Annotated in this window: 111 protein-coding genes, 1 tRNA gene and 1 pseudogene (2 of these 113 running past the window's edge); 53 read left to right on the forward strand and 60 right to left on the reverse strand. The window is 74.5% G+C overall.

The window, feature by feature from the left end:
- Positions 1-898 carry the 5' portion of a PucR family transcriptional regulator gene (locus ABEA04_RS01085; protein ID WP_345453504.1) on the reverse strand. It extends 287 nt beyond the left edge of the window, so only the first 898 of its 1,185 coding nucleotides appear in the window; it begins with the start codon at positions 896-898; its stop codon lies beyond the left edge, outside the window.
- A 95-nt stretch (positions 899-993) separates the two neighbouring features.
- Between ABEA04_RS01085 and ABEA04_RS01090 the strand changes: the two genes are divergently transcribed.
- From ABEA04_RS01090 to ABEA04_RS01110, 5 genes are all read left to right on the forward strand, one after another.
- On the forward strand, positions 994-2,154 hold the full coding sequence (locus tag ABEA04_RS01090; RefSeq protein WP_345453507.1) for a ferredoxin reductase: 1,161 nt from the start codon (positions 994-996) through the stop codon (positions 2,152-2,154).
- Entirely contained in the window at positions 2,151-3,407 is a 1,257-nt protein-coding gene (locus ABEA04_RS01095) for a fatty acid desaturase family protein (protein ID WP_345453510.1), read from the forward strand. The genes ABEA04_RS01090 and ABEA04_RS01095 overlap by 4 nt, the downstream gene beginning before the upstream one ends.
- 86 nt (positions 3,408-3,493) lie before the next feature.
- Positions 3,494-3,847, forward strand: coding sequence for a hypothetical protein (locus tag ABEA04_RS01100; protein WP_345453512.1), 354 nt, complete (start codon positions 3,494-3,496; stop codon positions 3,845-3,847).
- 13 nt (positions 3,848-3,860) lie between these two features.
- Positions 3,861-4,751, forward strand: a complete 891-nt coding sequence (locus tag ABEA04_RS01105; RefSeq protein WP_345453515.1) for a hypothetical protein — start codon at positions 3,861-3,863, stop codon at positions 4,749-4,751.
- On the forward strand, positions 4,751-5,275 hold the full coding sequence (locus ABEA04_RS01110; RefSeq protein ID WP_345453517.1) for a hypothetical protein: 525 nt from the start codon (positions 4,751-4,753) through the stop codon (positions 5,273-5,275). The genes ABEA04_RS01105 and ABEA04_RS01110 overlap by 1 nt, the downstream gene beginning before the upstream one ends.
- A gap of 5 nt (positions 5,276-5,280) precedes the next feature.
- On the opposite strand, the gene ABEA04_RS01115 is transcribed toward ABEA04_RS01110, so the two are convergent.
- Positions 5,281-6,270, reverse strand: coding sequence for an aldo/keto reductase (locus ABEA04_RS01115; protein ID WP_345453520.1), 990 nt, complete (start codon positions 6,268-6,270; stop codon positions 5,281-5,283).
- Positions 6,271-6,324: 54 nt separating this feature from the next.
- Between ABEA04_RS01115 and ABEA04_RS01120 the strand changes: the two genes are divergently transcribed.
- Positions 6,325-6,657 (forward strand): hypothetical protein, encoded by a 333-nt coding sequence (locus ABEA04_RS01120; RefSeq protein WP_345453523.1) that lies wholly within the window; start codon positions 6,325-6,327, stop codon positions 6,655-6,657.
- A gap of 39 nt (positions 6,658-6,696) precedes the next feature.
- Here ABEA04_RS01120 and ABEA04_RS01125 read toward each other — a convergent pair whose 3' ends face one another.
- Positions 6,697-7,590 (reverse strand): helix-turn-helix domain-containing protein, encoded by an 894-nt coding sequence (locus ABEA04_RS01125; protein ID WP_345453525.1) that lies wholly within the window; start codon positions 7,588-7,590, stop codon positions 6,697-6,699.
- Positions 7,591-7,704: 114 nt separating this feature from the next.
- Between ABEA04_RS01125 and ABEA04_RS01130 the strand changes: the two genes are divergently transcribed.
- From ABEA04_RS01130 to ABEA04_RS01145, 4 genes are all read left to right on the forward strand, one after another.
- Positions 7,705-8,721 carry an alcohol dehydrogenase gene (locus tag ABEA04_RS01130; RefSeq protein ID WP_345453527.1) on the forward strand — a complete coding sequence of 339 codons (1,017 nt, stop codon included), beginning with the start codon at positions 7,705-7,707 and terminating at the stop codon, positions 8,719-8,721.
- 67 nt (positions 8,722-8,788) lie between these two features.
- On the forward strand, positions 8,789-9,418 hold the full coding sequence (locus ABEA04_RS01135) for a maleylpyruvate isomerase family mycothiol-dependent enzyme (protein ID WP_345453530.1): 630 nt from the start codon (positions 8,789-8,791) through the stop codon (positions 9,416-9,418).
- Between the two features lie 129 nt (positions 9,419-9,547).
- Positions 9,548-10,765, forward strand: a complete 1,218-nt coding sequence (locus ABEA04_RS01140) for an HNH endonuclease signature motif containing protein (protein ID WP_345453533.1) — start codon at positions 9,548-9,550, stop codon at positions 10,763-10,765.
- A 71-nt stretch (positions 10,766-10,836) separates the two neighbouring features.
- The gene (locus ABEA04_RS01145; RefSeq protein ID WP_345453536.1) at positions 10,837-11,664 is read left to right on the forward strand and encodes a phosphotransferase; all 828 of its coding nucleotides are present in this window, start codon (positions 10,837-10,839) and stop codon (positions 11,662-11,664) included.
- Between the two features lie 105 nt (positions 11,665-11,769).
- Here ABEA04_RS01145 and ABEA04_RS01150 read toward each other — a convergent pair whose 3' ends face one another.
- From ABEA04_RS01150 to ABEA04_RS01160, 3 genes are all read right to left on the reverse strand, one after another.
- On the reverse strand, positions 11,770-12,183 hold the full coding sequence (locus ABEA04_RS01150) for a hypothetical protein (RefSeq protein WP_345453539.1): 414 nt from the start codon (positions 12,181-12,183) through the stop codon (positions 11,770-11,772).
- A gap of 211 nt (positions 12,184-12,394) precedes the next feature.
- Positions 12,395-12,526 carry a hypothetical protein gene (locus ABEA04_RS01155; protein WP_345453542.1) on the reverse strand — a complete coding sequence of 44 codons (132 nt, stop codon included), beginning with the start codon at positions 12,524-12,526 and terminating at the stop codon, positions 12,395-12,397.
- A 380-nt stretch (positions 12,527-12,906) separates the two neighbouring features.
- Positions 12,907-13,212 (reverse strand): hypothetical protein, encoded by a 306-nt coding sequence (locus ABEA04_RS01160; protein WP_345453545.1) that lies wholly within the window; start codon positions 13,210-13,212, stop codon positions 12,907-12,909.
- Between the two features lie 132 nt (positions 13,213-13,344).
- Here ABEA04_RS01160 and ABEA04_RS01165 point away from each other — a divergent pair, with 132 nt between their 5' ends.
- From ABEA04_RS01165 to ABEA04_RS01185, 5 genes are all read left to right on the forward strand, one after another.
- Positions 13,345-13,689, forward strand: coding sequence for a hypothetical protein (locus tag ABEA04_RS01165; RefSeq protein ID WP_345453548.1), 345 nt, complete (start codon positions 13,345-13,347; stop codon positions 13,687-13,689).
- 29 nt (positions 13,690-13,718) lie between these two features.
- Positions 13,719-16,049 (forward strand): DUF6351 family protein, encoded by a 2,331-nt coding sequence (locus ABEA04_RS01170; protein ID WP_345453551.1) that lies wholly within the window; start codon positions 13,719-13,721, stop codon positions 16,047-16,049.
- Positions 16,050-16,082: 33 nt separating this feature from the next.
- On the forward strand, positions 16,083-17,114 hold the full coding sequence (locus tag ABEA04_RS01175) for an alpha/beta hydrolase (RefSeq protein WP_345453554.1): 1,032 nt from the start codon (positions 16,083-16,085) through the stop codon (positions 17,112-17,114).
- A 27-nt stretch (positions 17,115-17,141) separates the two neighbouring features.
- On the forward strand, positions 17,142-17,888 hold the full coding sequence (locus ABEA04_RS01180; protein WP_345453557.1) for an esterase family protein: 747 nt from the start codon (positions 17,142-17,144) through the stop codon (positions 17,886-17,888).
- A gap of 143 nt (positions 17,889-18,031) precedes the next feature.
- Positions 18,032-19,267 carry an ATP-grasp domain-containing protein gene (locus tag ABEA04_RS01185; RefSeq protein ID WP_345453560.1) on the forward strand — a complete coding sequence of 412 codons (1,236 nt, stop codon included), beginning with the start codon at positions 18,032-18,034 and terminating at the stop codon, positions 19,265-19,267.
- A gap of 427 nt (positions 19,268-19,694) precedes the next feature.
- Here the strand turns inward: ABEA04_RS01185 and ABEA04_RS01190 are convergent, their stop codons facing one another.
- Genes ABEA04_RS01190 through ABEA04_RS01210 form a run of 5 tightly spaced genes read right to left on the reverse strand, consistent with a single transcriptional unit; the run spans position 19,695 to position 23,322 of the window.
- Positions 19,695-20,015, reverse strand: a complete 321-nt coding sequence (locus ABEA04_RS01190) for a winged helix-turn-helix domain-containing protein (RefSeq protein ID WP_345453563.1) — start codon at positions 20,013-20,015, stop codon at positions 19,695-19,697.
- Positions 20,012-20,491, reverse strand: a complete 480-nt coding sequence (locus tag ABEA04_RS01195; RefSeq protein ID WP_345453566.1) for a hypothetical protein — start codon at positions 20,489-20,491, stop codon at positions 20,012-20,014. The genes ABEA04_RS01190 and ABEA04_RS01195 overlap by 4 nt, the downstream gene beginning before the upstream one ends.
- 49 nt (positions 20,492-20,540) lie before the next feature.
- The gene (locus ABEA04_RS01200; RefSeq protein WP_345453569.1) at positions 20,541-21,068 is read right to left on the reverse strand and encodes a hypothetical protein; all 528 of its coding nucleotides are present in this window, start codon (positions 21,066-21,068) and stop codon (positions 20,541-20,543) included.
- Positions 21,065-22,045 carry a hypothetical protein gene (locus ABEA04_RS01205; protein ID WP_345453573.1) on the reverse strand — a complete coding sequence of 327 codons (981 nt, stop codon included), beginning with the start codon at positions 22,043-22,045 and terminating at the stop codon, positions 21,065-21,067. The genes ABEA04_RS01200 and ABEA04_RS01205 overlap by 4 nt, the downstream gene beginning before the upstream one ends.
- The gene (locus ABEA04_RS01210) at positions 22,045-23,322 is read right to left on the reverse strand and encodes a hypothetical protein (RefSeq protein WP_345453576.1); all 1,278 of its coding nucleotides are present in this window, start codon (positions 23,320-23,322) and stop codon (positions 22,045-22,047) included. Before ABEA04_RS01210 ends, ABEA04_RS01205 begins: the two co-directional genes overlap by 1 nt.
- A 67-nt stretch (positions 23,323-23,389) precedes the next feature.
- On the opposite strand from ABEA04_RS01210, the gene ABEA04_RS01215 reads away from it, so the two are divergent.
- Entirely contained in the window at positions 23,390-24,691 is a 1,302-nt protein-coding gene (locus ABEA04_RS01215; protein WP_345453579.1) for an aspartate aminotransferase family protein, read from the forward strand.
- A gap of 79 nt (positions 24,692-24,770) precedes the next feature.
- Here ABEA04_RS01215 and pgm read toward each other — a convergent pair whose 3' ends face one another.
- Entirely contained in the window at positions 24,771-26,411 is a 1,641-nt protein-coding gene (gene pgm, locus ABEA04_RS01220) for a phosphoglucomutase (alpha-D-glucose-1,6-bisphosphate-dependent) (RefSeq protein WP_345453582.1), read from the reverse strand.
- Between the two features lie 148 nt (positions 26,412-26,559).
- Between pgm and ABEA04_RS01225 the strand changes: the two genes are divergently transcribed.
- Complete coding sequence (locus tag ABEA04_RS01225) at positions 26,560-26,982, forward strand: hypothetical protein (RefSeq protein WP_345453585.1); 423 nt, start codon at positions 26,560-26,562, stop codon at positions 26,980-26,982.
- A gap of 250 nt (positions 26,983-27,232) precedes the next feature.
- Here ABEA04_RS01225 and ABEA04_RS01230 read toward each other — a convergent pair whose 3' ends face one another.
- The 4 genes from ABEA04_RS01230 to ABEA04_RS01245 form a co-directional block, all read right to left on the reverse strand.
- A complete protein-coding gene (locus tag ABEA04_RS01230) occupies positions 27,233-28,561 on the reverse strand; it encodes an RCC1 domain-containing protein (RefSeq protein WP_345453588.1) in 1,329 nt (442 codons plus the stop codon).
- A gap of 119 nt (positions 28,562-28,680) precedes the next feature.
- Complete coding sequence (locus tag ABEA04_RS01235) at positions 28,681-29,601, reverse strand: GNAT family N-acetyltransferase (protein ID WP_345453591.1); 921 nt, start codon at positions 29,599-29,601, stop codon at positions 28,681-28,683.
- Positions 29,598-30,341: a hemerythrin domain-containing protein gene (locus ABEA04_RS01240; protein WP_345453593.1), complete on the reverse strand. Its 744-nt coding sequence runs from the start codon at positions 30,339-30,341 to the stop codon at positions 29,598-29,600. Before ABEA04_RS01240 ends, ABEA04_RS01235 begins: the two co-directional genes overlap by 4 nt.
- 129 nt (positions 30,342-30,470) lie before the next feature.
- Positions 30,471-31,490, reverse strand: coding sequence for an LLM class flavin-dependent oxidoreductase (locus ABEA04_RS01245; protein ID WP_345453595.1), 1,020 nt, complete (start codon positions 31,488-31,490; stop codon positions 30,471-30,473).
- Positions 31,491-31,642: 152 nt separating this feature from the next.
- On the opposite strand from ABEA04_RS01245, the gene ABEA04_RS01250 reads away from it, so the two are divergent.
- The gene (locus tag ABEA04_RS01250; RefSeq protein ID WP_345453597.1) at positions 31,643-32,812 is read left to right on the forward strand and encodes an MFS transporter; all 1,170 of its coding nucleotides are present in this window, start codon (positions 31,643-31,645) and stop codon (positions 32,810-32,812) included.
- On the opposite strand, the gene ABEA04_RS01255 is transcribed toward ABEA04_RS01250, so the two are convergent.
- Genes ABEA04_RS01255 through ABEA04_RS01270 form a run of 4 tightly spaced genes read right to left on the reverse strand, consistent with a single transcriptional unit; the run spans position 32,799 to position 35,824 of the window.
- The gene (locus ABEA04_RS01255) at positions 32,799-33,740 is read right to left on the reverse strand and encodes an oxidoreductase (RefSeq protein WP_345453599.1); all 942 of its coding nucleotides are present in this window, start codon (positions 33,738-33,740) and stop codon (positions 32,799-32,801) included. The genes ABEA04_RS01250 and ABEA04_RS01255 overlap by 14 nt on opposite strands.
- The gene (locus ABEA04_RS01260) at positions 33,737-34,552 is read right to left on the reverse strand and encodes a maleylpyruvate isomerase family mycothiol-dependent enzyme (protein WP_345453601.1); all 816 of its coding nucleotides are present in this window, start codon (positions 34,550-34,552) and stop codon (positions 33,737-33,739) included. Before ABEA04_RS01260 ends, ABEA04_RS01255 begins: the two co-directional genes overlap by 4 nt.
- Positions 34,553-34,584: 32 nt before the next feature.
- Positions 34,585-35,163, reverse strand: coding sequence for a hypothetical protein (locus tag ABEA04_RS01265; RefSeq protein ID WP_345453603.1), 579 nt, complete (start codon positions 35,161-35,163; stop codon positions 34,585-34,587).
- A gap of 58 nt (positions 35,164-35,221) precedes the next feature.
- Positions 35,222-35,824 carry a LysE/ArgO family amino acid transporter gene (locus ABEA04_RS01270; RefSeq protein WP_345453606.1) on the reverse strand — a complete coding sequence of 201 codons (603 nt, stop codon included), beginning with the start codon at positions 35,822-35,824 and terminating at the stop codon, positions 35,222-35,224.
- 70 nt (positions 35,825-35,894) lie between these two features.
- Here ABEA04_RS01270 and ABEA04_RS01275 point away from each other — a divergent pair, with 70 nt between their 5' ends.
- Positions 35,895-36,746 carry an ArgP/LysG family DNA-binding transcriptional regulator gene (locus tag ABEA04_RS01275; RefSeq protein WP_345453609.1) on the forward strand — a complete coding sequence of 284 codons (852 nt, stop codon included), beginning with the start codon at positions 35,895-35,897 and terminating at the stop codon, positions 36,744-36,746.
- Here ABEA04_RS01275 and ABEA04_RS01280 read toward each other — a convergent pair.
- Positions 36,743-37,285 (reverse strand): hypothetical protein, encoded by a 543-nt coding sequence (locus ABEA04_RS01280; RefSeq protein ID WP_345453611.1) that lies wholly within the window; start codon positions 37,283-37,285, stop codon positions 36,743-36,745. The two genes, ABEA04_RS01275 and ABEA04_RS01280, sit on opposite strands and share 4 nt — an antisense overlap.
- A gap of 155 nt (positions 37,286-37,440) precedes the next feature.
- Entirely contained in the window at positions 37,441-39,315 is a 1,875-nt protein-coding gene (locus tag ABEA04_RS01285; protein WP_345453614.1) for an acyl-CoA dehydrogenase, read from the reverse strand.
- 179 nt (positions 39,316-39,494) lie between these two features.
- Here ABEA04_RS01285 and ABEA04_RS01290 point away from each other — a divergent pair, with 179 nt between their 5' ends.
- Positions 39,495-39,953: an RrF2 family transcriptional regulator gene (locus ABEA04_RS01290; protein WP_345453617.1), complete on the forward strand. Its 459-nt coding sequence runs from the start codon at positions 39,495-39,497 to the stop codon at positions 39,951-39,953.
- Positions 39,954-40,257: 304 nt separating this feature from the next.
- Here ABEA04_RS01290 and ABEA04_RS01295 read toward each other — a convergent pair whose 3' ends face one another.
- The 3 genes from ABEA04_RS01295 to ABEA04_RS01305 are packed head-to-tail and all read right to left on the reverse strand — an operon-like array spanning position 40,258 to position 43,705.
- Positions 40,258-40,467 carry a hypothetical protein gene (locus ABEA04_RS01295; RefSeq protein ID WP_345453619.1) on the reverse strand — a complete coding sequence of 70 codons (210 nt, stop codon included), beginning with the start codon at positions 40,465-40,467 and terminating at the stop codon, positions 40,258-40,260.
- A gap of 57 nt (positions 40,468-40,524) precedes the next feature.
- A complete protein-coding gene (locus tag ABEA04_RS01300) occupies positions 40,525-43,503 on the reverse strand; it encodes a helix-turn-helix transcriptional regulator (protein ID WP_345453622.1) in 2,979 nt (992 codons plus the stop codon).
- A 55-nt stretch (positions 43,504-43,558) separates the two neighbouring features.
- Positions 43,559-43,705 carry a hypothetical protein gene (locus tag ABEA04_RS01305; RefSeq protein ID WP_345453625.1) on the reverse strand — a complete coding sequence of 49 codons (147 nt, stop codon included), beginning with the start codon at positions 43,703-43,705 and terminating at the stop codon, positions 43,559-43,561.
- A gap of 183 nt (positions 43,706-43,888) precedes the next feature.
- On the opposite strand from ABEA04_RS01305, the gene ABEA04_RS01310 reads away from it, so the two are divergent.
- A complete protein-coding gene (locus ABEA04_RS01310; protein ID WP_345453628.1) occupies positions 43,889-44,485 on the forward strand; it encodes a nitroreductase family protein in 597 nt (198 codons plus the stop codon).
- Between the two features lie 466 nt (positions 44,486-44,951).
- Here the strand turns inward: ABEA04_RS01310 and ABEA04_RS01315 are convergent, their stop codons facing one another.
- The 4 genes from ABEA04_RS01315 to ABEA04_RS01330 form a co-directional block, all read right to left on the reverse strand.
- Complete coding sequence (locus ABEA04_RS01315; protein ID WP_345453631.1) at positions 44,952-46,214, reverse strand: serine hydrolase domain-containing protein; 1,263 nt, start codon at positions 46,212-46,214, stop codon at positions 44,952-44,954.
- A gap of 75 nt (positions 46,215-46,289) precedes the next feature.
- Positions 46,290-47,138, reverse strand: a complete 849-nt coding sequence (locus ABEA04_RS01320; protein ID WP_345453634.1) for an alpha/beta fold hydrolase — start codon at positions 47,136-47,138, stop codon at positions 46,290-46,292.
- 67 nt (positions 47,139-47,205) lie between these two features.
- Positions 47,206-47,856, reverse strand: coding sequence for a response regulator (locus tag ABEA04_RS01325; protein ID WP_345453637.1), 651 nt, complete (start codon positions 47,854-47,856; stop codon positions 47,206-47,208).
- On the reverse strand, positions 47,853-48,866 hold the full coding sequence (locus ABEA04_RS01330; RefSeq protein WP_345453640.1) for a sensor histidine kinase: 1,014 nt from the start codon (positions 48,864-48,866) through the stop codon (positions 47,853-47,855). Before ABEA04_RS01330 ends, ABEA04_RS01325 begins: the two co-directional genes overlap by 4 nt.
- A 148-nt stretch (positions 48,867-49,014) precedes the next feature.
- On the opposite strand from ABEA04_RS01330, the gene ABEA04_RS01335 reads away from it, so the two are divergent.
- The 5 genes from ABEA04_RS01335 to ABEA04_RS01355 all read left to right on the forward strand — a co-directional run bounded on the left by ABEA04_RS01335 (position 49,015) and on the right by ABEA04_RS01355 (position 52,617).
- Positions 49,015-49,575 carry an SPFH domain-containing protein gene (locus ABEA04_RS01335; RefSeq protein WP_345453643.1) on the forward strand — a complete coding sequence of 187 codons (561 nt, stop codon included), beginning with the start codon at positions 49,015-49,017 and terminating at the stop codon, positions 49,573-49,575.
- 37 nt (positions 49,576-49,612) lie between these two features.
- A complete protein-coding gene (locus ABEA04_RS01340; protein ID WP_345453646.1) occupies positions 49,613-50,158 on the forward strand; it encodes a DnaJ family domain-containing protein in 546 nt (181 codons plus the stop codon).
- Positions 50,159-50,291: 133 nt separating this feature from the next.
- A complete protein-coding gene (locus ABEA04_RS01345; protein ID WP_345453649.1) occupies positions 50,292-51,389 on the forward strand; it encodes an HpcH/HpaI aldolase/citrate lyase family protein in 1,098 nt (365 codons plus the stop codon).
- Positions 51,382-52,257, forward strand: coding sequence for an HpcH/HpaI aldolase/citrate lyase family protein (locus ABEA04_RS01350; RefSeq protein WP_345453652.1), 876 nt, complete (start codon positions 51,382-51,384; stop codon positions 52,255-52,257). Before ABEA04_RS01345 ends, ABEA04_RS01350 begins: the two co-directional genes overlap by 8 nt.
- 48 nt (positions 52,258-52,305) lie before the next feature.
- Positions 52,306-52,617, forward strand: coding sequence for a thioredoxin family protein (locus tag ABEA04_RS01355; protein ID WP_345453655.1), 312 nt, complete (start codon positions 52,306-52,308; stop codon positions 52,615-52,617).
- Positions 52,618-52,774: 157 nt separating this feature from the next.
- Here ABEA04_RS01355 and ABEA04_RS01360 read toward each other — a convergent pair whose 3' ends face one another.
- The gene (locus ABEA04_RS01360) at positions 52,775-56,149 is read right to left on the reverse strand and encodes an ATP-binding protein (RefSeq protein ID WP_345453658.1); all 3,375 of its coding nucleotides are present in this window, start codon (positions 56,147-56,149) and stop codon (positions 52,775-52,777) included.
- Positions 56,150-56,159: 10 nt separating this feature from the next.
- Positions 56,160-56,615, reverse strand: coding sequence for an SRPBCC family protein (locus ABEA04_RS01365; protein WP_345453661.1), 456 nt, complete (start codon positions 56,613-56,615; stop codon positions 56,160-56,162).
- A 139-nt stretch (positions 56,616-56,754) separates the two neighbouring features.
- Between ABEA04_RS01365 and ABEA04_RS01370 the strand changes: the two genes are divergently transcribed.
- Both ABEA04_RS01370 and ABEA04_RS01375 read left to right on the forward strand, forming a co-directional pair.
- Positions 56,755-58,392, forward strand: a complete 1,638-nt coding sequence (locus tag ABEA04_RS01370) for an Ig-like domain-containing protein (RefSeq protein ID WP_345453664.1) — start codon at positions 56,755-56,757, stop codon at positions 58,390-58,392.
- Between the two features lie 116 nt (positions 58,393-58,508).
- Positions 58,509-61,181 carry a glycosyl hydrolase gene (locus ABEA04_RS01375; RefSeq protein WP_345453667.1) on the forward strand — a complete coding sequence of 891 codons (2,673 nt, stop codon included), beginning with the start codon at positions 58,509-58,511 and terminating at the stop codon, positions 61,179-61,181.
- A gap of 192 nt (positions 61,182-61,373) precedes the next feature.
- On the opposite strand, the gene ABEA04_RS01380 is transcribed toward ABEA04_RS01375, so the two are convergent.
- Positions 61,374-62,267, reverse strand: coding sequence for a patatin-like phospholipase family protein (locus ABEA04_RS01380; protein WP_345453670.1), 894 nt, complete (start codon positions 62,265-62,267; stop codon positions 61,374-61,376).
- A gap of 158 nt (positions 62,268-62,425) precedes the next feature.
- Here ABEA04_RS01380 and ABEA04_RS01385 point away from each other — a divergent pair.
- A pseudogene (locus ABEA04_RS01385) lies at positions 62,426-62,874 on the forward strand (Uma2 family endonuclease).
- Positions 62,875-63,062: 188 nt separating this feature from the next.
- On the opposite strand, the gene ABEA04_RS01390 reads toward ABEA04_RS01385, so the two are convergent.
- Both ABEA04_RS01390 and ABEA04_RS01395 read right to left on the reverse strand, forming a co-directional pair.
- A complete protein-coding gene (locus ABEA04_RS01390; protein WP_345453673.1) occupies positions 63,063-63,647 on the reverse strand; it encodes a cysteine dioxygenase in 585 nt (194 codons plus the stop codon).
- Positions 63,644-64,543 carry an amidohydrolase family protein gene (locus ABEA04_RS01395; RefSeq protein WP_345453676.1) on the reverse strand — a complete coding sequence of 300 codons (900 nt, stop codon included), beginning with the start codon at positions 64,541-64,543 and terminating at the stop codon, positions 63,644-63,646. Before ABEA04_RS01395 ends, ABEA04_RS01390 begins: the two co-directional genes overlap by 4 nt.
- A gap of 70 nt (positions 64,544-64,613) precedes the next feature.
- Between ABEA04_RS01395 and ABEA04_RS01400 the strand changes: the two genes are divergently transcribed.
- Positions 64,614-65,378 carry a hypothetical protein gene (locus ABEA04_RS01400; protein ID WP_345453679.1) on the forward strand — a complete coding sequence of 255 codons (765 nt, stop codon included), beginning with the start codon at positions 64,614-64,616 and terminating at the stop codon, positions 65,376-65,378.
- Positions 65,379-65,437: 59 nt separating this feature from the next.
- Here the strand turns inward: ABEA04_RS01400 and ABEA04_RS01405 are convergent, their stop codons facing one another.
- The 5 genes from ABEA04_RS01405 to ABEA04_RS01425 are packed head-to-tail and all read right to left on the reverse strand — an operon-like array spanning position 65,438 to position 69,569.
- On the reverse strand, positions 65,438-66,451 hold the full coding sequence (locus ABEA04_RS01405; protein WP_345453682.1) for a M48 family metallopeptidase: 1,014 nt from the start codon (positions 66,449-66,451) through the stop codon (positions 65,438-65,440).
- Positions 66,452-66,497: 46 nt separating this feature from the next.
- Positions 66,498-67,571: a sulfate/molybdate ABC transporter ATP-binding protein gene (locus ABEA04_RS01410; RefSeq protein ID WP_345453685.1), complete on the reverse strand. Its 1,074-nt coding sequence runs from the start codon at positions 67,569-67,571 to the stop codon at positions 66,498-66,500.
- On the reverse strand, positions 67,568-68,356 hold the full coding sequence (locus ABEA04_RS01415) for an ABC transporter permease (RefSeq protein ID WP_345453688.1): 789 nt from the start codon (positions 68,354-68,356) through the stop codon (positions 67,568-67,570). The genes ABEA04_RS01410 and ABEA04_RS01415 overlap by 4 nt, the downstream gene beginning before the upstream one ends.
- 9 nt (positions 68,357-68,365) lie before the next feature.
- The gene (gene modA, locus ABEA04_RS01420; RefSeq protein WP_345453691.1) at positions 68,366-69,133 is read right to left on the reverse strand and encodes a molybdate ABC transporter substrate-binding protein; all 768 of its coding nucleotides are present in this window, start codon (positions 69,131-69,133) and stop codon (positions 68,366-68,368) included.
- A 34-nt stretch (positions 69,134-69,167) separates the two neighbouring features.
- Positions 69,168-69,569: a TOBE domain-containing protein gene (locus ABEA04_RS01425; RefSeq protein WP_425576976.1), complete on the reverse strand. Its 402-nt coding sequence runs from the start codon at positions 69,567-69,569 to the stop codon at positions 69,168-69,170.
- Between the two features lie 200 nt (positions 69,570-69,769).
- Here ABEA04_RS01425 and ABEA04_RS01430 point away from each other — a divergent pair, with 200 nt between their 5' ends.
- Positions 69,770-71,086: a choice-of-anchor P family protein gene (locus ABEA04_RS01430; protein WP_345453694.1), complete on the forward strand. Its 1,317-nt coding sequence runs from the start codon at positions 69,770-69,772 to the stop codon at positions 71,084-71,086.
- Here the strand turns inward: ABEA04_RS01430 and ABEA04_RS01435 are convergent.
- Positions 71,083-71,865 (reverse strand): nucleotidyltransferase domain-containing protein, encoded by a 783-nt coding sequence (locus ABEA04_RS01435; RefSeq protein ID WP_345453697.1) that lies wholly within the window; start codon positions 71,863-71,865, stop codon positions 71,083-71,085. The two genes, ABEA04_RS01430 and ABEA04_RS01435, sit on opposite strands and share 4 nt — an antisense overlap.
- 108 nt (positions 71,866-71,973) lie before the next feature.
- Here ABEA04_RS01435 and ABEA04_RS01440 point away from each other — a divergent pair, with 108 nt between their 5' ends.
- Both ABEA04_RS01440 and ABEA04_RS01445 read left to right on the forward strand, forming a co-directional pair.
- Entirely contained in the window at positions 71,974-74,535 is a 2,562-nt protein-coding gene (locus tag ABEA04_RS01440; RefSeq protein WP_345453700.1) for a hypothetical protein, read from the forward strand.
- A gap of 100 nt (positions 74,536-74,635) precedes the next feature.
- Complete coding sequence (locus tag ABEA04_RS01445; protein ID WP_345453703.1) at positions 74,636-77,998, forward strand: heterodisulfide reductase-related iron-sulfur binding cluster; 3,363 nt, start codon at positions 74,636-74,638, stop codon at positions 77,996-77,998.
- Positions 77,999-78,567: 569 nt separating this feature from the next.
- Here the strand turns inward: ABEA04_RS01445 and ABEA04_RS01450 are convergent.
- Both ABEA04_RS01450 and ABEA04_RS01455 read right to left on the reverse strand, forming a co-directional pair.
- Positions 78,568-78,810, reverse strand: coding sequence for a hypothetical protein (locus ABEA04_RS01450; RefSeq protein WP_345455603.1), 243 nt, complete (start codon positions 78,808-78,810; stop codon positions 78,568-78,570).
- 45 nt (positions 78,811-78,855) lie between these two features.
- Positions 78,856-80,610 carry a sodium:solute symporter family protein gene (locus ABEA04_RS01455; RefSeq protein ID WP_345453706.1) on the reverse strand — a complete coding sequence of 585 codons (1,755 nt, stop codon included), beginning with the start codon at positions 80,608-80,610 and terminating at the stop codon, positions 78,856-78,858.
- Positions 80,611-80,819: 209 nt separating this feature from the next.
- Between ABEA04_RS01455 and ABEA04_RS01460 the strand changes: the two genes are divergently transcribed.
- The 3 genes from ABEA04_RS01460 (at position 80,820) to ABEA04_RS01470 (ending at position 82,578) form a co-directional block, all read left to right on the forward strand.
- Positions 80,820-81,395, forward strand: coding sequence for a pilus assembly protein HicB (locus tag ABEA04_RS01460; protein ID WP_345453709.1), 576 nt, complete (start codon positions 80,820-80,822; stop codon positions 81,393-81,395).
- A gap of 120 nt (positions 81,396-81,515) precedes the next feature.
- Positions 81,516-82,346, forward strand: a complete 831-nt coding sequence (locus tag ABEA04_RS01465) for a DUF4097 family beta strand repeat-containing protein (RefSeq protein ID WP_345453712.1) — start codon at positions 81,516-81,518, stop codon at positions 82,344-82,346.
- A gap of 70 nt (positions 82,347-82,416) precedes the next feature.
- On the forward strand, positions 82,417-82,578 hold the full coding sequence (locus ABEA04_RS01470; RefSeq protein ID WP_345453715.1) for a hypothetical protein: 162 nt from the start codon (positions 82,417-82,419) through the stop codon (positions 82,576-82,578).
- A 24-nt stretch (positions 82,579-82,602) separates the two neighbouring features.
- Here the strand turns inward: ABEA04_RS01470 and ABEA04_RS01475 are convergent, their stop codons facing one another.
- Entirely contained in the window at positions 82,603-83,247 is a 645-nt protein-coding gene (locus tag ABEA04_RS01475; protein ID WP_345453717.1) for an SHOCT domain-containing protein, read from the reverse strand.
- 36 nt (positions 83,248-83,283) lie between these two features.
- Entirely contained in the window at positions 83,284-83,859 is a 576-nt protein-coding gene (dcd, locus tag ABEA04_RS01480; RefSeq protein ID WP_345453720.1) for a dCTP deaminase, read from the reverse strand.
- A 251-nt stretch (positions 83,860-84,110) separates the two neighbouring features.
- On the opposite strand from dcd, the gene ABEA04_RS01485 reads away from it, so the two are divergent.
- A tRNA-Gly gene (locus tag ABEA04_RS01485) sits at positions 84,111-84,186 on the forward strand.
- A gap of 40 nt (positions 84,187-84,226) precedes the next feature.
- On the opposite strand, the gene ABEA04_RS01490 is transcribed toward ABEA04_RS01485, so the two are convergent.
- On the reverse strand, positions 84,227-85,033 hold the full coding sequence (locus ABEA04_RS01490; RefSeq protein ID WP_345453723.1) for a hypothetical protein: 807 nt from the start codon (positions 85,031-85,033) through the stop codon (positions 84,227-84,229).
- Positions 85,034-85,126: 93 nt separating this feature from the next.
- On the opposite strand from ABEA04_RS01490, the gene ABEA04_RS01495 reads away from it, so the two are divergent.
- On the forward strand, positions 85,127-85,783 hold the full coding sequence (locus ABEA04_RS01495; protein ID WP_345453726.1) for a DUF2461 domain-containing protein: 657 nt from the start codon (positions 85,127-85,129) through the stop codon (positions 85,781-85,783).
- 46 nt (positions 85,784-85,829) lie between these two features.
- Here ABEA04_RS01495 and ABEA04_RS01500 read toward each other — a convergent pair whose 3' ends face one another.
- Entirely contained in the window at positions 85,830-86,645 is an 816-nt protein-coding gene (locus ABEA04_RS01500) for a hypothetical protein (RefSeq protein ID WP_345453729.1), read from the reverse strand.
- The gene (locus ABEA04_RS01505; protein ID WP_345453732.1) at positions 86,642-87,172 is read right to left on the reverse strand and encodes a SigE family RNA polymerase sigma factor; all 531 of its coding nucleotides are present in this window, start codon (positions 87,170-87,172) and stop codon (positions 86,642-86,644) included. Before ABEA04_RS01505 ends, ABEA04_RS01500 begins: the two co-directional genes overlap by 4 nt.
- A gap of 77 nt (positions 87,173-87,249) precedes the next feature.
- Here ABEA04_RS01505 and ABEA04_RS01510 point away from each other — a divergent pair, with 77 nt between their 5' ends.
- The 3 genes from ABEA04_RS01510 to ABEA04_RS01520 all read left to right on the forward strand — a co-directional run bounded on the left by ABEA04_RS01510 (position 87,250) and on the right by ABEA04_RS01520 (position 90,465).
- A complete protein-coding gene (locus tag ABEA04_RS01510) occupies positions 87,250-87,876 on the forward strand; it encodes an HAD family hydrolase (RefSeq protein WP_345453735.1) in 627 nt (208 codons plus the stop codon).
- 64 nt (positions 87,877-87,940) lie between these two features.
- Positions 87,941-88,813, forward strand: a complete 873-nt coding sequence (locus tag ABEA04_RS01515; RefSeq protein ID WP_345453738.1) for a hypothetical protein — start codon at positions 87,941-87,943, stop codon at positions 88,811-88,813.
- A gap of 269 nt (positions 88,814-89,082) precedes the next feature.
- Entirely contained in the window at positions 89,083-90,465 is a 1,383-nt protein-coding gene (locus ABEA04_RS01520; RefSeq protein ID WP_345453741.1) for a cytochrome P450, read from the forward strand.
- A 63-nt stretch (positions 90,466-90,528) separates the two neighbouring features.
- On the opposite strand, the gene ABEA04_RS01525 is transcribed toward ABEA04_RS01520, so the two are convergent.
- Complete coding sequence (locus ABEA04_RS01525; protein WP_345453744.1) at positions 90,529-91,095, reverse strand: TIGR03086 family metal-binding protein; 567 nt, start codon at positions 91,093-91,095, stop codon at positions 90,529-90,531.
- 80 nt (positions 91,096-91,175) lie between these two features.
- Between ABEA04_RS01525 and ABEA04_RS01530 the strand changes: the two genes are divergently transcribed.
- Positions 91,176-92,102: a helix-turn-helix domain-containing protein gene (locus ABEA04_RS01530; RefSeq protein ID WP_345455605.1), complete on the forward strand. Its 927-nt coding sequence runs from the start codon at positions 91,176-91,178 to the stop codon at positions 92,100-92,102.
- Positions 92,103-92,568: 466 nt separating this feature from the next.
- On the opposite strand, the gene ABEA04_RS01535 is transcribed toward ABEA04_RS01530, so the two are convergent.
- On the reverse strand, positions 92,569-93,051 hold the full coding sequence (locus ABEA04_RS01535) for an anthrone oxygenase family protein (protein WP_345453747.1): 483 nt from the start codon (positions 93,049-93,051) through the stop codon (positions 92,569-92,571).
- An 80-nt stretch (positions 93,052-93,131) separates the two neighbouring features.
- Here ABEA04_RS01535 and ABEA04_RS01540 point away from each other — a divergent pair, with 80 nt between their 5' ends.
- Positions 93,132-94,133, forward strand: a complete 1,002-nt coding sequence (locus ABEA04_RS01540; RefSeq protein ID WP_345453750.1) for an AraC family transcriptional regulator — start codon at positions 93,132-93,134, stop codon at positions 94,131-94,133.
- On the opposite strand, the gene ABEA04_RS01545 is transcribed toward ABEA04_RS01540, so the two are convergent.
- The 4 genes from ABEA04_RS01545 to ABEA04_RS01560 all read right to left on the reverse strand — a co-directional run bounded on the left by ABEA04_RS01545 (position 94,082) and on the right by ABEA04_RS01560 (position 96,306).
- Complete coding sequence (locus ABEA04_RS01545; protein WP_345453753.1) at positions 94,082-94,888, reverse strand: hypothetical protein; 807 nt, start codon at positions 94,886-94,888, stop codon at positions 94,082-94,084. The two genes, ABEA04_RS01540 and ABEA04_RS01545, sit on opposite strands and share 52 nt — an antisense overlap.
- On the reverse strand, positions 94,885-95,175 hold the full coding sequence (locus ABEA04_RS01550) for a hypothetical protein (protein WP_345453756.1): 291 nt from the start codon (positions 95,173-95,175) through the stop codon (positions 94,885-94,887). Before ABEA04_RS01550 ends, ABEA04_RS01545 begins: the two co-directional genes overlap by 4 nt.
- 1 nt (position 95,176) lies before the next feature.
- The gene (locus tag ABEA04_RS01555; protein WP_345453759.1) at positions 95,177-95,656 is read right to left on the reverse strand and encodes a hypothetical protein; all 480 of its coding nucleotides are present in this window, start codon (positions 95,654-95,656) and stop codon (positions 95,177-95,179) included.
- Positions 95,657-95,742: 86 nt separating this feature from the next.
- A complete protein-coding gene (locus ABEA04_RS01560; protein ID WP_345453762.1) occupies positions 95,743-96,306 on the reverse strand; it encodes a 23S rRNA (adenine(2058)-N(6))-methyltransferase Erm(C) in 564 nt (187 codons plus the stop codon).
- A gap of 124 nt (positions 96,307-96,430) precedes the next feature.
- Between ABEA04_RS01560 and ABEA04_RS01565 the strand changes: the two genes are divergently transcribed.
- Both ABEA04_RS01565 and ABEA04_RS01570 read left to right on the forward strand, forming a co-directional pair.
- Positions 96,431-97,030 (forward strand): GNAT family N-acetyltransferase, encoded by a 600-nt coding sequence (locus ABEA04_RS01565; RefSeq protein ID WP_345453764.1) that lies wholly within the window; start codon positions 96,431-96,433, stop codon positions 97,028-97,030.
- 61 nt (positions 97,031-97,091) lie between these two features.
- Positions 97,092-97,718, forward strand: a complete 627-nt coding sequence (locus tag ABEA04_RS01570) for a hypothetical protein (RefSeq protein ID WP_345453766.1) — start codon at positions 97,092-97,094, stop codon at positions 97,716-97,718.
- Between the two features lie 12 nt (positions 97,719-97,730).
- On the opposite strand, the gene ABEA04_RS01575 is transcribed toward ABEA04_RS01570, so the two are convergent.
- Positions 97,731-98,168 carry a TIGR03618 family F420-dependent PPOX class oxidoreductase gene (locus tag ABEA04_RS01575; protein ID WP_345453768.1) on the reverse strand — a complete coding sequence of 146 codons (438 nt, stop codon included), beginning with the start codon at positions 98,166-98,168 and terminating at the stop codon, positions 97,731-97,733.
- Positions 98,169-98,239: 71 nt separating this feature from the next.
- Here ABEA04_RS01575 and ABEA04_RS01580 point away from each other — a divergent pair, with 71 nt between their 5' ends.
- From ABEA04_RS01580 to ABEA04_RS01590, 3 genes are all read left to right on the forward strand, one after another.
- Positions 98,240-98,869 (forward strand): hypothetical protein, encoded by a 630-nt coding sequence (locus ABEA04_RS01580; RefSeq protein ID WP_345453771.1) that lies wholly within the window; start codon positions 98,240-98,242, stop codon positions 98,867-98,869.
- Between the two features lie 82 nt (positions 98,870-98,951).
- Positions 98,952-99,566, forward strand: a complete 615-nt coding sequence (locus ABEA04_RS01585; protein WP_345453774.1) for a hypothetical protein — start codon at positions 98,952-98,954, stop codon at positions 99,564-99,566.
- A complete protein-coding gene (locus ABEA04_RS01590; protein WP_345453777.1) occupies positions 99,563-100,204 on the forward strand; it encodes a SecDF P1 head subdomain-containing protein in 642 nt (213 codons plus the stop codon). Before ABEA04_RS01585 ends, ABEA04_RS01590 begins: the two co-directional genes overlap by 4 nt.
- Before the next feature lie 6 nt (positions 100,205-100,210).
- Here ABEA04_RS01590 and ABEA04_RS01595 read toward each other — a convergent pair whose 3' ends face one another.
- Both ABEA04_RS01595 and ABEA04_RS01600 read right to left on the reverse strand, forming a co-directional pair.
- Positions 100,211-100,546, reverse strand: a complete 336-nt coding sequence (locus ABEA04_RS01595; RefSeq protein ID WP_345453780.1) for a sulfurtransferase TusA family protein — start codon at positions 100,544-100,546, stop codon at positions 100,211-100,213.
- Between the two features lie 24 nt (positions 100,547-100,570).
- A complete protein-coding gene (locus ABEA04_RS01600) occupies positions 100,571-101,497 on the reverse strand; it encodes an EamA family transporter (RefSeq protein ID WP_345453782.1) in 927 nt (308 codons plus the stop codon).
- A gap of 39 nt (positions 101,498-101,536) precedes the next feature.
- On the opposite strand from ABEA04_RS01600, the gene ABEA04_RS01605 reads away from it, so the two are divergent.
- Positions 101,537-102,055: a MarR family winged helix-turn-helix transcriptional regulator gene (locus ABEA04_RS01605; RefSeq protein WP_345453785.1), complete on the forward strand. Its 519-nt coding sequence runs from the start codon at positions 101,537-101,539 to the stop codon at positions 102,053-102,055.
- A 3-nt stretch (positions 102,056-102,058) separates the two neighbouring features.
- On the opposite strand, the gene ABEA04_RS01610 is transcribed toward ABEA04_RS01605, so the two are convergent.
- The 4 genes from ABEA04_RS01610 to ABEA04_RS01625 form a co-directional block, all read right to left on the reverse strand.
- Positions 102,059-102,901: an aldo/keto reductase gene (locus tag ABEA04_RS01610; protein WP_345453788.1), complete on the reverse strand. Its 843-nt coding sequence runs from the start codon at positions 102,899-102,901 to the stop codon at positions 102,059-102,061.
- Positions 102,902-103,076: 175 nt separating this feature from the next.
- Complete coding sequence (locus ABEA04_RS01615) at positions 103,077-103,796, reverse strand: polysaccharide deacetylase family protein (RefSeq protein ID WP_345453791.1); 720 nt, start codon at positions 103,794-103,796, stop codon at positions 103,077-103,079.
- A gap of 33 nt (positions 103,797-103,829) precedes the next feature.
- Complete coding sequence (locus tag ABEA04_RS01620) at positions 103,830-104,828, reverse strand: M28 family metallopeptidase (protein ID WP_345453794.1); 999 nt, start codon at positions 104,826-104,828, stop codon at positions 103,830-103,832.
- Between the two features lie 519 nt (positions 104,829-105,347).
- Positions 105,348-106,055, reverse strand: coding sequence for an aspartate/glutamate racemase family protein (locus ABEA04_RS01625; protein WP_345453797.1), 708 nt, complete (start codon positions 106,053-106,055; stop codon positions 105,348-105,350).
- A gap of 71 nt (positions 106,056-106,126) precedes the next feature.
- On the opposite strand from ABEA04_RS01625, the gene ABEA04_RS01630 reads away from it, so the two are divergent.
- The 4 genes from ABEA04_RS01630 to dnaJ all read left to right on the forward strand — a co-directional run.
- Positions 106,127-107,014, forward strand: coding sequence for a LysR family transcriptional regulator (locus ABEA04_RS01630; RefSeq protein WP_345453799.1), 888 nt, complete (start codon positions 106,127-106,129; stop codon positions 107,012-107,014).
- Between the two features lie 288 nt (positions 107,015-107,302).
- Positions 107,303-109,174 (forward strand): molecular chaperone DnaK, encoded by a 1,872-nt coding sequence (gene dnaK, locus ABEA04_RS01635; protein WP_345453801.1) that lies wholly within the window; start codon positions 107,303-107,305, stop codon positions 109,172-109,174.
- Positions 109,171-109,785: a nucleotide exchange factor GrpE gene (grpE, locus tag ABEA04_RS01640; RefSeq protein WP_345453804.1), complete on the forward strand. Its 615-nt coding sequence runs from the start codon at positions 109,171-109,173 to the stop codon at positions 109,783-109,785. The genes dnaK and grpE overlap by 4 nt, the downstream gene beginning before the upstream one ends.
- A 36-nt stretch (positions 109,786-109,821) precedes the next feature.
- Positions 109,822-110,267, forward strand: the 5' end (the start) of a protein-coding gene (dnaJ, locus tag ABEA04_RS01645; RefSeq protein WP_345453805.1) for a molecular chaperone DnaJ. Its footprint extends 745 nt past the window's final position; the window shows 446 of its 1,191 coding nt (coding positions 1-446); it begins with the start codon at positions 109,822-109,824; its stop codon lies beyond the right edge, outside the window.

Consider the following 110,267-nt stretch of genomic DNA (forward strand, 5'->3'; position numbering starts at 1 on the left):
CCAGCGCCGGCAGGTGCACCTCGGTGTCGCCGAGCAGCCCGAGCGCGCGGGCGCGCATCGCCCGGTCGTAGGAGGCCCGCACCTGCGTCCACGGCTTGGCCGGCCCCACGACGGCGTCGCGCCCCTCGAGGGTGCGCAGCAGCGCCGACCGGCCGCGACCGTGCGCGTCGGGCACGAGCAGCAGGACGGCGCCGTCCAGCCCGGGCGGCTCGAGGGCGTGCAGCGTGGCCGGGTTGAGCGCGGCCGCGGTGCCGCGCAGCCGCGCCTCGGGCAGGACGACGGCGGTCAGCGTGGTCGGTGGCGTCCAGTCGGCCCGCTCGGCGGTCTCGAGCAGGCCGGCCTCGGCCTCGCCGTCGAGCAGCTGCTGGGCCAGCCGCTCCAGCTGGCGCTGCCGCACGCGTCCGGTGGTGGCCAGCTCGTCGGTGTGGCCGGCCACGCTGGCGGCCGAGAGCGTGTCGATGTAGGCGAAGACCAGACCCGCGAACGAGGCGAGCGTGCGGGCGTCGAGCCCGGCGCCGACGGCGTCGCCCGCCATCTGCGCCCACGCCTCGCGGGCCCCGATGCGGTAGGCGGAGAGGATGGCGTCGGTGGTGCGGCCGCTGCGCGCCTCGCCGCGGCCGAGCTGGTAGGCGCCCTCGGCGGCCGGTGCGGTCGACGACGTGGCCGCGCGCAGGTCGGTGCCGCGGCGGCCGCCCGCGAGCGTCAGAAACCCGCCGAGCGCCAGCTGGACGGCGTTGCGGATGGTCTCGCCCATCGGGCCGGTGAAGGCGTCGGTGTAGCCGGGCACCTCGTCGATGATCGCGGTGACGACGTGCTCGGCCACCGTGGGCAGGCTCTGGCGGATGGCGTCGGCCACGTGCGGCGGCAGGGCCAGGATCGGTTCGGTGCTGCGGGCCACGGGCCCTCCGGATTTGTGCGTGGCGAACAAGAGTCGGCCGCTGGTTCACGTGCGGAGTACGAGATTCTATCGGCAAAGGTCGGGACACTCGAAGCATGACGTCCGCTGCCCTGCCCCGCGACGGGGCCACCGGCCGCGGCCCGGCCCGCACCCTGCGCCAGCGCCTGCGCGGCGTCGCCGAGGCCGCCGTGACGCCGCTGGACCTCGACGACGTGCTCGACGTGTTCCACCCGCTGCGCCGCGGCGCCGACCTGCGCGCCCGCATCGTCGAGGTGCGCCCCGAGACCGCCGAGGCCGCCACGCTCGTGCTCAAGCCCGGCCGCGACTGGTCGGGGCACGTGCCCGGCCAGTACGTGCGCGTCGGGGTCGACGTCGACGGCGTCCGCCTGTGGCGCACCTACTCGCTGACCCACGGCACGCGACCCGACCGGCACATCTCGATCACCGTCAAGGCGATCCCGGACGGCGTGGTTAGCAACCACCTCGTGCACCGGGCCAAGCCGGGCCAGATGATCCAGCTGGCGCAGCCCGAGGGCGACTTCGTGCTGCCCGACCCGCTGCCGTCGCGGCTGCTGCTCGTCACCGGCGGCTCGGGCATCACGCCGGTGATCGGCATGCTGCGCAACCTGTTCTCGCGCCGCAACCCCGCCGACGTCGACATCGTGCTGCTGCACGTCAACGCCAGCGCCTCGTCCGCGATCTTCCGCGACGAGCTGCGCCGTCACGCCGCGGCCGGCCGGCTGCGGCTGGTCGAGCGCTTCGACGACCGCGACGGCCTGCTCGACGTCGAGCACCCCGAGCACGGCCTCGCCGCGCTGGTGCCCGACCTCGACGAGCGGCTCGCCTACGGCTGCGGCCCGGCCGGCCTCCTCGACGCCCTCGAGGCGCACCACGAGTCCCGCGGCCTGACGCTGCACACCGAGCGCTTCCGCCCCGTCGTCCTCGGCGAGACCGGGGAGGGCGGCACCGTCACCTTCGGCTCGGCCGACGGCGAGGGCGTCACCGTCGAGGCCGACGGCGCCACCCCGCTGCTCGACGCCGGCGAGAGCGCCGGCGTCCTCATGCCCAGCGGTTGCCGCATGGGCGTGTGCTTCGGCTGCGTCGTCCCGCTGCGCTCCGGAGCCGTGCGCGACCTGCGCAACGGCGCCGTCACCGTCGCCGTCCCCGGCGAGACCGGACCCGAGGGCGTCCCCGTCCAGACCTGCATCAACGCCGCCGCCGGCCCATGTTCCCTCGAGATCGGAGCCACCCGATGACCGTCATCACCAAGCAGCCCGTCAACCCCACCGCGCACCTCACGCCCGAGGACATCGAGCAGATCGGCATCGAGCTCGACGCCATCCGCCAAGACGTCCTCGACGACCGAGGCGAGCGCGACGCCGCCTACATCCGCCGCGTGGTCGACGTGCAGCGCAAGCTCGAGCTGGGCTCGCGCGCCGTCCTGCTCGGCAGCGCCTTCCCGCCGGCGTGGGTCGTCGGCACGGTGGGCCTGTCGGTGGCCAAGATCCTCGAGAACATGGAGATCGGCCACAACGTCATGCACGGCCAGTGGGACTGGATGCGCGACCCGAAGATCCACTCCACGACCTGGGAGTGGGACAACGCCTCGACCGCCGAGGGCTGGAAGCACTCCCACAACGAGATCCACCACACGTACACGAACATCGTCGGCAAGGACAACGACCTCGGCTACGGCATCATGCGCGTCGACGAGGACCAGCGCTGGCACCCGTTCATGCTGGTGCAGCCGCTGTGGAACTTCGTCAACGCCTGCGTCTTCGAGTACGGCATCGCCGCCTACGACCTCGACCTCGGCCGCAACCTGAAGCTGCCGAAGGACAAGCGCAGCCCCGACTTCTCCCGGCGCCTGAAGGCCACCCTGCACAAGATCCGTCGACAGGCCACCAAGGACTACGCCGTGCACCCGCTGCTCGCGGCGCCGTTCGGCGGCGCGTTGCCCACGCTCACCGCGAACGTGGTGGCCAACGTGGTGCGCAACCTGTGGTCGCACTCGGTCATCATGTGCGGCCACTTCCCCGAGGGCGTCGAGACCTTCGAGAAGAAGTCGATCCCCGACAACGAGACCCGCGGCGAGTGGTACCTGCGCCAGATGCTCGGCTCGGCCAACATCTCCGGCTCCAAGGCCATGCACCTGATGACCGGCAACCTCAGCCACCAGATCGAGCACCACCTCTTCCCCGACCTGCCGAGCAGCCGCTACGCCGAGGTCGCGCCGAAGGTGCGGGCGCTGTTCGACAAGTACGAGTTGAACTACCACACCGCCCCGCTGCCGCAGCAGGTCGCGAGCGCCTGGCACCGCGTGTGCCGCCTCTCGCTGCCCAACGGCTGGCTCGAGACGACCACGTGGAAGAACGCGCCGCAGCAGGTCTCGCTGCTCTACAAGATGAGCACCGGCGGCCGCAAGGTGCGCCGCGCCGCCCAGGCCCGTCTCGAGCAGCAGGCGCGCCGGCTGCGCGCCGCCAAGGCCGAGGCGGCCCAGGCCGCCTGACGGTCCGGGGCGCGGCGGGGTGGCTTAGCGGGCCACCGGGCCGGGTAGGTGGGCGAGGTCAGTCACGACCGACCCTCGGAGCATCGATGACCCTCGCCGCCAACCTGGCCGACCTCTACCGCATGGGGTACGAGGACCTGCCCTACCTCGCCGACCACTTCGAGGCGGCCCGGGTCGACACCTGGGACATGCGGGCCAGTCCCTTCCCCTTCCAGCGTCCCGACGGCATCGGCGCCGGCGGCGGGCTCGGCCCGTGGAGCGCCTACGCCTCGCTGACCCACGAGCTGCACGACGTCCTCTCGGAGGAGAGCCGCAACCTGCGGGCCATGGGTCGCGCGGTCGTCGACTGCGCCCGGGCCTACGCGCACATGGACGAGAACGCCCGGGCGGAGTTCGACCGGACGGTCGCCAAGCTCGACGGCACGCCCGACGGGTCCTGAGGGGAGCGACGAGATGACCTTCGCCAGCCTGGGCGCCGAGCTCGCCGAGCTCGCCGCCTACTGCGACTCCGACGACGCCAACAGCGCCGACGCCTCCGAGGGCGGCAACTCCGCCAGCCCGTCCGACTTCGCCGGTCGCTACGCCGACCTCGAGTCGCTGTTCGGCGACTTCGACGACTGTCCCGACTTCGGCTACTTCGACGGACTGCTCGACGGTGCCGACGCGCTCGTCAAGAAGCTCTCCCGGGGCGAGGCGCCCAACGGCGACGTGGGCGAGGAGGTGCCCGACTACGCCAACCCGGCGCTCGACCACTTCGGCATCGTCGACGGCTACGTCGACGACTGGCAGGGCGACGCCGCGGTGGCCTTTCACGAGCAGTTCCTGGCCCACTCGACCACCTACACCCAGAACCAGTTCCTGGTGGCCGTGACGCTGCGCGGAGCCCTGCGCTGCGAGCAGGAGATCTGGTACAACGCGCGCAAGAGCGTGCAGGACGTCGGCGACAAGACCAAGGCCGCCCTCGAGGACTACCTCGACGGCAAGCCCGGCAACGTCGAGTGGGCCGCGGTAATCGCGATCGTCGGCACGGTCGTCAGCTCGATCGGCGGCGGCGGCCTCGCGCTGCTCGGCGCCACCACGGGCGTCTTCTCCGCCGCCCTCGGCCAGGACATGTCGGGCAACACGCCCGAGAAGATCGTCCAGGAGGCCCGCGACGGCATCACGAAGATCAAGACCGACATCGCCGCCGAGGAGGAGAAGGTGATCAAGGCGCTGAACGAGAGCCGCACCTACCTCACCGCCAACCGCGAGCCCGAGTTCGTCGGCAAGCCGGGGGCGTGGGACCTCGTCGACGCCGACCCGGGCACCGCGCGCAGTCCCGAGGTCATCGGCGGGCAACGCTGATGCCGTCGCTGCGCGAGCGGGTGGCCGCGATGCGCGTCAGCGCCACCACGCCCGACGGCGCCGCCACGATCGAGGTGGTCGGGGGCTACACCGCGCGCATCTCGGTCTCGTCGCGCCATTACGACGTGATGTCGGAGGGCGAGCTCGCGCACGCCCTGCAGCAGGTGATGCGTCTCGGCTTCGCGGCGCGCAAGCGGGGCTACGACGAGATCCGGGCCGAGGCGCTCGGGGAGCGCCGCACGCCGATCACCGGGTCGCGCGAGGAGCGCGAGCTCGCCGAGCTGCAGGCCCTCGTCGACGCGTCGTCGGCCGAGGGCGTCTCGAGCGACGGCGCGGTCACCGCCTTCGCGAGCAACATGACCAACTGGGTCTTCACGGTGCAGCCGGGCACGCGCGGCCTGCTCGACGCCGCCGCGTTCGGCGAGCGCGCGTCCGAGGCGGTCAACCGCCTGGTCGAGGAGCACCTGCGCACGGTCAAGGGCATCCGCGCCCGCTACCGGCGCGAGCACCCCGCGCCGGTCTAGCCGGTCTAGCTGCGCGGGCGGCTGCGGTTGGAGGCGATCTGCTCGGGCGAGTAGCGCTCGCCGGCCGGGGGCCCGATGGCCGAGAGCCGCTCGAGCTGGTCGTGGGAGAGCACGAGGTCGGCCGAGGCCGCGTTCTCCTCGACCCGCTGCAGCCGCTTCGTGCCGGGGATCGGCGCCACGTCGTCCCCCTGCGCCAGCAGCCAGGCCAGCGCGACCTGCGCCGGGGTGGCGCCGACCTCGCCGGCGACGTCGCGCACCTGCGCCACGATGCGGAGGTTGGCCTCGAGGTTCTCGCCGCTGAAGCGCGGGGTGCCGTGGCGGAAGTCGTCCTCGCGGATGTCGGCGGCGCTGGTGATGGTGCCGGTGAGGAACCCGCGGCCGAGCGGCGAGAACGGCACGAACCCGATGCCGAGCTCACGCACGGTGGGCAGCACCTCGGGCTCGGGGTCGCGCGTCCACAGCGACCACTCGCTCTGCAGCGCGGTCACCGGGTGGACGGCGTGCGCGGCGCGGATCTGCGCCGGTGAGGCCTCCGAGAGACCCACGTAGCGGACCGTGCCGGCCTGCACGAACTCGGCCAGCGCCCCCATCGTCTCCTCGATCGGCACCGACTCGTCGGGCCGGTGCTGGTAGTAGAGGTCGATGTGGTCGACCCCGAGCCGGCGCAGCGAGCCCTCGAGGGCGCGCCGCATGTTGCGCGGCGAGCTGTCGGGCCCGCGCTCGTTCTCGTCGTGGCGCCACAGGCCGAACTTGGTGGCCAGCACGACCTCGTCGCGGCGGCTGGCGATGGCCCGGCCGACGAGCTCCTCGTTGGTGAAGGGCCCGTAGATCTCGGCGGTGTCGAGGAAGGTGACGCCGAGGTCGAGCGCGTGGTTGATCGCCCGGACCGCCTCGCCCTCGTCGCGCTCGCCCGGGTCGCCGTACGCGAACGACATGGGCATGCAGCCCAGCCCCAGCGCCGAGACCTCGAGCTCGCCCAGCCGTGCTGTCCTCATCGTGACCTCCCGCCGCCGGCACCTCCGGCCCCACCCGAGCCTAGGCTCGCGAGCATGGGCAGGGCATTAGCACGCATCGCCGAGGCAGCGGCGCCGCACCTCGAGCCGGGCGAGCAGGTGCACGGCGCCTTCGCCGGCCAGACCCGCGTGCCGTTCAGGATGGGCGACCGCTACCGCACCGTCGTCGCCACCGACCGACGCATCCTGGTCTTCGACTCCGGCGGCCTCTCCCAGACCAAGGCCCGCGAGCTGCTCGCCGTGCTGCCGCGCGACCTGCGCCTCGGCCCGGCCAGCGGCCTGTGGCACCGCGTCCAGCTCGGCGAGCACCTCCTGCACGTGAACCGCCGCTACTTCGCCGACCTCGCCGCCATCGACGACGTCCGCTGAGCCCAGGGCAGCGCCCGCACCCCGCGTGACCCGGCGTCCTCACCGCCCCTGCGGTGGCGCGTCGGCCCGGCCCGCTCGGTCCGAGGTCGCCCCGTCCCCGGTGAGCGACCAGCTCGCCAGCAGCCGCAGGGCCTCCTCGGAGGGGCTGCCCGGCTCGACGGTGTAGACGAAGAGCACCTGGTCGGCGGCGTCGGGCACGGCCAGCGCCTCGTAGGCGACGGTCAGGTCGCCGACGACGGGGTGGTGGTAGCGCTTGGTGCCGTGGCTCTGGCGCAGCACCTCGTGGTCGGCCCACCAGCCGGCGAACTCGGGGCTCTTCATGCTGAGCTCGCCGATCAACGAGGCGAGGTCGGGGTCGTCGGGCCAGCGGCCGGCCTGCATGCGCAGGGAGGCGACGTTCTCGCGCGCGACGAGGTCCCAGTCGAGGTAGCGCTCGCGCGCGATCGGGTCGAGGAAGACCCACCGCGCGTGGTTGCGGTCCCGCGGGGGCAGCGCGTCGAAGTCGCAGATCAGGGCCCGGGCCATCGCGTTGGTGGCCAGGACGTCGAGACGCCGGCCGACGACGAAGGCGGGGGTCGCCAGGCTGTCGACCAGCACCCGCACGCCCGGCCGCACCCGCTGCGGTGCCGGCGTCGGCGCCCGGCGGCGCTTGTGTTTCGGCTGGGCGAGGTCGAAGAGGTGCGCCCGCTCGTCGGCCCGCAGCCCGAGCACGTCGGCGACGGCGCCGAGCACCTCCTCGGAGACGTTGAGGTCGCGGCCCTGCTCGAGGCGGGTGTAGTAGTCGACGCTGACGCCTGCGAGCCGGGCGAGCTCCTCCCGGCGCAGGCCGGGCACGCGCCGCCGTCCGAGGTCGACGTCGAGACCGACGTCCTCGGGAGCCACCCGGGCGCGACGTGAGCGCAGGAACTCGCGCAGCTCCTCCTTCGCGGCCATGGGTCCCATGATGGAGCAGGTCGGGACGACGGTCCCGGCGCGTGCGTGGGTCTGCTGGACCCAGGGTTCGACCGTCCCCTCCCGTGTGCCGGCCCGGGCTGCTGTGCTGTGAGCATGACGACGACACGAGTGATGCAGGTGACGGGTGCCGGCGACCGCCTCGAGCTGGCCGAGCGCGAGCTGCGCTCGCCGGGCCGCGGCGAGGTGCTGGTCCGCGTGGAGGCGTGCGGGGTGTGCCACTCCGACGCCTTCACCGTCGAGGGATGGATGCCGGGCATCGAGTACCCCCGGGTCCCGGGCCACGAGATCGCCGGGCGGATCGAGGCCGTCGGCGAGGACGTCGTGCCGTGGCAGCCGGGGCAGCGCGTGGGGGTCGGCTGGTTCGGCGGGCACTGCGGTCACTGCGACCCGTGCCGCCGCGGCGACCTGATCAGCTGCGCCAACGGCCAGGTCCCCGGCATCGCCTTCGACGGCGGGTACGCCGACCACGTCGTCGTCCCGCAGTCCGCGCTGGCCTCGATCCCCGACGACCTCGGCGCGGTCGACGCCGCCCCGCTGCTGTGCGCGGGCATCACCACGTTCAACGCGCTGCGCGACAGCGGGGCCCGACCGGGCGACCTGGTCGCCGTGCTGGGCATCGGTGGGCTCGGTCACCTCGGCGTGCAGTTCGCCCGCCGCATGGGCTTCGAGGTCGTCGCGATCGCGCGCGGCACCGGCAAGGAGGAGCAGGCGCGGGCGCTCGGCGCGCACCACTACGTCGACTCCACCGCCACCGACCCCGCGGAGGCGCTGCAGGGCCTGGGCGGAGCCGCCACGATCCTCGCGACCGTCACCGCGCCCGACGCGATGAGCGCGGTGGTCGGAGGCCTGCGCCCCCGGGGCCGGATGGTGGTCGTGGGGGCCTCGGCCGACCCGATGCAGATCCCGCCCTTCGCGCTCATCCCCGGCAGCACGGGCGTCGTCGGGCACGCGTCCGGGACGTCGAAGGACTCCGAGGACACCATGCGCTTCAGCGTCCTGCACGACGTGAGGCCGACGGTGGAGACCTACCCGCTCGAGAGGGCCGCCGAGGGCTACGCGCGGATGATGAGCGGCGACGCCCGCTTCCGCGTCGTGCTCACGATGGAGTGAGACCCGCCGACGTCGTGAGGCGTGCCTAGACTTCGCCGGACCCGCGGCGGCTGGACGGAGACCTGACGTGGCCGAGCCCGACCTGATGCAGCTCGCCGAGCGCGAGCGTTCGTCGCTCGCCGCGCTCCTGGAGGGCCTCACGCAGGAGCAGTGGCGAGCCCCCTCGCTGTGTCGCGACTGGTCGGTGCGTGACGTCGCGGTGCACGTGGTCGGGTACGACGAGCTCGGCGCGGCCGGCACCGCGAAGGCGTTCGTGAGGGGCGGGGTGCGGGTCGACTCGGTCAACCGGTACGTGCTCGAGCGGTACGCCGACCTGGACACCGCGGGCGTCGTCGCGATGGTCGTCCGCTGTCGTCGACCACGCGGGCTCACCGCCGGCTTCGGCGGCGGCATCGCGCTGACGGACGGCACCATCCACCAGCAGGACATCCGCCGAGCGCTCTCGATCCCCCGGGAGATCCCCGAGGCCCAGCTCGTCTCGGTGCTCGACTTCGCGCTCAAGGCGCCGACGCTGCCGGGCCGGCGGAACGCCCGCCGGCTCCACCTGGCGGCCACGGACGTCGACTGGTCGCACGGGAGCGGACCCCGCGTGGACGGGCCGGCGGAGGCCCTGCTGATGGCGGTCGCGGGGCGCCCCGATGCGCTGGGTGACCTCTCCGGCGACGGCCTGCCGACGCTGCGGGCCCGCCTGAGGTGAGAAGGGCGGGCGACCCGCCCGAGGTAGGCCCAACCCCACGGACCCTGAGCTTGTCGAAGGCCTTCTGGAGTTCTCCACAGGTCATCGAACACACCAGCGGTTGTCAGTGGTCGACGATAGAATCGGCGCATGCCGATCACCACCCAGACCCCGCGCGTGAGCAGCGACCCGCTGCTCGACGCGGTCGAGTCCGTGGTGGCCGAGCAAGCCCGGATCGATGTCGCCAAGCTCCGCGCCGTGCTCGCGTGGGCGGCCGCGCACACCACCACCGACGCCGACTACATCTCCGACGCCCTGGCTGAGCCCGGGCTCGAGGTCGCCGGCCCCGGTGCCCCGGTCGTCCACGAGTGGGCGGCCCTCGACCTTGCGGCGGTCATGGGCGTCTCGACCGACTCCGGGCTGCGCTACCTCGGCCACGCCCTCGAGCTGCGCCACCGCCTCCCCCGGTTGTTCACCCGCGTGGACGCCGGCGAGGTGCCGGTGTGGCGGGCGTTCCGGGTCGCCGAGCACACCGTGATCCTCAGCAAGGTCGGCGCCGCGTTCGTCGACCAGGCCCTCGCCCCGTTCGCCCACGACCTCTCGCTGGCCCAGATCGAACGGACCACCACCGCCGCCATCGCCCGGTTCGACCCCGCCGAAGCCGAACGACGCCGGGTCGAGGCCGCCGAACGACGCGGCGTCGACATCCGACTCAACGGGCCCGACGTCCCGATCAACGGCACCGTCGAGATCGCCGCCACCCTCGACGCCGCCGACGCGATCGACCTCGAAGCCGCCCTTAAGGCCGGCGCCCAGCAGCTCGCCGACCTCGGCTCGACCGAGACCCTCGACGTCCGCCGCTCCCAGGCGCTGGGAGAGATGGCCCGTGCCCAGCTCGCGCTCGACCTGGACACAGATTCCGGTCGCGGCGTGACGCTCTACGCGCATCTCGACGGCGGCGACGTCGCCGTCCTCGACAACACCCAGACCCCGGTCCTGGTCGAGCAGATCAAGCAGTGGTGCGCCGACGCAGGGACGAGGGTCACCGTGCGACCCGTCGTCGACCTGAACATCGAGAAGTCCAGCGACGACTACCGCCCCAGCCCCGCCGTCGCCGGGCACGTGATGCTCCGCGACCGGCACTGCGTCTTCCCCCGCTGCACCCGACGACGGGTCGACCTCGACCACATCCACCCGCACGAGGCCGGCGGACCGACCTCGACGTCCAACCTCGCACCGCTCTGCCGCCGGCACCACCGCGCGAAGACCCACAGCCGCTGGCGCTACCGGATGCTCGAGCCCGGCCTCTACGAGTGGACCAGCCCGACCGGCCGCATCCACCACGTCGACCGCCGCCGACGACCCTGACCGCCCCCGACCCCGCCGCCGGCGGGGCCGTTGGCGCGCCCGGACTCGGGCAGTCGTGCCACGCTCTCAGCGTGGACGGCGACGAGCAGCGCCTGACGACGTGGGGCACCGGTGCCCACGCGTCCTCGGCTGCCCGTCAGGACGACGTGGTCCTCAAGGACGCCGGCCCCTGGGCTCCGACCGTGCTCGCACTGCTGCGTCACCTGGAGCGCGCCGGGTTCGACGGCGCTCCTCGCGTCGTCGGGGACGGCATCGCGCCGGACGGGCGTCTGACCCTCACCTACGTGCCCGGCGGAAGCGTCCATCCGAGAGCGTGGCCGCCCGACGAGTGTCGAGCCGTGGGCGCACTGCTCCGCCGAGCCCACGAAGCCGCCGAGTCGTTCGAGGCGCCCGCTGACGCGGCGTGGGGGAGGTCGTGGCTGCACGAGATCGGCGACGAGGACGACCTCGTCATCGGCCACGGGGACGCCGCTCCGTGGAACATCGTCGGGCTCGACCGCCGTCCACAGGCCCTCATCGACTGGGACACGGCCGGGCCGATCGAGCGCCTCACCGAGGTCGCGTACGCCGTCTGGCTCAACGCGCAGCTGCACGACGACGACATCGCGGCGGCTCAGGCGCTGCCGCCGGCCTACGTTCGCGCCCGGCAGGCGCGCAACATCGTCGACGGCTACGGCTTGAACAGACCGCAACGCCTCGTGCTCGTGGACCGGATGGTCGAGGTCGCCCTGGCCGGCGTTCGCGCCGACGCCGAGGAGAACGACGTGGGCCCGGAGAGCGACGCCGCGGTCACGGCGTCCGGATACCCGGTGCTGTGGTCGGTGACCTGGCGTGCGCGTAGCGCGGGATGGATGTTCCGAAACCGGCGCATGCTCACGGACGCGTTGGTCGTCAGGTGAGTCCTGACGCCCGAGCGACTGGTCCGTAGCGAGACGGTCGAGGCGTTTGACGGGGAGGGGCTTCCCGGCCGAGACCGGTGACCGCCCCGACACGCCCGGGAGCTGCTAGGCGCTCGGCCTCGCACGGGGGTAGCTCGTGGTCGCCACGTCCCCGGAGCAGGTGTTGCAGAGGGTGACCCGGTTCAGCCTGCCGTCGCGGAGCGATCCGGGCCTCCCACACCACTCGCAGACCGTCGCCGACGCACGCGCGTACCGGTCGCAGACCTCGCGCACGCGCGCCAGCTCCGCTGCGGTCGCGCCCGCGGCTCGCGGCTTCGCCTCCAGCACGAGCACGCCTCGCGCCGACCGGATCGATCGCCAGCGGTAGTCGGGGAAGGCCTCGACGACGTTGGCGTGCCATGCGCTGACGAGGGCTCGCCAGCCCTCACCGCACCAGATGACGTCGAAGTCCGGGTGCGCGGAGTGGGGACGCAGGCGGTCGAGCAGCTCGCGACTGTTCGCGGGATCGAGCACCCACATGGCGTCAGCATGACCGACCGGCAATCGGTTCGCCTCCGGCGTGACCGGTCGTCAGACTCGGGGTGCATGCCGGGTCCAAGGCGGGTTCCCGGCGCTGGAACGTCCGAGCGGACACCGTTCACGGTGGCGTCAGGCATGGCGCCGCGTCCAGGACCACGTACAGGCCCGGCATGCGCCGGCCCGGTGTACGTGTCTCGCGACCCTTGACTGGTCACGTGGCGGCCGGCGTCACGTCCTCGTGCGCCTCGGCGACAGCCTCGGCGAAGCGGCTGTCGGCCCAGCTGAGCACTAGCTCGCCGTGACGGTTCGCGCTGACGCCGAGACCGGTCCGCACGCCGTTCACGGAGCCACCGACCACGGCGCCGACGACCCAGCACGATGCCGGCGACGGCGAGCCAGGGATCGGTCTGAGCGACCACGGCCACCACGACGCCCGGGCTCGACACGCACATGGTGGAGGAGGCCTTGACGGCCCGGTTCCAGGGTCACGCCTGACGCTCACGGCTGACCGTGCCCCTGGCTCGAGGTCCCGCCCGCCTTGGACCCGGCACGCGCCGGCGAAGGAATCTCGCCGGCTCACGCGAAGCGACGTGGAGCGACGTCCGCCGTCGACGGCCCAGGGCCGCCCCGCCACCGGTGGTGCCCGACGACCGAGCTCCGGGTCCGGGTGGGCGCGCGGCCGTGGACGGTGCGCGGTCTCGACGACGACCTCGCGCAGGTGTGTCAGGCGACGCCCACGTGACCGACGAGGAAGCCGACGGCGAGGCCGAGGACGCCGGCGCCGAGGCCGACCGCGACCTGCGTGACGCGGGCCGGGTGAGGGCTGCGCCAGCCGCCGACGGACGAACCCACCAGCAGGACGGCGAAGGTGACGATGAACAAGCCGTTGGCGAGCTCGGGCGACCCAGAGGTGGCCATCACCATCACCAGGTAGCCGGCCAGGTAGGGGAGCGTGGTCGACCCGGGCAGGACGCCCCACTGCCGACCGGCGGCGTCGAGTCGTTCGCGTTCGGGGCTCCGCTGGGTCATCCGCATCCCTCTCAGCGTTGGTGGCTCTCGATGGCGGCGATGCCGACGTTCTCACGGGCCAGGCAGGGGCGGCCCGGCACACGCCCTCCGAAACGCCGTGCCCCGCGGCCGACCCCCCGCGAGAATGCGGTCATGGGTGCCAAGCGCAAGAAGTGGGACCGCGGCGAGGAGTGGATCTCGCCTGCGGTGCGGCCCTACCCGCAGGTGCCGGGACGGCTCCCCGACCTGCGGGGCCTGGCGATCGACGAGGCGATCGTGATCGCCACCTCCGCGGGGTGGGCCGTGCGGGCCCGGGGGCCGGGCGCGACCGTCTTCATGGACCTGATCGCCAACTGCGTCGACCTCGACTTCGACGGTCGTCGCCGCGTGGTCGACGTGTCGCTCGGCCGGGTGGTGCCCTACGACTCGTGGTTCTTCGACCCCGACGCCCGCGAGCGACTGCGGGCCCAGGCCGGCGGCGTGGGGCCGGTGACGTGACGCCGGCCACGGGACGTCGTTGACCTGACGTGCCGAGAACCCGCCTGCGTCCGCTGCTGGGAGCGTTGCTCGTCGTCTGCGGTGTCACCGCCGTGCTGAGCCCGGTGGGTCCGGGGGTGGCGACGCCGTCCGCGGTGGCGGGCACGCCGGGGGAGGTGCGGATCTTCGCGATGTCGAACCGGCCCGACCTCGTCTCCGGCGGCGACGTGCGCGTCGGGATCGCTCCGGCGCCGGGGCTGCGGCGCCCGGCGCTGCGGGTCGAGCTGAACGGCCGCGACGTCTCGCGGCGCTTCGCGGTGCGGCCCGGCGGCCGGTTCGAGGCCTACCTGACCGGGCTGCGCGTCGGCCGCAACGTCGTCACGGCCACCGCGCCCGGCTACGCGGGCCGGCTCGTCGTCACCAACCACCCGCAGGGCGGCCCGGTCTTCAGCGGGCCGCAGACGCGGCACTACCGCTGCCAGGACGGCGCCCGCGACGCCCGGTGCAACCAGCCGGCGACCTACCGCTTCCTCTACCGCTCGACCGACCCGACCAAGCCCGGGCTGCAGCCCTACGACCCGCAGCGGCCGCCGTCCGACGTCGCGACGACCACCACCGACCAGGGCGTGCGGGTGCCGTTCGTCGTCCGCCGCGAGGACGGCGTCGCCGACCGCGACCGCTACACGATCATCACGCTGTGGCGGCCGGGCCGGCCGTGGCGCTGGTTCGCCCCGCAGTCGCAGTTCAACCACAAGGTGCTGGTGACCCACGGCGGTGGCTGCGGGGCGTCGTACACGCCCGCCGACCCGCCGCTCGAGGACTACTCCGGCACCATCCCCGAGGGCTTCCCGGGCGTGACGCCGTCCTACGTCACCGCCCTCTCGCGCGGCTTCACCGTCGTCTCGACGGCGCTCGCCAACACCGGCCACAACTGCAACGTCGCCCTGAACGCCGAGTCGGTGATGATGGCCAAGGAGCGGGTCGTCGAGCGCTACGGCACCATCCGCTACACCATCGGCACCGGCTGCTCGGGCGGCTCGATCGCCCAGCACACCGTGGCCAACGCCTACCCCGGCATCTACCAGGGCCTGATCACCACCTGCTCCTACCCCGACACCCTCAGCGCCGGCGCGCAGTTCGCCGACTACCACCTGCTGCGGCTCTACTTCGAGGACCCGTCGCGGTGGGCGCCCGGCGTGGTGTGGACGCCGACGCAGCTCGCCGCCGTCGAGGGCCACCTGTCCCACCTCAACGCCGTCGTGGCCGACGAGGGCCTGTTCAAGTCCGCCCTCGACCCCGAGCACGACTGCAGCGGCACGGTCGCGCCGAAGGCCGGTGACCCGTCGACGCGCTACGACTCCAAGACCAACCCGCGCGGCGTCCGCTGCTCGGTGCTCGACCTCGTCGTCAACCAGCTCGGACGCCGTCCGCGCGCGGTGTGGACGCCGCAGGAGCAGGCGGCCGGCCGCGGCTTCGGCGGCATCCCGTTCGCCAACGAGGGCGTCGTCTACGGCCTCGACGCCCTGCGCCGGGGCCTGATCACCCCGGCCCAGCTCGTCGACCTCAACGTCAAGGTCGGCGGGCTCGACGTCGACTCGCAGCCCACGCCCGAGCGCATCGACGGCGACCCCGCCTCGGTCGCCGCGGCCTACCGCACGGGCCTGGTCAACGAGGCCAACCACCTCGACGAGGTCGCGATCATCAACCACGGCGGCCCCGACCCCGGACTCGCCCACGACTACGCGCACGCGTTCTGGACCGAGGACCGCCTGATGCGCGCCCAGGGCCACACCGACAACCGCGTCACGTGGTTCGGCGTGACGCCGCTGATCGGCGACCCGCGCTGGGCCAACGAGGCGCTCGTGGCGATGGACCGCTGGCTCGCCGCGGTCGAGCGCGACCGGTCCTCGCGTCCGCTGGCCCGCAAGGTGGTGCTCGACCGCCCGGCCGACGTGCGTGACCGCTGCTCGAACGTGCCCGGCGTGCTCGAGGTGCCCGACGGCGACGACGCCGGCCCCGACGCCGACTGCGTGCTGCCCGACACGCTGCAGACCCGGCTCAGCACCCCGCGCGAGGTCGCCGGCGGCACCCGGCTCAACGACGTCCTGTCGTGCCGGCTGGTGCCGCTGACGCGCGAGGCCGTGGACGTCGGCCCGCTGCCGTTGACCGACGCCCAGGTCGCGACGCTGCGCGAGGTCTTCGCCGACGGCGTGTGCGACTGGTCGCGCCGCGGCGTCGGCCAGCAGCCCGCCCAGACCTGGCTCGGCTACTCCGACACCGCCGGCCGCGTCGTGTACGGCGGCCGCAACCTGCCCGGCGTCGAGCCGCTCCAGGGCGACGGCCTCCTCGGCCCCTCGTTCCGCTCGATGCTGCGCCGCTGAGGCACCACCCGGCGTCCCGCTAGGGTCGGCCGGGTGCCTGCGGACCTGCCCCCCACGGCGGTCGAGCCCGACGCGCTGACCTTCCGGCTGGCCGACGCCGACCACGCCCACACCTCGGTGCGGCTGTGGTGCGACGTCGACCTCGGGCTGGGTGCCGACCCCGACCTCGACCTCGCCGAGGTTCCCGGCGGGTGGCAGCTGCGGCTGCCGCTGCCGCGCCTCGACTGCCTCGAGTACCTGCTCGAGGTCGACGGCGAGCTGCGGCTCGACCCCGGCTGCGCCGACCGCGTCGACGGCGCGTTCGGTGAGCACTCCTGGCTGGCGCTGCCGGGCTACGAGGCGCCGTCCTGGCTCGACCTCGAGCCGGTGCCCGGACGCCGCACGCCGCTGCGCGTGACCCGCACCCCGGTCGGCACGATCGAGGCCACCGTGTGGGCGCCCGAGGACGACGAGGGCGCCACGCTGCCGCTGCTCGTCGCCCACGACGGCCCCGAGATGGACCGCTTCGGCGAGCTCACCCGCTACGTCGGCGCGATGGTCGGGGCCGGCCGGCTGCCGTCGATGCGGGTGGCGCTGCTCAGCCCCGGCGCCCGCAACGAGCGCTACGCCGCCAACCCCGCCTACGCTCGCAGCCTGGTGCGCCACGTCGTCCCGCGGCTGACGCGCAGCCACCCCACCAGGGGGCGTCCGGTGCTCAGCGGGCAGAGCCTCGGGGCCGTCGCGGCGCTGCACGCGGCGACGACCTCGCCCAGCACCTTCGCCGGGCTGCTGCTGCAGTCGGGCTCGTTCTTCACCGCCGAGCTCGACCCGCAGGAGTCCGGCTTCGAGCACTGGGACGCCGTCACCGGCTTCGTCTCCGAGCTCGACCGCGCCCCCGACTGCCCGGTCGCGATGACCTGCGGCACCGCGGAGGAGAACCACGCCAACAACCACCGGCTGGCCGGGGTCATGTCGGCGGCGGGCGGCGTCGTCAGCTGGGGCGAGGCCCGCCAGGGCCACACCTGGACCTGCTGGCGCGACCTGCTCGACCCGCACCTGACCACGCTGCTCGCCGACGTGTGGTGACGGTGCGGAGGGTGGTGGGGTAGGGCGATGGAGCGGTTGCAGGTCGAGCTGGAGGCGCCGGGCTTCGGCCGGCACGGCACAGTGGTCCGCTACGGCCACTGGGGCCGGCCGGTGCTGGTCTTCCCGAGCGAGCAGGGCCGGGCGTGGGACTACGAGAACAACGGGATGGTCGACGCCGTCCGCGACCTCGTCGACGGCGGGCGGGTCAAGCTGTACTGCGTCGACTCCTTCGACGAGGTGACCTGGTCGGACCGGTCGCTGCCGCTCGAGGAGCGGGCCCGCCGTCACCGTGCCTACGAGGCGTGGGTGACCGGCGCGGTCGCCGCGTTCGTCGGCCACGACTCGCCCGGCGCGACGGACGCCGTGGTCACCGGCTGCAGCATGGGCGCCTACCACGCGCTGCAGCTGGCGCTGACCCGCGCCGACCTGTTCCCGCAGGCGATCTGCCTCAGCGGCAGCTACGACCCGAGCGCCTGGCACGCGTGGGGCGAGCGCGGCGAGCACGCCTACTTCACCAACCCCACCGACTACGTGCCCCGGCTGCACGGCGACCACCTGGCCTGGCTGCAGCGCCGCCTGCACGTCGTCCTCGTGGTGGGGGAGGGGGCATGGGAGACCCACCCGACGAGGTCGCTGCCCTCGACCCGCCACCTCGCCGCCGCGCTCGCCGAGCGCGGCATCAGCCACGACCTCGACGTGTGGGGCCACGACTCCGCCCACGACTGGGACTGGTGGCAGCGACAGCTCGCCCACCACCTGCCCCGCTTCTGCTGAGCGTCCTCACCGGACCTCCCACGCGAACGTACCTGCGGGGCCCTTCGACAGGCTCAGGGTCCGTGTGCGGAGGTTGGCGTGGTCGGTGCGGGGGCTCGGCCTGCGCGACCACCGGCGTCGTCCGATCTGCTAGGCAAGTGCCCATGAGCGACCACCTGATCGGACTGCTGCTCGGCGCGGAGCAGGACTGGCCCCGGGCCTTCGAGGAGATCCTGAGGAAGGTGGGGCCGATCAGCACCGGCGAGACCACCCACACCGTCTCGAGCGAGCGGCTGACGATCGAGCCGTTCCGCCTCGACGACCCGGTGCGCACCGAGCTGGTCATCGACCGCCTGGCCTACTGGTACTACCACCCGCGGGAGTGGCTCAAGAAGGCGTCGCTGGTCAACGGCACCTACCTGCTCAACAGCCCCTTCACCTTCCAGTCGATGGAGAAGCACAGCGCCTACTGCGCGCTGGTGCGCATGGGGTTCAAGGTGCCGCCGACGACGCTCGTCCCCTACAAGAACCCGGTCGACAACGTGCGCTGGGCCTACACCGCCGAGCGCTACAACCAGCCGTTCGACCTCGACGCGATCGCCGACGAACTCGGCTACCCGCTCTACATGAAGCCGTTCGACGGCGGCGGCTGGCGCGGCGTCTCGCGCGTGAACGACCGCGACGACCTGCACCGCTCCTACGACGAGTCGGGCGAGATGCTGATGCACCTGCAGGCCACCGTCGACTACGACCACTTCGCGCGGGCGCTGTCGATCGGCCCCGAGACGATGGTCGTGGACTTCCGCCCCGACCAGCCGATGCACCAGCGGTACGCCGTCAACCACGGCTTCCTCGGCGAGTCGGCCGGGCGGCAGGCGGTGGCGATCAGCCGCATCGTCAACGCGTTCTTCCGCTGGGAGTTCAACTCCGCCGAGATGCTCGTCGTCGGCGACGACGTCTACCCGATCGACTACGCCAACGCCTGCCCCGACGTCGCCGTCACCTCGCTTCACTACTACTTCCCGTGGGCGATCACCGCGCTCGTGCGGTGGACGACGTTCTGCGTGGTCACCGGGCGCCGCGCCGAGGTCGACCTCGAGACCTCGCGCTACTTCGCCATCGCGGACGACGCCGACATGACCTACGACGACAAGGTCGCCGCCTACCTCGCGCTGGCCGACGAGCACTTCGAGACCGACCGCTACTGGGAGTGGTGCGCCGAGCACCTCCCGCACCTGGAGGAGGCGGTGCTCGAGTGGGTCTCGGGCGACGACTTCGACCGGCTGCTGCGCGACACCGTCGCCGCCACCTACCCGCCCCACGAGCACGAGCAGTTCCTCGCCCACTTCCGCGGGCTCATCGGGCTGTGGGTCGCCGACCAGGGCCGGACGACGTCCTGACGTCCGCGTGGATATCACGGGGTCTCGAGGCTCGGCCGTGGCCGGCCTCGCACCTCGACCATCGTCAGGGGCCGCTTCGACGGTGGTCGAGGTGTGAGGAGCCCTGGCGACGAGCCTCGAGACCTCCGTCCGTGCACGTGGACGTCGGCGAACGGCGTCCCTTCGACAGGCTCAGGGTGCGTGGGTCGGGTTCGCGTCGACGTCACGGGGTCTCGAGGCTCGGCCGTGGCCGGCCTCGCACCTCGACCATCGTCAGGGGCCGCTTCGACGGTGGTCGAGGTGCGAGGAGCCCTGGCGACGAGCCTCGAGACCTCCAGCCGTGCGTGGACGTCGGCGAACGGCGTCCCTTCGACAGGCTCGGGGTCGTGGGTTCGGGTTCGCATCGTCGTCGCGGGGTCTCGCACCTCGACCGTCGTGGTCCACGCCGTCAGGAGTCGAGGAGGGCGCGGAGGGCGGCGCGGTGGCGCTGGTAGGCGGCGCGGCCGGGCTTGGTGATCTTGTAGGTGGTGGTGGCGCCGCGGCCGCGCCCTGACTTGGTGATCGCCACGTAGCCGGCGGTCTCGAGCGCCGCCATCTGCTTGGACAGGTCGGAGTCGCTGACGCCGAGGTGCTCGCGCAGGAACGGGAAGTCGGCGTTCTCGGAGTTCGCGAGCAGCGCCATCGCCGCCAGCCGCTTCGGGGCGTGGATGACGGGGTCGAGGTCGCCGATGGACGACGCCCGGGGGGCGGGGGTGGTCGGTCCGGTCATGCGAGGCGGGCGCGCGCCTGCCGGGCGGCGACGGCGTAGCGCCGCTCGTAGAGCGCCAGGCCGGCGGCGACGCCGACGGCGACCCAGGCGATCATCGGCCAGCGGCCGACGAGCAGGTCGAGCAGCAGGCCGCCGACGACGAGCGCGGCGGCGATGCCCGCGAAGACCCACAGCGCCCGGTTGATCTCGCGCGGGGCGCCGGTCCACCGCGGGGTCGTGCCGCGGCGCCGGCGGTACCACCCGACGTAGACCCCGAGGAGCAGCACCATCGGGATCAGCAGGAGCGTCGACCACCACTGGTCGGCGGTGATGATCCAGGCCCAGGCGCCGAACCACAGGCCGCCCGCCACGGGGTACCAGGCCGGGGTCGGCGGGTAGTCGATCCACGGGGCCGCGGCGGCGCGCTCGTCCTCACGGAGCGCGGCGGCGATCTCGTCCCGGTCGGGGGTCTCGAGCATGTCGCGTTCGCTTTCCATGGTGGAAACAATACCTAGTGCTTTCCAACACGGCAAGCGATGAGAGCGGTCAGCCCTCGGCGAGCAGCCGGTCGTAGGCGGCGCGGTGGACGCCGGCCGGGGTGGGGGAGACGTCGGGGTTCGGCAGCGTGATCGGGTCGTCCTCCGACACCTCGACGCCGAGCCGACGGCACTCCTCCGCCAGGCCCTCGTAGCCGTCGTCGGCCCACTCGCCGTAGGCGCTGCAGAGCACCTCGGTGAGGTTCGCGCCGGGCTGCAGGTAGAACTGGCCCTCGCTGTCGTAGCTCACGACCGGCGGCCGGTCGGCGAACGCGTCGTCCGGGCCGCGCCAGTAGCCCCACGCCTGGGGCTCGTCCTCGTCCTCGGCGACCCAGGTGATCAGGGCCGCCGTCTCGTCGATCGCGCCCACGTTGGCCATCACGTCGGGGTTCGCCCGATCGGCGTCGGTCAGGTAGCCGTGATCGAGCAGCGCGGGGCGCTCGCCGTCGTCCAGGAGCCGCACGCCCTCCCAGGGGAGCGGCTCACCGGCCTCCTGCCGGCGGCGCCACAGGGTCAGGTCGTCGGGGGTCGTCGTCACGGTGATGCCTCTCGTTCGGTGACCTGCGCGGGGGACAGGTCCGGCACGGGTCTCCATGCCCACCACGGGTAGTGGTACTCCCCCTGCTCGACCTGGTAGCGCCGGCCGCAGGCGGTGCACTCGCAGATGCGGTCGGGCACCCACTGCCGCTCGTTCGGCACCGTCTCGACGACGCGCACGTGCCCGCGCTCCACCTCCTTCTCGACGTCGTAGGTCTGGTGGTCGGGGTAGGCCAGGCACAGGCAGGACCCGGCGGCGAACAGCTCGACGCGCCGCAGCGCGTGCCGCAGGTGCCACTCGTTGCTCATCAGGGCGCCGCCGAGGTCGAGGTCGGCGGTGGCCCGCTCGATCGCCGGCCGGGCGACGACCAGGGGGGCCAGCACCTCGGGGTCGCGGGTGGCGATCACGGCCCACGACGCCGAGATCACCCGCCGCGTGTCGCCCGAGAGCAGGTCGGCCACCAGCGGCGAGGCCAGCGCCTCCTCCTCCTGGCCGGGGCGCCCGAGCCAGTCGGCCTCCAGCACCAGGACGGCGACGCGCCGCTCGGCCTCGGGCAGGTGCGAGCTGTCGACGAGCACCACGGCGTATTCGCGGTGCCGCCACCACACCGCCTCGTCGGCGCCGAGCGCGCGCACCATGCCCGCCACCGCGCTGCGCCGGTCGTAGGACGCCGGGTCGGTGCTCGCGTCGTCGGTGAACCGGGTGGCGTCGAAGTGGTGCCGGGCGCCCCAGCGCTCGCCGGCCAGCCGCACGAGCGGCTCGACGAGGGCGCGGGTCTCCGCCTGTGTGGCGCGGGAGGCGAGCGGCAGGGCGTGGGCGAGCCAGAGGGTCTCGCCCTCGAGCCCGTCGATCACCCAGGGCAGGCTGTCGTCGCCGTCCGGCCACGGCAGGTCGACCATCTGCTCGGCGACCGCGACCACCTGCTCGACCGTGGCCTCGACGATGCGCTCGTCGTCGTCCTCACCGTGGGCGGCCATCAGGGGACGATGTTCGAGGCCAGGCGGCGCCGCAGCCCGTCGGCGGCGTCGGGGTCGGTGGTCAGGCCGAGGTAGCCGTTCTGCTCGACGGCGACCACGTCGGCCGCGAGGCCGCGCTCGGTCAGGGCCGGGAACGACGCCGCCTGATGGCGGTAGACGGTCACCAGGACGCCGCGCTCGACCAGGCCGACGAGCACCTCGCCGGTCTCGGGCCGCGCGTCGCCGTCGGCCAGCAGCAGCCGCTCCAGGTGCGCCATGTCGAGCAGGAACGAGCCGTCGCCGCCGTCGAGGTCGAGCCGCAGCCGCCGGACGCCGAGCCGGGCGAGCGGCGTGAGGTCGGCGTGGCGGGTGGTGCGGGTCAGGTGCAGCTCGGTCAGCGCGGTGAGCCCCAGCAGCGGCTCGACGCCGAGCAGGCCGGGCTCGCCCTCGGCGCCCACGCGCAGGGTGCGCAGCGCCGTGCACTCGGCCAGCGGCGTCAGGTCGGCGCCGCCGGGCGCGTCGAGGACGACGTCCAGCCCGGTGAGGCCCGGCACCGCGCCGAGGCCCTCGAGGCTGGGGGCCATGCCGAGGTCGAGGGTGTCGGACCGGCCGAACATCGTGGCGGCGAACGCGCGGCGGTCGAAGCGCGGCCAGGCGCGGTGCAGCTCGTCAAGGACGGCGTCGGGGTAGCGGTCGGCGGCGTAGCGGCCGAGCACGTCGAGGGCCTGCGGGGTGCCGAGCGAGCCGAGCGTGCGGACGGCGGCGACCCGCGCGGCCGCCTTCTGCCGCGGCACCGGCGCGAGGGCCTCGGGGTCGGCGTCCGGGTGGGCGGCGAGCCACGGCTTGACCTGCGAGAGCTTCTGCGGCACCTCGGGCGCGGGGGCGGTGTCGGCGGTGGCGGACGTCGTCCCGCCGGCCGCGGCGTGACGGGTCGCCGCGCGGCGCACCGCCGTCAGCAACCGGTCGGCGTAGTCCTGGCCCGTGAAGTGCGGGGCGACCCGGTCGACGACGCCGACGTCGGCGCGGGCGGCGAGGGTGAGCAGCGCCCACAGCGCCGTCGCCGGGGCTCCGAAGGGGAAGACGTCCGGGGCGAGGCCGAGCTCACCAGCGAGCGCCGGGTCGTCGACGACGGCCAGGGCGGCGGCCTCGACGACCGGGTCGCCGTCCAGCTTCGCGGCTCCCTTCACGGCGTTCGGGTAGTTCGAGTACCCCCGGGCCCGGGCGAGCAGCGCCGCCGCGGCCTCGTCGCCGAGGCGCGTGGCGAGGGCGGAGAGGACGGGGTCGGCGGCATCGCTCATCGGGCCCTACGATCCCGCACCGCGCGAACCCGTGCCGCGGCGGGTCGCGATCACCTAGCGTGCGGCCATGAGCGACGACGCGCGCCCGGAGTGGGCCCGACGGCTGGTGCGGTACGGCGGCGAGTTCGTGCCGCGGGTCATCGAGCGGGCGCATGGCTGCTACGTCTACGACGAGGACGGCCGCGCCGTCCTCGACTTCACCTCCGGCCAGATGAGCGCCGTGCTCGGGCACTCCCACCCCGACGTCGTGCGGGCGGTCTCCGAGGGCGTCGCGACGCTCGACCACCTGTTCTCGGGCATGGTCGGCCGGCCGCTGGTCGAGCTGGCCGAGCGGCTCACCGCCACCGTGCCCGACCCGCTCGACCGGATGATGCTGCTCAGCACCGGCGCGGAGTCGAACGAGGCGGCGCTCAAGCTGGCCAAGCTCTACACCGGCGGCCACGAGGTCGTGGCCTTCGACCGCTCCTGGCACGGCATGACGGCGGCCGCGGCGTCGGCCACCTTCTCGGCCGGACGCCGCGGCTACGGCCCGCCGGTGCCCGGCAACCTGGTGCTGCCGACGCCCAACGCCTACCGCTCGCCGTTCCGGCGCGCCGACGGCAGCCACGACTGGGAGGCCGAGCTCGACTTCGGCTGGGGCCTGGTCGACCAGCAGTCCAGCGGCAGCCTCGCGGCGTGCATCGTCGAGCCGATCCTCAGCTCGGGCGGCGTCATCGAGCTGCCCGAGGGCTACCTGGCGCGGCTGCAGGAGCACTGCCGCCGCCGCGGGATGCTGTTGATCCTCGACGAGGCCCAGACCGGCGTCGGCCGCACCGGCACGATGTACGCCTTCGAGCGCGACGGCGTCGTCCCCGACATCCTGACGCTGTCGAAGACCCTCGGCGCCGGCCTGCCGGTGGCGGCGGTGCTCACCTCCGACAAGATCGAGCGCACCTGCCACGAGCGCGGCTTCCTGTTCTTCACCACCCACGTCTCCGACCCGCTCGCCGCCACGGTGGCGCTCACGGTGCTCGACGTCGTCGAGCGCGACGACCTCGTCGGCCGGGCGGCCAAGCTGGGCGAGCAGCTGCGGGGCCGGCTGCTCGACCTGCACGAGCGCTACGACGTCGTGGGCAACGTCCGCGGCCGTGGCCTGCTGCAGGGGCTCGAGCTGGTGGCCGACAAGGCCACCAAGGAGCCCGCCGACGAGCTCGGCCGCGCCGTCACCCGCGCCGCGCTCGAGCGCGGCCTGCACGTCAACATCGTGCAGCTGCCAGGCATGGGCGGCATCTTCCGGCTCGCCCCGCCGCTCACGACCACCGACGACGAGCTGCACGACGGCGTCGACCGGCTCGAGGCGGCGTTGCGCGACGCGCTCAGCGGTGGTTGAGGTGCTCCGGAGCGAGGAACGAGCGCAGGAGCCTCGAAACCTCTGAGCGCGCAGGCCAGGGCTCGCCTGCTCCCCCGCCTCACCCGAGCGCGGCCGAGACCACCTCGCGGGCGGCGTCCTGCACCTGCGCGAGGTGGTCGGGGCCGCGGAAGCTCTCGGCGTAGATCTTGTAGACGTCCTCGGTGCCCGAGGGGCGGGCGGCGAACCACGCCGACTCCGTGGTGACCTTGAGGCCGCCGATGCGCGCGCCGTTGCCGGGCGCCTCGGTGAGGGTGGCGGTGATCGGCTCGCCGGCCAGCTCGGTGGCGGTGACGTCGTCGGCCGAGAGCGCCGCCAGCCGCGCCTTCTGCTGGCGGTCGGCGGGGGCGTCGATGCGGGCGTAGGCCGGGTCGCCGTGCTCGGCGACGAGGTCGGCGTAGTGCTCGCTCGGGCTGCGGCCGGTGCGGCCGCGGATCTCGGAGGCCAGGAGCGCCAGCAGGATGCCGTCCTTGTCGGTGGTCCACGTGGAGCCGTCGCGCCGCAGGAACGACGCGCCCGCCGACTCCTCGCCTCCGAAGCCGAACGAGCCGTCGATGAGGCCCGGCACGAACCACTTGAAGCCCACCGGCACCTCGACCAGCGGCTTGCCGAGCGAGGCGGCGACGCGGTCGATCATCGACGACGAGACCAGCGTCTTGCCGATGCGCGCGGACGACGGCCAGTCGGGTCGGGCGCCGCCGAACAGGTAGCCGATCGCGACGGCGAGGAAGTGGTTGGGGTTCATCAGACCGGCGTCGGGCGTGACGATGCCGTGGCGGTCGGCGTCGGCGTCGTTGCCGGTGGCGATGTCGAAGCGGTCCTTCTGCGCGACCAGCGAGGCCATCGCCGACGGCGAGGAGCAGTCCATGCGGATCTTGCCGTCCCAGTCGAGCGTCATGAACCGCCACGTGGGGTCGACCAGCGGGTTGACCACGGTGAGGTCGAGGCGGTGCCGCTCGGCGATGGCGCCCCAGTAGTCGACCGCCGCGCCGCCGAGCGGGTCGGCGCCGATGCGCACCCCGGCCTCGCGCACGGCGTCCAGGTCGAGCACGTGCGGCAGGTCGTCGACGTAGGTGCCGAGGAAGTCGTAGCCGGACGCCGCCGCCCGCGCCTTGGCGAACGGCACCCGGCGGACGTCGTCCAGCCCGGCCTCGATGTAGGCGTTGGCGCGGTCGGCGATGACGCTGGTGGCGTCGGAGTCGGCGGGGCCGCCGTGGGGCGGGTTGTACTTGAAGCCGCCGTCGCGCGGCGGGTTGTGCGACGGCGTCACCACGATGCCGTCGGCCAGGCCGCTGCCGCTGGTGCGGCCGCCGTTGGCGCGGATGATCGCGTGCGAGACGGCCGGGGTCGGCGTCCAGGCGTCGCGGTCGTCGACCAGCACGGTGACGTCGTTGGCGGCCAGCACCTCGAGCGCGGTGGCCCACGCCGGCTCGGAGAGGCCGTGGGTGTCGCGACCGACGAACAGCGGGCCGTCGTAGCCCTGCTCGCGGCGGTAGTCGCAGATGGCCTGCGTGGTGGCGAGGATGTGGGTCTCGTTGAACGACGTCGCCAGCGAGCTGCCGCGGTGCCCGCTCGTGCCGAACGCTACCCGCTGCCCGGGGTCGCTCGGGTCGGGCACCCCGGTGTAGTAGCTCGTGACGAGGTGGGCGACGTCCACCAGGTCGCGGGCTTCGGCGGGCTGTCCAGCGCGGGGGTCGGCCATGGGGGTCATCTTGCCGCCGCCGGGATGGTCCCTGACGAAATGGTCGTGAAATCGCGATTCTCACGACCACTTGTCAGGGACTACCGCCGAGGGGCGGCGTCCAGCGGAGTGCAATCGGATGACAAGTCGGTCGGCCCACGCTGCAGCCATGAGGAACACGATCACCGTCGCGGCCGCGCTGGCCGCCCCCCTGACCTTCGCCGCCGTCGCCCTGGCCGGCTGCTCCGACGGCTCGACGCCCGCCGACGAGCCCAGCCCCGCGGCGGCCGCCGTCGAGTACGAGGGCGTCGCGCCTGACGCGCTCGTCGCCTGCCTGGACGACGCCGGCGCCCCCGCCGCGGTCGGCGACTCGGTGCCCTTCGGCGTCGAGGTGCCCACCGTGGCCGTCGAGGCCGCGGGCGGCGCCACGCTGTGGGTCTTCCGCACCGTCGCGGACGCCGAGGACAACCGCACCACCATCACCCTCAGCGAGACCGACACCCCGCTCGGCCGCCTCGCCGGCAACGTGGTCGTCTCCTACGACGACCCCGGCACCGCCCCCGTGGAGGCCGTCGACGCCTGCCTCGCCTGACCCGCCCACCCACGCCCCCGCCCGGACCCCCTCGAGGTCCGGGCGGGGGCGTTCGTGCGTGGTGGGGGTGCGGCCCCGACGGCGGTCGAGGTGCGGGGAGCCCTGGCGACGAGCCTCGAGACCACCGGGCGTTCGCGTGGCGGTGCCCGTCGACAGGATCGGGGGCCGTGAGGTCGGGACGACGAACGCCCCCGCACGGACCCGGGGGGAGGGTCGGTGCGGGGGCGGTAGGGGGCGCCGTGAGCAGCGGTCAGCGCTTGAGGATCGTGACCGTGCGGGCGGTGGAGCGGGCGGACGACGCGAGCGCGGTGCCGGCGTAGCGGGCGGTCAGCACGTGGCGACCCGGCTTCAGCGAGCGGAGGACGAGCGTCCCGCTGCCCGAGGCCAGGACGCCGACCTGGCGCGGCCCGTCGTGCACGGTCACGCGACCCCGCGGGACGCCGGTGAGCCTCACGGTGACCTTCACCGGTGAGCCCTGGGCGGCCTTGGCCGGCGCGGCGAGGGTCAGCCTCGTGGCGGCCTTGGGCAGCCGGTGCAGCACCAGCTCGTGGCGTCCGCCGGCGGCGATGGCGCCGAACGGGGCGTGGGCGGCGACGGCGGCCGGCGGGTTGGTGCCGGTGTCGCCCCACACGAGCAGGCGCCCGTCACGGGTGAGCGCCATGGCGATCTCGGAGCCGACGTCGATCGTGCGCACCTTCTCCGAGGTCACGCGCGCGGGGACGGCGACCGTGCCGGTGCCGTTGTCGCCCCAGCCGACGACGCGGCCGTCGGCGGTCAGCGCGAGCGAGGCGGCGCCGTAGGCGGCCACCTGGACGACGCGGACGCCGTCCAGCGAGGCCGGCACGGCGACCTGGCCCTGGTCATTGGTCCCCCAGGCCCACACGTGGCCGGTGGCGTCGACGGCGAGGGAGTGGCGGCCGCCGGCGGCGATGCTGGTGACGCCGGCACCGGGCTGGGTGAGCGCGAAGGGGACGTCGGCCTGGCCCTCGTCGATGGCGCCGGCGGCGCGGGTCGCGTCGGCGCCCCAGGCGCGCACGGTGCCGTCGTCCAGGAGAGCGAGCGAGTGGTAGCGGCCGGCGGAGACCTGGGTAACGCCGGTCAGGCCGGTCGGCACGAGGGTCTGGCCGGCGTCGGTGTCGCCGCGCGCGCCCCACGCGACGACGCCGCCGTCGCGGGTGAGGGCGAGCGAGTGGTGGTCGCCGGCGTCGACGGCCTCCGACCTCACCGTGCCGTTCGCGAGGGCGGCGGGCGGCTTCGCCTGGCCGTCGCCGTTGTAACCCCAGCCGGTGACGGCGCCGTCGGCGGTCAGGGCGAGGGAGTGGTCGCTGCCGGCCGAGATGGCGACGACGTCGCGGCCGGCGAGGGCGGCGGGCCGGCTGCTCTGGCCGGAGTCGAAGCCGCCCCAGCCCGAGACGGTGTGCAGCCTCGTGTACCCGGTCTTGGCGGCGGCCGGGGCCGCGGGCGCCGGCTCGGCGGCGACCGGCCCGGCCGCGGCGAGGACGCCGAGGCCGGTGGCGAGCGCCGCGGTGACGGCGAGGCGCCGGGTCACGGCGGGGGTGGTGCGGGAGTCGTGCGACATCGGTGTTCCTTCGATCGGTGGACGGTGCTCTCTGGCGGTGTGCCACCACCGTCCACCGGGCGGCTTGCACGGCACCTGCCCCGCGCTTGCAGTCCGTGCGGCGGAGGTCGGGCGTGCGGTCAGACGTCGGTCGCGCGGTTGACCCAGGTCGAGGTGACCTCCATGCCGACGCGCGTGTAGAGCGAGAGTGCCCCGGTGCGGCTGTCGGTCGAGAGCGTCGAGCGCCGCGCGCCGTGCGCCCGCCCGAGCGCGAACGCGTCGACCAGCAGCGCTTGGCCGAGGCCGAGCCCCCGCCGGTCGGCGCGGACGGCGACCCGCGAGACGTGGGCGTCCTCGCCGTCCTCGCCGGTGAGGAAGACGTGGGTGGCGCCCACGACGTCGCCGTCGGGGTCGGCGAGCACCCGCAGGTTCCACGGTGCGGCGCCGGGACGCTCGCGCACCCGGGCCAGGAAGTCCTCGAACGGCGTCCGCTCGCGGTCGCTCCACTCGAGGAAGGCGTCCTCGAGCACGGTCCAGGCCGCGCGCTCGTCGTCCGCCGTGGCGTCGCGGACGGCGTACCCGTCGGGCAGCGGACGGCTCTCGATCGAGGCGCTCACCGGCAGGGCGAGGTCCCACGCCGTCCAGCGCAGCCGGTAGCCGCGGTCGGCCATGAAGCGGTCGGCCGGGCAGCCCTCGGGCACCTGCATGCCGATGACGGTCGAGCCGGCGGCGCGGGCCCGGGCGAGGAGCCAGTCGGCGAGGGCGCTGCCGATGCCACGGCCCTGGTAAGCCGGCAGGACGGCGGTGTCGACGCGGTCGGCGTCGGCCAGCTCGGCGTAGGCGACCAGCAGGTCGCCGTCGAGGACGCCCACGGTGTGCGAGGGGACGTCGTGGCTCGGGCGCTGCCAGTCGCCCACGATGTCGGCCACGTCGAGCTCGCTGTAGCCGAGCGCGGCGACCTCCTCGGCGGCGATGACCGCGTGGACGGCGGCGGCGTCGTCCAGGGTGAGCGGCCGGTCGACGAGGCCGCCGGGCAGGCCGACGAGCGGTGGCCGGGTCACGCCGCGGACCCCGTGCCGGCGTCGGCGAGGTGGGCGAAGGCCTTTTCGGCGCGGCGCTGGTAGCGGCCGCGGGTCAGCCGCAGCAGCACCCGGATCGGACCACCGGCCTGCTCGAGCAGCGGCGCGAGGTCGCCGGGCTGCAGCCCCTCGGCGATCCACGGCAGCAGGAAGAACAGCAGCGGCGGCGGGGGCTTGGCGGCCAGCCCGTCGCGCTCGAGCTGCTGCCACTCCTCGGCGGAGAGGTGGCGCTGGATGACGGCGACGGCGTCCCGCTCCTCGTGCGCGAGGTGCGCGTCGACGACGTCGCGCAGCTCGGTCAGCGCGGCGGCGGTGCGGTCGCGGGCTCCGGTGGTGGCGAGCACGCCGGCGGCGGCGAGGTCGCCGAGGCCCTGCTCGACGGCGACCAGCAGCGGGTCGATGAGGTGGTGCTCGTCCTCCATGGCCTCCAGCACGGCCCGACCCTCGTCGTCGACGCGGTCGAGCAGGACGGGCCAGAGCAGCTCGTCCTCCTTGGTGTGGTGCTCGTGCAGCAGCGCGGCGACGTCGCGCCACCAGCCGGCGAGGGCCTTCCAGGTGGCGGCGTCGTCGTGCGGGGTGCGGCGCGCCGCGGCGGCCAGCCGGGTGAGGTCACGGCGGAAGCCGTGGTGCATCAGGTACATGCCGGTCAGGTCGCACGGGCCGGTCGGGGCGTCGGCCTGGCCCGGGAACATCGGGGCGGGCGCAAGGGCGGTGGTGGTCATCGCGGTGGTCCTCCTGTCGTGGTGGGACCACCGTGGCCCGGCTCGCTTGCAGGCTGCTTGCAACCGACTGGGACTCGGTCTCGAGGCCCAGCCGTGGCCGGCCAGGCACCTCGACCGGCGTCGGGGTCGTCAGCGCCAGCCGAGCGCCGGGGCGACGTGCTCGACCACCGACTCCAGCACGTGCGCGTTGTAGTCGACGCCGAGCTGGTTGGGGATCGTGAGCAGCAGCGTGTCGGCGGCCGCGACCGCCTCGTCCTCGGCGAGGTCGCGCACCAGCTGGTCGGGCTCGCCGGCGTAGGTCTTGCCGAAGCGGGCGATGCCGCCGTCGATCATGCCGACCTGGTCCTGGCTGCGGCTCTCGCGGCCGAAGTAGGCGCGGTCGCGCTCGTCGACGATCGGGAAGACGCTGCGGCTCACCGAGACGCGCGGCTCCCAGTCGTGGCCGGCGGCGGCCCAGGCGGTGCGGAACCGCTCGATCTGCTCGGCCTGCAGCCGGTGGAACGGGACGCCGGTGTCCTCGGTGAGCAGCGTCGAGCTCATCAGGTTCATGCCCTGGTCGGCGGCCCACTCGGCGGTCGCGCGGGAGCCGGCGCCCCACCAGATGCGCTGCCGCAGGCCGGGCGCGTGCGGCTTGAGCGGCAGCAGCCCCGGCGGGTTGGGGAACATCGGGCGCGGGTTCGGCTCGGCGAAGCCCTCGCCCTCGAGCAGGTCGAGGAAGCGGCGGGTGTGCTCGCGCGCCATGGCCGCGTGGTCGCCGTCCGCGGGCTCGAAGCCGAAGTGACGGAACCCGTCGATCACCTGCTCCGGTGAGCCGCGGCTGACCCCGAGCTGCAGCCGGCCGGCCGAGATCAGGTCGGCGGCGCCGGCGTCCTCGGCCATGTAGGGCGGGTTCTCGTAGCGCATGTCGATCACGCCGGTGCCCAGCTCGATGGACGACGTCCGCGCGGCCATCGCGGCCAGCAGCGGGAACGGCGAGGCCAGCTGGCGCGCGAAGTGGTGCACCCGCACGTAGGCGCCGTCGACGCCGAGCTCCTCCGCCGCGACGGCGAGCTCGATGGTCTGCAGCAGCGCGTCGGAGGCCGTGCGCACCTGCGAGTGCGGCGACGGCGTCCAGTGACCGAAGTTCAGGAACCCGATCTTCTTCTTCATGCCGGCCCAACGCTGGTTGAGGCTTCAATCTTCCCGGGCCGGGGTCTCGAGGCTCGTCGCCAGGGCTCCTCGCACCTCGACCATCGTCAGCACGGACCCTCAGCTCGTCGAAGGGCCCGACGGGAGCGCCCGCGGCCTGCCACGATGCCCTCGTGACCAGCCCGACCGAGGTCGACCGCCGCGCCCGCGTCGCCACCGCGCTCGGGTTCGCCGCGCAGGGACTGGTCTTCATCAGCCTGACGACGCGGCTGCCGCGGTTCAGCGACCGGTGGGACCTCTCCGAGGTCGACCTGTCGCTGCTGCTGCTCATGATCGTCCTGCTGGCCGCGGTCGGGTCGGTGCTGGCCGGCCTGCTCGCCCGCCGCAGCGACAGCGCCACGACGCTGCGCGCCGGCCTCGTCGGCGTCGGTCTCGCGGTCGTGGTGGTGGCGCTGGCGCCCGTGTGGCCGGTCTTCGTCGCCGGGCTGGCGGCGTACGGCCTGGCGCTGGGCGTGGTCGACGCCGCCACCAACATGCAGGCCGTGGCGGTCGAGCACCGCTTCGGCCGGCCGATCCTGCCCTCGTTCCACGGCGCGTGGACGGCGGGCGGCATCGTCGGCGCCGGCCTCGCGCTGGCGGGGGCGCACCTGCCGCTGTGGGCGACCGCCGCGGTGGCCGTCGTCCCGCTGCTGGTGGCCGGGGCGCCGCTGCTGCCCGGCGAGCGCGGCGAGGCCGTCGCGGCCGCCGAGCGCCTGCCGGTGCCGTGGCGGCCGATCGTGCTGGTCGGCCTCGGGATGGTGCTCTTCTACATGGTCGACACGGCCTCGCAGACCTGGGGACCGACCTACCTCGAGGACGTCGTCGACGCTCCGCAGTCGCTCGTCGCCCTGGCCACGCTGCCCTACCTGCTGGCCAGCCTGGCGCTGCGGCTCGCGGGCGACGGGCTGGTGGCGCGGCACGGTCCGGTGCCGGTGCTGCGGGTCGGCGCGGTGGTGGCCGCACTCGCCCTGCTCGTGGTCGTGACGGCGCCGTCCTGGCCGGTGGCGGTGCTCGGCTTCACGCTGCTCGGCGCGGGCGTCTCGGTGGTGGCCCCGCTCAGCTACTCCGCGGCGGCCCGCATCGCCGGCGGCGAGCAGAGCCGCGTCGACGCCGTCGTGGCCCGCTTCAACCAGTTCAACTACGTCGGCGGCCTGCTCGGCGCGGTGCTCACCGGCGTGCTCGGGTCGGGCTCGCTGCGGGTCGGTCTCGCCGTCCCGATGGTGCTGGTGCTCGCCCTGCTGCCCCTGGCCCGGGCGTTCGCCCCCGCCGGCGCCGACGAGGCCCCGGCGGTCAGGGGTAGCTGATCCCCGTCGTCCGCCGGCTCAGCCGCCACAGCTCGCGGGCGGCGTCCGGGTCACGGGCCAGGCTGTTGCCGGTGGTCAGCCGCGGGACGCCGCGCGCCTCCGCCGGTCCGCTCGGCCCGACGTAGCTGCCTCCCGGCAGGTCGGCGGTGGCCGCCATGAGCGTGGGCCAGGCGCCGGCCGCCGCGGACTGCGAGACGGCGCGCACGGCGGCGTCCAGCACGGAGGCCACGCCGCCCGACGCGCGGCCGAAGCGCCCGTTCGCGGCGAGGTGGGTGCCGGCGAAGCCGGGGTGCGCGGCGAGGGCCGTGACCGGGACGCCGGCCTCGCGGCACCGCCGGTCGAGCTCGGCGGTGAACAGCAGGTTGGCCAGCTTGCTCTGCCCGTAGGTGCGCCACGTGCGGTAGCGGCGGCCGCCCTGCTCGGCCGGGTCGCGGGGGTCGCCGAGCGGCGCGCGGCGGGCGAGGCGGTGGGCCTGCGACGACACGGTGACCACCCGGCCCTCGCCCGCGGCCAGCTGCGGCAGCAGCAGCCCGGTGAGCAGGAAGGGCCCGAAGTGGTTGGTGGCCAGCTGCAGGTCGAGGCCGTCGCGGGTGCGGCTGCGCCGGGTGCCCATGACCCCGGCGTTGTTGACCAGCACGTGCAGCGGGCCGAGCGCCGTCGCCTCCTCGCCCGCGCGGCGCACGGAGTCGAGGTCGGCGAGGTCGACGACGAGTCGCTCGACCTCCGCGCCGGGCACCTCGTCGCGGACGGCGTCCGCCGTCTCGTCGAGCTTGGCCGGCGTGCGTCCGGCCAGGACGACGCGCGCCCCGCGGCGCGCGAGCTCGAGCGCGGTTCGGTGGCCCAGCCCGCCGTGCGAGGGTCCGGTGACGACGACGGTGCGGCCGGTCTGGTCGGGGACGTCGGCGAGCGACCACGCCGTCGCGCTCACGGGGTCACCGCCATGGCGTCGAGCACGCGGCGGCCGAGGTCGGCGTCACCCTCGAGGCGGACGGCGTCCGCGGGCGGGGTGCGGCGTCCGCCGGCGAGCACCACGAACGACTCGCGGTCGAGCCGCAGCGCGAGGTCGGGGGTGGTCGGCGGCTCGGCCAGCCGGCGGCCGCGGCGGTCGTCGTCCACGGTGAACGCGACGGGCGTGCTGCCCTCGACGTCGAGGACGGCGGTGGTGCCCGGCGGGGCGCCGGCCCCCTTCGCCAGCACCTTGCCGAAGCTCTCGAGGAGGTAGTCGGCGGTGTGCCGCGCCGCGGGGGTGTCGAGGCCGCCGGGGCGGCCGACCGCGCGGCGCACGTCCTGCTCGTGCATCCAGACGTCGAGGGGCCGGTTGCGCAGCAGCACCTCCCACGTCCACGGGACGCCGCCGAAGACCCTCGGCGGCCGGGCGCTCGCGTCGGTGGGCGGGTCGGCGAGCAGCTGCTCGTGGCGCAGCGTGGTGGCCTCGCGCAGCTCGGCGACGATCTCGGCGGGGGAGCGGTCGCGGCGGTTGACCACCCCCACCTCGGTGTAGAGGCCCATCAGCCCGGTGACGTGCGGCGGCTCGCCGACCTCGGCGGTCTCCTCGCCGCGCCCGGCGAGCACGCTCTCGAGGTGGGCGGTGTGGGCCGCGCAGGCCCGCACGTCCCACCCGGCGAGGTCGGTGGGCGTCGTCCAGGCGTCGTCGGGCAGCTGCTCGAGCAGCTCGGCGAAGTCGGTGACCGCGCCCCACCAGACCTCGACGTAGCCGGCCAGTCGCTCGCGGTCGCTCATGCCCCGCAGGCTAGCGACGGCTCACGTGGACCTCACTTGAACAGGGAGGAGTCGTAGACCTCGATGGTGTCGAAGCGGGCCGGCACCTGCCCGATCGAGGCGCAGCTGAGGGTGGCGCTGCGCTCGAAGGAGACCTGGCCCGGGTCGTCGCAGCGCAGCTCGCCGACCTTCTCGTTGTCGAGGTAGAGGGTGAAGACCAGCCGCACCGACTCGCCGTCCTCGTCGCTGCGGTTGTTGGTGCCGCGCACGCCCTGGACGACGCCCTGCGCCCCGGGGAGCACGTCCCAGCCGGCGTCGTAGTCGAAGCCGCGGATCGAGAACGCCTCGCCCTCCTGCACCTCGAGCGGGTCGTCCTCGGAGCCGGGGTAGTCGCTCTCGAACGCGTCGGCGGCCTCGCTGATGCCGTCGCCCACCGCGTCGACGACGCGGAAGATCGCCCAGACCAGACCGCCGCACAGCAGGACGACGACCACCACGATCCCGATGATCACGTTGCGGGCGGTGTGGTCGTTGCGCGGCGGCTGCGGGGGATACCCGTATCCCCCGCCGGCGCCGTAGGGCTCGTAGGGGCCGGGCGGGGGCGGGGGCGACCCGTAGGGCGGCTGCGACATGCCCGGCATCATCGCCCGTCGCCGGGCGGCTCACACCCCCGGCACGCGGGCGTGCGGGTCAGGCGCCGAGGGCGAGGGTGAGGGCGATGCCCAGCATGGTGAGGCCGATCAGGACGTCGAGCGCCTGCCACGCGCGCTCGGTGGCGAGCACCCGGTGGGCCAGGCGCGCGCCGTAGCCGAGACCGGTGAACCACAGCACGCTGGCCGCGCACGCCCCGACCGCGAACCACCAGCGCGAGCCCTGCTGCGCGTTGGCCACCGAGCCGAGCAGCAGCACGGTGTCGAGGTAGACGTGCGGGTTGAGCCAGGTGAGCGCGACAGCGGTGCGCACCGCGCGACCGAGGCTGGCCCCCTCGCCGGTGGCAGCCTGCAGCGAGCCGCCGCGCCGGGCCCGCAGCAGCGCGCTCACGCCGTACCAGGTCAGGAAGGCGACGCCGAGCCAGCGGACGACGTCGATGACCCAGCCGGCCTGCTCGACGATCGTCCCGATGCCGGCGACGCCGGCCGCGATCAGCACCAGGTCGGAGACGGCGCACACGGCGACGACCGGACCGACGTGCCGGCGCGTCAGGCCCTGCCGCAGCACGAAGGCGTTCTGCGCGCCGATGGCGACGATGAGGCCGAGCCCGGTGAGCAGGCCGGTGACGAGGGTGCCGAGCACGGGCGCCACGCTACGGCGGTGGCAGCATTCAGCCCAGCGAATGTTCCTGCACGAGGTTTAGCATCGCTTCATGCAGCCCGAGCAGCTCGCCACGTTGGCGGCGATCGTCGAGCACGGCACGTTCGAGGCGGCGGCGCGCCACCTGCACGTGACGACGAGCGCGGTCAGCCAGCGCGTCCGGGCGCTCGAGACCAGCGCCGGCCAGGTGCTGGTGCGGCGGACGACGCCCTGCGAGGCCACGCCGGCCGGCGAGGTGCTGGTGCGGCTGGCCCGGCAGTGGGCCCTCCTCGTCGACGAGGCGGCCCCGGCCCCCGTGTCCGACCTGTCGGTGGCGGTCAGCGCCGACGCGCTCGCCACCTGGTTCCGCGCCGTGGTCGCCGAGGTCGCCACCTGGGACGGCGTCACGCTGCGGCTGCACGTGGAGGACCAGGGCCACTCCGCCGAGCTGCTGCGGCGCGGCGACGTGCTCGCGGCGGTCACGTCGGACCCGACCGCCGTGCAGGGCTGCTCGGTCGAGCCGCTCGGGGTGATGCGCTACCGCCCGGCCGCGTCGCCGGCCTACGCCGAGCGGTGGCGTCTGGGCCGCGGCTACGACTGGGCGCGGATGCCGGTCGTCGTGTTCAACGAGAAGGACGCGCTGCAGCACGGCCTTCTCGCCGCCCGCGGCCTCGGCCCGCCGCCCGTGGTGCACCGGGTGCCGACCTCGCACGACTTCCACGAGGCGGTCCGGCTCGGCCTCGGCTGGGGCCTGCTGCCGCTCGCGCAGCTCGAGCCCGACCTGGCCTCGGGTGCGCTGGTGCTGCTCTCGCGGCGCGATCACGTCGACGTCCCCCTCTACTGGCAGCGGTGGCGGCTGCGGTCCCCGACCCTCGACCGGTTGAGCGGTGCCGTCAGGCGACTCGGGCCCGCGCCGGGCGCCTAGTTGTAGAACCAGATGGTGAAGTCGGCTGGGCTGTAGTCGACCTCTCCGCCGGCCTCCTCGGCGGTCGCCACCTCCAGCCGCGCCGCCGGCGAGCAGTCCGAGTCGTAGCCGTAGACGCCCGGGCGAGCGACCGAGACGGTGGTGCCCGGCACGTAGTCGTCGCTGTAGACGGGGGTGGCCATCGCCGTCTTGAAGCGGAAGCCGAGGTTGCGGAAGCAGTAGGCGGAGGTCGACTCGAGGCTCACGTTGGCGCTGGTGATGCCCCGCGAGGCGGCCCGGACCACGGTGCCGTCGGCCCTGACGACGGCGTAGGCGACGGGGCTGAGGCCGACCGTCGCCGTGCCGGCCGACTTGACGCGGAGCCCGGGAGCGCGCCTGGTGATCGCGCGGTCGGCCTGCGTCTTGGCGATCTGCACCACCGCGGCCCGGGAGAGCGCCTTCGCGGGCGAGCCGGACGCCGCGCCCCCGCTCACCACCACTCCGGCTCCGACGAGCAGGAGGGCGGCTGGGACGACGGCGAGGCGGTGGTGGGGGGACATGGCGGCTCCTTCGGTGGCGGTGTGGAACCGCCACCGTGGAGCCCGGCAGGGGCCCGAGGTAATAGCACGTTCGGACCACTCGGGCGCCCGAGGTGACCAGGGCCGCCTCCCCGCGCTGACCCGTCAGACATGTCTGACGGGTCAGCGTCGGAGGATCAGAAGGACGCCTCGTCGAGGTCCATGAGGGAGAGGTCGGTGGCCTCGGCGATGGCGCGCTCGGCGGAGACGCGGGGCAGGTTGGTCTGGGCGAAGAACTGCGCCGCCGCGATCTTGCCCTCGTAGAAGGACTGGTCCTTGGCCGAGACCTCGCCACCCAGCTTCTGCAGCGCCACCTCGGCGCCGCGCAGCAGCAGCCAGGCGCACACGAGGTCGCCGAGCACCATGAGCAGGCGGCTGGTGTTGAGGCCGACCTTGTAGACGTTGCGCACCTCGCCCTGCGCGCTCATCAGCTCGTTGATGAGGTGGCCGACCAGGGCGTTGGTGTCCTCCAGTGCGGTGGCGAGCAGCGCCCGCTCCGACTTCAGGCGGCCGTTGCCGCCCTCGGCGTCCAGGAAGGCCTGGATCTCGCCGGCGAGGTGGCCGAGCGCGCGGCCCTGGTCCTTCACGATCTTGCGGAAGAACAGGTCCTGGCCCTGGATGGCGGTCGTGCCCTCGTAGAGAGTGTCGATCTTGGCGTCGCGCACGTACTGCTCGAGCGGGTAGTCCTCGAGGAAGCCCGAGCCGCCGAAGGTCTGCAGCGACTCGGTGCCCAGCAGCACCCACGAGCGCTCCGAGCCGTAGCCCTTCACGATCGGCAGCAGCAGGTCGTTGACGGCGTTGGCCAGCGCGACGTCGTCCGTGCCGGCATCGCCGGCGTGCTCGGCCAGCATGATGCGGTCCTGCCACGACGCCGTGTAGAGCACCAGGGTGCGCATCGCCTCGGCGAACGACTTCTGCACCATCAGCGAGCGGCGGACGTCGGGGTGGTGGGTGATCGTGACGCGCGGCGCGGTCTTGTCGCCCGAGCGCGTGAGGTCGGCGCCCTGCTGGCGCTGCTTGGCGAACTCCAGCGCGTTGAGGTAGCCGGTCGAGAGGGTGGCGATCGCCTTGCTGCCGACCATCATGCGAGCGTTCTCGATGACCTGGAACATCTGCGCGATGCCCTGGTGCACCTCGCCGAGCAGCCAGCCCTGCGCCGGCTCGCCGCCGCCGATCGACGGGTCGCCGAGGGTGAGCTCGCAGGTGTTGGAGACCTTGATGCCCATCTTGTGCTCGACGCCGGTGACGTAGACGCCGTTGCGCTCGCCGGTGAGCTCACCGGTCTCGTGGTCGAAGTGGTACTTCGGCACCAGGAACAGGCTCAGGCCCTTGGTGCCTGGGCCGCCGACGCCCTCGATGCCCACGGGGCGGGCCAGCACGAGGTGCATGATGTTGTCCTGCAGGTCGGACTCGCCCGATGTGATGAACCGCTTCACGCCCTCCAGGTGCCACGAGCCGTCGTCCTGCAGCATCGCCTTCGCGCGGCCGGCGCCGACGTCGGAGCCCGCGTCGGGCTCGGTGAGCACCATCGTGGCGCCCCAGTTGCGCTCGACCATGAGCTCGGCGATGCGCTGGTCGCGCTCGTTGCCGTTGCGGTGGACGACGCTCGCGAACGCCGGGCCGGCGGCGTACATCCAGACGGGGGCGTTGGCGCCCAGCACCATCTCGGCGACGGCCCAGTTGAGCGTGGACGGCGCCGGCTGGCCGCCGAGCGCCTCGGGGATCTGCAGGCGCCAGTACTCGGAGTCCATCCACGCCTGGTAGCTGGCCGCGAACGACGCGGGCACGGGCGCGGTGTGGGTGGCGGGGTCGAAGACCGGCGGGTTGCGGTCGCTGTACTCGTAGGAGGCGGCGAGGTCCTCGCGGGCCAGGCGGTCGACCTCGGCGAGGATCGAGCGGGCGGTCTCGCCGTCGACCTCGGAGAACGGACCCTGGCCCAGGACGTCGTCACGCCCGAGCAGCTCGAAGAGGTTGAACTCGATGTCGCGCAGGTTGGTCTTGTAGTGGCTCACGTGCTGGTCCCTCTGTCTCGCCCGTTACCGGCGAGTTCTACCCGCCGGTTCTACTGGTCAGTAACTTCAAGGGTACGGATGCTCATCCGGCCGCACAACCCTGGGGTGGCCGCCACCACGCCGTGGTGTGTGTCGCGCAATGCGACCGAGCCACTCGACTCATCTGACACACTCGCCTCATGCGCGTCTCCGCGAAGTCCGACTACGCCCTGCGCGCGCTGATCGAGATGGCCGGCCGGGCCGACGGCAAGGCGATCAGCGCCGAGGAGCTGGGCCGCCTGCAGGACATCCCGCACGGCTTCCTCCAGGCGATCCTCGCCGACCTCCGCCGGGCCGGCGTCGTGATGTCGCAGCGCGGCCAGTCCGGCGGCTGGCGCATGGGCCGCCCCGCCGCCGACGTCTCCGTCGCCGACGTCATCCGCGCCGTCGACGGTCCCCTCGTCTCCGTCTACGGCCTGCGCCCCGAGTCGGTCAGCTACAACGAGTCCGCCGACGTGCTCCAGCACGTCTGGATCGCCGCCCGCCGCTCGCTGCGAGACGTCTTCGAGCACGTCTCCATCCAGCAGCTCGCCGACGGGTCGCTCCCCAAGGCCGTCACCTCGCGGACGGCGGACGACGACGCCTGGCAGCCGCACTGAGCTGAATGGCGCGAGCGTGTCGGCGGGCCTTCTGGTCCGGCGCCTCGCTCCTCCTGCTCTTGCATTGGCATCGCGCCGGACGCAGCGGGCCCGGCGACACGCTGCCGCGCTGGCAGTTGGCCCGGGTTCCCCTCGCGTTTCCGTGGCGGCTCCGTCCTCGACGGACCCTGAGCTTGTCGAAGGGCCCTGCCGTCAGCGCGATACGGGCACTACCTCACCCCGAGCCGCACCTACCCGCCCGAATACGGGCGGGTGGGTCGGTGTGCGGGTGAGGTAGTCGTGCGGGGCCGTCCGAGCGACAGGCTCAGCCCAGGACGGCGCGGACGTCGACGGGCTGGTCGGTGTGCTCGATGGCCTCGACGAGCTTGCCGATCTCGTCCTCGCTGAGGTCGACGTCGGTCTGGCCGAGGGCCTCGCGCAGCTCCTTGTCGACGGTGCCCTCGGTGGCGGAGTCCTGGTAGGAGGTCAGGCGGTCGACGACGGCCTGCACGGCCTCGGTGCGGTCGGGATCCATGCCTCGTGTCTAGTCGCCCCGCCTGCCGGGCGTGCTCACCCCCACGACCGAGTGGGCTCAATCGATGAGGTGGCGGCGACGCGCGATGGCGGCGGCCTCGGTGCGGCCGGAGGCGCCCAGCTTGGCCAGGATGTTCGAGACGTGCACGCTCACCGTCTTCGTGCTGATGAACAGCAGCTTGGCGATCTCGCCGTTGGTGCGGCCCTGGGCGACGTGGCCGAGGATCTCGCGCTCCCGCGCGGTCAGGTCGGCGGACGCCGTCCCACCGGACGACGGTGGCGCCGTCGAGCCCAGCGCCGTCAGGTCGTCCAGGAGCGGTTGGGCGCCGAGCGCGCGGGCGGCCTCGCGGGCCTGGTCGCCGAGCACGCGGGCGCCGGCGGGGTCGCCACCGGCCCGCAGGATGCCGGCCAGCCGGGTGCGCACGATCGCCAGCTCGTGGACGTGCCCGAACTCCGCGAACAGCCGCTCGGCCTCGCGCCACGCGGCCACCAGCGGCTCGAGGCCCACCTGCTCGGCCTGCTCGCCGCCGGCCAGCCAGCGCGCGCGCAGCGCCTCGGCGTCCAGGCGCTGCGTCCAGGCGCGGCCCTCCGGGCCCCAGTGCCCCGCGGGGTCGGTGTAGCGGTCGAGGACGACGCGCCCGTCGTCCTGGAGGCGCTCGACCACCGGCAGCAGCGCCTCGCGCTCGGCGGCGCTCGAGCGGGGCATGGCGTCGGCGACGACGCCGAGGGCGACGGCCGCGAGCCGGATGCGGGCGCTGAACCACTCGTGCCAGATGCGGCCGAGCACGTCGACGGCGTGGTCGTAGGAGGCGACGGCGCCGGACGGGTCGCCCCGTCGTCCGGCGGCGATCATCTCGATCGCGGCCGCGTGGATGGCGACCGAGCCGTCGCGCCGCCAGAACGGCCGCAGACCGGCCACCCGGTTGGCGACGTCCTTGCCCCGGGCCTGCAGGATCTGCAGCCGCATCGACTGCAGCATCGCCCGCTGGATCGGCGGCGGGAAGGGCCCCTCGACGACGAACAGGTCGAGGGCGGTGTCCCACTCGCCGCGCACCAGGTGGATCCACGCCAGCTGCCAGCGCGACTCGAAGCCGTACGGCGCCCACGGCAGCCCGGCGTCCTGGGCACGCTCGATGCCGCTGGTGAACCACGTCTCGGCGTCGTCGAACTCGGCCCAGTCCTCGTAGGAGCGGCCGAGCAGGTACCGCGCGCGCAGCTCGGCGTGGACGGCGTCCGAGGCGGCCGCGCGGTCGACGGCCTCGGTGAGCGCGGCGCGCAGGCCCTCCTTGGGCCCGGTGCGCTTGAGGGTCGACAGCGTGGTGACGACGTCGCTGGCCAGCTCGCCGAGGTCGAGCTTCTCGGCCAGGGCGAGCGCCTCGAGCCCGACGATCTCGGCCTCGTCGTAGCGGCCGTAGGCGACCAGGATCTTGGCGTGGATCGACAGCGTGCGCGCCCGCAGCGCACTCTCGCCCTCGGGGGAGAGCTCGACCGCGCGGGCCGAGAGCAGGGTGGCGTCGGCGTCGGTCTCGGTGATGTAGAGCGCCGCGGCCTGGGCGCTCAGCATGCGCGCGCGCCACTCGTCGGGCACGTCGGCGCCCTCCGACTCCAGCCGCTCCAGCTGCTCGGCGACGACGGCGACGGCGCGCTCGGGGTCGCCGGCCGCGGTGAGCGCGTCGGCGGCCTTGACCACCAGCTTCGACAGGTTGACGCCGTGGTCGCCGAGGTCGGCGCTGCTGCTGAGCAGCTCGAGCGCCTGCTGGTAGTGGTAGGCCGCCTCGTCGGGACCGCCGACGGCGCTCGCCTCCTGGCCGGCGCGCACGCTGGCGGTGAGCGCGGTGGCGCTGTCCATGGCCAGGCGGGCGTGGCGGGCCAGCTCGGCGGCGGTGCCGCGGGCGGTGCCCTCGCGGAGCGCTGCCACGTAGCGGCCGTGCAGCTGGGCGCGCTCGCCGGGCAGCAGGTCGTCGTAGACCGCCTCGCCGAGCAGCGCGTGCCGGAAGGCGTAGGCGCCGCGGTCGGCGACGAGGACGTTCATCTCCACGGCCCCGCGGAGGCCGTCGTCCAGGGCCTGGGTGGGCATGTCGGCGGTGGCGACGAGCATGTCGTGGGTGACGCGACGTCCGCTGGCGCTGGCGGTGCGCACCACGCGGCGGGCGTCGTCGTCGAGCCGGTCGAGACGCACGAGCAGGACGTCGGCGAGGTCGGCCGGCACGAACGTGCCCGGCTCGGCGGCGGCGCTGACGAGCTCTTCGACGAAGAACGCGTTGCCCTCGGCGCGGGCGACGACGTCGGCCATCTCCTGCTCGGGCAGGCCGCCGGGGACGAGCTGGCGGACGAGGTCGCGCACGGCGTCGTCGTCCAACGGGCTGAGCGAGATGCGCTCGACGCCGCGCAGGCGCGACCACTCCGCGACCTGGCGGCGCAGCGGGTGGCGACGGTGCAGGTCGTCGGAGCGGTAGGACGCCACGACGGCGAAGCCGGCCGAGTCGAGGCGGGAGAGCAGGAAGCTGAGCATGTCGCGCGTGGACTGGTCGGCCCAGTGGGTGTCCTCGATGACCAGCAGCAGCGGGGCCTGCCGGGCGGCGGCCTCGAGCACGGCCAGCATCGCGCGGAACAGGTCGGCGCGGTCGAGCGCGGAGGACTCGACGGAGTTGTCGTCGCCGGGGGAGTCGATGGGTCCGGTGCCGGACAGCTGGCGGCGCACGGGCAGCAGCCGGGCCAGCGCGGGGTGGGAGCGGGCGACGGCGTCGACGGCGTCCGGTCGCTCGGTGGCGAGGCGACCGAGCACCTCGGAGAACGGCAGGTAGGGCAGCGCGCTGTCGCCGAAGTCGAGGCAGTGGCCGGCGAAGACCTGCCAGCCCTCACCGACGGCGAGGTCGCGCAGCGCCCGCAGCAGCCGGGTCTTGCCGACCCCGGCGTCGCCGGAGAGCAGGACGTCGACCAGCGCGTCGCCGGGGCGGGGAGGACGGACGCCGAGCGACGCGGCGAGCTGCGTCAGCTCGGCGTCACGTCCCACCATCGTGCTGGACTGGGCGACCACGGGGCCCATTGTCGCGGCTCCGCGGCCGGCTGTCGCGGCCAGCACGTCCATGCGATCAGCGCGTGCGCCCGTTGATCTCGCCCGGGCCCCCGACGAACGGGATCCGGACGCGGTCGTGGCGACGGCGCTTGACGGGCTTGCCCTTCGCGAGGCGCTCGCGGCGGTAGTCCACCTCGGCCTGGACGGTCATGCGGTCGTACATGGCGGTTCTCCTGCCTACCTCAGTGCCGGCACCTCACCGGCTGATGTAGAGAGGTTCGCGCCCTGAGGTAGGCCCCCACATCGGCGATGAGCCCTAGTCGCCGCGGCCGGCTACCTCAGAGTCGGGTGGCGGCGGTCACGTGCGGGCCCCGGTGTCGCGTCGGGGCCGTCCTAAGGTCACCCGATGGAGTTCCAGGACGTGGTGCGACGGCGGCGGATGGTGCGCCGCTACGACGACCGGCCGGTCGACCCCGCGGTGCTCGACCGGGCGCTCGAGAACGCGACCCGCGCGCCGAGCGCGGGGTTCAGCCAGGGGTGGGCGTTCGTCGTCCTGGAGGGGGCGGAGCAGACCGCGCGGTTCTGGACGGCGACCGCGGACGCCGGGGCGGGAGGCGCGTGGTTGACCGGCATGCGCGCCGCGCCGGTGGTCGTCGTCCCGTGCAGCAGCAAGGACGCCTACCTCGACCGCTACGCCGAGCCCGACAAGGGCTGGACCGACCGCGACGAGGCCCGCTGGGCGATGCCCTACTGGCACCTCGACGCCGCCATGGCCTCGCTGCTCATCCTGCAGACGGTCACCGACGCCGGCCTCGGCGCCTGCTTCTTCGGCGTGCCGCCCGAGCGGGTCGACGACCTGCGCGCCGAGCTCGGCATCCCGGCCTCGCACGAGCCGATCGGCGCGATCACGATCGGCCACCCGGCTGGTGGTGGGGCCAAGGGCTCGCCGGCCACCCGGGCCCGGACGCCGTGGACGGACGTCGTGCACCGGGGTGGGTGGTGACGGGTCTGGGGTTGACCTCGGGTGGGCGGTGTGTGGGCCACGGGGCGGGCGCGCGGGACGATGGCTGGTGCGCCGCTCCCGGGGCTGGGCCGGGTGGGCGGTGCGTGAGCCACGGTTCGGGCGCGCGGGACGGTGGCTGGTGCACCGCTCCCGGGGCTGGGCCGGGGCGGCGGTGCGTCAGTTACCGAACTGCGGTCGGGAACGGTAACTAGGTCACCGCTGGCCGGGGCTGGGTCGGGGCGGCGGTGGGTGAGTTACCGAACTGCGGTGCGGAACGGTAACCAGGTCACCGCTCGCCGGGGCTGGGTCGGGGCGGCGGTGGGTGAGTTACCGAATCGGGGTCCGGAACGGTAACCAGGTCACCGCCCGCCGGGGCTGGATCGGGGTGGCGGTGGACGAGTTACCGAATCGGGGTCCGGAACGGTAATCAGGTCACCGCCCGCCCGAGCCGAGCCCGAGCCCGACCTCAGCCCACCAACCGCGGCGCGACGGCGCCGCGGTCGGGGGCGGGGGAGATGGGTGGGGTCGGGGGGCGGGGGCCGCGGCAGGTCTCGCCGAGCGCGGTGCCGAACAGCCGCTGCAGGGCGAGGTAGGCGGGCTGGTCGCGGGTGTACTCGCGGCCGGTCATGGCGACGGTGACGCGGCGGCGTCCGTCGTCCGAGGCGAACGACAGCGTGGCGGTGCCGAAGGAGAGGCCGTCGTGACCGAAGACCCACCCGTCGGCCGGGGCGCACGGGTCGGGCAGCCGGTAGCTGCCGAGGCCGTACTGCAGCCCGGTCGCCTCGTCGGCGGCCACCACCGACCGCATCGCCCGCACGAGCCGCTTCGGCAGCAGCCGGCCGCGGCTCAGCGCGAGCTGGAACCGGTTGAGGTCGCCGGCGGTGCTGATCAGCGCCCCCGCCGCCGAGAACGTCGTCGGGCTGAACCCGGTGAGGTCGACCGGATGCCGCAGACCGAAGTCGCCGTACTCGCGCAGCAGCGGCCGCGCCATCCGCTTGTCGCGGGCGAAGCGGCTGCGCGTCATCCCCGCCGGGCGCAGGACCTCGCGGCGCATCAGCGACGGCAGCGACCGGCCGGTCTGCCGCTCGAGCATCATCCCGACGAGCACGAAGCCGGTGTTGGAGTAGGAGTAGCGGCCGACCTTCGGCGCCGGCAGCCGCTTGGCCACCCGCACCAGCCCGCGGTCGGTGCGCCGCTGGCCGATCGCCCGCTTGAACTTCGGGATGGTCGTCGCGTCGGCGGTCAGCGCGACGGCGTAGTCGGGCAGGCCGGCGGTGTGGCTGAGCAGCTGTCGCAGCGTGACGCCGCCCCGTGCCGGCCACAGCCCCGGCAGGACGTCGCGCAGGCGGGTGCGCATCGTCCACTCGCCGCGGGCGACCCGCTGCAGCGCGAGCACCGCGGTCAGCTGCTTGGTCACGCTGGCCGCGCGGAACCGCGCCTTGGGCGACGCCGGCCGGCCGGCCCCGACCCGGGCCACCCCCGACGCGCCCTTCCACACCTCGCCGTCGCGCACCACGTGGACGACGACGCCCACCCCGCCGGCGCGGGTCACCGCCCGCATCGCGCGCCGCAGGTCTCCACCCTCGATGCGGGACGCCCCGGGCGACACCGCCGCGGCCGGGGCCGCCGCCGACGTCCCGGGAGCCGCCGTCGCGGGCACGCCGAGGCCGGTCGCGCCCATGCTCAGGGCGAGCGCCGTCGCCGCCGTCCACCGAGTCGTGCGCCGCATCGGGCCTCCCGCCGAGACGTGGCCCCTGCCGGGCCGGGTGCGCCCAGGGGTATCAAGCCACCGCGGACACCGGCCTCACCCGGCGGGGGAGGCGAACGCGGCGATGCGGGTCGCGAGGACGTCGTCCGGCGCGGTGTGGAAGTCGCCCTCCACGAGCTCGAAGGTGCCATGGGGCGCGAGGGCGCCGACCTGCCGCGCCGGCTCGACCAGGAACGGCGGGCTGCCCGTGCTGGCCAGCGCCAGCACCGGCTGGGTCAGTCCCGCCACCAGCGCGGCCGGCAGGGACTGGTCGTCACCCCCGAGGCAGTAGCCGTCGTAGACGATCGTCGGCGCGACCTCCGCGACGTGGTGCCACATCGGCGTCCCCTTCATCCCGTCGACCATCTCCTGCGGCAGCCCGACCGCCGCGACCTGGAAGTACTCCAGCGCGCCGTCGCGGTCGCCGGCGGCGTTGAAGGCCTCGAGCCGCTCGACGTAGTCGGCCGGCAGCGGCGGGGAGTCGGGCAGGCGGTAGGGCGGCTCGAACGGGACGACGTGCGAGACCGGTGCGCCGCCGGCGGCCGCCCGCAGCGCCAGCGCGGCGCCCGAGGAGAACCCGGCCACCACCGCCGTCGAACCGGGGCGCACGGCCTCGACCACGGCGGCGAGGTCCTCGACCTCGCGCTCGACGGCGTAGGGCTGGGTGTCGGTGCTGTCGCCCCGGCCGCGCCGGTCGTAGACGACCCCGGTGCATCCGACCGCGGCGAGCGCGTCGCCGAAGCCGCTGGAGTGCAGCCGCACGTTGGTCGCGCCGCCGACCACGACGACGAGCGGCCCGACCGACGGGTCGCCGCCGGGCGCGTGGACGTCGAACGCGATCGTGGTGCCGTCGGCGGACGTCGTCGTCCGCGGGGGACGGGTGGCGGTGGGGACCTGGAAGTCCATCGAGGAGCCTCTCCTTCGGGGATGACGACGCTCCGACCGCGCGGCGCGCCCGGACTCATCGCGCGTCTCAGGGCTCGATCAGCCCCGCCCGGATGGCGTAGCGCGTCAGCTGGGTGCGGTCGCTCATGCCGAGCTTGGCCAGCATGTTGGCGCGGTGCCGCTCGACGGTCTTGACGCTGATCGTGAGCGCGGCGGCGATCTCCTTCGACGACCGGCCCTCGGCGATCAGCTTGAGCACCTCGTCCTCCCGCTCGGTCAGCACCGTCTCGGGCACCGACTCGCCGCGGGCGAGCCGGTCGAGGTAGTCGCGGGCCAGCGCGCCCATCGCGCCGGGGTAGACGAACGCCTCGCCGCGCATCGCCGCCCGGCACGCGCCCACGAGGTCCTCGTCGGCCACCGACTTCAGCACGTAGCCGGTGGCGCCGACCTTGAGCGACTCGAAGAAGTACTGCTCGTTGTCGTGCATCGAGAGCATCAGCACCCGCGGCGGCTCGCGGCGTCGCGAGATCTCGCGGGCCGCCTGCAGCCCGGTCATCCGCGGCATGGCGATGTCGAGGACGACGAGGTCGACCTCGGTGTGCCGCAGCAGCTCGACCGCCTCGGCGCCGTCGCCGGCCTCGGCCACCACCTCGAGGTCGGGCTCCTGCTCCAGGATGAGCCGGACGCCGCGCCGCACCAGCGCGTGGTCGTCGGCGAGCAGGATGCGGATCGGGGTCATGCCGGGCCCTCCCCGGCGCCGACCGGCACCCGCAGCCGCACCCGGGTGCCGCCCTGCGGCGAGCGGCCCACCTCGACGTCGCCGCCGACCAGCCGCGCCCGCTCGGCCATGCCGGCCAGCCCCGACCCGGGCACGTGGCCGTCGGCGCCCGGCCCGACCCCGTCGTCGTCCACCTCGAGGACGACGTGCCCGCCGTCGCGCCGCAGCCCGAGCCGCACCGACCGCGCCGAGGCGTGCCGGGCCACGTTGGTCAGCGACTCCTGCGCCACCCGGTAGACGACGAGCTCGGACTCGGCCGGCAGCGCGGGCAGCCCCGGCGCCACGTCGGGGCGCACGTGCGGCCCGCCGTGCGCGGCGAGGTCGGTGGCGAGCGAGGCCAGCGCGGCGTGCAGCCCGAGGTCGGCCAGCACGCCCGGTCGCAGCCGGCGCGCGACCCGGCGGACGTCGTCCAGGCCGGTGCGGGCGCTCTCGCGCACGAGCGCGAGCTCGTCGACGACCTCGACCAGCTCGGGCGGCACCCGCCGCTCGACCTGCTTGAGGCCGAGGAGCACCACGGTGAGGCTCTGACCGACCTCGTCGTGCAGCTCCTGCGCGACCCGTTCGCGCTCGGCCTCCTGCGCGGCGAGCGCCTGCCCGGCGCTGCGGGCGCGCTCGTCGTCCAGCCGCGCGAGCATGGCGTCGAAGGCCGCCACGAGCCGTGCGCCGGGTCCGCGGCGCGACGAGCCGGGCTCGAGCCGGGCGTCGACCTCGTCGAGGCTGTCGAGGTCGAGGCGGTCCATCTGCTGCACCACGCGGTCGACGGGTGCCAGGCTGCGCCGCAGCAGCACGGCGTTGGTGGCCAGCATCAGCCCGAGGCCGACGGCGAGCACCAGCACCTCCGAGAGCAGCGGCTGGCGCGAGACGCTCGCCGGCGAGAGCACCAGCGCGAGGGTGCCGGCGACGAAGACGGCGCCGTTGATCAGGCAGACCTTCCAGTACAGCGGCAGGGAGGGCGGGACGACGGCTCGCACCCCACCAGCCTGACCGACGCCACCGGGCGCGACCAGGCCCGCACGCCCGCGTCGGGGTCGTCGGGGCAGAGATGGGTGGCAGACCCCATACCGTCCGCGCGGCCGCCCCGGCAGGGTGGAGGCACGTCGTCGAGCAGAGGAGGCGGTCGTGGAGTCCGAGCCCACCCCGGTGCTGTGGATGCTGGTGCTCTGCGTCCCGTTCCTCCTGCTCCTCGGCAGCGCCACGCGCTGGGTGACCAGGGGCGAGCTGCTCGTGGTCACCCGGCGCGGCGTCATCGTCCGCCGCCACGTGGGCCGGCGTCGTCCGGGCCCGGTGGTCCGGGTGCCGCTGGTCGAGCGCACCCACCTGCTGCCGGCCGGCGACCACGACGTCCTGGCCGCGGCGCGGGTCACCACCCGCGACGGCGACGACGTGCGCGTGCTCGCGACGGCCCGGGGCCGGCTGGTGCCGCCCGAGACCGGACGCCGCTTCGTCGACCCGCGCGCAGTCGCCGCCGACGCGGTCGAGACCGCCCTCGGCCGGGTAGTGGCCGACCTCGCCACCGACGACGTCGCCGCCGCGCTCGCGGACGCCGACCTGCTGGCCGGGGTGGCGCGCGAGGCCGACCGAGCCGCGCGTCCGGCCGGCGTCGAGCTGCACGCCCTCGAGCTCGACGAGATCGAGCTGCTGCTGCGCCCGCGGGTCCCTCGTCGGGTGGGGAGCCGCTGACGCCGCCTCGGTACCGTGGACGCCGAGGAGGCGAGCGATGCCCGATCGAGACGAGCAGGACCCGGTCCACGACCGCGACATGCGCACCGGGCGTGGTGCGGCCGCGGCCCGCATCCGCCAGCAGCACCTGTGGGTCGACGAGCAGGTGCGCCGTGCCATGGAGCGCGGCGAGTTCGACGACCTGCCCGGCGCCGGCAAGCCCATCGAGGGCCTCGGTGACGAGCACGATCCCGACTGGTGGATCAAGAAGCTCGTCGAGCGCGAGAGCATCGCCGTCCTGCCGCCGTCGCTGCAGCTGCGCAAGGAGGACGCCGAGCTCGACGGCCGGCTCGACGCCATCGCCTTCGAGACCGAGGTGCGCCGGGTGCTCGAGGACTTCAACCAGCGCGTGATCGCCGCCCGTTACCGGCTGCCCGAGGGCCCGCCGCTGGTCACGATGCCGCGCGACGTCGACGCCACCGTCGCGGCCTGGCGCGAGCGCCGCGACGCCCGTCGCGCCGAACGGGCCGCCCGCGCCGCCGCCGAGCAGCCCGACCCCTCGTCGTCCGGTCGGCGTCGGCGCTGGTTCCGTCGCTCGCGCTGATCACGGGGTACATGGACAGCTGGTCGACGTCCGGCACCCCGTCCGAGGTCGACCAGGTGTCCATGTACCCGCAGATCGCGGGCGAGAGATTCGTCATGCCGGTGGGCGGGCGGGCGCTGCTAGTTTCCGCGACATGGCAGCGCAGAGCGCGACGAGCGCCAAGGACTTCTTCCGGCCGCTGGCGGTCGGGGCCCCGCAGCCGCTGCGGGAGATCCCGTTCCGGCCCAGCCGCGCCATCCACTTCTTCGACCCCAGCAACGCCAAGATGGCGGCGAAGGTGCCCGGCATGGTCGGCACCGTCGACGTGCTGCTCGGCAACCTCGAGGACGCCGTCAAGGCCGACAACAAGGAGGCCGCGCGCGAGGGCCTCGTCGAGATCGGCCGTTCCACCGACTTCGGCCCCACCCAGCTGTGGACCCGCGTCAACGCCCTCGACAGCCCGTGGGTGCTCGACGACCTCACCCGGCTCGTCGGCGAGATCGGCGACAAGCTGGACGTCGTCATGGTGCCGAAGGTGCAGGGCGCCGAGGACATCCACTACGTCGACCGGCTGCTGGCCCAGCTCGAGGCCAAGGCCGGGCTCGACCGCCCGATCCTGGTGCACGCCATCCTCGAGACCGCCCGCGGCGTGGCCAACGTCGAGGAGATCTGCGGTGCCTCGCCGCGCATGCAGGGGCTCTCGCTCGGCCCGGCCGACCTCGCCGCCGACCGCCGCATGAAGACCACCCGCGTCGGTGGCGGCCACCCCGGCTACCTGGTGCGCGAGGACCCGCCCAGCCCGACCGACCCCGCCGCCGGCGTCGACGCCCGCCGCGCCACCTACCAGCAGGACCTCTGGCACTACACGATCGCGCGCATGGTCGACGCCTGCGCGATGCACGGCATCTACCCCTACTACGGCCCGTTCGGCGACATCGCCGACGTCACCGCGTGCGAGGACCAGTTCCGCAACGCCTTCCTGCTCGGCTGCGTCGGCGCCTGGACGCTGCACCCCAAGCAGGTCGACGTCGCCCGCCGGGTCTTCAGCCCGAGCGCGGACGACGTCGCCCACGCCCGCCGCGTCGTCGCGGCCATGGGCGACGGCACCGGTGCGGTGATGCTCGACGGCAAGATGGAGGACGACGCCTCGCTCAAGCAGTGCCTGGTGATGGTCGAGCTGGCCGAGCAGCTGGCCGCGATCGACCCCGAGCTGAAGGCGCAGTACGACGCGATCGGCGGCACCGATGACTGACGACTTCACGCCGCTGCGCTCGGTGCTCTACATGCCGGCGTCGAACGAGCGCGCGCTCGAGAAGGCCAAGACGATCGCCTGTGACGCGCTGATCCTCGACCTCGAGGACGCCGTCGCCCCCGACGCCAAGCCCGCGGCGCGCGAGGCCGCCTGTGCCGCGGCGGCCTCGGGCGACTACGGACGCCGCACCGTCACCATCCGCGTCAACGGCGTGGGCACCGAGTGGCACGCCGCCGACCTCGTGGCCGCGGCCGCTGCCGGGCCCGACGCCGTCGTCGTCCCGAAGGTCGAGAGCGCCGACCAGGTGCGGGCACTGGCCGCGGCGCTGGAGTGGGCCGGCGCGCCCGACCACACCAGGCTGTGGGCGATGGTCGAGACGCCGCGGGCGATCTTCGAGGTGCGCGACCTCGCGGCCGCCTCCGACCGGCTGGCCTGCCTCGTCGTCGGCAGCAACGACCTCGTCAAGGAGCTCTACGCCGAGCACGTGCCCGGCCGCGCGCCGATCCTGCCGTCGCTGCACCTCGTCCTGCTGGCGGCGCGGGCCGCCGGCATCCAGGTCGTCGACGGCGTCTACAACGACGTCAAGGACGCCGAGGGCTTCGCGGCCGAGTGCCGCCAGGGCCGCGAGCTCGGCTTCGACGGCAAGACCCTCATCCACCCCGGCCAGGTCGAGGAGGCCAACCGCGCCTTCGCGCCCTCCCCCGAGGCGGTCGAGGACGCCGAGGGGCTGGTCGCGGCGTGGGAGGCCGGCGCCGGCTCGGGCGTGGTCACCCACCGCGGCCGCATGGTCGAGCACCTGCACGTCGAGTCGGCCCGCCGCACGCTCGCGGTCGCCGAGGCCGTCGCCGCGCTCGACCGGGAGGCGTAGGCCGCGCGCTCCCAGCCCGCTCCCAGCGGCCCGCCCGAGCATGGCGGCATGAGCGAGACCACCCTGCGGCCGGCCACCGACCTCGACTTCGCCGACGTCGTCCTCGGGGCCGTCGGGCTGGTGCTGGTGGCCTTCCACCACGGCCGCACGGTGCCCTCGGAGGTGCTCGACCTCGCCGCGGCGCTCCCGTGGCTGTGCTTCGCCCACCTCGACGCCGACCGCTGGCCCCGCACCCCCGCCGCATACCGCGTCGTCCGCCTCCCGACGCTGCTCGTCTTCAGCGGCGGTGAGCCCCTGATGACCCTGGACGGCGGCCAGCCCGCCGACCGCCTCCGTCACGTGCTCGAGGCGCTGCGCTGAGGGCCCTTCGACAGGCTCAGGGTCCGTGGGGCGGGAGGTCTCGAGGCTCGGCCGTGGCCGGCCTCGCACCTCGACCATCGTGATCGGCCGACTCCGGTGGTTGAGCAGCGAGGAACGAGCGTCGTCGAAACCACCGGCCCTCCGGGACCGGGCCGGGTCAGGGGGTGAGGGCGCGGGTCCAGGCGGCGTCGAACCACGTCACGAACCGCGTCAGCCCCCAGCTCTCGCCGAGGGCGCGGGCGGCGGTGGCGTGGCGGTGGGCGGCGGCGCCGTCGCCGAGCGCCAGGGCCGCGACGGCCAGGAAGCCGTCGACCGGGCCGATCGCCATCGCGCTGCCGCCCGAGGCCATGCGGCCGGCGTACGGCGCGGCCACGGCGTAGCCCCGCGCGGCCAGGTCGGGGTCGCCGAGGCCGTGGCCGAGCTCGCAGGCCAGGCAGGCGTTGGCGAGGGTGGTGTAGCTGCCCTCGCGCAGGTCGACCCCCGAGACCGGGTAGACCGCCCGGGCGAGCTCGGTCTGCCCGACCCGCAGCAGCACCCAGCTGGCCAGGTGGCCCATCTGGAGGCCGTCGTCGTCCTGCTCGGCCAGCGCCCGCAGCAGCGCCTCGAGCGTTGCCGCGTCGCCCTGCCACAGGGCGGCGAGGACGGCGGTGCCGGCGGCCGCGCGGTCGAGGTTCGGGACGCCGCTGGCCGCCGCGAGCTCGTCGAGCAGTGCGAGCGCGGTGCCGGCGGTGGCGTCGTCGCCCTCCAGCAGGCGCCACGGCACCTCCGCCGCCAGCAGCACCGCCTCGAGGGTCACCAGGCCGAGGCGGCGCGCGAGCGACAGCGCGGCCGGGAGCGCGTCGCGCAGCATGTCGGCCTCACCCGCCTCGAGCGCGGCGCAGGCCCGCAGCCCGAGGGCGACCGCCTGGGCGCGGGCGTCGCCCAGCTCGACGGCCACGGTGACGGCGCGCTCGGCCGCCGCGCGCCGCCACGCGAGCGTGTCGGGGCGCCACCGGGCCGAGAACGCGCCGGTCAGGACGACCGAGAGCAGCCGCAGGTCGTCGGCCGACTCGGCCAGGCCGAGGCCCTCGTCGACGAGCGCGTCGACCCGCTCGACGTCGCCGCCGTAGTACAGCTCGGTGGCGAGCGCGACCCGGGCCCGGGCGCGCAGGCCGACGGCAGCGCCGTCCTCGTCGAGGCGCACCACGGCCCGCTCCAGCGCGGCCACGATCGGGGCGTGGACGACGCCCCACGTGCGCACCTGCCAGACCGCGCCCTCGATGGTCGACATGGCGGCGCGGGCGGCGAGCTCGTGGTCGCCGAGCCGCTCGGCGGCGGCGACGGCCTCGTCGACGCTGGCCGCGACGCCCTCCCACCGCCCGGCCCAGCGCTGGGCGTCGACGAGCAGCATCAGCAGCTCGTAGCGGGCGCGGTCGCCGGCCGCGAGGTCGAGTCGCTGCAGGTCGCGCGCGTCCTCGATCAGGCGCATCGCCTCGACGTGTGCCGAGTCGGCCGTGGCCTGCGCTGCGGCCCGCAGCACCGACGGCCACGCCCGGGCGGCGTGGGCCTTGCCGGCGAGCGCCCAGTGGCGGGCCAGCTCGGTGCGCTGGACGACGCGCCGCAGCCCCGACCGCTCGTCGAGCACGGTGGCGACGCGGGCGTGCAGGCCGTTGCGCACGGTGGCCGGCAGGCCGTCACGGACGACGTCGCGCACCACGGCGTGGGTGAAGCGGAAGACGCGACCGGCGGGGTCGTCCTCGACCACCAGCCCGGCCGCGACCGCCGGCGTCACCTGCGCGGCCACGTCGGCGGGCTCGAGGTCGAGCATGAAGGCGACGAGGTCCTCGTCCCAGCGGACGTCGATGATCGCCGCCGCCTCGAGCACGGCGCGCGCGGGCGGCGGCAGGTCGGCCAGCCGGCTGCCGACGACGTCGGCCAGCGAGCCGCCCGCGTCGCCGGCGCGGGCCAGCTCGACGAGGAAGAAGGGGTTGCCCGCCGTCCGCTCGCGCAGCGCCGCGACGTGCGCGGAGTCGGGCGGGACGCCGGTGGCCTGCGCGACCAGGGACGACGCGGCCGGCTCGTCGAGCCCGCCGAGGTCGACCCGCACGCCGTCGCGCCGGGCGAGGGCGGCGGCCAGCGGCACGAGGACGGCGTCGTCGCCGGCACCCGCGCGGCGCGTGACGACGACGAGCAGGCGCTCGCCGGCGGCGGTCGCCACGAGGTGCTGCAGCAGCCGCAGCGTCGGCGCGTCGGCGTCGTGCACGTCCTCGAGCACGACGAGCAGCGGGTCGCGGCGGGCCGCCGTCCGCAGCGCCGAGGCGAGTCCCTCCCAGGTGGCGAACTCGTCGGCCAGCCCGACCTCGAACAGCCCGGTCACCGGCTCGGGCAGCGGGCCGCGCTGCTGCTCGAGCGAGGTGACGACCTGCCGCCACGGCCACAGCTCGGGGGCGCCGGTGTGGCCGCAGTCGCCGGTGACGACGGTGAACCCGCGGGCGAACGCCTCGAGCGCGAGCTCGTGCACCAGCCGGCTCTTGCCGATGCCGGCCTCCCCGGTGACCCACGCCGCGCCGCTGCGACCGGACGCCGCGGCGTCGAGCACGAGGCGCAGCCGCGCCAGCTCGGGCTCGCGCCCGGCCAGGGCGTACTGCGGCAGCGGCGGCGAGACCCGGAACCGGGTGGGTGGCCCGGGCGCCCCGGCGACCGGTGCGCTCGGCGCGACGGCCGCCGGCGCGGTGGTCGGCGGGCCGCCGGTGACGTCGGGGTCCTGGCGCAGGATGGCCGTCTGGAGGTCGCGCACGGCGGCGCTCGGCTCGACCCCCAGCTCGTCGTCGAGCACCGAGCGCAGCCGCTGCAGCGCGGCGAGGGCGTCGGCCTGGCGGCCGGCGCGCACGAGCGCGACGGCGTGCAGCGCCCACCAGCGCTCGTGCAGCGGGTGGGCGCGGGTCATCGCCTCCAGCCGCGGGACGACGGCGGCGTGGTCGCCCAGCGCCAGCCGGGCCACGACGCCGAGCTCGTCGGCCGCCGTCCGCAGGTCGGCCAGGCGGCTGCGCTCGGCGGTCACCGCGTCGTCGTCGGCGAGGTCGGCGTAGGGGGTGCCGCGCCAGCGGTCGAGGGCGGCGTCGAGCAGGTCGAGCGCCTCGCGGCACGCGCCGGCGCCGGTGGCGTCGACGGTGGGCCGCAGCGGGTCGGGGACGACGCGCAGCAGCTCGCGGGCCCGCGCGGTCGCCTCGGCCAGGGCGACGTCGTCCCGCCCCGCCAGCGGCACCCGCAGCGCGTAGCCGCCGTGCTCGGTGACCAGCACCGAGGCCGCCTCGCGCGGACGGCGTCCGGGCTCGAGGGCCCGGCGCAGCCCGCCGACGTAGCTCTGCAGCGTGCCCGTCACGGTCGCCGGCGGGTCGGTGCCCCACACCCGGTCGACGACCGTGTCGACCGGCACGACCCGGCCCTCGCCGAGGGCGAGCGCGGCCACGATGGCCCGCTGCCGCGGCGTCCCGAGGTCGACGTCCAGCCCGTCGCGCCGCACCCGCACCGGACCGAGGACGTCGAGCTCCACCCGCCTCACACTAGGAAAGGGAGCGCAGGAGCGTGGCGAGTCGGCGCAGGTCGGCCGCGTCGCGCCGGCGGTAGGCCGGCGCGAGCACGGGCAGCAGCAGCCGCATCGCCCGCCGTCCGGTGAGCCGGACGACGGTGCGCACCTCGCACCGGTCGTCGCCGACCGCGCGGACCTCGCGGAGGCCCGAGACGGCGACGTGGGCGTTGCCGCCCTCGAAGCTCGCCGTCAGCGGCGCCGCGGCGGTGACCCGGGTCGGCGTCGTGAATCGCAGCCCGGCGAAGCGGAGCCGCTCGACCTGGCGCTGCCCCTCGACCGCCCGGCCGGCCGGCTCGACGTCGAGGGCCGTGACGCCCGCGCGCCACCGCGGGTCGTTGCCCCAGTCGAGGACGACGGCGGCGACGTCGGACGCCGGGCGGTCGACGACGACCGAGGAGGCGACGGTGAGCGGGGTCCGGCGGGAGGTCATGCGCGCAGCGTGCGCGCGCCGACCGGGAGGCGACTGGCGGCCGGCTGGGAGCGGCGTCCCGGCGACCCGCCAGCCTCGTCCCAGCGGCCGGCCCCACGGTGCTCCCGACCAGCAACCGACCGACCGAGGAGCACCCACCATGACCACCCACCGACCCGCCCGCCGACCGCCACTGGCCCTGACGGTGACCAGCGCCGCGGTGGGAGCCGCGGTCTGCCTCGCGCTCGCGACCCCGCCGGCACCGGCGGCCGGGCCGCCGGTCACGGCGCAGGGGGCCAAGGCGCCCGCGCCGCGCGCGACCGCCGACCTCGCCCTGGTCGGCGTGCGCCTGGAGACCGGCCCCACCGACCTCGCCGCCGAGAGCCCCTTCGTGGTCACCGTCGTGCCGGTGCTCGGCGGGGGCTCGAAGCCGGCGCCCGGCACGATCCGGGTTCGCACCACCGACGACGCCGTCAACCAGACCCTGCCCGTCGACGGCCGCAGCGCCTCGTTCGCGCTGCCGCCGGGCGACCACGCGCTCGAGATCCTGTACTCCGGGGGCAACGCGAACGGCGACACCTGGCTGCCCAGCGGCGCGACGGTGCCGGTGCACGTCGACAAGGCCACGCTGACCCACACCACCGACCTGCCGCCGGGCCTGCACGTCGACCGCTTCGACCCGCTCGCCCTCGGCGTCACCCCGGTGAGCAGCGCGAGCCACCTGCGGCCGCACGGCGACTTCGCGCTGTTCGCCTTCGGGCCGGACGGCGTGCGCCACGACCTCGCCCTCGGTGCCTTCGACGGGCCGGGCCGGCTGGCCTTCGACGCGCGCGAGCTCACCGAGGTGGCCGGCAGCTACGACCTCTACTTCACCACCAGCGAGGTCGACTGGTTCGAGACCGCGACCACGAAGCTCGGCACCGTCGTCGTCGACCCCGCCCGCATCCCCACCTCGGTGACGCTCGGGACGCCGTCCGGCACCGTCGCCTACGGGTCGGACGCCGCCCGGTTGACCGGTGCGGTCGTGCCCCGCCGCGCGGAGGGCCCGATCGACGGCACCCTGCAGGTGCTGGTCGACGGACGCCGCACGGGCACCCCGGTGCCGGTGCGCTCCGACGCGCCGGTGTCGCTGCCGCTCACCAGCCTGGCGCCGGGCACCTACGCGGTGAAGGTCGCCTACAGCGGCGGCACGAGCCACGCCGCGTCGGACTCGCGCACCGCCACCCTCACCGTCGCACCGGCGAGCACGGCCACCTCGATCGCCACGCGGTCGGTGCCGAGCGGCGGCCGGGTGACCGTGCGCGTGGCCGCCACCGACTCCTCCGCGCGCGGCACCGGCACGGTGACCCTGCGTGAGGGCTCGAGCGTCGTGGCCTCGGGTGCCGTGCGCGACGGCGTCGCCGCCCTGAGCCTGCCGGCGCGCCTCGCGGCCGGCCGTCACCTGCTCACCGCCGCCTACTCCGGCAGCACGACGCACCGCGCCTCGACCTCGCCGGCCACCGCCGTGGTGGTCGGCGGCCCGGCCGCGTCGCGGATCACCGGTCGGGTGACGCGCCAGGGCCGCACCGTCGTCGGTGCCGTCACCGTGGCGAGCAGCCAGGCGCCCACGGGCCGGGTGCAGGTGCTCGACGGCTCGAGGGTGGTGCGCACGCTCACGCTGCGGGCCGCCGACCGCGGCCGCGTGGCCTTCCGGCTCACCGGGCTCGCCCCGGGCAGCCACCGCATCACCGTGCGCTACCTCGGCTCGCCCCAGTCGAAGGCGGCCTCGAAGGCGTGGACCGTCTCGGTCCCGCGCTGACCGTTGTGTCGCACGTCACGGCGGCGCTACGATCCGGGCACTTCTGACGGGCGCTGGTCTGAAGTCGGCCAGCGCCCGTCGGAAGGACCACTTCTCGGCCCGCGGCAGGAGCAGCCATGACCGATCGTCGACGACGCCCTGCGCGCGGGACGGTCGGCCTCGCCGCCCTGACCCTGCTCGCCTCCACCGCCCTCGCGGTCGCCTCCGGGTCGGCGCCCGCGGCCCCGGCGCCCGCACCGGCCGTGGCGGCGGCACCGGGCGCGGCCGAGGTCCTGCCCGACTTCGGCACCCGCGTCAACGTGCCGCCGCGGGTGGCGCCCGGCGTCATGCCGCCCACCAACTCCTGGATCACCGGCGCGGTCTACGCCGGCCCGGAGGCGGGCGCCCTCGACCCGCCCACCTGGGTCGGGGGTGGCCTGGCGTTCCGCTCCCACGACTCCGGCTTCGGCGTCGGCCTGCCCGCGGTCACCGGCTACAGCAACCACGCCCTGCTGCAGTCGTGGGACGACGCCCAGTCGCTGCGGCTCACCCCGCCCGGCGCCACCACCTACCGCCTCACGCGGTGGGACGACCTCTCCGCCGACCTCACCTGGTACGCCGGCAGCACCCCGCTCGGCACGCTCACCGCCGTCGAGGGCTGGCCCTACGTGATGTACACGGCGGCGTCCGACCAGGCGCTCGCGGTGAGCCGTCCGCTGGCGGCGTCCGGCGATCACTACACGTGGCGGGCCTCCGGGGGGCAGAAGTACCACGTGGTCACGCCCGGCACCCTCGGCGGCGGCGCGATCGCGCTCGACGCCGGCGAGACGGTGCACGTCTTCGGCGAGCCGCAGGGCGCCACCGGGTCCGACATCGAGGCGCTGGTCGACGGCGCCGTGCCGGTCACCGGCACCCGCACCGAGCACGAGGTCAGCGGTGGCCTGGCCCGCGCCACCTTCGTGCTGCAGACCGGCGGGCGCGACACCGTGCTCACCCAGCTGCCGCACCAGGACTACGGCCGCCCCGCCGACACCCTCACCGGCCGCTGGGAGAACGCCATCGGCTGGGCGCACGGCGTCGTCGGCAACTCGTTCACCACCACCACCAAGGCCTGGGACGTCGCCAGCCGGCTCGACCTCTCCGGGCTCAGCGAGGCACAGCTGCAGCTGCTGCGCGAGCAGGTGGTCGCCGACGTCCCGACGGTCATGGAGTTCCCGGCCGACACCTACTTCGGCGGCAAGGCGCTCTACCGCGCCGCCAACCTCTACCTGCTGGCCGGCCAGCTCGGGCTCGACGAGGAGGCCGACGACATCGAGGCGGCGATGGTCGCCCAGCTCGACCTCTGGCTGGACGCCGACCGCTGCGCCACCCAGCGCCAGGAACGCTGCTTCGGCTACGACCCCGTCACCCGCACGATCGTCCCCGAGATCGACGCCTTCGGTGTCGCGTCGTCGATCAACGACCACCACTTCCACTACGGCTACTTCCTCTACGCCGTCGGCGTGCTGGGCCGCGACGACGCGAGCCTGGTCGAGCGCTACCGCGAGACGGCCGACCTGCTCGCCGCCGACATCGGCGCCCTCGAGACCGACACCTCCACCATCCAGCGGCGCGCCTTCGACGACTTCCGCGGCCACTCGTGGGCCAACGGCATCGGCGGCGGCATGGACGGCAACGACCAGGAGTCGACGTCCGAGGCGATGAACGCCTGGGCCGGCCTCGCCCTGTGGAGCGAGGTCAGCGGCGACGCCGCGCAGCAGGAGCACGCGCAGTGGATGATGGCCTTCGAGGCCGCCACGGCCGAGCGGTACTGGTGGAACCCCTATCGCAAGGACTCGCTGACGGCGCCGATCATCTCGATGGTCTTCCAGGGCAAGGTCGACTACTCGACGTGGTTCTCGGGCGACCCCAGCGCGAAGAGCGCGATCATCGTCATCCCGATGGGCCCCAGCCAGGTCGGCTTCCTCGCCAGCCTCGGCGAGCAGCGCATCCGCGAGGTGGTCGAGCCGCTGATCGCCGGCGACCCGTCCACCTATCGCAACCGGCCGCTCATCGACTGGAACATCGCGCTCTACGGCCTCGCCGACCCGCAGCGGGCCCTCGCGATCGCCGAGGACCTGCCGGGCGTCGACAACGGCAACACCCGCAGCTACCTCTACGCCGTGATCATGGCGGGCGCGGCCGAGCCGCCGCCCGTCGCGCCGGCGGCCGCCACCCGGCTCGCGCTGAGCGCGCCGTCCGGCCCGGCCGACGCGCCGGTCGACCTCGTGGCGAGCCTGCAGACCGACGACGGCATGTCGGTGCCCGGAGCACGCGTGGTCGTCGACCGGCGCCGGGACGGCGTGTGGGCGCCGGTCGGCTCGGCCGTCACCGGCGACGACGGCCGCGCCACGCTGCGGGTCGTGCGCGCCCGCTCGGCGCGGCACAACGTCTTCCGCGCCCGGTGGGTCGGTGACGCCGCGTTCACCGCCAGCCAGAGCACCGTCGCCACCAGCACGCTGGTGCGCCGGGGCGTGGTCGTGACCCTCACCGGGCCCGACCGGGCCCGCGCGGGCCGGTCCGTCGCGCTCCGCGTGACCTGGCGGACGGCGGGCAGCACCGGCGTCGACGGCGTCCTGCGGCTGCAGCGCTCGGTCGGCACCGGGGCCTGGCAGCGGGCCACGACGGTTCGCACCGACCGGCAGGGCCGGGGCACGGTGCGGGTCACCGTGCCGAGCCCGGGCGCCCGCTGGCGGCTGGTCGCGCCCGTCACCGACTGGACCCGCGCCGGGCAGAGCCCGGCGCACCGGGTGCGCGCGACGTCGTCCTGACGCACGGACCCTGAGCGTGTCGAAGGGATGTCGCACGCGGACCTGGGCCTGGAGGGCCGGTGGTCTCGGGGCTCGTCGCCAGCGCTCCTCACACCTCGACCATCGTCGTCATGAGGTCGACGGTGACCCGACCCCACGGGCCCTGAGCCTGTCGAAGGGAGCTCAGGCGCGCGCGTCGGCGAGGAGGGAGGGTCAGAACGCCCAGAGGTCGCGCACCCGGTCGGCGTGCGCGAGGGCCTGGGCGTAGCCGGCCCGGGCGGACGGCGGCCGCGCGGCCGGGTCGAGCACGTTGCGTCCGATGGCGCGGCGGGCGTCGTCGTCCGGCTCGATGACGAGGTGGTTGACCTGCAGCTCGCGCAGCTGGCTGCGGGCGCTGCGCAGCGGGCCGATCGAGCGGTCCATCGGGGTCAGCGCCACCACGACGTCGCAGTCGGCGGCGAGGTCGGCGTTGGCGCCCGACCGCATGCCGCCGTCGACCAGCGTGCGCGTGCCGATGCGGATCGGCGGGTAGACGCAGGGCACCGCGCACGAGGCGTTGACGGCGTCCTCGAGGGCGACCTCGGGGTGGGCGGTGTGCGGCCCGAACGTGGCCAGCTCGCCGGTGTCGGCGTCGACCGTGGTGACGACGAGGTCGCGGTCGCTCCACTGCAGGCCGCCGATGCGGCGGGCCACCTGCTCGTAGCGCTCCTCGACGCTCGGGGTGCGGCCCTTCGCGGCGGCGGTCACCGCCTGGCGACCGAGCAGCCGGCCGAAGCGCTCGACGTCGCCGCGGGCGCGCACGAGGGCGGCGGCGTAGCGGGCGATCACCCCGGGCCCGATGGCCGCCAGCGGGGCGGTGCCGTCGCCCAGGCCCGGGGTGCCGTCGGGGCCGGTGTCGCCGGGCGGCAGCAGCTGGCGCCGGTAGAGCTCGTCGAGCGGCAGCCCGGCCGACAGCTGGGCGCCGACGATCGAGCCCGCCGACGTCCCGACGATGCGGTCGGCCGTGCTGAGGTCGACCCCCGCCTCGGCCAGCCCGGCCAGCAGCCCGGTCTCCCACGCGATGCCCGTGATGCCGCCCCCACCGAGGACCAGCGCTCGTCTCGTCACCGGGTCAGTCTGCCGGGCCTGTGGACGACGCCCGCGGCGGCCCGAGGTGGGGCACCATGGAGAGCGTGACGACGATGCCGCGACGGGGTCAGGGACTGACCCGCGCCGACCTGGCGGCGTTCCCCGATGACGGGTGGCGCTACGAGCTGCTCGACGGGATGCTGCTGGTGAGCCCGTCGCCGTCGCTCGCGCACCAGCGCGCCGCCCTCAACCTCGCGGTGCTCCTGCACGCGGCCTGCCCGGACGACCTGTATGTCATGGTGGCGCCGTTCGACGTGACGCTGGCCGACGACACCGTGTTCATCCCTGACCTGCTCGTCGCGCCCCGGGCCGACTTCACTGCGAAGGACCTGCCCGGCGCCCCCTGCTCGCCGTCGAGATCCTCTCCCCGAGCACCCGGCTGGTCGACCGCAACGTCAAGAAGGCCCGCTTCGAGGAGGCCGGCTGCGCCTCGTTCTGGCTGGTCGACCCGCTCGAGCCCCGGCTCACCGTCTGGCAGCTCGACGATGGCCGCTACCGCGAGGTCGTCGACGTCTCGGGCGGGGAGTCGTGGACGGCGTCCGCCCCGTTCGCGGTGACGATCACCCCGTCCAACCTCGTCGACTGAACGGTCGAGGGCGTCCGGCCGCGGGTTCTTCACCACACGCCGGCGGCCTGACCCGACGTCGACCCGGCACCAGGGCGCACGGAACGGAGCGACGGCGCGTGTGCCGGACCCCTCGCCGCACCAGATCGGCGGCAGCCCTACGAGGGTGGGGCGAGGGGGCGGCACCACGACGTCGTGGAGTGACCCGACTAGTCGAGCGGGCGGAGTTCGTCGGCGTAGGAGACCGAGAACCGGCGCATGACGCCGGAGTCGGAGATGGAGTACTGGCCCATGCGCCACAGCGGCGGCGAGTAGGCGTGGATCGAGACCGAGCCGTCGATCGCGCCGCCCATGCGGTGGATGTGGTCGGGACCGAAGGCGAACGTGCGGCCGGCCTTGACGGTCTTGGTGGCCGGGGTGCCGCCGAGCCGCGGGCGGCTCTCGGTGACCGCGCCGCGGGTGACGGCGACGGCGCCCGCGGAGGTGTCGTGGTCGTGCCAGCCGGTGTCGTCGGTGGTGTCCCAGCACAGCAGCCAGACGTCGATGTCGGCGTCGCGGTAGAGCGAGACGTAGTGGCGCCCGCCCTCGGGACCGCCCGGGACGGCGTCCGCACCGTCGGCGACGTCGAGCACCGGTCGCGCGACCAGGTGCTCCCACAGCTCGGGTCGGCTCGCCAGCTCGCGCACCCAGGTCCGCAGCTCGCGGGACGACAGCTCGCGACCGGGCAGGTCGGGCAGGTCGTCGGCGCTCAGCAGCGACAGGGCCGCGGGGGAAGAAGCGGCGGTGAGGGTCATCGGGTGCCTCCGTTCAGCAGGTGGTGCGGGTTGGTGACGTGCAGGGCGTGCGAGAAGGCCTCGCCGAGCCCGGGGTCGCGCGGCTCGGCGTAGGGCAGGTCGGAGCCGTGCACGATCGCGTCGACGCCCACCACCCTCACCATGGCGTCGACGGCGCGCGGTCCGTACGACGACGTCTCGTAGAAGACCCGACGGTCGACGGCGCCCAGCCCGCCGCCGCGGGCGGCCAGCCGCTCGTGGTGCAGCGGGGCGAGGCCGGCCAGCGCGGCGAAGCAGATGCGCAGGCGGGGGAGCAGCGAGCGGCCGGCGACGTGCCAGGCGAACCAGGCGGCGGCCAGCTGCGCGGGGTAGTCGGTGAGCGCGGGCCACCACGACGGCACGGCCGACGACGCGGGGGCGGCCGGGCCGGGGTGCACGAGCACCGGGCGGTCGGCGTCCTCGGCGACGGCGAGCACGGGCGCGAGCCGCTCGAGGGCGGCGGGGTCGAGCATCGAGGTGGCGGGCACCTGCAGGCCGTGGACGCCAGGCAGCGCGAGCCGGGCGCGGAGCAGGTCGAGGTCGGGCTCGACCAGGCCCGGGGCGGCCCACAGGCCGTGCCCCTCGCCGAGCTCGGCCACCAGGTCGTGCCAGGCCTCGAGCAGCGGGGCGGCGTCCTCGGGCGGCAGGGTCTCGATGCCCAGGGGGCTGCTGAGCGACAGCAGGGCGAGGTCGATGCCGTCGCGCGCGTCGCGGGCGCGGCGGTCGGCCACCACGTGCGCGGCCGGGTCGACGTCGTAGGGCGGCTCGCCGTCGAGGTGCAGCACGTCGCCGTCGAGCCGGGGCGAGGTGGAGCGGGTGCGCAGCTGCTCGACGAGGGCGCGCGGCCACGCGTGCTGGTGGACGTCGACCGCGGGCATGCGAAGCACTATAACTCTACTGACTCAATCGACAATAAAGCGGCGTGTCGCCACGCCGTAGGCTCGCGCCGTGGCCTCGACGCTCGCCTGCCTGGGGATGCACGTCGACGACCTCGACCGGCTGGGCGACGTGCTCGACCAGCTGCCCGCCGACCTCGTCGGCCGGGTCGCCACCGACGAGGGCGTGGTCGAGTCCGTGCGGCACCGCGACGACAGCGGGGCGTGCGTCGTCCTGGCCCGCCTCGACGGCGGCGTCGTCGACCTGGTGCCCACCTTCGAGTCCGATCGTGGCGCGCGGCTCGGCGGTCTCGGCGTGGCCGGCGAGGCGGTGGTGGCCGACGTCCTCGACGACGACGGCGAGACGGTCACCCGGCTGGCCTGCGACCTCGTGCAGCGCCGCCACGTGCGCGACGCCGGCCCGGTCGACGCCGCAGTGGTGGCGCTCGGCGTCGAGGTGGGCGTGCACGCCGACGCCGCGGCGTTCGCGGCGTCCGACGACAGCGTGCTGGGCGAGCCCGAGCCGGGCGAGGAGCCGATGCGCCTGACGGCGCAGTCGTTCGTGTCGTACGGACTGTTCTCCGGCGACGCAGACCCCGAGCCGACGGCGTTCCTGGCCGGCGAGGTGCTCGCGGCCGAGAGCCGCACCCACGCCGTCACCGGCCAGTCCTTCCACGTGCTGCAGGTCGAGACCGTCGGCTTCACCGCCACGGTCTGCCTCGCCGCCTCCGAGCACCCCACCCTCCCCGCTCCCGGCTCCGTCGTGGCCGGTGTCTGCTACCTCGTCGCCGACGCCCCCGACCTCTGGTCGTTCGAGCCCCAGCCCGGTAGTCCCTGACGACATGGTCGTGAGATCCGTCGGATCACGACCACGTCGTCAGGGACTACCGCCCGGGGTCAGTCGCGCCGGAGCCGCTCGTCGAGCCAGACCTTGAAGCTGCCGGCGACGCCGGCGAGGTCGTGGACGAGGCGTCCGACGGCGTCTTGTGAGCTGCGGAACATCTCGGCGTAGGACGCCGCGGCCTCGCGGGCGGCGTCGGTGACCTTGGCGCCGTCGTCGTCGACGCGGCGCGGGTAGGCGCCACCGAGGACGGCGGTGTACTCGCCCGACTCGACCCAGCGGCGCAGCTCGGCGGCGCGGACGACGGCGAACGGGTGCGTCGTCCGCTCGACCAGCATCGCCTTGAGCACCGAGTCGCGCAGGTCGCCGGCGTCGAGGTACTCCTGGCCCTGCGCGCGGAAGGTGGCCAGGTCGAGGTCGCCGGCCAGGCCGCCGCTGGCCAGCTGCATGTGCACCCGCTGCGCCGCGGCGGGGTCCTGCGTCGCGAGCAGCCCGGCGCGGTCGGCCGACAGCTCGGCCTTGCGCGACCACTCGTAGAGCGCCGCCACGATCGCGCGGACGCCGAGCGCCCCGAGCGGCACCGCGTTCAGCACGCCGGTCATCGTCAGCAGTCGCTGCAGCAGCGTGCGGTAGACGGCGTGCCCGCTCAGCGCGTGCCCGAGCTCGTGGCCGACGACGAAGCGCAGCTCCTCCTGGTCGAGCAGGTCGACCAGCGCGGAGCCGATGACGATGATCGGCTTCTCGAGCCCGATCGTCATGGCCTCCAGGAAGGGGCTCGCGGTCACGTACATCTCGGGCAGCTCGCCCTCGACGTCGAGCACCCGGGCGGTGTCGCGCAGCAGGTAGTGCAGCTCGGGGAACTGCCGCTCGTCGACGCGCACCGCCGAGCCCAGGAAGACCAGCCGCATCGTGCGCTCGTTCACCAGTCCCGACATCATCTTCAGGACGGTGTCGAAGCCCTTGAGCTTGCGCAGCGCGATCAGCGCGCCCCGGTCGGTGGGGTGCTCCCAGGCCCGTGAGCTGATGCCGGGCAGCGGGACGGGCGTCTTGGCGGGCTGGGTGCTCGTCACGCGGTCACTGTGACACGCCGCCGGGCACGCGGCCGGGGTTCGCGCCTCACAGTCCGTAGACCGACACCTCGGTCGCCTTGACGCTGAACGTGACCGCGAGGCCGGGCACCAGGTCGAGCTCGGCCACCGACTGCGGCGTGACGTCGGCACGCAGCTCGACGTCGCCGTCCGTGCCGTCGGCCCGGCCCCGCACCCGGACGACGTCGCCCACCGGCTCGAGGTCGGTGACGGTCACGGCGAACGCGTTGCGCGGGCTGCCGGCCGGCGGCTCGCGGAAGACGGCCACCGCCTGCGGGCGGAACGTGGCCACCGCCTCCTCGCCCGCGGCGGGCGTCGGGCCGACGCTCTGCCCCCGCACGGCGAGACCGGCCGAGCGGACGGCGTCGTCGTCCCACCGCCCGCGCACCAGGTTCAGCCCGGCCAGCCGCGCGGCGAACCCGCTGCGCGGGTGCGTCAGGACGTCGCTGCTCGGCCCGGCCTCGACGACCCGACCGGCCTCGAGGACGACGACCCGGTCGGCCAGCAGCAGCGCGTCGAGCACGTCGTGGGTCACGACCACGGCGGTGCGGTCGGCCAGCACCCGCCGCAGCACCTGTCGCAGCGCGGGCGCGACGGCGACGTCGAGGGCGGCCATCGGCTCGTCGAGCAGCAGCAGCCGCGGGTCGGCGGCGAGCGCGCGGGCCACCGCGACCCGTTGCGCCTGTCCGCCCGACAGCTGCGCCGGACGCCGGTCGGCCAGGTCGTCGACGCCGACCTCGGCCAGCCACCGCTCGGCCGTCCGCCGGGCCTCGCGCCGCGGGGCGCCGAGGCTGCGCGGGCCGAAGGCGACGTTCTCGCGGGCGGTCAGGTGCGGGAAGAGCAGCGGGTCCTGGGCGAGCAGCGCCACGCCGCGACGGTGCGGGGCGACGTCCACGGTGGCCCCGTCGCCGACGGAGGTCAGCACCCGGTCGCCGAGCAGCACCCGGCCGGCGTCGGGGCGCAGCAGGCCGGCGGTCACCGCGAGCACCGTCGACTTGCCGGCGCCGTTGGGGCCGAGCAGGGCCACCGTCTCGCCGTCGGCGACCTCGAAGGCCACCTCGACGTCGCGCTCGCGCACCACCACGTCGAACGACAGGGTCACAGCGACCCCCGGCCCGGCCGCGCCACGCCGATCACGACGATCGCGACGACCACCAGCACGAGCGCGAGCGCGACGGCGGCGTCGGGGTCCTCGACGCGCTGCAGGTAGATCTCGGTGGGCAGCGTGCGGGTGACGCCCTCCTTGCTGCCGGCGAAGGTGACGGTGGCGCCGAACTCGCCGAGCGCCCGCGCGAAGGCCAGCACGGCGCCCGAGAGCAGGCCGGGCAGCACCATCGGCACCGTGATGCGCCGCAGCACGGTGGTGGGGGAGGCGCCGAGCGTGCTGGCGACCACCTCGTAGCGGCGCCCGGCCGTGCGCAGCGCGCCCTCGAGGCTCACCACCAGGAACGGCAGCGAGACGAACGTCTGGGCCAGCACCACCGCGATCGTGGTGTAGGCGATGTCGACGCCCCACGCCTCGAGCGACTCACCGACCAGCCCGCGGCGTCCGAACGTGTAGAGCAGGGCCAGCCCGCCCACCACCGGCGGCAGCACGAGCGGCAGCAGCACCAGCGAGCGCAGCACGCCGAGCCACCGGCCCTGCGACCGCGCCAGGACGACGGCCATCGGCACGCCCAGCAGCAGACAGAGAGCCGTGCTCACCGACGACGTCCGCAGGCTCAGCAGCAGCGCCTGCCGCGACGACTCGCTCGTCACCAGCGGCCAGAACTGACCCCAGTCGACCCGGCTGACGATGCCCGCGAGCGGCAGCACGACCACGACGACGCCGAGCAGCGCGGGCACGAACACCCAGGCGGGCAGCCCCGTCGTCCTCTGGCGCGCCACGGGCGAACGTTACGGGGCGCCGAAGCCGGCGTCGGCCAGCACCTGCTGGCCCTCCTCGCTCAGCACGAGGTCGACGAACTCCTGGGCCAGCTCGGGGTCGGCGGCGTCGTCGAGGGCGACGATGGGGTAGCGGTTCACGACCTCCTGCGCCTGCGGGAACTCGACCCCCGTGACGTCGTCACCCGCCGCGATCACGTCGGTGCGGTAGACGACCCCGGCGTCGGCCTGGCCGGCGACGACCTGGCCGATGACGTCGGTGACCGAGTCGGCCTCGCTGACCGGGTCGAGCGTCACCCCGACGAGCTCGGCCATGCTCTGGGTGGCGGCGCCGCAGGGCACCTCGGGCGCGCAGACCACCAGGTCGACGTCGGGGCCGGCGAGGTCCTCGAACGACTGGACGCCGGCCGGGTTGTCGGGCGGGACGGCGATCTCGAGGGTGTTGCTGGCGAACAGCTGCGGGTCGTCGGCCTGCAGGTCGGCGTCGGTCAGCTTGGTCATGTTGGCCTCGTCGGCCGAGGCGAACACGTCGCCGTCGGCCCCCTCGACCAGCTGCGTGACGAGGTCGGAGGAGCCGCCGAGCTCGAGGTCGACCGTGACGCCCTCGTGGTCGGCCTCGAAGTCGTCCTTCAACTGCTCGAAGGCCTTCGTGAGCGACGCCGCGGCGTAGACCGTCACGGTCTGGTCGCCGTCGTCGCCACCCCCGTCGTCCCCGCCGCAGGCGGCCAGGCCCGCCGAGAGCAGGACGGCGATCGGCAGGGCGAGCAGGGTGCGGTACATGGTCGTGCCTCTCCGGTCAGGGGGGTCAGGGGGTTCAGGGGGTCTCGACGACGACGTTGGTGGCCTTCACCGTGGCGACGGCCCGTGAGCCGGGCTCGAGGCCCAGCTCGTCGACGGCCTCGGCGCTCAGCAGCGAGACCATGCGGAACGGGCCGCAGACCAGGTCGACCTGCGCCATGACGCCGTCCTTGCGCACCGAGGTGACGATGCCGACGAGCCGGTTGCGGGCGCTGACGTGCCCGGCGCGGGCCGCGCGGTCGGGGTCCTCGGCGAGCGACTGCGCCAGGCGCGCGAGGTCGACGCCCGCGATCGTCGTCCGGCCGGGGCCGCGGTGGGCGGGCAGACGGCCGGCCTCGATCCAGCGGCGGACCGTGTCGTCGCTGACGCCCAGCAGTCCGGCCGCCTCGGTGACGAAGTAGGTGGACACGTCACGCATGTTGCCGCATCTGCGGGTGCTTGTCTCGGTACCGGCCGCAGATGCGAGGTGGGGGTCGTCCTTAGGGGTGAATAGTTGGACGCCCAGGTTCATCGACGGGACTTCGGGGCACTCGCCTCGTTGACTGGTCTCAAAGGCAACTTGCCACAACATTCCCCCCACGGGCGCTCGGGCCCACCTGTCTGTTGGAGGTACGTCCCATGCGTCGCATGCTCGTCCCCGCCGTCCTGGCCATCGGTGCGCTCTGCGCCGGTCAGGCGGCAGCACCCGTCCCGGTCTCGGCCAGCACGGCCGGCACCACGTCCACCACGTCCAGCAAATTCAGCACCGTCACCAGCGAGCGCTCCCCGGCCATGGTCCGGGTGCCGTTCGCGGTCTCGGCGGCCGCCTTCGGCACCCGCGCCAGCGGAGGCCAGTTGCCGCTCAACTCCGACGACACCGCCTTCCAGGTCATGGGTTGCACCAACCTGGTCGGGCAGAGCCGTCGCAACTTCGTCGCCAACCAGCGCATCCCCGGGCTCGGTCGCGCCGAGGGCGTCACGACCCGCGTGTGGTCGGTCAAGAGCGGCAGGACCGTCTCGTCGTACTCGACCCACTCGATCGCCAAGCTCGTGCTCGCCGACACCCCGCTCGGCAGCCTCGAGATCCGCGGCATCAACTCGGTCAGCCGGGCCTTCAACCAGGCCGGCACGTTCAAGGCCACCACCGAGACCTCGATCGGCAAGATCGTCGTGAAGCCGGTCGGTGCCCCGGCCCAGGTCGTGCCGATCCCCACGCCCGACCAGCCCATCGAGATCCCGGGCCTGGCCACGATCTCCATCGGCTCCTCGACCCGCAAGGTCACCAAGGACGGCGCCGAGGCCGCCGCCAACGCCATCGACATCCGCGTGCTGCCGCTGGGCACCCGCGCCCGGGTGGCCCACACCCAGGCGGCCATCACCGGGGGCGTCGGGCGCGGCGTCTTCAAGGGCTACTCCGCCGGCGTCGTGGCCCGTGCCCTCGACGACAACACCAAGGTCGGCCGACTGCCGCTCTCGCTGATGCCGTGCCAGGGCACCGGCGGCAAGACCCAGGGCAAGGACATCGCCAGGCTCGACCTCGACCAGCTCGTCGTCTCCGGGGTCTCGACCTCGCAGCGCACCCAGCGAACGTCGACCGCCGTCCAGGGCCTCGAGCGGGGCCGCGTCGCCCGCGTCACCCTCGGTGACGGCCGGGTCGCCATCGGCGCCATCGTCGGCCAGGTCAACGTCCGTCGCACCAGCAAGGGCGTCACGAGCGACATCAAGGGCACCACGGTCGGCAAGATCGTCGTCGACGGCCAGGTGCGCGCCATCCCGAAGAACAAGCCGCTCGAGATCCCCGGCCTGGTGCGCATCGAGGACCGCGTGCGCACCAAGGTGCGCAACGGGCTCAAGGTCTCCGCGCTGAGGATCACCCTGCTCGACGGCACCGGTGCCGTGGTCGACCTCGGCGTGGCCGAGCTGGCCATCCGACCGGGAGTCGGCAAGCGGCGCTAACCTCCAGACGTTGCTGCAGGCGGCTCGCCCGTCGCGCGGTAACCCCCCCACCGGCGCCCGCCGACCAGACCGAGGATGTCGTCGCACTCCCCGATCAGGCGGCGGGCGTTGGGGTGCCCGGGGGCCGTCGCCTCGGCGAGCGCCCGGTGCAACGACGCCGTGTGATCGGTGCCGAGGTCGGCGTCCAGGGCGACCGCCTCGCGCGCCAGCCACTTGCCGCTGCCCCACCAGCGGCCGTGCACGACCAGCAGCAGCTCGAGCGCCGCGGTCCAGGCGGCGACGGCGGTGGCCGCGACCTCGACCCCGGGGCCTCCGCCCGCGAGGTCGTCGAGCTGGTCGGTGAGCGCGTAGCGGCGGGCCTCGAGCGCGGCGGCGTCGAGGTCGGGCGGGCCGGCGTCCAGCACGGCGCGGCAGTGCTGCTCGAGCGCCTCGACGTCCGCGCCCCCGCCGAGCAGCCGCACGCCCTCGCCCACCAGCCGCGCCATGGTCGGACGCCGTCGCCACGTGTCCTTCGCGACGTAGTGGCGCACCGAGGCGTCGACGTGCACGAACAGCTCGACCGGCCGGCCGTCGTGGTGGAGCGACTCGCGGTACACCGAGCCCGGGCCCGCGCGGGCGGCGTCCAGCAGCACCGTGACGTCGAGGTCGGACGTCGGCGTCGTCGTCCCGGACGCCGTCGAGCCACCGAGCCAGGCGGCGCGCGCGTCGGGGTGGCGGGCGAGCGCGAGACCGCGCGCGATCGAGACCGCCTCGTCGAGGGGGCGGCGGCTGTCGGTCATCCGTCCTAGTGTGTCGCAGGCATCGTGTCGCAGGTCACACGCGCGGCGGCACGGTACACGGCACCATCGCACCACCGTCACAGCACACGTCACAGCATGGGAGTGCCCGTGAGCGAGACCGTCCGCCTCCACCGCCGGCTCGCCGGCGCCCTCTCCACGGCCCTGCTGGTGGTCGTCGTCGCCCTGGCGCTGCCCACGTCCGCCGGCGAGCGCACCGCCTCGCTGCGCGAGACGAACGAGCAGAGCAAGGCCGCGGCCGGCATCCCGCACACCGACCCGCCCGGCACGCCCGCCCACACCCACGACCCGCGCTTCAAGAACGCGCTGGCCCGCAGCGGTGAGACCGGAGCGTTGACGCGCGACCCCACCACGGCCCGACAGGCCCGGCGCAGCGCGGCCTACGTGGCCCGGCAGCGCCGCCTGCCCGACCCGCGGCTGACCACCGTGCCGGCGCGACCGACCCGCACCGCCGTCCCGCAGACGCGCTACGCGATGGCGGGCGGCTGCTACACGCTCACCGCGCCGTCCGGGTCGGTGCTCGCCCTCGCCGGCGACACCGTCCGCCCGGCGCGCGACGCCGGCCGTGCGGTGCGGGTGCGCTTCCAGGCCACCCAGCTCGGTCGCTACCTGCTCTACGTCGAGGGACGACGGTTCGTCGCCGGCCGGGCCGCGGGCCAGGGCCTCGGGCTCGACGAGCGCCCGAGCCGGTCGACGGTGTGGACCGTGACCCGGCGCGAGGGTCGCTTCGTCCTCCGCACCGCCGGCGGCCGGTCGCTCGCGCTGCGTGACGGGCGGCTGGTGCTGGCGGGTGCGCCCACCCGGTTCGCCCTGCGCCAGCGCGGCCCGTGCGTGCGCTACCCCGAGGCCCAGGTCGACGTCGTCGGCGCGCCGCACGCGGGCGTCAGCTCGTTCCAGGAGGTGCGCGGGTTCGTCGACGCGCACACGCACGGCATGGCCTTCGAGTTCCTCGGCGGCTCGGTGCACTGCGGCCGGCCCTGGCACCCCTTCGGCGTCGAGTACGCGCTGGTCGACTGTCCCGACCACACGCTCACCGGGGGGCAGGGCGCCGTCCTCGAGTCGTTCCTCTCCGGTGAGCTCGGGCACGACCCGGTCGGCTGGCCGACGTTCCGCGACTGGCCGGCGCCGAACTCGCTGACCCACGAGGGCACCTACTACCGCTGGATGGAGCGGGCCTGGCGCGGCGGCGAGCGGCTGTTCGTCAACCTGCTGGTCGAGAACAACAAGCTGTGCGAGATCTACCCGCTCAAGCGCAACAGCTGCGACGACATGGACTCGATCCGGCTGCAGGCCAAGGACATGTACCGGTTCCAGAACTACGTCGACGCGCAGTTCGGCGGGCCGGGCAAGGGCTTCTACCGCATCGTGCGCAACCCGTTCGAGGCCCGCCGGGTCATCAACCAGGGCAAGCTCGCGGTGGTCATGGGCATCGAGACCAGCGTGCCGTTCGGCTGCACCTTCAAGGCGCTGCCCGGGGGCGACGTCCCCGAGTGCACCCGGGCCGACATCACTCGCCAGATCGGGCAGATGCACCGCATCGGCGTCCGCCAGATGGAGCTGGTCAACAAGTTCGACAACGCGCTCGGCGGCGTCGCCGGCGACGAGGGCACCACGGGGGTCGCGGTCAACGCGGCCAACTTCCTCCAGACCGGCAGCTTCTGGGACATGCGCACCTGCACGCCCGCCACCACCGAGAACTCCGACCGCACGCAGTTCGCGGCGCCGAACGCGGTGCCCGGCCAGGACGCGATCTTCGGGGCCATCGGCACCCTGTTCGGCGGGCTGCTGCCGGCGGTGCCGCTCTACCCGCCGCCCAACCACTGCAACGCCCGCGGGCTCACCTCGCTCGGCGAGCACACCGTGCGCGAGCTCGCCCGCCGCGACATGCTCTTCGACCCCGACCACCTCAGCGTCAAGGCCCGGCGCTCGGCCATGGACGTCGTCGAGCGGCTCGACTACCCCGGCGTCCTGTCGAGCCACTCCTGGTCGACGCCCGACACCTACCCGCGCATCTACCGCTCCGGCGGGTTCGTGACGCCGTACGCCGGCGACTCCACCGGCTTCGTCGACAAGTGGCGTCGCCACGTCGGCTGGGCCGACCCGCGCTACTACTGGGGCATCGGCTTCGGTGCCGACATCAACGGCCTGGGCGCCCAGGGCGACCCGCGCGGCGCCGACGTCCGCAACAAGGTGACCTACCCCTTCAGGGGCATCAACGGCGTCACGATCAAGCGGCAGCGGGCCGGGCAGCGGGTCTACGACATCAACAAGGACGGCGTCGCGCAGTACGGCCTCTACCCCGACTGGATCCAGGACCTCACCAAGGTCGCGGGCGCCCGGCAGCGCGGCGCCGGGCGGGCTATCTTCGCCGACATGACCCGCGGGCCCGAGGCCTACCTGCAGATGTGGGAGCGCGCCGAGGGCATCGCGCCCGACTCGTGCCGCAACCCCGGGCTGCGGCGCACGGTCGCCCAGGTGCGGCGCCTGGTGCGGCCGGGCCTGACCACCGAGCAGGTGATGCGCCGGGTGGGCCAGCCGTTCCAGCGCCTCGGCACCACCTACGGCGTGTGCGCGCGCACGCAGAGCCGCGACCGCGTGATGGTGACGATCGCCTTCACCCGAGGCGGCCGGGTGACCGCGGTACGTACCTGAGGCCCGCACCGAAGTTACCTACGGGTAGATTCGCCGCACGCGTCGGGTGACGCCCCGCAGCGGCGGGCACCCCTAGGCTCGACGCGCATCGAGCGCGGAGGTGGAGTACGAGATGGCGCTGTGGGTCGTGATCGTCGGACTGCTGGGCACGGTGGTGGCGCTGGCCTTGGCCGGCCGCCGGGTCTGGTACCTGTTCCGCCTCATCAGCAGCGGCCAGCCCGCGCCCGACCGCGTCGCCGGCGTCACCGGCCGCCTCGGGCGCGCGGTGATGACGCAGGTGGTCGAGGTCTTCGGGCAGCGCAAGCTGCTGAAGTGGTCGGTGCCCGGCGTCGCGCACGCCTTCGTGTTCTGGGCCTTCCTCATCCTCGGCACGGTCTACCTCGAGGCCTACGGCATCCTCATCTCGCGCAACGAGGAGTGGCACATCCCGCTCGTCGGCCAGTGGGAGGTGCTGGGCTTCGCCCAGGACACCATCGCGCTGCTCGCCCTGGTCGGCATCGGCATGTTCGCCGCCATCCGGCTGCGCGAGGCGCCGTCCCGGCTCGGACGCCGCTCGCGCTTCTCCTACTCCCACCTCGGTGGCGCGTGGGTCGTGCTGTTCATGATCTTCAACGTCATCTGGACGCTGTTCCTCTTCCGGGGCGCCGCGGCCGCCGAGGGGCACCTGCCCTACGACACCGGCGCCTACGTCTCGCAGGCGCTCGGCAACGTGCTGCCGGCGTCCGAGACGCTCGAGGCCGTCGGCCTGCTGCTGCACATCGGCGTCATGCTCGTCTTCCTCGTGCAGGTCGTGAACTCCAAGCACCTGCACATCTTCGTGGCGCCGCTGAACGTGCTGTTCTCGCGACGGCCGAAGGCGCTGGGCGCGGTCAAGCCGATGATGACCGACGGCAAGCCGCTGACCCTCGACGACCTCGACGACCTCGACGAGGACGCCAAGCTCGGCGTCGGCTCGGTCGAGGACTTCACGTGGAAGGGCCTGCTCGACTTCGCGACCTGCACCGAGTGCGGCCGCTGCCAGTCGCAGTGCCCGGCGTGGAACACCGAGAAGCCGCTCTCGCCGAAGATGCTGATCCTCAACCTGCGCGACCACGCCTTCGGGGCCGGTCCGGCGCTGCTGGCGAACGGGTCGGGGTCGAACGGCGTCCCCGAGGCCGCGAAGGCCGAGGCGGCGCGCCCGCTGGTCGGCGAGACCGAGGGCTACGCCTGGGAGCCCACCGGCGGCGCGGTCATCGACACCGACGTGCTGTGGTCGTGCGTGACCTGCGGCGCGTGCGTCGAGCAGTGCCCGGTCGACATCGAGCACGTCGACCACATCGTCGACATGCGCCGCTACCAGGTGCTGGTCGAGAACAGCTTCCCGCCCGAGCTCAACCAGCTCTTCAAGGGCATGGAGAACAAGGGCAACCCGTGGAACATGTCGGCCACGGCCCGCCTCGACTGGGCCAAGGACCTGCCGTTCGAGGTCAAGGTCGTCGGCGAGGACATCGAGAGCCTCGACGAGGTCGAGTGGCTGTTCTGGGTCGGCTGCGCCGGCGCCTACGAGGACCGCGCCAAGAAGACCACCCGCGCCGTCGCCGAGCTGCTCGACCTGGCCGGTGTGAGCTTCGGCGTCCTCGGCAACGGCGAGACCTGCACCGGTGACTCCGCGCGCCGCGCCGGCAACGAGTTCGTCTTCCAGGGGCTGGCCGCGCAGAACGTCGAGGTGCTCACCGAGGCCAAGGCCAAGAAGGTCGTCAGCACCTGCGCCCACTGCTTCAACACGCTGAAGAACGAGTACAGCGAGCTCGGCATCGAGCTCGAGGTGGTGCACCACACCCAGCTGCTCAACCGGCTGGTGCGCGAGGGCAAGCTCACCCCCGTCAGCGACGGCGCGGGCGCCCACAAGCGCTCGATCACCTACCACGACCCCTGCTACATCGGCCGCCACAACGGCGTCTACTCGCCGCCGCGCGAGCTGCTGCAGGTGCTGCCCGGCGCGTCGTTCGTCGAGATGGAGCGCAACAGCGAGCGGTCCTTCTGCTGCGGCGCCGGCGGCGCGCGCATGTGGATGGAGGAGAACATCGGTTCGCGCATCAACGTGAACCGCACCACCGAGGCCGTCGAGACCGGCGCCGACCAGATCGCCGTCGGCTGCCCCTTCTGCCGCGTGATGCTCAGCGACGGCCTGACGATGAAGCAGTCCGAGGGCGAGGCGCGCGAGGAGGTCGAGGTGCTCGACGTCGCGCAGATGCTCCTCGCCTCGGTCAAGGGCGAGCAGGCCACCCGGATGGCGCCCGGTCAGTCCGCCGCCGCGTCGAACGGCGCGGCCGGCGGCGTCGACGTCGCCACCAAGGCCGAGCCCGAGGCCGGCGACGCCACCATCACCGACGACACCGTCGTGGCCACCGAGGACGCCGGCCCCGCGGCCAAGGCGTCCGGCGGCACCTCGCTCTTCGACACCCCCGTCGACGAGCCGCCCGCCACCACCGACCCCGAGAAGCCGGCGACCGAGGAGGCGAAGGCGGCCCAGCCCGCGTCGTCCGGTGGCTCGCTGTTCGACCTCGGGGGTGGGGACGACGCCCCCGCCCCCTCCTCCACGGAGCCCGGGCCCGCCGCGGACCCTGAGCCTGTCGGAGGGACGTCCGGTGGGTCGCTGTTCGACCTCGGGTCGGACGACGCCCCCGAGCCCGCCGCGGACCCCGAGCCTGTCGAAGGGAAGTCCGGTGGGTCGCTGTTCGACCTCGGGTCGGACGACGCCCCCGAGCCCGCCGCGGACCCCGAGCCCACCACGGACCCTGAGCCCGAGGCGAGCACGGAGCCCACCACGGACCCTGAGCCTGTCGAAGGGACCCCGACCGCCGACCTCGGTGGCGGTGGGTCGCTGTTCGACATCCCGGCAACCCCCGAGCCCGAGGCGGCCACGGAGCCCGAGACCACCACGGACCCCGAGCCCGAGACCACCACGGACCCTGAGCCTGTCGAAGGGACGCCCGCACCCACGCCGGTCGCGGACCTCGGCAGAGGTGGGTCGCTGTTCGACATCGCCGCGCCCGAGCCGGCCTCTGCGCCCGAGCCCACGCCCGCGCCGGCGGCCGAGCCGGCCACCGCTCCGGAGCCGGCTGCGGATGAGGCGGCCCCGACCGCGGCGCTCGGCAGCGGCGGCGGCTCGCTGTTCGACATCGCCGCCCCCGACAACGTCGGGAGCAGCACCTCGGCCGACCCTGAGCCCGAGGCGACCACGGACCCCGAGCCCAAGCCGACCACGGACCCCGAGCCCGAGGCCTCCACGGACCCTGAGCCTGTCGAAGGGAACGCCGAGCCGACTCCCGAGCCCGAGCCGACCACGGACCCTGAGCCTGTCGAAGGGACCCAGACGTCGCCGGAGCCCGACGAGGGGAACTTCGAGCCCAGCAACGGCCCCTCCCACCAGCCCCGCACCGACGTCGACATCACCCAGAGCAGCTCACTGTTCGACCTCTGACCCGCCGGCCCGGGCCCGACCCGGTGGGCGGTGCGTGAGCCACGCATTCGCGACGTCGAACGGTGGCTGGTGCACCGCCACCCTGGCGCGACCCGGGGGAGCGGTGAGCTAGTGACCGAACCGGGGCCGGGAACGGTCACCAGGTCACCGCCGCCCAGGCTCGACCCGGGGGAGCGGTGAGCCAGTGACCGAACCGGGGCCGGGAACGGTAACCAGGTCACCGCCGTCCAGGCTCGGCTCGGGGGAGCGGTGGGCCAGTGACCGAACGGGGCCCGGGAACGGTCACCAGGTCACCGCCGCCCAGGCTCGACCCGGGGGAGCGGTGAGCCAGTGACCGAACCGGGGCCGGGAACGGTCACCAGGTCACCGCCGTCCAGGCTCGGCTCGGGGGAGCGGTGAGCCAGTGACCGAACGGGGCCCGGGAACGGTAACCAGGTCACCGCCGCCCAGGCTCGACCCGGGGGAGCGGTGAGCCAGTGACCGAACCGGGGCCGGGAACGGTAACCAGGTCACCGCCACCCCGACCGCAACCCAGACACGACCCGACCGAACCGGCCGGGCACGCACCCTCACGCCGGGTTGTCGGGCTGCATCTCCTCGGGCCGGGTGGTGGTCTCGGGGACGACGGTGGGGCGCAGGCGCGCCCAGGCGAGGAAGCCGACGCCGACGACCAGGAGGGCGAGTCCGGCCCAGAGGTTGGCGTTGACGCCGTCCGACTTCTCACCGCCCTCGTCGCCCGCGACGATCCGCGTGACGACGAGGATGACGCCGTACAGGCCCAGCAGGGCGCCGATGACGTTGCGGATGTCCAGGGCTCCCGCGGTGTGCTGCTCAGCCATGTCGCTCGCTCCGTCCGGTCAGAAGGCGATGTTGAGGGCGATGGTCAGCACCAGGGCGATGCCGGCCAGGGGAAGGGTGCGGCGCCACCACGGGTAGGACGCCTCGTTCTCGTCGAGGAGGTCCTCCTTCGGTGTCTCCGAGTAGACCAGGCCGCGCAGCTCGGAGGCCGGCTTCGGCTCGGTGACCAGCGAGACCGCGACGCTCAGCACGATGTCGACGACGAACGCGACGCCCGCGGCGAGGAAGGCCGCGCCCTGGCCGCCGATGCCGATCACGCCGAAGCTCCACGACCCGAAGGCGTCCTCGCTGAGGAACGCGACGGCCACGGCTGAGAGGGTGCCGGCGACCAGGCCGACCCAGCCGGCGGTCGGCGTCATCCGCTTCCAGAACATGCCGAGGATGAAGGTGGCGAACAGCGGGGCGTTGAAGAACCCGAACAGCACCTGCAGGTAGTCCATGATGTTCTGGAAGTTCGAGGCCAGCCCGGCGGTCCCGATGGCGATGACGGTGGCCCCGACGGTGGCGAAGCGGCCGATGCGCACGTAGTAGTCGTCGTCGCGCTCCGGGACGACGTAGCGCTCCCAGAGGTCGACGCTGAAGACGGTGTTGAACGCCGAGATGTTGGCCGCCATGCCGGCCATGAAGGCCGCCATGAGGCCGGCGATGGCGATGCCGAGCAGGCCGTTGGGCAGCACGTCGCGCATCAGGTAGAGCAGGGAGTCGTTGTACTTCACGCCCTCGCCCGACGACCCGCCCGGCACCTCGCCGCCGCCCTTGACGGTGGCGATCTCGGACACCACGACCGCGGCGATCATGCCGGGCACGATGGTGATGAACGGGACGAACATCTTCGGGAAGGCGCCGATGATCGGGGTCTTGCGGGCCGAGCTGATCGAGTCCGACGCCATGGCCCGCTGCACCTCGACGAAGTTCGTCGTCCAGTAGCCGAACGAGAGCACGAAGCCGAGGCCGAAGACGATGCCGATCACCGAGAGCAGGTCGTTGCTGAAGCCCGACAGCGCGTTGCCCGGCCACGACGACAGCTGGTCGCCCACCGTCGCGGCGGTCTGACCGGTGTCGGGGTCGACGCCGGGCGCGATCTTGTCCTTCAGCCCGCTCCAGCCGCCGACCTGGTGCAGGCCGATCAGGGTGAGCGGCAGCAGCGCGGCGACGATGACGAAGAACTGCAGCACCTCGTTGTAGATCGCCGCCGAGAGGCCGCCGAGGGTGATGTAGGCCAGCACGATCACCGCGGCCACGACCAGGGCTACCAGCAGCGGCCAGCCGAGCAGGGCCCGGATGATCGAGCCGAGCAGGAACAGGTTGATGCCGGCGATGAGCAGCTGGGCGACCGCGAACGACGACGCGTTGACGAGGTGGGCGGGCTTGCCGAAGCGCCGGAGCATGAACTCCGGCACCGAGCGCACCTTCGAGCCGTAGTAGAACGGCATCATCACCACGCCGAGGAACAGCATGGCCGGGATGGCGCCGACCCAGAAGTAGTGGACGGCGGGCAGCCCGAACTGCGCCCCGTTGGCCGACATGCCCATGATCTCGACGGCGCCGAGGTTGGCCGAGACGAAGGCCAGGCCGGTCACCCAGGCCGGGAGCGAGCGCCCGGAGAGGAAGAAGTCGACGGAGTCGCTGATCTGGCGCCGGGCCATGATCCCGATGCCGAGCACGAAGGCGAAGTAGAGCGCGACGATCAGGTAGTCGACGAACGCGGCGTCGATGATCGTCTCGGAGGCGAGGACAACGGGCGCAGCGGTCATCGGCGACCTCTCGGGGGGTGGTGGACAGCCTCTGCAATCTAGGGACGGGCGCGACCCCCGCATTCACCCCTCCGGCCGTACCGGAGCCCGGCGGACGTCGTCCTGACGCCGCTCTGACGCTCCTCTGACGCCGCTCTGATGTCGGCTTGACGCCACATGACATCACATCGGGCTTGACATGACGTCACAGTGACGTCAGAGTGATGCACATGGACATCACGCCGTACGTCGACCACCTCCGCCGCGACCTCACGGCCGCCGCCGAGGGTGCCGGTGACGAGCTGCGCGCCGCCGCCGAGCGGCTCGGCTTCGCCCTCGACCCCGCCGCGCGGCTGGCGCTCATGGAGGCGATCAGCCAGGCCTGCGCCGAGATCACCGCCGAGATGCCGGCCGGCAACGTCGACGTCCGGCTCGACGGCCGCGACCTCGCCTTCGTGGTCGACGCCCCGGCCGCGCTCCCCGCCCCGCCGGCCCCGCCTGCGCCCCCCGCGCCCCCCGCGCCGCCCTCGGTCGAGGAGACCGAGGAGGGCGGCCTGGCCCGCATCACGCTCCGGCTGCCCGAGTCGGTCAAGGGCCGCGCCGAGGACGCCGCCGCCGCGGCCGGCCAGTCGCTCAACACCTGGCTGGTCAGCGTCGTCCGCTCCGCCACGCGTAATGGCGACGAGGCCGCCATCAACGTCGACATCGACCTCTCGAGCCTGCCGTTCTTCGGCGGGCAGAGCCCCTTCCCCGACCGTCGCAACCGCGGCAGCGGCGGCGGACGCCGGATGACCGGCTGGGTCTGACCGGCCCCGCACCACCCACCGTCCCTCCACCCGACCACCCGGGACCGGCGCCAGGCCGGCCCCGCGGACCAGCACACCCACTGCAACCCCACTGCACCCCACGCACCGAGGAGAACCACCATGGCCGACCACGCCGAGCACCACTTCGAGACCCACCAGCCCGTCGAGCTCTACGTCGAGAGCGGCAAGGGCGACGTCGAGATCACCGCCGCCGAGACCACCGAGACCACCGTCGAGATCAGCGGCACCGACGCCGACGACGTCGTCGTCGACCTCGCCGGCTCCCGCCTCACGGTGATCGCCCCCAAGCACCGCAACCTGCTCGGCGGCGACCGTAGCCTCGACATCAGCGTCCGGCTGCCCCTCCGCAGCGACGTCGAGACCAAGCTCGGCAGCGCCGACCTGCGGGTCGACGGCCTGGTCGGCAACCTGCGCGCCCGCAGCGGCTCCGGCGAGGTCACCCTGCAGCACGTCGGTGGCGCCTGCCTGGTCGAGACCGGGTCCGGCGACACCGAGATCGAGCGGGTCGACGGCTCGCTGCGGGTCAAGAGCGGGTCGGGGGACGTCGAGGTCGGCCACGCCGGCGCCGAGGTCACGGTCTCCACCGGCAGCGGCGACGTCGCGCTCGGCGAGACCGGCGGGCCCACCGCGGTCAAGACCGGGTCGGGCGACCTCAAGGTCGGCACCGCCCGCACCGACGTCGGCCTCTCCACCGGCAGCGGCGACCTCGAGATCGGGTCGGTCTCGGCCGGCCGGGTGCAGGTCAAGGGCGCCTCGGGCGACGTGCGCGTCGGCGTCCCGGCCGGCGTCCCCGTCTGGACCGACGTCTCCACCGTCTCCGGCCGGATCCACTCCACGCTCGAGGGTGCCGGCAAGCCCGAGCCCGGTGCCGACTACGTCGAGCTGCGGGTCAAGACCGTCAGTGGCGACGTCGATCTGGCCCAGGTCTGACCGTCACCACAGCACTCCACCAGCCAACACCCAGCACCCCGTCACACCCCACCGGAACAGGAGCCCCGCCATGATCGATCCCGCCGAGCTGCACGCCTACGAGCTGCGCCGCTGCCACACCCAGCCCACCCCGCTCGACCGCGTCCAGGGCGAGGCACCCCGCCCCGGCCGCGCCCGCCGCCGTCGGCGCGTCGGCCGCGGCCGTCGCGTCAGCGACCGCCTCGACGGCTGAGCCCCTCGGGCACCGCCCCGTCGGTCAGATCTCGGCCAGGATGCGGGCGCGCGCGGCGTCGTACTCCTCGCGCGTGAGCAAGTCGCGGTGCATCAGGTCGTCGAGCTCGGCCAGCCGCTCGGCCCTCGGACGCGCCGGCGCAGCGCCGGACCCGTCCGCCGCGCGGCGCGCGAGCCCGGCCGTCGCCTGCCAGTCGACGTCGAAGTCGTCGGTCGTCGGGTCGAGGTGCACCACCACGTCACGGCCGTCGATCAGCGCGAGCCGGGTCTGCGGCACGACCACCCGCCGGTGCAGCCGGCGCTCCGACTCGTCGGGCAGGTGGGCGCGCAGCCGCAGCCACACCACCGGGTCGTCGTTGATCGAGATGCCGGTCCGGTCGACCGAGACCAGCTCGGCCCGCACCCGCAGCCCGAACTGCCCCAGTCGGTGGCGCCGTCGGGCGGCCCGCGTCGTCGCGACCGCGACGACCGCCGCCAGCACGACGTCCAGCACGGTGATCGCGATGCCCCACCCGAGCATCCAGCCGGTGTCGGGCAGGTCGAGGATGACGTAGAGCCCGAGGAAGAGCGGCCCGACGATGCCGAAGACCAGCATCATCGCCAGCATCTTCGCGAACGTGCGCGGCAGCGACGGCGGCCGCTCGACCGCCCGACCCGTGCCCCGGCCCATGGGCGGAGTGTAGGACCGCCGGAGCGGCCCGCACCCTCAGATCTCGGTGCGGTGGAAGTTCTGGAACGAGCGGGACGGCGTCGGGCCGCGCTGGCCCTGGTAGCGCGAGCCGTACTTCGCCGACCCGTAGGGGTGCTCCGACGGCGAGGAGAGCCGGAAGAAGCAGAACTGGCCGATCTTCATGCCCGGGTAGAGCTTGATCGGCAGCGTGGCGACGTTGGCCAGCTCGAGCGTCACGTGGCCCGAGAACCCCGGGTCGACGAACCCGGCCGTGGCGTGGGTCAGCAGCCCGAGCCGCCCCAGCGACGACTTGCCCTCCACGCGCGCCGCGATGTCGTCGGGCAGGGTGACGACCTCGTAGGTCGAGCCCAGCACGAACTCGCCCGGGTGCAGCACGAACGCGTCGTCCCCCTCGGGCTCGATCATCCGCGTCAGGTCGCTCTGGTCGGCCGCCGGGTCGATGTGCGGGTAGCGGTGGTTCTCGAAGACCCGGAAGAACCGGTCGAGCCGGACGTCGACCGACGACGGCTGCAGCATCTGCGGCTGCCACGGGTCGAGCGCGACCCGGCCCGCGTCGATCTCGGCGAGGATGTCGCGGTCGCTGAGCAGCACCCCGGCACCCTATCGGCGCAAGGCTGGCCCGCGGGCGCCGTCCGGGCTCTGCCCCACCCGCCCCGCAGTACCGAAGAGCTCGGGTCCGCAGGGCGGGCGGTGTGGGGGGAGAGGGAGCAATCGCCCACACCGTCTCTCCGGCGCTCGCCTGCCTGTTCACCCCATCGGGTGCAGCTTCGCCCGCCTCGTCACCGCCCGCCGCGCCCCGGCCACCCGCCCCGGCGCATGCGTCGGCTAGCATCGCCCGCACTGCGGATGTAGCTCAGCTGGTAGAGCGCGACCTTCCCAAGGTCGATGTCGCGAGTTCGAATCTCGTCATCCGCTCCACGTCGTCCGCCACGTCATCTGCCACGTCATTCGCGCTGCCTCAGTCGGCGACGGCGTAGTACCCGTGACGGACCTTCACCGGCATGCCGGCGGCCTCGAGCAGCTCGGCGTCGGTGACCCCGAGCCGGTCCGGGCGACCCGGGACGTGCAGCGACAGGCCGCGCTCGCTGTGGCACGCGCCGACCTCAGTCCAGGGCTCGTCGCGCTCGTCGAGGAAGTCGGTGAGCCGGTCGATCGCGCGGTGGAAGTCGGACTGCGAGTAGGGGCGCGGCACGATGCGGACCTCGACCCCGTTCGGTCGGACGCCGGCCAGTCGTCGCACCTGCCGGGGGACCGGCGCCCTCCACGTCATCACCACGGCCGTCCCGTCGACCCAGATCGCCAGGCCGCCCCGGCCGGGCACCCCTCGCGTGCGGCGCATGACGTCGTTGACCACCGGGTCGAGGAAGCGCGAGACCGCCACGCCCATGCGCATGCTCGGCGGGAAGTCGCTGAGCCAGCCGCCGGTCCACGAGATCACGTGGTCGACCCGCGGCAGCGCGGACGTCGCGGCGTCGACGTCGCCGCTGACGAGGGCGAGGACCCCGAGGTGGGTCGGACGCACGCGGCGCACGGTCCAGCCGTCGCCCTCGCGACCGCGCACGCGCTCGGCCACCCGCTGCTGCCGGGCCGCCGCCGGCAGCGGGCGCGGCGGCCCCCACCGGTCGCCGGCGCACGCGAAGCGCTGCCCGCCGGACGACGGGGGTGCCACGGCCTGGGCGCTCGTGCTCGGGGCCACGACGGTCGGTCCGACCGTCGTCACGACCACGCTGACCAGACCGGCGCAGCGCGCCACCCACCGCTTCATCGCGCCAGTGTCGGCGGACGACGTCCGCCCGCGCAGCCGAACGACGGATCGGGTGGCCCGGCGCCGGGTCGGGGCCGCCCGTAGCCTGGCGCGGTGGAGTTCACCGGCTTCCCCGTCGCCGCGCTCGACTTCTACGACGACCTCGAGGTCGACAACTCCAAGTCGTTCTGGGAGGCCCACCGGCACGTCTACGAGGAGTCGGTGAAGGCGCCGATGGTCGCGCTGTGCGCGGCGCTGGCGCCCGAGTTCGGCGAGGCGAAGATCTTCCGGCCCTACCGCGACGTGCGGTTCGCGAAGGACAAGACGCCCTACAAGACCCACCAGGGCGCGTTCGTCGGGGTCGGGCCGAGCATGGGCCTCTACGTCGAGCTCTCGCCGCGCGGCGTCCGGGTGGGCGGCGGTTTCTACCACGCCGAGACGCCGCGGATGGCCGCCATCCGCGACGCCATGGCGCACGACCGCACCGGCCCCACGCTGCGCCGCCACCTCACCGTGCTCGAGAAGGCCGGCTTCGAGATCGGCGGCGAGCGGCTCAAGACCACGCCCCGCGGCTACGTCGCCGACCACCCGCGCATCGAGCTGCTGCGTCACAAGCAGCTCATCGCCAACCGGTCGTACGGGTTCGAGAAGGTCATCCACACCCCGGCCGTGCAGACGCTCGTCCGCGACGACTGGCGCGCCCTCCGGCCGCTGCTCGCCTGGCTGCAGCGCGCGGTCGCCGGCGTCCCCGAGGACCCGACCCGGCAGTGACCCGGCAGTGACCCGGCAGTGACCCGGCCCCGGCGCGCGGCCGGCGTCAGCTCTCGGCGAACCAGGCGTCGCTGGTGGCGAGGGCGGTGAGCTGCTCCGGCGAGATCGGGGGGACGTCGGTGACGGGCGGGACGTCCTTGCCGTCGGCGGCGTTGTAGGACAGCACGCTGACGATGTAGCCGTGCCGCCAGGCCAAGATGCCCTGGGCAGTCACGCCGTCGGCCGTGTCGGGGCCCCACCGCAGCAGCAGGACGCCGCCCTCGACGACGCACTCGCCGCCGGGCTGGCCGTCGGGCTGGTTCGCGGGGTCGACCATCGCCTGGCACGACGCCAGGCTGTCGGCGCGCTCGATGACGACCGTGGTGAGCGTGCCCTGCCACAGGAAGTGGACGGTCTTGTCCTGCGGCTCGTCCGAGACCCCGAACGGTGGGTCGCGCAGGATCGGGCCCGGCTCGCCACCGAGCTGCTCGCCCACGACCTGCGGGATCCGCGCGGCCGGGACGGCGAGGTCGGCGTCGACGCGCTCGAGCTCGCGCTGGCTCGGGATCGCGGGCTCGGTGGGCTCGGTGGGCTCGGTGGGCTCCGGGTCGGGCTCGGCGGAGTCCGTCGCCGTCGGCGCGCTGAACCCGGACGGCGCGCCGCCCGCGCCCAGCAGCCCCGGAGCGACGCCCGCCGCGGTGCCGATGACGCCGACGACGGCGACCGCGGCGAGCGCCGTCCCGACACGACGGCGGCGTCGCAGGACGCGGCCGCGTGCGGTCCCGGAGGCGACCAGGAGGTCGATGTCGGGCTGGAGGTCGTCGGTGACGCCGCGCAGGAGGCTGCCGGTGCGCCGTCCGGCCTGGTCGGTGGGGTCGTTCATGTGAGGGGGCCCTTCTCGGGGATGACGGCGAGCGACCCGTCGAGGAGGGGTCTGACGCGTTCGAGCGCCCGCTTGCTCCGGCTGCGCACCGCTCCGGCCGAGACACCCATCCGCTGCGCCGTCTCCTCGACCGAGAGGTCCTCGAGGTAGCGCAGCACCAGCACGGCGCGGTCGGCCGGGGCCAGGCCGCGCAGTGCGTCGACCACCGCGATCCGCAGCTCGGTGCGGTGCGCGTCGTCGTCCGCCCGGCCCGGCCCCCACGCCGACGGGCCCGAGGGCTCGGCGACGTCGGCGGTGGGCAGCTCGCCGCTGCTGCGGCGACGGCGGGCGGAGATGAAGGTGCGGGTGAGCGTGGTCTGCGCGTAGGCCGCCGGGTTGTCGATGCGGCGGAACTTCACGAAGACCTTGGCCAGGGTCTCCTGCACGAGGTCGGCGGCACCGTGGTGGTCGCCGCAGAGCAGGTAGGCCGAGCGGTACAGCTGAGGCGTGCGTGCGCGAGCGAAGGCGGTGAACTCCTCGTCCGACATGTCACTCCTTGGTTGGCGTCACCCCTTCGACGCCGGCCGCGGCCCCCGCGTTACACCCGCTGTGCACAATTCTGCTCGTGACGGGTTCCGAGGTCTCCGCGGTGGTGCTCGACCTCGGCGAGGTGCTGGTGCGGTGGGACCCGCTGCCGGCCCTCGCCGCCGGCGTCGGGGAGGCCGAGGCGCGCGCCTTCCTCACCGAGTTCGACTTCGACGCCTGGAACCACGAGCAGGACGCCGGTCGCTCCTTCGCCGACGCCTTCGCCTGGCTCGACCAGCACGCGCCGCGCTGGTCGCGGCACGGCCGGGCCTACCTCGAGCACTTCGCCCTCAGCCAGGTCGGCGAGGTCGAGGGCAGCGGGGCGGTGGTGCGCGCGCTGCTGGCGGCCGGGGTGCCGACCTTCGCGCTCACCAACTGGGCCAGCGAGACGTGGTCGGCGGCGCTGGAGCGGTTCGAGGTGCTGCGGACCTTCGACGACGTGCTCGTCTCGGGCGAGGTCGGCACCGCCAAGCCCGACCCGGCCATCTACGCGATGGCCGCCGAGCGCTTCGGCCACCCGCCGTCGTCGCTGTTCTTCACCGACGACAAGCCGGCCAACGTCGAGGCCGCGCGCGCCGCCGGCTGGGACGCTGAGGTCTTCACCGGCGCCGACGCGCTCGCGGCCGCGCTGGTGGCGCGCGGCGTCCTCGACCCCGACTGGGCCTGAACCGGCCGGACGGCGGTCACGCGCCGTTCACGGACGCGTCGCCCGGTCAGCGCACGCTCGACGCGTGCCCCGACCCCGCCGCGTCTACCTGCACGTGGGGCTCGACGACGGTTCCGGCGACGTCGTCGACGCCGCGCTCGGCCACCACGCGCACGCCCTGCTCGACCTCGGCGTCCGCCGCGCCGCCGCCACCGGCGAGGAGTCGTTCCGCGCCGCGCTCGACGCCGTCGGCTGCCACCGCGAGCACGGCTACGCCCGCGACGACGTGGCCGGGGCGTGGGCCCGCCAGGCCCGCCGCGCCCGCAAGGGCCGCGACACGATCGTGGTCAGCGCCCCGCTGCTCGCGGCGGCCGACCCCGCCCGCGCCGCGCAGGTCGTCGAGTCGTTCCGTGGCTTCGAGGTGCACGCCCTGCTGACCGTGCGCGCCCCCGACCTGTGGACGCCGGCCGACGACCCCGCCCGCGACCTGCCGTCGGTGCTCGCCCGCTGGACGGCGGCGGTGCGGCGTCCCGAGCGGACCCACGTGCTGGTCTGCGACGACGACCCGACGGCCACGTGGCGCGCGGTCGGCCGCACCTGCGGCTTCGGGACGGCGTCGCTCGCCGTCGCCGGCCTCGTGCCCGTGCGGCCGGCGCTGCTGCCGCCCGCCTGGGGCGTGGCGTCCGGGCACGACCGCGGCCAGCGGTGGGCCGAGCTGCTCACCGGCAGCGACGTGGACGTCGTCGGCGACCCGGCCGCGCTCGCCCGTCGCCCCGCCGACCCCGCCGACCCGGCCCTGCGGCCCGAGCAGCAGCTGGCCGCCGCCGCCCGCGCCCTCGACGACGCCCGCCGCGACACCGACCGCCTGCGCCGGCGCGCCGAGGAGCTCGAGCGGCGCCTCGGCAAGGCCGACGCCAAGCGCCGCAAGCTCAAGCGCCGCCTCGTCGAGGCCGGCTGAGGCTGCCGGGGCCGGCGGTCTCGAGGCTCGTCGCCAGGGCTCCTCGCACCTCGACCATCGTGATCCGGCCGTCGACCTCGCAGGGACCATGTCGACCCGGCCCCACGGACCCTGAGCCTGTCGAAGGGCCTCTCGCATATCGACCATCGTGATCCGGGCCCACGGACCCTGAGCCTGTCGAAGGGCCTCTCGCATATCGACCATCGTCATCCGGACCCACGGACCCTGAGCCTGTCGAAGGGCTCGCTACTCGTGCGTAACCTGGACGCGTGACGGCCCTCGACGACGTCCGAGCACTCACCGACCGACGCTTCCGGGCGACCAACCAGGTCGGTGGCTCCACGCCGTCCCCGCCGCGCGACGCCGCGCTGCCGCCCGGGCCGCGCTGGCCGGCGGCGGCGCAGACGGTGGCGCTGCTGCGGTTCCGCCACTGGTTCCACCCGTGGCTGCACCGCACCTACGGCGACGTGTTCACCGTGCGGCTCATGCCCGGCGGCCGCCCGCTCGTCATGGTCACCCGGCCCGAGCACGCCAAGGAGGTCTTCGCCGGCGACCCGGACGTCTTCCACGCGGGCAAGGGCAACGCCATCCTCGGGCCGGTCATGGGGCGGCACTCGCTGCTGCTGCAGGACTCCGTCGAGCACCAGCGCGCCCGCCGGCTGCTGATGCCGGCCTTCAACGGCCAGGCGCTCAAGGAGTACGCCGGTCTCGTGCGCGAGCTGGCCGCCGCCGAGGTCGACTCGTGGGGCGACCGCTCCGGCTTCGCCTCGCTCGACCGCATGAACGCGCTGACCCTCGAGGTCATCCTGCGCGTCGTCTTCGGGGTCACCGACGAGCGGCGGCTCGCCGAGCTGCGCCCGCGCGTGAACGCGACGGTCGACGTCCCGCCGATCGTGCTGCTCGCGTGGGGCTACCCGTGGCTGCAGCGCTTCGGCATCTGGAGGCGCACGGTCGAGAACCAGTACGCGCTCGACCGCTTGATGTTCGCCGAGATCCGCGAGCGCCGCGCGGCGCCCGACCTCGGCGAGCGCACCGACGTCCTCTCGCGGCTGCTGCGCGCCGGCGTGGACGACGGCGACGAGCCGCTCACCGACGTCGAGCTGCGCGACCAGCTCGTCACGCTGCTGCTGGCCGGGCACGAGACGACGGCGACCGCGCTGGCGTGGGCGCTCCACGAGCTCGGCCGCCACCCCGACCTGCACGCCCGCACCGTGCGCGCCGCCGAGGAGGGTGACGACGCGTGGCTCGAGGCGGTGCTCAAGGAGTCGATGCGGCTGCACCCCGTCATCCCGCTGGTGGTGCGCACCCTGATGCGCCCGGCGCGCATCGCCGGCCACGACCTGCCCGCGGGCGCGACCGTCGGCCCGTCGATCGTGGTCAGCCACCAGCGCGACGAGGCGTTCCCCGACCCGTGGACCTTCCGCCCCGAGCGGTTCCTCGGCCAGAACCCTGCCCCGAACACGTGGATCCCCTTCGGCGGCGGGGTGCGCCGCTGCATCGGCGCCGGGTTCGCCACGATGGAGGGCGTCGCGGTGCTGCGCGAGGTGTTCACCCGCGTCGACGTGCACACCGACGGCCGCGACGAGCCCCGCGTCCGCAACATCACCTCCGTGCCCCGCTTCGGCGCCCGCATCACCGTCCGTCGCCGCTGACCCGTCGCTTATGAGCGACGGGTCAGCGGCGGTCTCGTCGACCCGTCGCCTACAAGGGACGGGTCAGCGCGGATCCCGACCGATGAAGGCGATCAGGCGGGTCTGGGGGTCGGCGTCGGCGGGGACGTCGACGCGGGAGCCGTACTGGCCGCTGGCGCGCAGGACGTCGTCCATCGGCTCCATGCCCGCGAGCAGCTCGGCGCACAGGTCGGGGTCGAGGGTCTCGTCCTGGCCGGTGGCGCGGGCGAGGTCCCAGGTGTGCATGAGCACGTCGACGGTGTAGAACCGCGTGACCGCCTCGGGCAGCGGCAGCACGCCGATGTGGGGGTTGCTCAGCACGCGGCGTGAGCTCGACGGGTCGTCGAGCAGGGTCTGCACGGCGTCGGTCTGCGACCGCCAGGCGCCGACGGGGTCGTCGTCGACCGACGGGCCGGCCAGCAGCCTGATGTCGGCGCCGCCCTGCAGGAACGGCGGGAACCACTCGACGAGGTGGCGGACGACGTCGCGCGCCGTCCAGCCGGCGACGGGAGCCGGTGCGTCCCAGTCGGCGGCGCCCTCGACGCGGGCGGTGAAGCCCGCCGCGATCGCGCGGTGCAGGTCGGCGGGGGCGTCGGAGAGTCGGAGGGCCACGTGGCCAGTGTGCTGGGTCGCGGTCGTCGGCAACGCCGATCAAGCGCGACGGGGCCGCCGCGGGGCAGGCTGGTCGCGTGATGCAGACCGACGGCCTCGACCGGATCCTCGACCTGGCGCAGGCCGGGCTCGACGACCCGACGCTCAGCGCCGAGCAGCTGGCGGCGCGGGCCCACCTGTCGCGGTTCCACTTCGACCGCGTCGTGCGGGCCGCGGGCGGCGAGCCGCCCGGGGCGCTGCGCCGGCGGCTGCTGCTCGAGCGGGCCGCGCACCGGCTGCTCCGGCAGCGCGACCGCTCGGTGCTCGACGTCGCCGTCGAGGCCGGCTACGGCTCGCACGAGGCCTTCACCCGGGCCTTCACGCGCGCCTACGGCGTCACGCCCAGTGGCTGGCGGGCCGACCCGCCGCCCACCACCCGGTCGCTCGAGCTGCCCGGCGCGAGCGGCGTCCACTTCCACCCGCCCGGCGGCCTGCGGCTGCCGGCCCATCGCAAGGAGTCCAGCATGGACGTGCTGCAACAGCTCGTCGACCACCACGTCGACTCGCTCACCGACCTCGTCGCCGCGGCGGCGACGCTGCCCGACGACGTCCTCGACCAGCCCATCACGCAGTCGGTGGAGGGTGTCGACGACGACCCGACGCTGCGCGGGCTGCTCAACGGGATGGTGACCCAGGAGGAGCACTGGCTCTCCGCGCTGCGCGGCGGGCCGTGGCCCGACGAGAGCGACCAGACCCCGGCCGGGCTCGCCGCCCGCCACGAGGTCGCCGGCCGCGACTGGAAGGCGTTCGTCGCTGCCTCGATCGCCGACGAGGCCATGCTCGACACCTTCGTCGACACCACCTGCGAGCCCCCGGCCACCCACAGCGTCGGCGGCGTCATCGCCCACGTGGTCACCTTCGGCGCCGTGCGCCGCACCATGGCCGTCGGCGCGCTCTGGACGGCGGGCATCCGCGACTTCGACAAGGCCGACCCCCGCCCGATGCTCGACGCGCTCGCCACCCGCTGACCTGTGGTGTGAGGGGTCGACGGCGGGCCGGTAGCGGCCAGCCCGACCACACGGACCCTGAGCTCGTCGAAGGGACGGGAACGTTCGCGTCGACCTTGCGCGGTCTCGAGGCTCGACCGTGGCCGGCCTCGCACCTCGACCATCGTGGGGGCCGGCCGGTAGAGGTCAGCCCGACCACACGGGCCCTGAGCTTGTCGAAGGGACGGGAACGTCCGCGTCGACCTTCCGGGGTCTCGAGGCTCGGCCGTGGCCGGCCTCGCACCTCGACCATCGTGGGGGCCGGCCGGTAGAGGTCGGCCCGACCACACGGACCCTGAGCTTGTCGAAGGGACGGGCTCGGCCGTGGCCGGCTTGCGCCTCGACCGTCGTGGGGCCGGCCGGTAGAGGTCAGCCCGACCACACGGGCCCTGAGCCTGTCGCAGGGACGGGCCTGGCCGTGGCCGGCCTCGCACCTCGACCACCGGCGTCAGCGTGACAGCGCCCAGCCCAGGCAGCCGAGCGCGCCGGTCGAGGTGAACGCGCGGACGACGTTCCACCGCACCCAGGTCGACTCGAAGTCGGCGCGGACGGCGGCGAGGTCGGCGATCCGGTCGACCGGGCCGGCGGCGGCGAGGGCGTCGTTGAGCGGCACGTTGACCGCGATCGTGGTGATCGCGGTCGAGGCCGCCAGCACCAGCCCGGCGATCACCCACGGCCGCGCCGGACCGTCGGCGACGGCCAGGCCGAGCGCGGCGAGCAGGGGCGCGCCGATGAAGGTGGCCATGAACACCGGGTTCACGATCGCGACGTTCATCTGCTGCATGGCGTGCACGAAGGTGCGGTCGTCGACGCGGGCGAGCCCGGGCATCACCCCGCTCGCCCACGTGTAGTAGGTGCCGGCCTGCAGCCCGCTGGCCACGGCCGCCGCGAGCAGGATCGGGGACCGCAGGTTCTCGAGTGCTTCGATCATGACCGCAGTCCACCAGCGCGGAACGAGACGAACCATCGCTGATCGCGCCGAGAACATGCGTCGTCGTCTACGGTGAGGGCGTGGACGACCTCGCCGCCCTCCTCGACGGCCCGCGGGCCCAGGGCGCCTTCCTGCTGCGCTGCCTGCTCGACCCGCCGTGGTCGGTGGCCCTGCGCGACGACGCCCCGCTCTCGGTCACCGCGATCGTGCGTGGCGGCGCCTGGCTGCTGCCGGTGGACGCCGACCCCGTGCGGCTGCGCCCCGGCGACCTCGTCGTGCTGCGCGGCGAGCCCGGGGTCGAGTACGCCGTCCTGGCCGACGACCCCGCCACGCCGGTGCAGGCCGTCATCCACCCCGGGCAGGTGTGCCGCACGCCCGACGGCCGCGAGCTGCACGAGGAGATGCACCAGGGCGTGCGCAGCTGGGGCAACAGCGCCGTCGGCGAGACCGTGGTGCTCACCGGCGCCTACGCCGTCGACGGGGAGGTGGGCGCCCGGCTGCTGCGGGCACTGCCGTCGTACGTCGTGCTGGCCGGCGACGAGCTCGACACGCCGCTCGTCGACCTGCTCGCCGTCGAGCTGGTGCGCGACGCCCCCGGTCAGCAGGCGGTGCTCGACCGGCTGCTCGACCTGCTGCTCATCGCGGTGCTGCGTGCCTGGTTCGACCGCCCCGGCGGCGAGGCGCCGCGGTGGTGGAGCGCCCGGGCCGACCCCGTCGTCGGCCCGACGCTCGCGCTCGTGCAGGCGAACCCCGAGCACCCCTGGAGCGTTGCGGCGCTGGCCCGCGAGGCGGGCGTCTCGCGGGCGGCGTTCGCCCGCCGCTTCCACGAGCTGGTGGGCACGCCGCCCATGACCTACGTGACCGAGCACCGGCTCGCGCTGGCCGCCGACCTGCTGCGCGAGCCGCACGCCACCGTCGCGTCGGTGGCGCGGCGCGTGGGCTACGGCTCGCCGTTCGCGCTCAGCACCGCCTTCACCCGCCACCACGGCGAGTCGCCGCGGCAGTGGCGCGCCCGGCACCGCGCGGGGCGTCAGCCCCAGCCGAGCTCGCGGGCCGACGCGGTGCCGAGCGCCAGCACGTGAGCCGCCGGTGAGGCGACGTCCGGCGTCGTGACCACCGGCGGGCAGCCTGCCGGTGGCCAGGCCGGGGTAGGTGGTGGCGGGGGCCAGGCCGGTAGCGGGGGCGCGGTGAGGACGCCGGGCGCGGGCGGCCGCGGCGGACGCGCCGGTGCCGCCCCGTCACGACCGTCGGCCTGCGGCCGCGGCCCCCGCCCGCCGGGCAGCGCCCCCTGGGGCGGCGGCCAGCCCGCGTCGTCCGGTGGCGTCGGCGGCGCCGCGCCGAGCCGCACGGGCGCGCACCCCTGGTAGCGACCGACGGCGTCGAGCCAGGCCCGGTCGGCCCGCTGCTCGTGCTCGCGCGCCAGCCCGACGACCCGCACGACCGCGGCCCACGTGCGGGCCTGCTGCTCGTCGTCCGGGTCGGTCGGCGGCACGACGGTCGTGCCGACCAGCAGCCCCGCGTCGCGCGCCGAGCCCCGCGCCCGCCCGAGCACGTCGTCGACCGCCTGCAGCGCGCGGGCGTGGTCGGCCAGCGCGTCGGCCAGTGCCTGGACGGCGTCCGCCTGCCGCCCGAGGTCGGCCCCGAGCCGGCGGCACGAGCCGTGCATCGCGACGGCGGTGCGGCCCTGCAGCGACCCGTCGACGGTCTCGTCGGCCCGGCCCGCCACGTGCGCGACGACGCGGGCCGCGTCGTCGACACGCGCCGCCTGCCGGCCCAGCGCCCAGGCCGCCTCGCGGCACGCGCCGACGTCGGCCGCGAGAGCGGTCTCGACGCTCACGGCCGGCTCGCCGCGGCGCGCTCGAGGCGCTCGTAGCCACCGGCGGCGGCGTCGTCGGCGCCGAGGTGGAACGGCAGCACAGCGCGCACGTCGGCCGCCTCCTGCAGCGCCCGGACGGCGAGGTCGCCGACGTCGTGCTCGACGGCGGCCAGCACGGCGGCGGTCGCCTCGGTGGTGGCGCCGCTGTCGGCGCGGGGCAGCCGCTGCGCCTCGAGCAGGTCGTAGCCGGCGTCGGCCAGCAGCGCGGCCGCCCGCAGCGCGACGTCCGGCTCGAAGACGATGCTCACCTCAGGCCACCTCGACCGGCGGTGTCGGCTCGGCGAGCTCGACCGACTCGGCCACGAGCTCGAACAGGTCGCAGTAGTCGGGGTAGTCCTCGAGCGCGGCCGAGCAGGTGAGCACGACACCGGTGCCGCCGGCGAGCCACGCCCACTGCTCGCACACGACGTCGGCCGTGCCGAGCCGGTGGGTGAGCCGCCGGTAGTCGACCTCGTGCCCCATGAGGTCGAACCGGTCGTGGTCGTCGAGGTGCGCGTCGTCGAGCAGGTCGGCCAGCTCGGCCGTCGCCGCCTCGCGCCAGGTGCCGAGGTCGGCGTCCGGGACGGCGGCGCGGTGCAGCACCACCTCGGGCCGCACCCCGCTCGGCGGCAGCGCGGGCGCGCGGGCGGCGACGACGACGCCGCGCGCCGGGTCGGACCCGCGGCGGCGGCGCCACGTGGGCGGCAGGACGTAGGAGAGGGAGAGGGGTGCGTCGGTGGTCTCGGTCATGCCCCTAGCGCTGCTCGCGGCGGGGCTGGGGACAAACCGGGCCCTCCCGCGCCTGTGGACGACCGCGGCCACCACCGTCACCACCGTCACCGCCGCCGCACCCGCAGCACCACCGAGTCGACCCTCGGGGCGCGCGCGAACGCCGTCCGCGGCAGGGCCGGGCCGAGGCCGAGGTCGAACGCCGCGCCCCACCTGCCCGCCCCCGGCGCGCGCCCCTCGGCGAACCGGCGCGCGAGTCCGCGCTGCACCACGAGGTCGGCCGAGACCAGTCGCGAGCCGGGTGCGAGCAACCGCGTCAGCAGCGCGCTCGAGCCCTCGTACGGCGGGCTCGCCACGACCCGGAACGGACGCCGCGGCAGGCGCAGGTCGCGCACGTCGGCCCGGACGACGCGCAGCCGCGGCTCGTCGTCCGCGAGCGACCGCAGCGCGGCCAGCCGGCCGGGGTGCAGCTCGACGGCGAGCACCCGTGCGCCGGAGGCGAGCAGCGGCCGGGTCAGCGCGCCGAGGCCGGCGCCGGCGTCGAGCACGAGGTCGCCGGGGTCGACGGGCGAGCCCGCGACGACCCGCCGCGCCCACGTGTCAGTGAGCGGGTGCCAGCCCCAGGAGGTCGGCGGTCCGGAGCGCCGGGACCGCCCCGGCTGCCCGGGCACGGCGGAGCATGGTCAGGAACATCGGCATGCCACCGACCGTGCCAGCCGGCCCGCGCGGGCGTCGAACGCTTTTCCGTCGCGCCGACGGCAGCGGATCGTCCGCGTTCGGCCTTACGGTGCCGTCATGGCCGAGCCCGAGATCAAGCCGCTCACCACCGAGACCTGGCCCGACTTCGAGGCGCTGGTGACCCGCACCGGCGGCCTGTTCAGCGGCTGCTGGTGCGTCCACTTCCACCACGGCGTCCCCGACGGTCGGGGCGAGGAGGAGCCGAACCGCGACTTCAAGCGCCGCCTGGTCGAGGCGGGCATCGCCCACGCCGCGCTGGTCTACGTCGACGGCGAGGCGGTCGCGTGGGCCGAGTACGGCGCGCCGTGCGAGCTGCCCAACCTCCACCACCGCAAGCAGTACGACGCCGACCTCGCGGCGGCGGGCGAGGCGCCGCCCGACTGGCGCATCACGTGCATCAACGTCGGTCGCGGCCACCGCAAGAAGGGCTACGGCCGGCTCGCGCTGCGCGGCGCCGTCGACCTCGTCGCCCGCTCCGGCGGCGGCGTCGTCGAGGGCTACCCGCACGACATGGCCACCCGCGACCCCGCCAAGAAGATGAGCGACTCCTTCCTCTACAACCTCACGCGGTCGTCCTACGAGGACGCCGGCTTCACCTACGTGCGCCCCAAGGGGCAGCAGAACTGCGTGATGCGGATGACGGTCGCGCCGGCCTGAGCCCCGCCGCATGGCCCGATCGGGCCATGGCACCCGGGAACGCCGCGGGTGAGGGTGCCGTGTGGACACTCCTCGTCGGACCTGGGGCCCCTTCACCGGCACCCACCTCACCGTCATGGTCGTCGCGCTCGTCGCGGCCCTGCTCGTGCCGGTCGCGGCCGTCTCGGCGGGCGTGGCCCGCACCGCGATCACCAGCGGCAACGGCAAGAGCGTCGCCGGCGTCTCCGGTGGGCGGCTCGCCGTCCGCACCCAGCCCCTGGGCACCCTGACGACGCAGCCGGCCCCGCCCACACAGCTCGCCTCCTCGGCGACACCGGTGTTCGCGAGCCCCCTCCTGGGGTGCGTGCAGGTGCTCCGCCCGAGAGCCGGGCGGGCGCTCGTGGTGCAGCGGATCAACGTGAACGTCGTCGAGGCGCCGGGCGCCGGCAGCGGCTTCTACGTCGGCGTGTGGACGTCGTCGGACTGCAGCGGGGACTACCTCGCGGACGTGAACCCGGGCGGGGTCGGCCCCGAGACCGTCGACCTCGGGCCCGGCGTCGCGCTCCCCGCCGGCGTCGCCCTGTACGCCCGGGCGACGGACACCTACGCCGAGGTGAGCGCCTTCGGCTTCTCGGTGCCCGCGTCCGCGGCACCGCAGAGCCTGCCGAAGACCACGTCGGACCGCCGCGCCCAGCGGGTCGACCGCTAGGGCCGCGCGCGCCTAGGGCCCGTAGACGCGGGTCGGCGTCACGAGCACCGCGGCGCGCCGCTCGGTGGCCATCGTGCGGTCGTAGGCGTCCCAGTCGTCGTGGGTGCCGCCGGCGGCCTCGAAGATCTCGCGCAGCAGCAGCCGCAGCCGGTCGCCCTCGGCCCACGGCTGCGGGTCGTCGGGGCCGGCCAGCTCGGTGGTGCCCTCGATGGTGGCCCAGTGCCAGCCGTGGCGGAACGTCGCGGTCAGCTGCGGACGACGTCGCAGGTGCGCCCGCTTCACCGGCCCGGCCGCCACGAAGGCGAGCACGTCGTCGCCGGTGGCCGGGTGGGTCACGACGCCGGCGTTGACCACGGTGGCCTGCACGGTGCCGTCGGCCCGGGTGGTCGTGACCACCACCAGGCCCTGCTCGTCGCTGGCCAGCCCGACCGCCTCGCGCAGCGTCGTCATGGCGCTCACCGTAGGGCGGATGGCCCGATCGGGCCATGGTGTCTCACCCCGGCCCGGGGCACCGTCGCGCCATGACCGAACCCTCGCGCCGGCTCGGGCCGTTCTCCGGCGCCCAGCTCACCGTGCTCCTCGTCGTCGCCCTGCTGGCGGTGAGCCTCCCGGTGGGCGCGGTGGCCGCCGTCAAGGCCTCCCGGACGGCGATCAGCAGCGCCGACGGACGCAAGGTCGTCGGGGTGACCGGCGGGCGGCTCCAGGTGCAGACACAGCCGCCCGCCGTCGCGACCGCGCGGGTCGCGCCGCTCGCCGACGCCCTCGACCCGACGGTCGTCGGGGTCCTCGGCAGCACCTGCACGACGTTCGTGACGGCACCGGCGAGGCGGGCGGTGGTCGTGACAAGCATCAACGTCGACGCCTACGACGTCCCCTCGCCGCCGGGTCCCGGCCGCGCGGTGTTCCTGTTCCGCGGCGACTGCTCGACCCAGGTGCAGACCGTGAACCCCGGCAGTGTCGGCGTCACGACCCTCGAGTACGAGCCCGGTCTCGTCGTTCCCGCCGGGGGCCGGCTGTCGGCGCTCACGCTCGGCGGCGTCGCGGCCGAGCTGACCGTCTCGGGCTACCTGGTCGCCCCCGGTGCGGTCGCACCGGGCTCGAACCGCGTCGCCCCGGCCGGTCGCAGCCGCCAGGCCGACGGCGTGCGCTAGGCCCGACCGGCCCGTCGCCCACGACGGCGGCCAGGTCACCGGCCGACTTGGTGCGTGCCCACCCGTCACGGACAATGACAACGTGAGCGACGACCAGCCCGGACGCCCCGCGGGGCAGCCGGACGCCGAGACGCCGGAGCCGGTGCGGCCCCGCGAGCGCCGTGGTCATCCCGTCCTGTGGGGCGTGGTCGCGCTGGTCGCGGTCGTGGCCGTGGTCGCCGGTGTCGTGGGCGGTGGCGTGCTGGCCGCCACCCGGGCGCTCGGCTTCGGTGACGCCGAGGTGGCCAGCGACGACACCACGCAGGCCGAGACGCTCTACCTGCCCACGCCGAGCGAGACCGGCGGCGAGCCGTCGCAGTCGATCACCCTGCGCGACGTCTCGCCGTCCGCGCCCACCTCGACCTACACCGAGAAGGCCGAGCCGGAGACCGAGATCACGCTGGTCGCGGGCCAGGAGGCGGTGGGCGTCTTCGAGCCGATCGACCTGAACGGCGACTACCCCGGCGGCGACGGCGCGGTGCTGCGCGTGCAGCAGTTCAAGGCAGGCGCCTGGACCGACTTCCCGGTCACCGCGCCGGTCAACGACGGGTCGTTCTACACCTTCATCCAGGCGAGCATGACCGGGGTCAACAAGTTCCGCATGAAGGACACCGACACCGGCGCGCTCTCCAACGTGGTCCGGGTCCGGATCGGATGAACGCCCCCACCCGGGCCGTCGCGCTCGGGACCGGGTGCCTGCTGGCGGCCCTCGTGCTGGCGGGCTGCTCCGGAGGCGGTGCGGCGAGCGGCGACGCCGGCGGCACGAGCAGCAGCAGCGGCAGCGCCACCGCCGTCGACGAGGGCTCCGGTCGCGCGCCGGGGCCGGTGCAGGTGCGGCTGGTGCGCGGCGGGCCGGACCGGCCGGCGGCGGCCTGCGCGGACGACGGCCGCACGGTGCCGCCCGAGTGCGACGTCGCCGGGCTCGACTGCGCCGACCCGGCGCGGACGCCGGCGCGCGACCCCATGGCCGCCTGCGCGGCCGGCGACCCCGACGCCCGCTACGTGCTCGACCCGGCCGAGGCCGTCGGCGGGGTGCTGCAGGCCCGCGCCGGTGAGGTGCCCGGCGGCGGCTGGCAGGTGCTGGTCACCTTCGGCGGGCGCAGCCGCGACGAGCTCGCGCTGCTGTCGAACAGCCTCAGCGGCACCACCGAGCAGGTCGCGTTCGTGGTCGACGGCCAGGTGGTCTCGACCGCCTCGTTCGTCTCGCCCATCGACGACGGCCGGCTGCAGCTGACCGGCGACTTCACCGAGGAGCAGGCCCGCGAGCTGGCCGGCGTGCTGCTCGCCGGCGGCTGAGCGGGCTCACTCCTCCGGGGGCACCGTCGGCACCGGCTGGTCGGTGAGCCGCCAGGGGGACGCCGGCTGCGTGGCCCGCGCGCCCGCGACGACGCGCACGCCGTAGCGGGGGGTGCCGTCGTCCGGCACCGGGCCGAGGTAGTCGTGCCCGGTGATGCGGCACCACGCGGGCAGGTCGATCGGGGCGACCGGGTCGGAGGTCTCGAGGTGCACGACGGAGCCGGGCGCGAGGTGCGCGACCTCGTCGCGCAGCAGCCGCAGCAGGCGGGCGCAGCCGAGGTCGCCGCCGCGCAGCAGCCAGGCGTCGGCGCCGTCGTCCTCGCCGGCGGGCACGCGCTCCACGCGCCCGATCATCCCCGACGTGCCTCAGCGACCGGCGAGCACCGGCTCGCGGACGGCGGGCTCCTCGGGGGTGGCGACGGGCGGTGCGGCACGCCGGCTGCGCCGCGAGCGACGCTGACCGGCGAGCACGCCGCCCAGCACCAGCGCCATGCCGAGCGCCTGGGTGAGCCCGAACGCCTCGGCGGCGAAGGCGACGCCGAGCACGGTGCCGGTGACGGGGTTGAGCAGGCCGACCAGCGAGACCGCGCCGGCGGGCAGTCGCGACAGGCCGTGGAACCAGCAGTAGTAGGCCACGATCGTGCCGACGACGCCGATCCAGAGGAAGCCGGCCGCGGCCGGGGCGTCGATGGCCGGCGGGGCGCCCTCGACGAGCAGCGCCACGGGCAGCAGCACCAGGCCGCCGACCACGAGCTGCCACGAGACGAGCGTGAGCATGCCGACCGGCGGCGCCCACCGCTTGACCAGCACGAAGCCGAGCGCCGAGACCGCCACCGAGCCGAACGCGCCGACGAGGCCGAGCGCGGTGACCCCGTCGCGGGACCCGAGCACCAGCAGGCCCACGCCGAGCAGCCCGACCAGCGCCGAGACGACGCGGACGGCGGTCGGCCGCTCCCGGATCAGCGGCCAGGCCAGGGCCATGACCACGAGCGGGCTGGCGGCCTGCACGGTGGCGGCCAGACCACCGGGCAGCCCGTAGGCGGCCAGGAAGACCAGCGGGAAGAACACGCCGATGTTGAGGACGCCGAGCACGACCGCCTTCCACCACCACGAGCCGCGAGGCAGCGTGCGGGTGACGGCGAGCAGCAGCAGGCCGGCGGGCAGGGCGCGCATGAGCGCGGCGAACAGCGGCCGGTCGGGCGGCAGCAGCTGCTCGGTGACGAGGTAGGTGGTGCCCCAGGCGAGCGGGGCGACGGCGGTCACGAGGCCCGCCCGCACAGCGTTAGTTTCCACGGAAGACAATTTATCTTCCGTGTCAGATATTGTCCAGCCATGACGCAGCGAGCGCCCGGCGACGACGGCGATCTCGACCATGTCGGCCGGATCCTGGCGCAGTGGCGCCACGAGCGGCCCGACCTCGACCCCTCGCCGATGGGCGTCATCGGCCGGCTGCACCGCCTGGCCGGGGTGCTGGACGCCGAGCTGCGCCCGGTCTTCGCCGAGGCCGGCCTCGGCGACGGCGACTTCGACGTGCTCGCCACGCTGCGGCGGGCGGGGGAGCCCTACGAGCTGACGCCGGGCGAGCTGGCAGCGACCACGATGGTCACCTCGGGCGCGGTCACCAAGCGGGTCGACCGGCTGCTGTCCGGCGGGTACGTCGAGCGCCGGGTGTGCGGCGACGACGCGCGCTCGCGCCGGATCCGGCTGACGCCGTCCGGTCTCACCCTGATCGACGACCTGGTCGGCCGGCACCTGGCCAACGAGCACCGTCTGCTCGCCGGCCTGGCGCCGGCCGACCGCGCCGAGCTGGCCCGCCTGCTGGAGCTGTGGGGGCGCACGCTCGACGGGTAGGACTCAGGCGTCGACGTTCAGCTCGTCGGGGTGCGGGCCGGTGCGGCCCGCCTCGCCCTTGTCGAGCCCGGTGATGGTGGCCATCTCGTCGTCGCTCAGCTCGAAGTCGAAGATGGCGAAGTTCTCGGCCATGCGCTCGGGGCTCATCGTCTTCGGGAAGACGATGTCGCCGCGCTGCACGTGCCAGCGCAGCGTCACCTGCGAGGGCGTCTTGTCGTGCGCCTCGCCGATCCCCACGATCGCCGGGTCGTCGAGCACCGCGCCCTGGGCGATCGGCGACCACGCCTCGACCACCGCGCCGTGCCGGTGGGTGGCCTCGCGGGCGGCCTCGTTGCCGAAGTAGGGGTGCGCCTCGATCTGGTTCACGACCGGGACGACGCCCGTCTCGGCCACGATGCGGTCGAGGTGCTCGGGCTGGAAGTTCGACACGCCGACCGAGCGGGCGCGGCCGTCGGCGACGAGCTCGGTGAGCACCTGCCAGGTGCTGACGAAGTCGCCGCCGTAGCTCTTCGGCAGCGGCCAGTGGATGAGGAACAGGTCGATCTGGGCGAGCCCGAGCTTGGCGAGCGTCTCGTCGAAGGCGCGGCGGGCGTCGTCCGGGCGGTGGAAGGTGTTGTTGAGCTTGCTGGTGATCCAGAGCTCGTCGCGCGGGATGCCGGAGGCGGCGATCGCGACGCCGGTCTCCTGCTCGTTGCCGTACATCTGGGCGGTGTCGATGTGGCGGTAGCCCGCCTCGAACGCCTTGGTGACGGTGTCGGCGGTCTGCTCGGGCGGCACCTGGAAGACGCCGAAGCCGAGCTGCGGGATCGCGGTCTGGTTGTTCAGGGTGATGGTGGGGACGGACATGCCCCCACCCGACCACGCCCACCCCGTCCCCGGCTCCACCCGTCGGGTCGGAGGCGGCCCCACGGTGGTCTCGAGGCTCGTCGCCGGGGCTCCTCGCACCTCGACCGTCGTCGGGGCCGATCGCACGGAGCACGCGGGCCCGGCCCCACGGACCCTGAGCTCGTCGAAGGGCCCCCTACGACAGGACGCCGGCGCGGGGCAGGCCGACGAGGCAGTAGCCCTCGCGGCGCAGCCGGTAGATCTCCGAGGGCAGGGCGGCGAGGGTGGCCTCGGAGTTGGTGACACCGTCGTGGTGCAGCACCACGCTGCCGGCGGTGCCGCGGGCGAAGACCTGGGCGAGCGTCGTCCGCCGGATGCCGGCCGGGGACAGGCCGTCCCAGTCGCGGGAGTCGACGGTCCAGAGCACCGGCACTGCGCCGAGACCGCGCAGCACCCGCTCGACGCGGGCGTCGGTGGCGCCGTACGGCGGGCGCACGTAGCGGCTGGCGTGGTGGACGCCGGCCGCCCGCAGCGCCCGCCAGGTGGCGCGCACCTCGCGGCGGACCTCCGCCCGGCCGAGCTCGGTGAGCTTCGCGTGCGTCTCGGTGTGGTTGGCGACGGTGAAGCCCCGGCGGGCCACGAGGCGGGCGACCTCGGGGTGGGCGCGCACCCGCTCGCCGGTCATGAAGAACGTGGCGGGCACGTGGTGGCGGCGCAGCAGCCGCACCAGGCGCGGCGTCACCGTCGGCGACGGGCCGTCGTCGAAGGTGAGCGCCACGTTCCCCGCCGAGCACCGGGCCGGCGCGGCGGGCGCCGACGCCGGGGCGGGCGCCACGCCGACGGTCAGCAGGGCGACGGTGACGACGGTGCCCAGCAGGGCGGCCGTCCGGACGCGGAGGCGGGAGGTGGTGCGCATGCCCGTGTGATGCGCGAGCACCGCTCCCGGTTGTCAGGCCAGCCAGGCCGCCATCAGCCGCCCGACGCGGTCGAGCTGGGCGCGCGAGACGACGTCCGCGGTGTCGCCCTCGGAGTGGTAGCCGGCGTACGGCGTGCTGCCGAGCCGGGCGGCGGGCAGGCCGTCGCGCACGAACGACCAGTGGTCGCTGGAGCGCTGGAACAGGTCGATCTCGGTCGGGACGCCGGCCTCGCGCCCGGCGCGCTGCAGCCGGTCGGTGATGGCGTTGGGCTCGGCCGCGCTGCCGACGGGCACCGCCTCGCCGACGCCGACCCGGTCGAGCGAGACCATCGCGCGCAGCGAGCGCCGTTGCGCCGGCGTGAGCGAGGCGACGTAGGCGCGCGAGCCGTAGTGGTGGTCGTCGTCGGTGGGCCCGCGCGGCTCCTCCGACCCGAACGCCACGAGCACGACCGGCAGCCGGGTGCGGCGTCCGTCCAGCGCCTCGGCGAGGGCGAGGACGACGCCGACGCCCGAGGCGTTGTCCTCGGCGCCGGGCGCCTGGGGGACGGTGTCGAGGTGGGCGCCGACGAGCAGCCACGGCTCGCCCGGCCGCACGTCGCCGCGGGTGGCGACGAGGTTGACCGACGGCCCGGCCTCGACCGGCACGCCCCACGAGACGCCGCCGGGGGTCGCGAACCGCTGCCGCTCGACCCGCCAGCCGTGGCCGGTCAGCTGCTGCTCGACCCAGTCGGCCGCCTCGCGGTAGGCGGGTGAGGTGCCCGGGCGCGGCCCGATCTCGCCGGCGAGGTGGCGGACGGCGGCCACCGCGGTGGCCGGGCGGACGTCGTCCGGGGTGAGCCGTGGGTCGGGCTCGGGCGGCTCCGGCGCGGGCTCGGACGGGGTGGGGTCGGGCGTCGCCGACGGCGTTGTCGGCGCGGTCGGCGCGCTCGTGGACGGCGTCGCCGTCGCCCCGGTCGGCCCGGCGTCGTCGTCCGGGCTCGAGCACCCGGCGAGCAGCACGGCGCCGGTCACCGCCACCGCCAGCCGTCTCATGGCCCCGAGTGTGGCCGACGGGCGAAGCCGCGGGCTCCGACGATGGTCCGGCAGGAGCCGGCTGGGACGGTGGTCGAGGTGCGAGGAGCCCTGGCGACGAGCCTCGAGACCCCCGGCCCTGCACGCCGACCCGGCCACGGGCCTGGTTGTCGGGATGTCGCCGGTGGTCGAGCAGCGAGCGTCTGCGCGAGCGTCGTCGAGACCACCCGCCGTCCACGGGCAGGTCCCCGGGCGGCGTCCCTTCGACAGGCTCAGGGTCCGTGGGGTCGGGTTGGCGTGTGCGGTGGGAGGTCTCGAGGCTCGGCCGTGGCCGGCCTCGCACCTCGACCACCGTGGACGACGCCGGCTCGGACGATGGTCGAGGTGCGAGGAGCCCTGGCGACGAGCCTTGAGACCACCCGCCGTCCACGGGCAGGTCCCCGTGCGGCGTCCCTTCGACAGGCTCAGGGTCCGTGGGTCGGGTTCGCTTGAGCGGTGGGAGGCTTCGCCCCTCGACCGCCGGCCGTGCCCGGCCGCGGGTCAGGCGAGCGCGGGCTCGGTCTGCAGGGCGAGGTCGACGAGCAGCTCGACGTGCGCGACGGCGGAGTCGACGACGGGCAGGGGTGCGTCGCCCGGGCCGACGAGCAGCCCGATCTCGGTGCAGGCGAGCACGCAGGCGTCGGCACCGCGGGCGCCGAGGTCGCGCATGACGTCGACGTAGGCGGCGCGCGACTCGTCGCGGAAGACGCCCTGGGTGATCTCGTCGAACACGACGCGGTCGACCAGCTCGCGGCCGGTCTCGTCGGGCACGACGACGTCGATGCCGTGCCGGGCGAGCCGCTCGGCGTAGAAGGTCTCCTCCATCACCCAGCGGGCGCCGAGCAGGCCGAGCGTGCGCCAGCCCTCACGCCTCGCGACGGCCGCGACGGCGTCGGCGATGTGGACGGCGGGCACGCTCACGGCGTCCTCGAGGGCGGCGAAGTTCTTGTGCATCAGGTTGGTGCAGAGCGCGACGACGTCGGCGCCACCGGCCTCGCAGCGGCGGGCGGCGTCGGCGAGCAGGGCGGCCGACTCCTCCCACGCGCCGCGCAGCTGGCAGTCGCGCACCTCGGCGAAGTCGAGCGACTGCAGCGAGATGCGGGCCGAGGCGTGGCCGCCGCGGCGGGCGGCGACCTGCTCGTTGAGCATCCGGTAGTAGGTGGCCGTGGAGTGCCACGACATGCCGCCGACGAGGCCGATCGTCTTCATGGCCCCACGATGGCCGACGAACCGGACCCAAGGAATCCGTGTTCTGCTTCGCCGGTCCATAAACTGTGCTTATGGCCCTCGACGCCCGCCGCACACTGATCTTCCGCGAGGTGGCCCGCGCGGGCTCGATCAGTGCGGCCGCCCGCGAGCTCGGCTGGACCCAGCCCGCCGTCAGCCAGCACCTCGCCCGGCTCGAGCGCGACGCCGGCGGTCCGCTGCTGCTGCGCGGCCCCGGCGGCGTCACGCCCACCGAGGCCGGCCGCGCCCTGCTGCGACGCGCGGACGTCGTCGCCGCCGAGCTGCACGCCGCCGAGGAGGAGCTCGCCGCCCTCACCGAGCTGCGCGGCGGCCGGGTGCGGCTGGTCGCCTTCCCGTCGGCGGCGGCCACCGTCGTCCCCGGTGCCCTGGGGGCGCTCGCCGCCTCGCACCCCGACGTCGAGGTGGGGCTCGAGGAGGCCGAGCCGCCGGAGGCGATGGTCGCCGTGAGCGCGGGCGACGCCGACCTCGCGCTCGTCTTCGGCTACGACGGCGCCCCCGCCGGGCTCGGTCCGCTGGTGTGGCGGCCGCTGCACGACGAGCCGGTGCACCTGGTCGTCCCGCCCGGCACGCGCATCGGGCGCCGCGGCCTCGCCGGCCTCGCCGACGCCGAGTGGATCGGTGGCTGCGTGCGCTGCCGCACCCACCTCGTCGAGCGCTGCGAGGCGGCCGGCTTCACCCCCGCCATCCGCCACACCACCGACGACTACGTGGTGGTGCAGAACCTGGTGGCGCGCGGCCTGGGGGTCACCGCGCTGCCGGCGTCCGCGCTCGAGGCCTACCGGCACCGCGGCGTGCGCGTCGTCGAGCTCGCCGACCTCGGACGACGTCACGTCGGCCTGGCCTTCCGGCCCGGCGCGGACGCCGTCCCCGCCACCGCCGCCCTCATCGAGCAGATCGCCGCGGCCGGCCCGCGGGTCTGACGCACAAGGGCCCGGCGGAGGCCGGTCCCACGGACCGCGAGGCCGTCCCAGGGGCCTCATGCCCGGGTCCGCGTCGACGGTGCGGGGTCTCGAGGCTCGGCCGTGGCCGGCCTCGCACCTCGACCACCGTGGGACCGCCACGGCGACGGAGTGGGGCCCGCGGCCGGGAACATCCCGCGGCCGGGCGAGGTTGTGCCCTGTGTCAGACTTGAGTCATCGCGGCTCAACTAGCTTGATACCGAGTCTGCAACCCACGCACCACCCGGCTTCCCAGAGGAGAGACACACCATGGCACGAGCTGTCGGCATCGACCTCGGCACGACGAACAGCGTCGTCGCGGTCCTGGAGGGCGGCGAGCCCACCGTCATCGCCAACGCCGAGGGCGCCCGCACCACGCCGTCCGTCGTGGCCTTCGCCAAGTCCGGCGAGGTGCTCGTCGGCGAGGTGGCCAAGCGGCAGGCGGTCACCAACGTCGACCGCACCATCCGGTCGGTCAAGCGTCACATGGGCACCGACTGGACCGAGAAGATCGACGACAAGACCTTCAACCCCCAGCAGATCAGCGCCTTCGTGCTGCAGAAGCTCAAGCGCGACGCCGAGGCCTACCTCGGCGAGACCGTCACCGACGCGGTGATCACGGTCCCCGCCTACTTCTCCGACGCGCAGCGCCAGGCCACCAAGGAGGCCGGCGAGATCGCGGGCCTCAACGTCAGCCGCATCGTCAACGAGCCCACCGCGGCGGCGCTCGCCTACGGCCTCGACAAGGGCGACTCCGACCAGACCATCCTGGTCTTCGACCTCGGCGGCGGCACGTTCGACGTCTCGCTGCTCGAGGTGGGCAAGGACGACGACGGCTTCTCCACCATCGAGGTCAAGGCGACCTCCGGTGACAACCACCTCGGTGGCGACGACTGGGACAACCGGGTCGTCGAGTGGATGGTCACCAAGTTCAAGGGCAACAACGGCGTCGACCTCGCCGCCGACAAGATCGCCAAGCAGCGCCTCCAGGAGGCCGCCGAGAAGGCGAAGATCGAGCTGTCGAGCTCGAGCGAGACCACGATCCACCTGCCCTACATCACCCACGGCGAGTCCGGCCCCCTCCACTTCGAGGAGAAGCTGACCCGCTCGGAGTTCCAGAAGATCACCGCCGACCTGCTCGACCGCACCAAGGAGCCGTTCAAGGCGGTCCTCAAGGACGGCGGCGTGGCGGTCTCGGCGATCGACCACGTGGTGATGGTCGGCGGCTCGACCCGCATGCCCGCGGTCACCGACGTCGTCAAGGAGCTGCTCGGCGGCAAGGAGCCCAACAAGGGCGTCAACCCCGACGAGGTCGTCGCGGTCGGCGCGGCCCTGCAGGCCGGCGTCCTCAAGGGCGAGGTCAAGGACGTGCTGCTGCTCGACGTCACCCCGCTCTCCCTCGGCATCGAGACCAAGGGCGGCGAGTTCAACGTGCTCATCGAGCGCAACACCACGATCCCGGCCAAGCGGTCGCAGATCTACACCACCGCCGACGACAACCAGCCCTCGGTCGAGATCAAGGTCGCCCAGGGCGAGCGCGCGATGTGGGCGCAGAACCAGCCGCTCGGCAACTTCGAGCTGACCGGTCTGCCGCCGGCCCCGCGCGGCGTCCCGAAGATCGAGGTCACCTTCGACATCGACGCCAACGGCATCGTGCACGTCTCGGCGAAGGACCAGGGCTCCGGCAAGGAGCAGTCGATGACGATCTCCGGTGGCTCGGCCCTCGGCAAGGACGAGATCGACCGCATGGTCAAGGAGGCCGAGCAGTACGCGGCCGAGGACGCCGAGCGTCGCGCGGCCGTCGAGACCCGCAACCAGGCCGACCAGCTGGTCTACACGACCGAGAAGTTCCTGGCCGACAACGCCGAGAAGATCCCCGAGGACGTGCAGACCGAGGTCAAGGCCGACGTCGAGTCGCTCAAGGCGACCCTCGAGGACGCCGAGGCCGACACCGCCGCGATCTCGGCGGGCGTGGCGAAGCTGAACGAGTCGAGCCAGAAGATGGGTGCGGCGATGTACGCCGCGGCCGAGGCCGACTCCTCCGCCGCCGGCGGCACCACCGGCGCCACCGGTGAGTCCGACGACGACATCGTCGACGCCGAGGTCGTCGACGACGACGAGAAGTCGGACGACGCCAAGTGACCGACCCGGCACCCGACCGGACCCATCCCGAGGCCGAGGCCGCCGCGTCCGACGACGCGGCGGCCCCGCCGGCCGACGGCTCGCTGGAGGACGAGGCGCACGCCGCCGCCGAGGCGGCCGAGGCCGACCCCGAGGCCGACGGCGCCACGGACCCTGAGCCTGTCGAAGGGCAGGACGGCGAGCTCGCCGCCGCGCAGCAGCTGGCCGACGAGCGCCTCGCCGACCTGCAGCGGGTCCAGGCGGAGTTCCTCAACTACAAGCGCCGCGTCGACCGTGACCGCGACCTGGTGAGCGAGAACGCGACCTACAAGGCGCTCGCGCCGATCGTCGACGTCCTCGACACCATCGACCGCGCCCGCGAGCACGGCGAGGTGGAGGGCGGCCTCAAGAGCGTCGCCGACCAGCTCGAGCGGGTCGTCAGCGGTCTCGGCCTGGTGCGCTTCGGCGCCCCGGGCGAGCCGTTCGACCCCAACCTGCACGAGGCGCTGGCCCACCAGGGCACCGACGCCGACGTCGAGGTGACGACGGTGCAGGTGCTGGTGAAGGCCGGCTACAAGATCGGCGACCGGGTCGTGCGCGCCGCGCAGGTGCTCGTCGTCGACCCCGAGTAAGAACAGCACGCGAGACGCACGAGGGAAGGAGGACGGATGGCCGAGCAGGAGTTCAAGCCCGAGTGGGCGACCAAGGACTTCTACCAGGTGCTCGGGGTGAGCAAGGACGCCCCGATCGCCGACATCAAGAAGGCCTACCGCAAGCTCGCCCGCGAGAACCATCCCGACTCCAACCCCGGCGACACCGCCAAGCACGAGCGGTTCAAGGCGGTCTCGGAGGCCTACGGCGTCGTCGGTGACGCCGAGAAGCGGGCCAAGTACGACGAGATGCGCACGCTCTACGGCAGCGGCGGGTTCGGCGGCTTCGGCGGTGGGGGCGGGGGCTACCGCTACACCGGCGGCGGCTCCGGCGGCGGGTTCAACCTCGACGACATCCTCGGCGACCGCAACCGCAGCGGCGGGTTCGGCGAGATGTTCGGCGACCTGTTCAGCGGCGGCGGACGCCGTACGCAGCAGGCGCGTCGTCCGGTCAAGGGCACCGA

This window comes from Nocardioides marinquilinus, from assembly GCF_039543705.1.
GTDB lineage: Bacteria > Actinomycetota > Actinomycetes > Propionibacteriales > Nocardioidaceae > Nocardioides > Nocardioides marinquilinus.

Excerpts from the sequence above, each read along its gene's own strand:
- ABEA04_RS01180 (WP_345453557.1), top strand. The coding sequence starts at position 17,142 with ATGGAGCGGTTGCAGGTCGAGCTGGAGGCGCCGGGCTTCGGCCGGCAC.
- ABEA04_RS01605 (WP_345453785.1), top strand. The coding sequence starts at position 101,537 with ATGACGCAGCGAGCGCCCGGCGACGACGGCGATCTCGACCATGTCGGC.
- ABEA04_RS01465 (WP_345453712.1), top strand. The coding sequence starts at position 81,516 with ATGGCCGACCACGCCGAGCACCACTTCGAGACCCACCAGCCCGTCGAG.
- ABEA04_RS01590 (WP_345453777.1), top strand. The coding sequence starts at position 99,563 with ATGAACGCCCCCACCCGGGCCGTCGCGCTCGGGACCGGGTGCCTGCTG.
- ABEA04_RS01105 (WP_345453515.1), top strand. The coding sequence starts at position 3,861 with ATGACCTTCGCCAGCCTGGGCGCCGAGCTCGCCGAGCTCGCCGCCTAC.
- ABEA04_RS01090 (WP_345453507.1), top strand. The coding sequence starts at position 994 with ATGACGTCCGCTGCCCTGCCCCGCGACGGGGCCACCGGCCGCGGCCCG.
- ABEA04_RS01165 (WP_345453548.1), top strand. The coding sequence starts at position 13,345 with ATGGGTGCCAAGCGCAAGAAGTGGGACCGCGGCGAGGAGTGGATCTCG.
- ABEA04_RS01110 (WP_345453517.1), top strand. The coding sequence starts at position 4,751 with ATGCCGTCGCTGCGCGAGCGGGTGGCCGCGATGCGCGTCAGCGCCACC.
- ABEA04_RS01185 (WP_345453560.1), top strand. The coding sequence starts at position 18,032 with ATGAGCGACCACCTGATCGGACTGCTGCTCGGCGCGGAGCAGGACTGG.
- ABEA04_RS01535 (WP_345453747.1), bottom strand. The coding sequence starts at position 93,051 with ATGATCGAAGCACTCGAGAACCTGCGGTCCCCGATCCTGCTCGCGGCG.
- ABEA04_RS01260 (WP_345453601.1), bottom strand. The coding sequence starts at position 34,552 with ATGAGCGACCGCGAGCGACTGGCCGGCTACGTCGAGGTCTGGTGGGGC.
- ABEA04_RS01095 (WP_345453510.1), top strand. The coding sequence starts at position 2,151 with ATGACCGTCATCACCAAGCAGCCCGTCAACCCCACCGCGCACCTCACG.
- modA (WP_345453691.1), bottom strand. The coding sequence starts at position 69,133 with ATGTACCGCACCCTGCTCGCCCTGCCGATCGCCGTCCTGCTCTCGGCG.
- ABEA04_RS01425 (WP_425576976.1), bottom strand. The coding sequence starts at position 69,569 with ATGCGTGACGTGTCCACCTACTTCGTCACCGAGGCGGCCGGACTGCTG.
- ABEA04_RS01350 (WP_345453652.1), top strand. The coding sequence starts at position 51,382 with ATGACTGACGACTTCACGCCGCTGCGCTCGGTGCTCTACATGCCGGCG.
- ABEA04_RS01460 (WP_345453709.1), top strand. The coding sequence starts at position 80,820 with ATGGACATCACGCCGTACGTCGACCACCTCCGCCGCGACCTCACGGCC.
- ABEA04_RS01355 (WP_345453655.1), top strand. The coding sequence starts at position 52,306 with ATGAGCGAGACCACCCTGCGGCCGGCCACCGACCTCGACTTCGCCGAC.
- ABEA04_RS01430 (WP_345453694.1), top strand. The coding sequence starts at position 69,770 with ATGCGTCGCATGCTCGTCCCCGCCGTCCTGGCCATCGGTGCGCTCTGC.
- ABEA04_RS01395 (WP_345453676.1), bottom strand. The coding sequence starts at position 64,543 with ATGCCCGCGGTCGACGTCCACCAGCACGCGTGGCCGCGCGCCCTCGTC.
- ABEA04_RS01580 (WP_345453771.1), top strand. The coding sequence starts at position 98,240 with ATGACCGAACCCTCGCGCCGGCTCGGGCCGTTCTCCGGCGCCCAGCTC.
- ABEA04_RS01265 (WP_345453603.1), bottom strand. The coding sequence starts at position 35,163 with ATGTCGCAGCCGCCCTACGGGTCGCCCCCGCCCCCGCCCGGCCCCTAC.
- ABEA04_RS01325 (WP_345453637.1), bottom strand. The coding sequence starts at position 47,856 with ATGACCCCGATCCGCATCCTGCTCGCCGACGACCACGCGCTGGTGCGG.
- ABEA04_RS01140 (WP_345453533.1), top strand. The coding sequence starts at position 9,548 with ATGCCGATCACCACCCAGACCCCGCGCGTGAGCAGCGACCCGCTGCTC.
- ABEA04_RS01210 (WP_345453576.1), bottom strand. The coding sequence starts at position 23,322 with ATGAGCGATGCCGCCGACCCCGTCCTCTCCGCCCTCGCCACGCGCCTC.
- pgm (WP_345453582.1), bottom strand. The coding sequence starts at position 26,411 with ATGGCCGACCCCCGCGCTGGACAGCCCGCCGAAGCCCGCGACCTGGTG.
- ABEA04_RS01615 (WP_345453791.1), bottom strand. The coding sequence starts at position 103,796 with ATGCGCACCACCTCCCGCCTCCGCGTCCGGACGGCCGCCCTGCTGGGC.
- ABEA04_RS01455 (WP_345453706.1), bottom strand. The coding sequence starts at position 80,610 with ATGACCGCTGCGCCCGTTGTCCTCGCCTCCGAGACGATCATCGACGCC.
- ABEA04_RS01195 (WP_345453566.1), bottom strand. The coding sequence starts at position 20,491 with ATGGAAAGCGAACGCGACATGCTCGAGACCCCCGACCGGGACGAGATC.
- ABEA04_RS01275 (WP_345453609.1), top strand. The coding sequence starts at position 35,895 with ATGCAGCCCGAGCAGCTCGCCACGTTGGCGGCGATCGTCGAGCACGGC.
- ABEA04_RS01280 (WP_345453611.1), bottom strand. The coding sequence starts at position 37,285 with ATGTCCCCCCACCACCGCCTCGCCGTCGTCCCAGCCGCCCTCCTGCTC.
- ABEA04_RS01130 (WP_345453527.1), top strand. The coding sequence starts at position 7,705 with ATGACGACGACACGAGTGATGCAGGTGACGGGTGCCGGCGACCGCCTC.
- ABEA04_RS01555 (WP_345453759.1), bottom strand. The coding sequence starts at position 95,656 with ATGACCGAGACCACCGACGCACCCCTCTCCCTCTCCTACGTCCTGCCG.
- ABEA04_RS01290 (WP_345453617.1), top strand. The coding sequence starts at position 39,495 with ATGCGCGTCTCCGCGAAGTCCGACTACGCCCTGCGCGCGCTGATCGAG.
- ABEA04_RS01530 (WP_345455605.1), top strand. The coding sequence starts at position 91,176 with ATGCAGACCGACGGCCTCGACCGGATCCTCGACCTGGCGCAGGCCGGG.
- ABEA04_RS01625 (WP_345453797.1), bottom strand. The coding sequence starts at position 106,055 with ATGAAGACGATCGGCCTCGTCGGCGGCATGTCGTGGCACTCCACGGCC.
- ABEA04_RS01470 (WP_345453715.1), top strand. The coding sequence starts at position 82,417 with ATGATCGATCCCGCCGAGCTGCACGCCTACGAGCTGCGCCGCTGCCAC.
- ABEA04_RS01205 (WP_345453573.1), bottom strand. The coding sequence starts at position 22,045 with ATGGCCGCCCACGGTGAGGACGACGACGAGCGCATCGTCGAGGCCACG.
- ABEA04_RS01305 (WP_345453625.1), bottom strand. The coding sequence starts at position 43,705 with ATGTACGACCGCATGACCGTCCAGGCCGAGGTGGACTACCGCCGCGAG.
- ABEA04_RS01575 (WP_345453768.1), bottom strand. The coding sequence starts at position 98,168 with ATGACGACGCTGCGCGAGGCGGTCGGGCTGGCCAGCGACGAGCAGGGC.
- ABEA04_RS01500 (WP_345453729.1), bottom strand. The coding sequence starts at position 86,645 with ATGAACGACCCCACCGACCAGGCCGGACGGCGCACCGGCAGCCTCCTG.
- ABEA04_RS01100 (WP_345453512.1), top strand. The coding sequence starts at position 3,494 with ATGACCCTCGCCGCCAACCTGGCCGACCTCTACCGCATGGGGTACGAG.
- ABEA04_RS01435 (WP_345453697.1), bottom strand. The coding sequence starts at position 71,865 with ATGACCGACAGCCGCCGCCCCCTCGACGAGGCGGTCTCGATCGCGCGC.
- ABEA04_RS01160 (WP_345453545.1), bottom strand. The coding sequence starts at position 13,212 with ATGACCCAGCGGAGCCCCGAACGCGAACGACTCGACGCCGCCGGTCGG.
- ABEA04_RS01490 (WP_345453723.1), bottom strand. The coding sequence starts at position 85,033 with ATGAAGCGGTGGGTGGCGCGCTGCGCCGGTCTGGTCAGCGTGGTCGTG.
- ABEA04_RS01230 (WP_345453588.1), bottom strand. The coding sequence starts at position 28,561 with ATGTCGCACGACTCCCGCACCACCCCCGCCGTGACCCGGCGCCTCGCC.
- ABEA04_RS01375 (WP_345453667.1), top strand. The coding sequence starts at position 58,509 with ATGACCGATCGTCGACGACGCCCTGCGCGCGGGACGGTCGGCCTCGCC.
- ABEA04_RS01115 (WP_345453520.1), bottom strand. The coding sequence starts at position 6,270 with ATGAGGACAGCACGGCTGGGCGAGCTCGAGGTCTCGGCGCTGGGGCTG.
- ABEA04_RS01225 (WP_345453585.1), top strand. The coding sequence starts at position 26,560 with ATGAGGAACACGATCACCGTCGCGGCCGCGCTGGCCGCCCCCCTGACC.
- ABEA04_RS01345 (WP_345453649.1), top strand. The coding sequence starts at position 50,292 with ATGGCAGCGCAGAGCGCGACGAGCGCCAAGGACTTCTTCCGGCCGCTG.
- ABEA04_RS01505 (WP_345453732.1), bottom strand. The coding sequence starts at position 87,172 with ATGTCGGACGAGGAGTTCACCGCCTTCGCTCGCGCACGCACGCCTCAG.
- ABEA04_RS01315 (WP_345453631.1), bottom strand. The coding sequence starts at position 46,214 with ATGCGGCGCACGACTCGGTGGACGGCGGCGACGGCGCTCGCCCTGAGC.
- ABEA04_RS01630 (WP_345453799.1), top strand. The coding sequence starts at position 106,127 with ATGGCCCTCGACGCCCGCCGCACACTGATCTTCCGCGAGGTGGCCCGC.
- ABEA04_RS01390 (WP_345453673.1), bottom strand. The coding sequence starts at position 63,647 with ATGACCCTCACCGCCGCTTCTTCCCCCGCGGCCCTGTCGCTGCTGAGC.
- ABEA04_RS01245 (WP_345453595.1), bottom strand. The coding sequence starts at position 31,490 with ATGAAGAAGAAGATCGGGTTCCTGAACTTCGGTCACTGGACGCCGTCG.
- ABEA04_RS01340 (WP_345453646.1), top strand. The coding sequence starts at position 49,613 with ATGCCCGATCGAGACGAGCAGGACCCGGTCCACGACCGCGACATGCGC.
- ABEA04_RS01565 (WP_345453764.1), top strand. The coding sequence starts at position 96,431 with ATGGCCGAGCCCGAGATCAAGCCGCTCACCACCGAGACCTGGCCCGAC.
- dnaK (WP_345453801.1), top strand. The coding sequence starts at position 107,303 with ATGGCACGAGCTGTCGGCATCGACCTCGGCACGACGAACAGCGTCGTC.
- ABEA04_RS01120 (WP_345453523.1), top strand. The coding sequence starts at position 6,325 with ATGGGCAGGGCATTAGCACGCATCGCCGAGGCAGCGGCGCCGCACCTC.
- ABEA04_RS01475 (WP_345453717.1), bottom strand. The coding sequence starts at position 83,247 with ATGGGCCGGGGCACGGGTCGGGCGGTCGAGCGGCCGCCGTCGCTGCCG.
- ABEA04_RS01215 (WP_345453579.1), top strand. The coding sequence starts at position 23,390 with ATGAGCGACGACGCGCGCCCGGAGTGGGCCCGACGGCTGGTGCGGTAC.
- ABEA04_RS01125 (WP_345453525.1), bottom strand. The coding sequence starts at position 7,590 with ATGGCCGCGAAGGAGGAGCTGCGCGAGTTCCTGCGCTCACGTCGCGCC.
- ABEA04_RS01310 (WP_345453628.1), top strand. The coding sequence starts at position 43,889 with ATGGAGTTCCAGGACGTGGTGCGACGGCGGCGGATGGTGCGCCGCTAC.
- ABEA04_RS01620 (WP_345453794.1), bottom strand. The coding sequence starts at position 104,828 with ATGAGACGGCTGGCGGTGGCGGTGACCGGCGCCGTGCTGCTCGCCGGG.
- ABEA04_RS01240 (WP_345453593.1), bottom strand. The coding sequence starts at position 30,341 with ATGACCACCACCGCCCTTGCGCCCGCCCCGATGTTCCCGGGCCAGGCC.
- ABEA04_RS01320 (WP_345453634.1), bottom strand. The coding sequence starts at position 47,138 with ATGGACTTCCAGGTCCCCACCGCCACCCGTCCCCCGCGGACGACGACG.
- ABEA04_RS01610 (WP_345453788.1), bottom strand. The coding sequence starts at position 102,901 with ATGTCCGTCCCCACCATCACCCTGAACAACCAGACCGCGATCCCGCAG.
- ABEA04_RS01370 (WP_345453664.1), top strand. The coding sequence starts at position 56,755 with ATGACCACCCACCGACCCGCCCGCCGACCGCCACTGGCCCTGACGGTG.
- ABEA04_RS01295 (WP_345453619.1), bottom strand. The coding sequence starts at position 40,467 with ATGGATCCCGACCGCACCGAGGCCGTGCAGGCCGTCGTCGACCGCCTG.
- ABEA04_RS01190 (WP_345453563.1), bottom strand. The coding sequence starts at position 20,015 with ATGACCGGACCGACCACCCCCGCCCCCCGGGCGTCGTCCATCGGCGAC.
- ABEA04_RS01365 (WP_345453661.1), bottom strand. The coding sequence starts at position 56,615 with ATGACCTCCCGCCGGACCCCGCTCACCGTCGCCTCCTCGGTCGTCGTC.
- ABEA04_RS01150 (WP_345453539.1), bottom strand. The coding sequence starts at position 12,183 with ATGTGGGTGCTCGATCCCGCGAACAGTCGCGAGCTGCTCGACCGCCTG.